This window comes from Enterobacter cloacae complex sp. ECL411 (genome assembly GCF_021869665.1).
GTDB lineage: Bacteria > Pseudomonadota > Gammaproteobacteria > Enterobacterales > Enterobacteriaceae > Enterobacter > Enterobacter intestinihominis.
Genome location: NZ_CP091486.1, coordinates 1552053 through 1667395, shown reverse-complemented (window position 1 = coordinate 1667395; position 115343 = coordinate 1552053). Strand labels below are relative to the sequence as shown.

General features: G+C 55.2%; 100 protein-coding genes, 2 tRNA genes and 1 riboswitch (2 of these 103 cut by a window edge). Of the genes, 45 read left to right on the top strand and 57 right to left on the bottom strand.

Features of this window, described 5'->3' with window-relative positions:
• The 3 genes in view from efeB to efeU are tightly spaced (at most 41 nt apart) and all read right to left on the bottom strand, a layout consistent with a single transcriptional unit that may run on beyond the window.
• Nucleotides 1-581, bottom strand: the beginning of a protein-coding gene (gene efeB, locus L3069_RS07850) for an iron uptake transporter deferrochelatase/peroxidase subunit (RefSeq protein WP_038415811.1). Its footprint begins 703 nt before the window's first position; the window shows 581 of its 1284 coding nt (coding positions 1-581); it begins with the start codon at nt 579-581; its stop codon lies off the left edge, out of view.
• 3 nt (nt 582-584) lie between these two features.
• Nucleotides 585-1712 carry an iron uptake system protein EfeO gene (gene efeO / locus L3069_RS07845; protein ID WP_038415810.1) on the bottom strand — a complete coding sequence of 376 codons (1128 nt, stop codon included), beginning with the start codon at nt 1710-1712 and terminating at the stop codon, nt 585-587.
• Between the two features lie 41 nt (nt 1713-1753).
• Nucleotides 1754-2587 carry an iron uptake transporter permease EfeU gene (gene efeU / locus L3069_RS07840; RefSeq protein WP_038415809.1) on the bottom strand — a complete coding sequence of 278 codons (834 nt, stop codon included), beginning with the start codon at nt 2585-2587 and terminating at the stop codon, nt 1754-1756.
• Between the two features lie 251 nt (nt 2588-2838).
• Here efeU and L3069_RS07835 point away from each other — a divergent pair, with 251 nt between their 5' ends.
• The gene (locus tag L3069_RS07835) at nt 2839-4023 is read left to right on the top strand and encodes a NupC/NupG family nucleoside CNT transporter (protein WP_038415808.1); all 1185 of its coding nucleotides are present in this window, start codon (nt 2839-2841) and stop codon (nt 4021-4023) included.
• 82 nt (nt 4024-4105) lie between these two features.
• On the opposite strand, the gene L3069_RS07830 is transcribed toward L3069_RS07835, so the two are convergent.
• Nucleotides 4106-4525 carry a DUF3574 domain-containing protein gene (locus tag L3069_RS07830; protein WP_100167846.1) on the bottom strand — a complete coding sequence of 140 codons (420 nt, stop codon included), beginning with the start codon at nt 4523-4525 and terminating at the stop codon, nt 4106-4108.
• A 72-nt stretch (nt 4526-4597) separates the two neighbouring features.
• Nucleotides 4598-6106, bottom strand: a complete 1509-nt coding sequence (gene putP, locus L3069_RS07825) for a sodium/proline symporter PutP (RefSeq protein ID WP_022647686.1) — start codon at nt 6104-6106, stop codon at nt 4598-4600.
• Nucleotides 6107-6528: 422 nt separating this feature from the next.
• Here putP and putA point away from each other — a divergent pair, with 422 nt between their 5' ends.
• Complete coding sequence (putA, locus tag L3069_RS07820; RefSeq protein ID WP_038415807.1) at nt 6529-10491, top strand: trifunctional transcriptional regulator/proline dehydrogenase/L-glutamate gamma-semialdehyde dehydrogenase; 3963 nt, start codon at nt 6529-6531, stop codon at nt 10489-10491.
• Nucleotides 10492-10592: 101 nt separating this feature from the next.
• Complete coding sequence (locus tag L3069_RS07815; RefSeq protein ID WP_038415806.1) at nt 10593-10985, top strand: lysozyme inhibitor LprI family protein; 393 nt, start codon at nt 10593-10595, stop codon at nt 10983-10985.
• A 490-nt stretch (nt 10986-11475) separates the two neighbouring features.
• Here L3069_RS07815 and rutR read toward each other — a convergent pair whose 3' ends face one another.
• A complete protein-coding gene (rutR, locus tag L3069_RS07810) occupies nt 11476-12114 on the bottom strand; it encodes an HTH-type transcriptional regulator RutR (protein WP_038415805.1) in 639 nt (212 codons plus the stop codon).
• Between the two features lie 245 nt (nt 12115-12359).
• On the opposite strand from rutR, the gene rutA reads away from it, so the two are divergent.
• From rutA to rutG, 7 genes are read left to right on the top strand one after another with little or no spacing between them, the layout of a single operon-like run.
• Nucleotides 12360-13451, top strand: coding sequence for a pyrimidine utilization protein A (gene rutA / locus L3069_RS07805; protein ID WP_023305836.1), 1092 nt, complete (start codon nt 12360-12362; stop codon nt 13449-13451).
• Complete coding sequence (rutB, locus tag L3069_RS07800; protein WP_038415803.1) at nt 13451-14140, top strand: pyrimidine utilization protein B; 690 nt, start codon at nt 13451-13453, stop codon at nt 14138-14140. Before rutA ends, rutB begins: the two co-directional genes overlap by 1 nt.
• Nucleotides 14141-14151: 11 nt before the next feature.
• On the top strand, nt 14152-14538 hold the full coding sequence (gene rutC, locus L3069_RS07795) for a pyrimidine utilization protein C (RefSeq protein ID WP_015570870.1): 387 nt from the start codon (nt 14152-14154) through the stop codon (nt 14536-14538).
• Nucleotides 14539-14545: 7 nt separating this feature from the next.
• Nucleotides 14546-15346, top strand: a complete 801-nt coding sequence (gene rutD, locus L3069_RS07790) for a pyrimidine utilization protein D (RefSeq protein WP_038415802.1) — start codon at nt 14546-14548, stop codon at nt 15344-15346.
• 9 nt (nt 15347-15355) lie between these two features.
• The gene (locus tag L3069_RS07785) at nt 15356-15946 is read left to right on the top strand and encodes a malonic semialdehyde reductase (protein ID WP_038415801.1); all 591 of its coding nucleotides are present in this window, start codon (nt 15356-15358) and stop codon (nt 15944-15946) included.
• Nucleotides 15947-15955: 9 nt separating this feature from the next.
• Nucleotides 15956-16450, top strand: a complete 495-nt coding sequence (rutF, locus tag L3069_RS07780; RefSeq protein WP_038415800.1) for an NADH-dependent FMN reductase RutF — start codon at nt 15956-15958, stop codon at nt 16448-16450.
• A gap of 21 nt (nt 16451-16471) precedes the next feature.
• Entirely contained in the window at nt 16472-17788 is a 1317-nt protein-coding gene (gene rutG, locus L3069_RS07775) for a pyrimidine utilization transport protein G (RefSeq protein ID WP_038415799.1), read from the top strand.
• 101 nt (nt 17789-17889) lie between these two features.
• Here the strand turns inward: rutG and L3069_RS07770 are convergent, their stop codons facing one another.
• Nucleotides 17890-18810, bottom strand: coding sequence for a DMT family transporter (locus L3069_RS07770; RefSeq protein ID WP_038415798.1), 921 nt, complete (start codon nt 18808-18810; stop codon nt 17890-17892).
• Nucleotides 18811-18926: 116 nt separating this feature from the next.
• A complete protein-coding gene (locus tag L3069_RS07765; protein ID WP_001273664.1) occupies nt 18927-19097 on the bottom strand; it encodes a general stress protein in 171 nt (56 codons plus the stop codon).
• Between the two features lie 391 nt (nt 19098-19488).
• Here L3069_RS07765 and wrbA point away from each other — a divergent pair, with 391 nt between their 5' ends.
• Nucleotides 19489-20085 carry an NAD(P)H:quinone oxidoreductase gene (wrbA, locus tag L3069_RS07760; protein WP_022647675.1) on the top strand — a complete coding sequence of 199 codons (597 nt, stop codon included), beginning with the start codon at nt 19489-19491 and terminating at the stop codon, nt 20083-20085.
• A gap of 18 nt (nt 20086-20103) precedes the next feature.
• The gene (locus L3069_RS07755) at nt 20104-20331 is read left to right on the top strand and encodes a YccJ family protein (protein ID WP_022647674.1); all 228 of its coding nucleotides are present in this window, start codon (nt 20104-20106) and stop codon (nt 20329-20331) included.
• 32 nt (nt 20332-20363) lie between these two features.
• Here the strand turns inward: L3069_RS07755 and agp are convergent, their stop codons facing one another.
• The gene (gene agp / locus L3069_RS07750) at nt 20364-21605 is read right to left on the bottom strand and encodes a bifunctional glucose-1-phosphatase/inositol phosphatase (protein ID WP_038415797.1); all 1242 of its coding nucleotides are present in this window, start codon (nt 21603-21605) and stop codon (nt 20364-20366) included.
• 105 nt (nt 21606-21710) lie between these two features.
• A complete protein-coding gene (locus tag L3069_RS07745; protein WP_023299758.1) occupies nt 21711-22211 on the bottom strand; it encodes a DedA family protein in 501 nt (166 codons plus the stop codon).
• Nucleotides 22212-22369: 158 nt separating this feature from the next.
• A riboswitch (M-box (ykoK) riboswitch) is annotated at nt 22370-22539 on the top strand.
• A 60-nt stretch (nt 22540-22599) separates the two neighbouring features.
• Here L3069_RS07745 and L3069_RS07740 point away from each other — a divergent pair.
• Nucleotides 22600-23601 carry a magnesium transporter gene (locus tag L3069_RS07740; RefSeq protein ID WP_038415796.1) on the top strand — a complete coding sequence of 334 codons (1002 nt, stop codon included), beginning with the start codon at nt 22600-22602 and terminating at the stop codon, nt 23599-23601.
• Nucleotides 23602-23643: 42 nt separating this feature from the next.
• Here L3069_RS07740 and L3069_RS07735 read toward each other — a convergent pair.
• A tRNA-Ser gene (locus L3069_RS07735) sits at nt 23644-23731 on the bottom strand.
• Nucleotides 23732-24008: 277 nt separating this feature from the next.
• Here L3069_RS07735 and L3069_RS07730 point away from each other — a divergent pair.
• Nucleotides 24009-24860, top strand: coding sequence for a hypothetical protein (locus L3069_RS07730; RefSeq protein WP_051979819.1), 852 nt, complete (start codon nt 24009-24011; stop codon nt 24858-24860).
• A 17-nt stretch (nt 24861-24877) separates the two neighbouring features.
• Nucleotides 24878-25405: a helix-turn-helix transcriptional regulator gene (locus L3069_RS07725; RefSeq protein ID WP_023305829.1), complete on the top strand. Its 528-nt coding sequence runs from the start codon at nt 24878-24880 to the stop codon at nt 25403-25405.
• Between the two features lie 31 nt (nt 25406-25436).
• Here the strand turns inward: L3069_RS07725 and L3069_RS07720 are convergent, their stop codons facing one another.
• Nucleotides 25437-27050, bottom strand: a complete 1614-nt coding sequence (locus tag L3069_RS07720) for a mechanosensitive ion channel family protein (RefSeq protein ID WP_038415795.1) — start codon at nt 27048-27050, stop codon at nt 25437-25439.
• A gap of 173 nt (nt 27051-27223) precedes the next feature.
• Here L3069_RS07720 and L3069_RS07715 point away from each other — a divergent pair, with 173 nt between their 5' ends.
• Genes L3069_RS07715 through L3069_RS07705 form a run of 3 tightly spaced genes read left to right on the top strand, consistent with a single transcriptional unit; the run spans nt 27224 to nt 30092 of the window.
• On the top strand, nt 27224-28231 hold the full coding sequence (locus tag L3069_RS07715) for an ABC transporter substrate-binding protein (protein WP_038415794.1): 1008 nt from the start codon (nt 27224-27226) through the stop codon (nt 28229-28231).
• The gene (locus tag L3069_RS07710) at nt 28228-29259 is read left to right on the top strand and encodes an iron ABC transporter permease (protein ID WP_038415793.1); all 1032 of its coding nucleotides are present in this window, start codon (nt 28228-28230) and stop codon (nt 29257-29259) included. Before L3069_RS07715 ends, L3069_RS07710 begins: the two co-directional genes overlap by 4 nt.
• Entirely contained in the window at nt 29256-30092 is an 837-nt protein-coding gene (locus L3069_RS07705) for an ABC transporter ATP-binding protein (protein WP_227022515.1), read from the top strand. The genes L3069_RS07710 and L3069_RS07705 overlap by 4 nt, the downstream gene beginning before the upstream one ends.
• Here L3069_RS07705 and L3069_RS07700 read toward each other — a convergent pair.
• Nucleotides 30079-30166 (bottom strand) — tRNA-Ser (locus L3069_RS07700). The genes L3069_RS07705 and L3069_RS07700 overlap by 14 nt on opposite strands.
• A 144-nt stretch (nt 30167-30310) precedes the next feature.
• Nucleotides 30311-31939 carry an ABC transporter substrate-binding protein gene (locus L3069_RS07695; protein WP_038415792.1) on the bottom strand — a complete coding sequence of 543 codons (1629 nt, stop codon included), beginning with the start codon at nt 31937-31939 and terminating at the stop codon, nt 30311-30313.
• 270 nt (nt 31940-32209) lie between these two features.
• On the opposite strand from L3069_RS07695, the gene yccA reads away from it, so the two are divergent.
• Complete coding sequence (gene yccA, locus L3069_RS07690) at nt 32210-32869, top strand: FtsH protease modulator YccA (protein WP_003858127.1); 660 nt, start codon at nt 32210-32212, stop codon at nt 32867-32869.
• Nucleotides 32870-32957: 88 nt separating this feature from the next.
• Nucleotides 32958-33287, top strand: coding sequence for a sulfurtransferase TusE (tusE, locus tag L3069_RS07685; RefSeq protein WP_003858129.1), 330 nt, complete (start codon nt 32958-32960; stop codon nt 33285-33287).
• Here the strand turns inward: tusE and yccX are convergent.
• The gene (gene yccX / locus L3069_RS07680; RefSeq protein WP_003858131.1) at nt 33284-33565 is read right to left on the bottom strand and encodes an acylphosphatase; all 282 of its coding nucleotides are present in this window, start codon (nt 33563-33565) and stop codon (nt 33284-33286) included. The genes tusE and yccX overlap by 4 nt on opposite strands.
• A gap of 93 nt (nt 33566-33658) precedes the next feature.
• Between yccX and rlmI the strand changes: the two genes are divergently transcribed.
• Together rlmI and hspQ are read left to right on the top strand one after the other, a co-directional pair.
• Nucleotides 33659-34849, top strand: coding sequence for a 23S rRNA (cytosine(1962)-C(5))-methyltransferase RlmI (rlmI, locus tag L3069_RS07675; RefSeq protein ID WP_023299749.1), 1191 nt, complete (start codon nt 33659-33661; stop codon nt 34847-34849).
• Nucleotides 34850-34909: 60 nt separating this feature from the next.
• Nucleotides 34910-35227 carry a heat shock protein HspQ gene (hspQ, locus tag L3069_RS07670; RefSeq protein ID WP_003858136.1) on the top strand — a complete coding sequence of 106 codons (318 nt, stop codon included), beginning with the start codon at nt 34910-34912 and terminating at the stop codon, nt 35225-35227.
• 32 nt (nt 35228-35259) lie between these two features.
• Here hspQ and L3069_RS07665 read toward each other — a convergent pair whose 3' ends face one another.
• Nucleotides 35260-35673, bottom strand: coding sequence for a CoA-binding protein (locus L3069_RS07665; protein ID WP_006809337.1), 414 nt, complete (start codon nt 35671-35673; stop codon nt 35260-35262).
• A 171-nt stretch (nt 35674-35844) separates the two neighbouring features.
• Between L3069_RS07665 and L3069_RS07660 the strand changes: the two genes are divergently transcribed.
• Nucleotides 35845-36507 carry a DUF2057 family protein gene (locus L3069_RS07660; RefSeq protein ID WP_126509623.1) on the top strand — a complete coding sequence of 221 codons (663 nt, stop codon included), beginning with the start codon at nt 35845-35847 and terminating at the stop codon, nt 36505-36507.
• A gap of 80 nt (nt 36508-36587) precedes the next feature.
• Entirely contained in the window at nt 36588-37046 is a 459-nt protein-coding gene (gene mgsA, locus L3069_RS07655; protein ID WP_003858146.1) for a methylglyoxal synthase, read from the top strand.
• 53 nt (nt 37047-37099) lie between these two features.
• On the opposite strand, the gene helD is transcribed toward mgsA, so the two are convergent.
• Nucleotides 37100-39154, bottom strand: a complete 2055-nt coding sequence (helD, locus tag L3069_RS07650; RefSeq protein ID WP_038415790.1) for a DNA helicase IV — start codon at nt 39152-39154, stop codon at nt 37100-37102.
• A 122-nt stretch (nt 39155-39276) separates the two neighbouring features.
• Here helD and L3069_RS07645 point away from each other — a divergent pair, with 122 nt between their 5' ends.
• The gene (locus L3069_RS07645; RefSeq protein ID WP_023299745.1) at nt 39277-39723 is read left to right on the top strand and encodes a YccF domain-containing protein; all 447 of its coding nucleotides are present in this window, start codon (nt 39277-39279) and stop codon (nt 39721-39723) included.
• 18 nt (nt 39724-39741) lie between these two features.
• Complete coding sequence (yccS, locus tag L3069_RS07640) at nt 39742-41904, top strand: YccS family putative transporter (protein ID WP_022647659.1); 2163 nt, start codon at nt 39742-39744, stop codon at nt 41902-41904.
• On the opposite strand, the gene L3069_RS07635 is transcribed toward yccS, so the two are convergent.
• The gene (locus L3069_RS07635) at nt 41861-42487 is read right to left on the bottom strand and encodes a TfoX/Sxy family DNA transformation protein (protein WP_023299743.1); all 627 of its coding nucleotides are present in this window, start codon (nt 42485-42487) and stop codon (nt 41861-41863) included. The genes yccS and L3069_RS07635 overlap by 44 nt on opposite strands.
• A gap of 217 nt (nt 42488-42704) precedes the next feature.
• On the opposite strand from L3069_RS07635, the gene sulA reads away from it, so the two are divergent.
• On the top strand, nt 42705-43214 hold the full coding sequence (gene sulA, locus L3069_RS07630) for an SOS-induced cell division inhibitor SulA (protein WP_032610196.1): 510 nt from the start codon (nt 42705-42707) through the stop codon (nt 43212-43214).
• A 356-nt stretch (nt 43215-43570) separates the two neighbouring features.
• Complete coding sequence (gene ompA / locus L3069_RS07625; RefSeq protein ID WP_017694761.1) at nt 43571-44623, top strand: porin OmpA; 1053 nt, start codon at nt 43571-43573, stop codon at nt 44621-44623.
• A 65-nt stretch (nt 44624-44688) separates the two neighbouring features.
• Here the strand turns inward: ompA and matP are convergent, their stop codons facing one another.
• A complete protein-coding gene (gene matP / locus L3069_RS07620; RefSeq protein ID WP_006809347.1) occupies nt 44689-45141 on the bottom strand; it encodes a macrodomain Ter protein MatP in 453 nt (150 codons plus the stop codon).
• Between the two features lie 186 nt (nt 45142-45327).
• Here matP and L3069_RS07615 point away from each other — a divergent pair, with 186 nt between their 5' ends.
• Nucleotides 45328-47088, top strand: a complete 1761-nt coding sequence (locus L3069_RS07615; protein ID WP_023305819.1) for a Lon protease family protein — start codon at nt 45328-45330, stop codon at nt 47086-47088.
• Nucleotides 47089-47156: 68 nt separating this feature from the next.
• On the top strand, nt 47157-47675 hold the full coding sequence (gene fabA / locus L3069_RS07610) for a bifunctional 3-hydroxydecanoyl-ACP dehydratase/trans-2-decenoyl-ACP isomerase (RefSeq protein WP_000227926.1): 519 nt from the start codon (nt 47157-47159) through the stop codon (nt 47673-47675).
• A gap of 71 nt (nt 47676-47746) precedes the next feature.
• Here fabA and rmf read toward each other — a convergent pair whose 3' ends face one another.
• The 6 genes from rmf to rlmKL all read right to left on the bottom strand — a co-directional run bounded on the left by rmf (nt 47747) and on the right by rlmKL (nt 55672).
• Entirely contained in the window at nt 47747-47914 is a 168-nt protein-coding gene (gene rmf, locus L3069_RS07605; RefSeq protein WP_003858162.1) for a ribosome modulation factor, read from the bottom strand.
• Between the two features lie 254 nt (nt 47915-48168).
• On the bottom strand, nt 48169-48735 hold the full coding sequence (pqiC, locus tag L3069_RS07600; RefSeq protein ID WP_022647654.1) for a membrane integrity-associated transporter subunit PqiC: 567 nt from the start codon (nt 48733-48735) through the stop codon (nt 48169-48171).
• Nucleotides 48732-50372 carry an intermembrane transport protein PqiB gene (gene pqiB, locus L3069_RS07595; protein WP_022647653.1) on the bottom strand — a complete coding sequence of 547 codons (1641 nt, stop codon included), beginning with the start codon at nt 50370-50372 and terminating at the stop codon, nt 48732-48734. The genes pqiC and pqiB overlap by 4 nt, the downstream gene beginning before the upstream one ends.
• Nucleotides 50373-50376: 4 nt before the next feature.
• Nucleotides 50377-51630 carry a membrane integrity-associated transporter subunit PqiA gene (gene pqiA, locus L3069_RS07590; RefSeq protein WP_022647652.1) on the bottom strand — a complete coding sequence of 418 codons (1254 nt, stop codon included), beginning with the start codon at nt 51628-51630 and terminating at the stop codon, nt 50377-50379.
• Between the two features lie 13 nt (nt 51631-51643).
• Nucleotides 51644-53551: an ABC transporter ATP-binding protein gene (locus tag L3069_RS07585; protein WP_038415789.1), complete on the bottom strand. Its 1908-nt coding sequence runs from the start codon at nt 53549-53551 to the stop codon at nt 51644-51646.
• 12 nt (nt 53552-53563) lie between these two features.
• Nucleotides 53564-55672: a bifunctional 23S rRNA (guanine(2069)-N(7))-methyltransferase RlmK/23S rRNA (guanine(2445)-N(2))-methyltransferase RlmL gene (gene rlmKL / locus L3069_RS07580; protein ID WP_032671569.1), complete on the bottom strand. Its 2109-nt coding sequence runs from the start codon at nt 55670-55672 to the stop codon at nt 53564-53566.
• A 98-nt stretch (nt 55673-55770) separates the two neighbouring features.
• On the opposite strand from rlmKL, the gene L3069_RS07575 reads away from it, so the two are divergent.
• On the top strand, nt 55771-56880 hold the full coding sequence (locus L3069_RS07575) for a YcbX family protein (RefSeq protein ID WP_236901909.1): 1110 nt from the start codon (nt 55771-55773) through the stop codon (nt 56878-56880).
• Here L3069_RS07575 and zapC read toward each other — a convergent pair.
• Nucleotides 56877-57419 (bottom strand): cell division protein ZapC, encoded by a 543-nt coding sequence (zapC, locus tag L3069_RS07570; protein ID WP_023299740.1) that lies wholly within the window; start codon nt 57417-57419, stop codon nt 56877-56879. The genes L3069_RS07575 and zapC overlap by 4 nt on opposite strands.
• A gap of 166 nt (nt 57420-57585) precedes the next feature.
• Entirely contained in the window at nt 57586-58596 is a 1011-nt protein-coding gene (pyrD, locus tag L3069_RS07565) for a quinone-dependent dihydroorotate dehydrogenase (RefSeq protein ID WP_015570907.1), read from the bottom strand.
• Nucleotides 58597-58845: 249 nt separating this feature from the next.
• On the opposite strand from pyrD, the gene ssuE reads away from it, so the two are divergent.
• The 5 genes from ssuE to ssuB are packed head-to-tail and all read left to right on the top strand — an operon-like array spanning nt 58846 to nt 63086.
• Nucleotides 58846-59421, top strand: coding sequence for an NADPH-dependent FMN reductase (gene ssuE, locus L3069_RS07560; protein WP_022647647.1), 576 nt, complete (start codon nt 58846-58848; stop codon nt 59419-59421).
• Nucleotides 59414-60376 carry a sulfonate ABC transporter substrate-binding protein gene (locus tag L3069_RS07555; protein WP_022647646.1) on the top strand — a complete coding sequence of 321 codons (963 nt, stop codon included), beginning with the start codon at nt 59414-59416 and terminating at the stop codon, nt 60374-60376. Before ssuE ends, L3069_RS07555 begins: the two co-directional genes overlap by 8 nt.
• Nucleotides 60373-61518 (top strand): FMNH2-dependent alkanesulfonate monooxygenase, encoded by a 1146-nt coding sequence (gene ssuD, locus L3069_RS07550; RefSeq protein WP_038415787.1) that lies wholly within the window; start codon nt 60373-60375, stop codon nt 61516-61518. The genes L3069_RS07555 and ssuD overlap by 4 nt, the downstream gene beginning before the upstream one ends.
• A gap of 9 nt (nt 61519-61527) precedes the next feature.
• Nucleotides 61528-62319, top strand: a complete 792-nt coding sequence (gene ssuC, locus L3069_RS07545; protein WP_023299738.1) for an aliphatic sulfonate ABC transporter permease SsuC — start codon at nt 61528-61530, stop codon at nt 62317-62319.
• Nucleotides 62316-63086: an aliphatic sulfonates ABC transporter ATP-binding protein gene (gene ssuB / locus L3069_RS07540; RefSeq protein ID WP_022647644.1), complete on the top strand. Its 771-nt coding sequence runs from the start codon at nt 62316-62318 to the stop codon at nt 63084-63086. Before ssuC ends, ssuB begins: the two co-directional genes overlap by 4 nt.
• 89 nt (nt 63087-63175) lie before the next feature.
• Here ssuB and pepN read toward each other — a convergent pair whose 3' ends face one another.
• Nucleotides 63176-65788 (bottom strand): aminopeptidase N, encoded by a 2613-nt coding sequence (pepN, locus tag L3069_RS07535; protein WP_038415786.1) that lies wholly within the window; start codon nt 65786-65788, stop codon nt 63176-63178.
• A 253-nt stretch (nt 65789-66041) separates the two neighbouring features.
• On the opposite strand from pepN, the gene pncB reads away from it, so the two are divergent.
• From pncB to L3069_RS07515, 4 genes are all read left to right on the top strand, one after another.
• Nucleotides 66042-67244, top strand: coding sequence for a nicotinate phosphoribosyltransferase (pncB, locus tag L3069_RS07530; protein ID WP_023299736.1), 1203 nt, complete (start codon nt 66042-66044; stop codon nt 67242-67244).
• A gap of 168 nt (nt 67245-67412) precedes the next feature.
• Nucleotides 67413-68813 carry an asparagine--tRNA ligase gene (gene asnS, locus L3069_RS07525; protein ID WP_038415785.1) on the top strand — a complete coding sequence of 467 codons (1401 nt, stop codon included), beginning with the start codon at nt 67413-67415 and terminating at the stop codon, nt 68811-68813.
• A 606-nt stretch (nt 68814-69419) separates the two neighbouring features.
• Nucleotides 69420-70478: a porin OmpF gene (gene ompF / locus L3069_RS07520; RefSeq protein WP_038415784.1), complete on the top strand. Its 1059-nt coding sequence runs from the start codon at nt 69420-69422 to the stop codon at nt 70476-70478.
• Between the two features lie 184 nt (nt 70479-70662).
• Nucleotides 70663-71853: an amino acid aminotransferase gene (locus L3069_RS07515; protein WP_038415783.1), complete on the top strand. Its 1191-nt coding sequence runs from the start codon at nt 70663-70665 to the stop codon at nt 71851-71853.
• Between the two features lie 52 nt (nt 71854-71905).
• On the opposite strand, the gene L3069_RS07510 is transcribed toward L3069_RS07515, so the two are convergent.
• The 7 genes from L3069_RS07510 to cmoM all read right to left on the bottom strand — a co-directional run bounded on the left by L3069_RS07510 (nt 71906) and on the right by cmoM (nt 82542).
• Nucleotides 71906-72553, bottom strand: a complete 648-nt coding sequence (locus L3069_RS07510) for an MBL fold metallo-hydrolase (RefSeq protein WP_022647638.1) — start codon at nt 72551-72553, stop codon at nt 71906-71908.
• Between the two features lie 20 nt (nt 72554-72573).
• A complete protein-coding gene (locus tag L3069_RS07505) occupies nt 72574-73125 on the bottom strand; it encodes a YcbK family protein (protein ID WP_003858202.1) in 552 nt (183 codons plus the stop codon).
• A gap of 175 nt (nt 73126-73300) precedes the next feature.
• The gene (ldtD, locus tag L3069_RS07500) at nt 73301-75124 is read right to left on the bottom strand and encodes a L,D-transpeptidase (protein ID WP_038415782.1); all 1824 of its coding nucleotides are present in this window, start codon (nt 75122-75124) and stop codon (nt 73301-73303) included.
• A 179-nt stretch (nt 75125-75303) separates the two neighbouring features.
• Complete coding sequence (gene mukB / locus L3069_RS07495; RefSeq protein WP_023299731.1) at nt 75304-79752, bottom strand: chromosome partition protein MukB; 4449 nt, start codon at nt 79750-79752, stop codon at nt 75304-75306.
• Entirely contained in the window at nt 79752-80456 is a 705-nt protein-coding gene (gene mukE, locus L3069_RS07490; RefSeq protein ID WP_038415781.1) for a chromosome partition protein MukE, read from the bottom strand. The genes mukB and mukE overlap by 1 nt, the downstream gene beginning before the upstream one ends.
• Nucleotides 80437-81759 (bottom strand): chromosome partition protein MukF, encoded by a 1323-nt coding sequence (gene mukF, locus L3069_RS07485; protein ID WP_022647635.1) that lies wholly within the window; start codon nt 81757-81759, stop codon nt 80437-80439. The genes mukE and mukF overlap by 20 nt, the downstream gene beginning before the upstream one ends.
• Before the next feature lie 3 nt (nt 81760-81762).
• Complete coding sequence (gene cmoM / locus L3069_RS07480; RefSeq protein ID WP_006809373.1) at nt 81763-82542, bottom strand: tRNA uridine 5-oxyacetic acid(34) methyltransferase CmoM; 780 nt, start codon at nt 82540-82542, stop codon at nt 81763-81765.
• Between the two features lie 120 nt (nt 82543-82662).
• On the opposite strand from cmoM, the gene elyC reads away from it, so the two are divergent.
• The gene (elyC, locus tag L3069_RS07475) at nt 82663-83442 is read left to right on the top strand and encodes an envelope biogenesis factor ElyC (RefSeq protein WP_022647634.1); all 780 of its coding nucleotides are present in this window, start codon (nt 82663-82665) and stop codon (nt 83440-83442) included.
• Here the strand turns inward: elyC and L3069_RS07470 are convergent.
• The 13 genes from L3069_RS07470 to L3069_RS07410 all read right to left on the bottom strand — a co-directional run bounded on the left by L3069_RS07470 (nt 83419) and on the right by L3069_RS07410 (nt 98329).
• Nucleotides 83419-84312 carry a YcbJ family phosphotransferase gene (locus tag L3069_RS07470; protein WP_003858216.1) on the bottom strand — a complete coding sequence of 298 codons (894 nt, stop codon included), beginning with the start codon at nt 84310-84312 and terminating at the stop codon, nt 83419-83421. The genes elyC and L3069_RS07470 overlap by 24 nt on opposite strands.
• Nucleotides 84313-84442: 130 nt before the next feature.
• A complete protein-coding gene (kdsB, locus tag L3069_RS07465) occupies nt 84443-85189 on the bottom strand; it encodes a 3-deoxy-manno-octulosonate cytidylyltransferase (protein ID WP_023299728.1) in 747 nt (248 codons plus the stop codon).
• Nucleotides 85186-85368, bottom strand: coding sequence for a protein YcaR (ycaR, locus tag L3069_RS07460; RefSeq protein ID WP_003858220.1), 183 nt, complete (start codon nt 85366-85368; stop codon nt 85186-85188). The genes kdsB and ycaR overlap by 4 nt, the downstream gene beginning before the upstream one ends.
• 45 nt (nt 85369-85413) lie before the next feature.
• Nucleotides 85414-86643: a winged helix-turn-helix domain-containing protein gene (locus L3069_RS07455; RefSeq protein WP_038415780.1), complete on the bottom strand. Its 1230-nt coding sequence runs from the start codon at nt 86641-86643 to the stop codon at nt 85414-85416.
• Between the two features lie 43 nt (nt 86644-86686).
• Nucleotides 86687-87664, bottom strand: a complete 978-nt coding sequence (gene lpxK, locus L3069_RS07450) for a tetraacyldisaccharide 4'-kinase (protein ID WP_038415779.1) — start codon at nt 87662-87664, stop codon at nt 86687-86689.
• Nucleotides 87661-89409 carry a lipid A ABC transporter ATP-binding protein/permease MsbA gene (gene msbA / locus L3069_RS07445; protein ID WP_038415778.1) on the bottom strand — a complete coding sequence of 583 codons (1749 nt, stop codon included), beginning with the start codon at nt 89407-89409 and terminating at the stop codon, nt 87661-87663. The genes lpxK and msbA overlap by 4 nt, the downstream gene beginning before the upstream one ends.
• 36 nt (nt 89410-89445) lie before the next feature.
• Nucleotides 89446-91710: a ComEC family protein gene (locus L3069_RS07440; RefSeq protein WP_063135895.1), complete on the bottom strand. Its 2265-nt coding sequence runs from the start codon at nt 91708-91710 to the stop codon at nt 89446-89448.
• 211 nt (nt 91711-91921) lie between these two features.
• On the bottom strand, nt 91922-92209 hold the full coding sequence (gene ihfB, locus L3069_RS07435; RefSeq protein WP_003858233.1) for an integration host factor subunit beta: 288 nt from the start codon (nt 92207-92209) through the stop codon (nt 91922-91924).
• Nucleotides 92210-92379: 170 nt separating this feature from the next.
• Nucleotides 92380-94053, bottom strand: coding sequence for a 30S ribosomal protein S1 (rpsA, locus tag L3069_RS07430; protein ID WP_003858235.1), 1674 nt, complete (start codon nt 94051-94053; stop codon nt 92380-92382).
• Nucleotides 94054-94164: 111 nt separating this feature from the next.
• Nucleotides 94165-94848: a (d)CMP kinase gene (cmk, locus tag L3069_RS07425; protein WP_015570968.1), complete on the bottom strand. Its 684-nt coding sequence runs from the start codon at nt 94846-94848 to the stop codon at nt 94165-94167.
• A gap of 185 nt (nt 94849-95033) precedes the next feature.
• On the bottom strand, nt 95034-96317 hold the full coding sequence (gene aroA, locus L3069_RS07420; RefSeq protein ID WP_038415776.1) for a 3-phosphoshikimate 1-carboxyvinyltransferase: 1284 nt from the start codon (nt 96315-96317) through the stop codon (nt 95034-95036).
• 68 nt (nt 96318-96385) lie between these two features.
• Complete coding sequence (gene serC / locus L3069_RS07415; RefSeq protein ID WP_022647627.1) at nt 96386-97474, bottom strand: 3-phosphoserine/phosphohydroxythreonine transaminase; 1089 nt, start codon at nt 97472-97474, stop codon at nt 96386-96388.
• Nucleotides 97475-97636: 162 nt separating this feature from the next.
• Nucleotides 97637-98329: a DUF421 domain-containing protein gene (locus L3069_RS07410; RefSeq protein WP_023299721.1), complete on the bottom strand. Its 693-nt coding sequence runs from the start codon at nt 98327-98329 to the stop codon at nt 97637-97639.
• Between the two features lie 127 nt (nt 98330-98456).
• Between L3069_RS07410 and ycaO the strand changes: the two genes are divergently transcribed.
• The 4 genes from ycaO (at nt 98457) to pflA (ending at nt 104758) form a co-directional block, all read left to right on the top strand.
• Entirely contained in the window at nt 98457-100217 is a 1761-nt protein-coding gene (gene ycaO / locus L3069_RS07405; RefSeq protein WP_063135896.1) for a 30S ribosomal protein S12 methylthiotransferase accessory factor YcaO, read from the top strand.
• Between the two features lie 405 nt (nt 100218-100622).
• Entirely contained in the window at nt 100623-101480 is an 858-nt protein-coding gene (gene focA, locus L3069_RS07400; RefSeq protein WP_017384832.1) for a formate transporter FocA, read from the top strand.
• A gap of 51 nt (nt 101481-101531) precedes the next feature.
• The gene (gene pflB / locus L3069_RS07395) at nt 101532-103814 is read left to right on the top strand and encodes a formate C-acetyltransferase (protein WP_022647624.1); all 2283 of its coding nucleotides are present in this window, start codon (nt 101532-101534) and stop codon (nt 103812-103814) included.
• 203 nt (nt 103815-104017) lie between these two features.
• The gene (pflA, locus tag L3069_RS07390; protein WP_003858250.1) at nt 104018-104758 is read left to right on the top strand and encodes a pyruvate formate lyase 1-activating protein; all 741 of its coding nucleotides are present in this window, start codon (nt 104018-104020) and stop codon (nt 104756-104758) included.
• A 36-nt stretch (nt 104759-104794) separates the two neighbouring features.
• Here pflA and L3069_RS07385 read toward each other — a convergent pair whose 3' ends face one another.
• From L3069_RS07385 to L3069_RS07345, 9 genes are all read right to left on the bottom strand, one after another.
• Nucleotides 104795-105316, bottom strand: a complete 522-nt coding sequence (locus L3069_RS07385; protein WP_022647623.1) for an anti-virulence regulator CigR family protein — start codon at nt 105314-105316, stop codon at nt 104795-104797.
• A 123-nt stretch (nt 105317-105439) separates the two neighbouring features.
• On the bottom strand, nt 105440-106588 hold the full coding sequence (locus L3069_RS07380; protein ID WP_023299720.1) for an MFS transporter: 1149 nt from the start codon (nt 106586-106588) through the stop codon (nt 105440-105442).
• 274 nt (nt 106589-106862) lie between these two features.
• Nucleotides 106863-107726 (bottom strand): dimethyl sulfoxide reductase anchor subunit family protein, encoded by an 864-nt coding sequence (locus L3069_RS07375; protein WP_023299719.1) that lies wholly within the window; start codon nt 107724-107726, stop codon nt 106863-106865.
• A 1-nt stretch (nt 107727) separates the two neighbouring features.
• Nucleotides 107728-108345, bottom strand: a complete 618-nt coding sequence (locus L3069_RS07370; RefSeq protein ID WP_017384545.1) for a DMSO/selenate family reductase complex B subunit — start codon at nt 108343-108345, stop codon at nt 107728-107730.
• A 10-nt stretch (nt 108346-108355) separates the two neighbouring features.
• Nucleotides 108356-110800, bottom strand: a complete 2445-nt coding sequence (gene dmsA / locus L3069_RS07365; protein ID WP_038415775.1) for a dimethylsulfoxide reductase subunit A — start codon at nt 110798-110800, stop codon at nt 108356-108358.
• Between the two features lie 211 nt (nt 110801-111011).
• Nucleotides 111012-112304, bottom strand: a complete 1293-nt coding sequence (gene serS, locus L3069_RS07360) for a serine--tRNA ligase (protein WP_003858266.1) — start codon at nt 112302-112304, stop codon at nt 111012-111014.
• A 92-nt stretch (nt 112305-112396) separates the two neighbouring features.
• On the bottom strand, nt 112397-113740 hold the full coding sequence (rarA, locus tag L3069_RS07355; RefSeq protein WP_022647619.1) for a replication-associated recombination protein RarA: 1344 nt from the start codon (nt 113738-113740) through the stop codon (nt 112397-112399).
• 9 nt (nt 113741-113749) lie between these two features.
• On the bottom strand, nt 113750-114364 hold the full coding sequence (lolA, locus tag L3069_RS07350; protein ID WP_038415773.1) for an outer membrane lipoprotein chaperone LolA: 615 nt from the start codon (nt 114362-114364) through the stop codon (nt 113750-113752).
• Between the two features lie 127 nt (nt 114365-114491).
• A protein-coding gene (locus tag L3069_RS07345; RefSeq protein ID WP_236901908.1) for a DNA translocase FtsK 4TM domain-containing protein crosses the window boundary here: on the bottom strand, nt 114492-115343 show its 3' portion. It continues 2814 nt past the right edge of the window; only the last 852 of its 3666 coding nucleotides appear in the window; its start codon lies off the right edge, out of view; the stop codon is at nt 114492-114494.

Genomic DNA, 115343 nt, shown 5'->3' with positions numbered 1-115343 from the left:
ATCACCGTATCCTGGGTATTGGCGCAGATCTGCAACAGCAGATCGCCGTGGCACAACGCCGCGTCGAGAGAGTCATTCGGGAATCGCGTCATTTTTTGCAGCGCTTTCGGCTTCTGCTTCGCCAGACCGTAGCGATCATCAAACAGCGATTCCCCCACCGACACGGTGATGGTCAGATTATCGGGAGCGATAAACGCCCCGAGGATCCCGGAATCCATCGGCGGCAGGCGCGGATTCGGTGTTTCCGGTGCCGGACCGCCCGCCGTAAGGAAGGCAATGCGCGTGGTCAACAGCCTGAACAGACGCTCAAGGTCAGCCTTATCACTCGCCAGCGAATCGAAAGCCACCAGCATCATCGAGGCCTGCTGCGGCGTCAGGATTCCTGCCTGGTGCTCACCATAAAACGGCTGCGTTTCCATACGCGCATCCGGGGAGAGCGTGCCGGGGGCACTTTGCGGTTTTGCCGCATGCGCCACCGGACAGCCGCCCGCCAGGGCAAACGCGCCGCCCAGCGCCCCTACCCCTTTTAACAACCGACGTCGGGAAGGTTCCGCCACGTCGTACTCATCATGCTTGTTCATCGCTTAGTCCAGACCCAGAACGCCACGCAGCAGGGAGAGATCTTCCGCCAGCGTCGTAATCGGGCCTTTCAGCGCGTTACGGTCAGCATCGGTCAGCTTGTCGTAGGTTTCGAACCCGTCTTTGGTACGGTATTTCGCCAGGATGGCGTTAACTTTCTTAAAGTTGGCATCCACTTTCGCCAGCAGTTCGCCGTTCTCTTTTTGCAGCTGGGGCCGCAGCAGATCGACAATTTTCTGTGCGCCGTCGACGTTTGCCTGGAAGTCCCACAGGTCGGTGTGGCTGTAGCGATCTTCTTCACCGCTGATTTTGCTCGCGGCCACTTCTTCAATCAGACCCGCAGCACCACCCACCACTTTCGACGGCGGGAAGGCCAGCTCGCTGATGCGTTTTTGCAGCTCCAGCACGTCGCTGTTGAGCTGATCGGCGTATTTCTCCATCCCTTTGGTGGAGCTATCGCCAAACAGGGCTTTTTCCAGGCGGTGGAAGCCGGTGAATTTCGGATCGGCGGCCTTCTGCTCGTAGTCATCTTCGCGGGCGTCAATGCTGCCATCGAGGTCAGAGAACAGCTCGGCAATCGGCTCGATGCGCTCGTAGTGCTGACGTGTAGGCGCATACAGGGATTTCGCTTTTTCGATATCGCCCGCTTTCACCGCGTCGGTAAAGGCTTTGGTGCCTGCCACCAGGTCAGCCGTCTCTTTGGTGACGTAGGCTTTATAGGCGGTAATGGCGTCGCCGAGGCTCAGCAGCGCGGTGCCTTTGGCCGCGTCCGCCGTCGCTGCGCCTTTGACGATCAGCTTACCTTTCGGGTTAGTCAGCAGGCCGCAGGTCATGTCATATTCCCCCGGCTGAAGATTAGCGGTCATTTTCTGGCTGAAGCCAGGCGCGATATTTTCACGCTCTTCTACCACCATCACGCCTTTCAGGATCTCCCACTCCAGCGCCTTCTGGCTGTGGTTCTGAATAATAAACTGGGTTTTACCGCTGTTAACCGTGATGGTCATCGGCTCGCACTGTTTATCGTTGACGGTGACTTTTACCTGCGGAATATCTGCTGCCTGAGCGGCGAAGGCAGACGCGAACAGCGCTGCCACACCAACCTGTAACGCGCTACGACGGAATTGAATAGCCATGTCTCTTCCCTTTAAAGTATGTTGTAACTAAACAAAGCGCTTCACGGCGCAGTACGCGACGGCTGAGCGCTGGGGCGCGATGGCATGAAGAACAGCACCAGGGCCGGAATAAGATAGATAAAGTACATCGCCACCTCGCTGACGCTCGGCGTTTCCTGATAGCCGAAGATACCTTCAAGGAGCGTGCCGGTCAGTGAGTGGGTGGAGAGAACGTTACTAAGATCAAACGCCACGTCCTGGAAGTGGTTCCACAGGCCCGCTTCATGGAAGGCGCGGATCGCCCCTGCCGCCAGCCCCGCGGCCACCAGCAAAATAAACAGGCTGGTCCACTTGAAGAACGCGCCCAGGTTAAGACGAATTCCGCCCCAGTAGAGCAGGAAGCCAAGCACAACCGCCGTGGCCAGCCCAAGCATCGCGCCCAGCGGCGGCCAGATGCCCACGTCCTGCTGAAAAGCCGCGAGCAGGAAGAACACTGACTCCAGGCCTTCACGCGCCACGGCGAAAAAAACCATCATGATCAGCGCCCAGCCGTGGTGGTTGCCTTTTTGCAGGGCGTTATCCACCGCCTGCTCCAGCTGTACCTTCACGTTACGGGAGACCTTGCGCATCCAGAACACCATCCAGGTGAGGATCACCACCGCTATTACGGCAACAATGCCTTCAAAAAGCTCTTGCTCTTTCTGAGGAAATTCACCGGTGGTTTCGTTGATAAGAATACCCAGCCCCAGGCAGAGCGCCGCGGCCAGGAAGACGCCAACCCACATCACGCCGATCCAGCGTCCACGCTGGGTGCGCTTCAGATAACTGGCGATAAGGCTAACAATCAGGGCCGCTTCAAGGCCTTCACGTAACATAATGAGAAAAGGAACAAACATGCAGACACCTTAAATGTTTATCGCGGTCAACTGATGCAAAGAAAGGTAAATTCTTGTGATAGTGATTATCATTACGGCTACAAGAAAAACAAGCGAAATATGTGGAGTTTTGATGACCAGATGTAAACGCATTGCGGAATAATAATTGCCTGAGTAACCGTTGCGTTTATAAGGTATAACGAAAATGCCCATTTACGGTTAACCGGGGCTGTGGCTAAATGTCCGCCTCGAAAACCAACTGAAAATAAACCATGTTTAAAATTGTCCATTTCCTGCTGGCGCTGGTGATTATTCTTGCGCTTGCCTGGCTGGTGAGTTTCGACCGCCGAAAAATTCGCATTCGTTTCGTTTTACAGCTGATCGTGATTGAAATCGCGCTGGCATTCTTTTTTCTGCATGCAGAAAGCGGCCTGTTCATTATTAAACATGTCTCCGGTTTCTTTGAGTCACTGCTTAAATTCGCTGCCGAAGGGACGAATTTTGTCTTTGGCGGGATGGGTGAAAAAGGGCTGGCGTTCATTTTCCTTGGCGTGCTCTGCCCCATTATTTTTATCTCGGCGCTGATTGGTATTCTGCAGCACTGGCGTATTCTGCCGATCTTTATTCGGGTTATCGGGACGCTGCTGTCAAAACTGAACGGCATGGGCAAGCTGGAATCCTTTAACGCGGTGAGCTCACTGATACTCGGTCAGTCTGAAAACTTCATTGCCTACAAGGGCGTGTTGGGCGATCTCTCCTCACGCCGCCTGTTTACGATGGCTGCAACGGCGATGTCGACGGTTTCGCTGTCGATTGTCGGTGCCTATATGACCATGCTCGACGCCAGATTTGTCGTCGCGGCACTGATCCTGAACATGTTCAGCACCTTTATTATCCTTTCGGTCATTAACCCGGCCCGCCCGGAAGCCGAATCCGATATCAAACTGGAAAAGCTGCATGAATCCCAGAGCTTCTTTGAAATGCTGGGCGAATATATTCTGGCCGGTTTTAAGGTGGCGATGATTATTCTGGCGATGCTGATTGGCTTTATCGCCCTTATTAGCGCCGTTAATGCCCTCTTCGCCAGCGTATTTGGCCTGAGCTTCCAGCAGATTCTGGGTTACGTGTTTTATCCGCTGGCGTGGCTTATTGGTATTCCGCTGAGCGATGCCTTAAGCGCGGGCAGTATTATGGCAACCAAACTGGTGGCGAATGAATTTGTGGCGATGATCGAGCTGCAAAAAATAGCCCACCAAATGTCACCGCGCGGGCTGGGCATTTTATCCGTATTTCTGGTGTCGTTCGCTAACTTTGCCTCCATTGGTATTGTGGCGGGGGCAATAAAAGGTCTGAACGAGCAACAGGGTAATGTGGTGTCGCGGTTTGGTTTACGCCTGGTATACGGGGCAACGCTGGTGAGTTTGCTGTCGGCGAGCTTTGCGGGGTTGGTGTTGTAAGTTTTGTGCGGTTAATGCCCGGCGGCGCTTCGCTTACACGGGCCTACGATACAACAACGGCGGGATTTCCCGCCGTTTTTTATTAAAACTGTACGCACACCGGCTGGTCGACCCGCATCACCGACTCCTGTGCGAAGCGGGATTTATAAATACCGCGTAAAGCCTCAATGTTTTTCTCGCTCTGTGCGTCTTTGCCGTGGATCAGCATCAGCGCCTTGCTCGGCTCGCGCGCCACCTTGCCGTCGTTGCCCAGCCACTGACCGCGGGCATCAAACACCGTTAAGCCATCGCGAAAGCGCGGCGTCACGTCCTGGTCGACAAACTGCTGCCATTCGTTGCCTATAATTTGCGCCCCGGCAGGACGGTTTAAGCCGAAATAGAGCGTGGTTTGCTGCATCTGATTTTCTGCTTTGCAGGTTTCCACCGCCGCATGCTGCGCGGGTGCGTTACAGCCCGCCAGCATCACGAATGCTGCCACCATTAGCCCTGTTTTAATTCTCATTGATGAAGACTCACATAGGTGAAAGGACTATCCCCTCTCCCCACCGGGGAGAGGGTTAGGGTGAGAGGGAAATTACTCAGCCTGGAGCTTAGACGGCGGCGCTGAGTGGTAATGCGCATCCGCTTCCGCAAAGCGCTTCTGCATAGATGCAGACGGCGCTTTACCCAGCAGGCTAAACACCACAATACCGAGGCTGCCGAAGATGAAGCCCGGGATAATTTCGTACAGGCCCAGCCACGCGAACTGTTTCCAGACGATAACGGTAACCGCACCGATGATCATCCCCGCCAGCGCGCCGTTGCGGGTCATGCGTGACCACAGAACGGAGAATAGCACCACCGGACCAAATGCGGCGCCAAAGCCCGCCCACGCGTAGCTCACCAGCCCCAGCACGCGGTTTTCCGGGTTAGCCGCCAGCGCAATCGCCACCAGCGCCACCAGCAGCACCATAAAACGCCCTACCCACACTAACTCTTTCTGGCTCGCGCCCTTACGCAGGAACGCTTTGTAGAGGTCTTCGGTGATGGCACTGGAGCACACCAGCAGCTGACAGCTCAGGGTGGACATGACTGCCGCCAGGATCGCGGAGAGCAGGATACCGGCAATCCACGGGTTGAACAGGATCTGCGCCAGCTCGATGAACACGCGCTCGGCGTTCTGGTTCACCGCGCCCGCCTGCGCCGGGTTGTTGTTGAAGTAGGCGATACCGAAGAAACCGACCGCGCACGCCCCCGCCAGACACAGGATCATCCACGTCATGCTGATGCGACGCGCGTGAACGATGGTGTGGTGAGAATCCGCCGCCATAAAGCGCGCCAGAATGTGCGGCTGACCGAAGTAGCCCAGGCCCCATCCCATCAGGGAGACGATGGCCACGAAGTTCAGCCCTTTCAGCATATCGACGTTTTCGATGCTCTTCTGCTTGATCACTTCCAGCGATTCGCCAAAGCCGCCGACGGTAAAAATCACAATTATCGGGGTAAGGATCAGGGCGAAAATCATCAGACTCGCCTGCACGGTATCGGTCCAGCTTACCGCCAGGAATCCGCCCACGAAGGTATAGAGGATGGTCGCGGCCGCACCGGCCCACAGCGCCGTTTCATAGCTCATGCCGAAGGTGCTTTCGAACAGACGCGCGCCCGCCACAATGCCGGAGGCACAGTAGATGGTGAAGAACAGCAGGATCACCACCGCAGAGATAATACGCAATATGCGGCTGTTATCTTCAAAGCGTCCCGTGAAGTAATCCGGCAGCGTCAGGGCGTTGTTGTTGGCTTCGGTATGCACACGCAGACGGCCTGCTACCAGCTTCCAGTTGATCCATGCGCCAACGGTCAGGCCGATGGCGATCCAGCTTTCGGAGATACCGGAGATGAAAATCGCGCCCGGCAGCCCCATCAGCAGCCAGCCGCTCATGTCGGATGCGCCCGCTGAGAGTGCGGTGACCATCGGGCCCAAGCTGCGCCCGCCGAGGATGTAGTCGTCAAAGTTTTTAGTGGAACGCCATGCCAAAAACCCTATCAGGATCATGCCAAAAATATAAACGAGAAATGTCACCAGCATCGGTGTGCTAATAGCCATTCAAATTCTCCAAAATGTCGAGCGACAGCCGTCCGGGCTGCCTTGTTATGTCATCACCGGAACGTAGTGATGTGTGTATGTGTTTCCGTTGGGCGCGCTATCCTGCCGTATACGCATCCCACTGACAAACGATTTAACACTGCATTTACATGAATTTCATCCCTGGTTTTATACGTCTTTCCTATAGGTTGCACTCGCTCACGCTTTTACGGGTTGCACCTTTAAAAAGTGTTAAGCACCGCATAAAAACTGGGCTCAGAAACCGCCGCGCGTTCTTTTTCACAGCTAACTAATCGTTAACAATCCATTCATTTTCCAGCTTGCAGACCAGGTCACATTTAACACGGTTGCACAAAGTTGCAACATGGTGGATATTTCACGCTATCAACAGAACGCTATTACAGAACAACAGGAGTTTTGGCATGGGGATGACCACCATGGGGGTTAAGCTGGATGACGCTACCCGCGAACGGATTAAAACCGCTGCGACCCGTATCGACCGCACGCCGCACTGGTTAATCAAGCAGGCGATTTTTAACTATCTGGAAAGACTGGAGAGTGAAGAAGGTCTGCCGGAGCTGCCTGCCCTGCTGGCGGGCGCTGCGAACGAAGGCGAAGAGGCCGCGACGGCCGCTGATGAGAACCACCAGCCGTTCCTGGAATTTGCCGAGCAGATCCTGCCGCAGTCCGTCAGCCGCGCCGCCATTACCGGCGCCTATCGCCGTGCCGAAACCGACGCCGTGCCGATGCTGCTGGAGCAGGCGCGCCTGCCGGAAGCCGTTGCCGCTCAGGCGCACAGCCTGGCGTATCAGCTCGCCGACAAGCTGCGTAATCAGAAAACCGCCAGCGGACGCGCCGGTATGGTGCAGGGTCTGTTGCAGGAGTTCTCCCTCTCCTCGCAGGAAGGCGTGGCGCTGATGTGTCTGGCGGAAGCGCTGCTGCGTATTCCGGATAAAGCCACCCGCGATGCCCTTATCCGCGACAAAATCAGCAACGGCAACTGGCACTCCCACATTGGCCGCAGCCCGTCCCTGTTTGTGAACGCCGCCACCTGGGGCCTGCTGTTTACCGGCAAGCTGGTCTCCACCCATAACGAAGCCAACCTGTCGCGCTCCCTGAACCGTATTATCGGCAAGAGCGGCGAGCCGCTGATCCGCAAGGGCGTGGACATGGCGATGCGCCTGATGGGCGAGCAGTTCGTCACCGGGGAAACCATTGCCGAAGCGCTGGCGAACGCCCGCAAGCTGGAAGACAAAGGCTTCCGCTACTCCTACGACATGCTGGGCGAAGCGGCGCTGACCGCCGCCGACGCGCAGGCCTACATGGTCTCTTACCAGCAGGCGATCCACGCCATCGGTAAAGCGTCCAACGGTCGCGGTATTTATGAAGGGCCAGGCATTTCTATCAAGCTTTCCGCCCTGCACCCGCGCTACAGCCGCGCGCAGTACGACCGGGTGATGGAAGAACTCTACCCGCGCCTGAAGTCCCTGACCCTGCTGGCGCGCCAGTATGACATCGGCATCAACATCGACGCCGAAGAGGCGGATCGTCTGGAGATCTCCCTCGATCTGCTGGAAAAACTGTGCTTCGAGCCGGAGCTGGCGGGCTGGAACGGGATTGGTTTCGTTATCCAGGCCTACCAGAAACGCTGCCCGTTCGTCATTGACTACCTGATTGACCTGGCCAGCCGCAGCCGTCGCCGCCTGATGATCCGTCTGGTGAAGGGCGCCTACTGGGACAGCGAAATCAAACGCGCCCAGATGGAAGGACTGGAAGGCTATCCGGTCTATACCCGCAAGGTCTACACCGACGTCTCTTACCTCGCCTGCGCGAAAAAACTGCTCGGCGTGCCGAACCTGATTTATCCGCAGTTCGCCACCCACAACGCCCACACCCTGGCGGCGATCTACAGCCTGGCGGGTCAGAACTACTATCCGGGCCAGTACGAGTTCCAGTGTCTGCATGGCATGGGTGAACCGCTGTACGAGCAGGTGACCGGTAAAGTGGCCGACGGCAAGCTGAACCGTCCGTGCCGTATTTATGCCCCGGTAGGTACCCACGAAACCCTGCTGGCCTACCTGGTGCGTCGTCTGCTGGAGAACGGGGCGAACACCTCCTTCGTTAACCGCATCGCCGATACCACCCTGCCGCTGGACGAACTGGTGGCCGATCCGGTACAGGCCGTAGAGAAGATGGCGGCGCAGGAAGGCCAGATTGGTCTGCCGCATCCGAAGATTGCCCTGCCGCGCGAGCTGTATGGTGCAGGTCGCGTCAACTCGGCGGGTCTGGATCTCGCCAACGAACACCGTCTGGCGTCGCTCTCTTCTGCCCTGCTTAACAGCGCATTGCAGAAGTGGCAGGCCAAACCGATCCTTGAGCAGTCCGTTGAAGACGGTGAAATGCAGCCGGTGATCAACCCGGCAGAGCCGAAGGATATCGTCGGCTACGTGCGCGAAGCCACAGAAGCGGAAGTGGATCAAGCTTTGGAGAGCGCGGTGAACAACGCGCCAATCTGGTTTGCCACCCCGCCGCAGGAGCGTGCCGCCATTCTGGAACGCGCGGCGGTGCTGATGGAAGATCAGATGCAGCAGCTTATCGGCATTCTGGTGCGTGAAGCGGGTAAAACCTTCAGCAACGCCATCGCCGAAGTGCGTGAGGCGGTCGACTTCCTGCACTACTACGCCGGTCAGGTGCGTGATGATTTCGACAACGAAACGCACCGTCCGCTCGGCCCGGTGGTCTGTATCAGCCCGTGGAACTTCCCGCTGGCAATCTTCACCGGCCAGATTGCCGCGGCCCTTGCCGCAGGCAACAGCGTGCTGGCAAAACCGGCAGAGCAGACTCCGCTGATTGCCGCTCAGGGCATCAACATTCTGCTGGAAGCGGGCGTACCGGCGGGCGTGGTGCAGCTGTTGCCGGGGCGCGGTGAAACGGTGGGTGCCAAACTGACCTCCGATAACCGCGTGCGCGGCGTGATGTTTACCGGTTCGACCGAAGTAGCCTCCCTGCTGCAACGCAACATCGCCACCCGTCTGGATGCGCAGGGCCGTCCAACGCCGCTGATCGCTGAAACCGGCGGCATGAACGCCATGATCGTGGACTCCTCCGCGCTCACTGAGCAGGTCGTCGTTGACGTGCTGGCCTCTGCCTTCGACAGCGCGGGTCAACGCTGTTCCGCCCTGCGCGTGCTGTGCTTACAGGATGACGTGGCTGACCACACGCTGAAGATGCTGCGCGGTGCGATGGCGGAATGCCGCATGGGCAACCCGGGCCGTCTCACCACCGATATCGGGCCGGTGATCGACGCGGAAGCCAAAGCCAACATCGAAAACCACATTCAGACCATGCGTGCCAAAGGCCGTCCGGTGTTCCAGGCGGTGCGTGAGAACAGTGAAGATGCCCGCGAGTGGCAGACCGGCACCTTCGTGCCGCCAACGCTGATTGAGCTGGCAAGCTTCGACGAGCTGAAAAAAGAGGTCTTCGGCCCGGTACTGCACGTTGTGCGCTACAACCGTAACAACCTCAACGAGCTGATCGATCAGATCAACGCCTCGGGTTACGGCCTGACGCTCGGCGTGCATACCCGTATCGACGAAACCATTGCCCAGGTGACCGGCAATGCTAAAGTCGGCAACCTGTACGTCAACCGTAATATGGTCGGCGCAGTCGTGGGCGTGCAGCCGTTCGGCGGCGAAGGCCTCTCCGGCACGGGCCCGAAAGCGGGCGGTCCGCTCTATCTGTACCGTCTGCTGGCAAACCGTCCGGAAAATGCGCTGGGCGTGACGCTGGCGCGTCAGGACGCGGACTATCCGGTGGATGCGCAGGTGAAAGCCGTGCTGACCCAGCCTCTGGACGCGCTGATTAAGTGGGCAGAAAACCGCCCTGAACTGCGTGCAATTGCGCAGCAGTACGGCGAGCTGGCGCAGGCCGGTACCCAGCGCCTGCTGCCGGGTCCAACCGGTGAGCGCAACACCTGGACGCTGATGCCGCGCGAGCGTGTGCTGTGCGTGGCGGATAACGAGGAGGATGCGCTGGTGCAGCTGGCAGCCGCAACGGCAACGGGCTGTGAGGTGCTGTGGCCGGAAGATGCCCTGCATCGCGACCTCGCCAAACAGTTGCCAAAAGCGGTCTCGGCTCGCATTCGCTTTGCGAAGGCCGATGCCCTGCTGACCCAGCCGTTTGACGCGGTGATCTACCACGGTGATTCCGACCAGCTGCGCGAACTGTGTGAGCAGGTTGCGGCCCGCAGCGGTGCCATCGTTTCCGTGCAGGGCTTTGCGCGCGGGGAAACCAACCTGCTGCTGGAGCGTCTGTACGTGGAGCGCTCGCTCAGCGTCAACACCGCGGCGGCAGGCGGTAACGCCAGCCTGATGACAATCGGTTAATCGTGTAAACTTTCCCCGGTGACGCTACGCTTACCGGGGCTACAAAATCACCGTAGGCCGGATAAGCGCAGCGCATCCGGCTTTTTTACACGGAGGGAATGATGAAAAGAGTATTTCTCGCAGGCGCAGCCCTGCTCATGAGCGCCAGCGCGCTTGCCGACGAGTGCAACAACGCGACCACCCAGCTTGAACTGAACACCTGTAGCGCGCAGCAGTACCAGGCCGCCGATAAAAAGCTCAACGAGACCTATCAGGCCGCCATCAAACGTGCGGCTGCACCTCAGCGCGATCTGCTGAAAAAGGCGCAGCAGGCGTGGATCAGCCTGCGCGACGCGGACTGTGCGTTTATCGGTTCGGGTACGGAAGGCGGGAGCGTTCAGCCAATGATTGTGAACCAGTGTCTGGCGGAAAAAACCGTGGAGCGCGAAGCGTTTCTGGCCACGCTGATGCAGTGTGAAGAGGGCGACTTAAGCTGTCCCCTCCCGCCGGGCTGACGCGGCACTGAACTATTCCCTCTCCCACAGGGCTGAGGGTTCCCCACAAATTAATGCGAGCACTGAGCAATCCCCTCGCCCCTCCGGGGAGAGGGTTAGGGTGAGGGGAACATACGGCGGTGGTGGTCATTCCGTTCACTTTATGTTCCTTGCTACTCTGTAACGACATGACCGGTGAACGTGCCAGGGTGGCTCAGTCGCCACCACCCTGGCGACCCGGGCTCCCGGCGGTAAATCGCCGCTTCGCGGTGCCCTCGGCTTATTCCTTCCGGCTTATCGGGTACGAGCGGAGGCAACGTCCCTGTAAAGCCGCCCTCTCGGCGCATCCCTGCGCCTCGCCCCGGCCTGCAGGAAACGCCTCAGCGATTTACAGCCGGACCAGGGCATCGCTGACAGCCCTCAGTCATTTAGAAAGCAACTTTATTGCTTCTGCATAAAAAAATTACTGGGGATCCCTCAGCCCCGCGGGAGAGGGTTGGGGTGAGGGAAATTAGCGCACACGGATCCCTTCGATAATCATCCGCTGCACGTTTTCCAGGGTGCTCTGGAAAAACGCCTCGTCCTGGAGCGTTTTACCGGTTACCGCCTCGACCTGGGCCGCGAAGTCAGCGTAGTGCTGGGTTGAGGCCCAAATTATGAAAATCAGATGCTGCGGATCGACGGGCGCCAGTTTTCCGCTGGCGACCCATCCGGCAATAATGGCCGATTTTTCGTCCACCAGCTGCTTTAGATCTCCCGTCAGCTCCGCCTGCAACAGCGGCGCGCCCTGCAGCATCTCCAGACAAAACAGCCTCGATGCCTGGGGATAATCACGCGATACCTCCAGCTTCAGGCGTATGTACTCCTCTATCGCCACCAGCGGGGCCAGCTCTTCGCGAAATGCTTTAAGCGGTGCGAGCCAGATATCCAGGATCTGCTGCATCACCGCCACATATAGCGCCTCTTTCGACGGGTAGTAGTAGAGCAGATTGGTCTTGGACACCCCGGCCTGCTCCGCCACCTGCTCAAGGCGCGTACCGTGAATACCAAACTGCGAAAATGTCTCCAGCGCGGCGCTGAGGATCGCCTGTTTCTTGGCGCTCACCGCCTGCGAACGTTTACCGGGTGTTTTCACTGCGCCTTGTGTCATTTTCGCTCTCCATTTTCTGTCCTGCGCTCAGCATAGCAAAACCCCCGTCTCGCCACGACCTTCTGCACCCTCAGCGCGCATGAGTGCCTGTTTTCTGTGCAATGATTTTGACCACTTAGTCCACATTTTCGCTGTTAAATTTAACAACCACCAGTTAACACCCTAATAACAAAGTATTTTTCAAAACTGGCACTCCCTTTGCAAAAACGTCGTGACACCTGCGACGTAATGAAGAGAGGTTCGTGATGAAAATTGGCGTATTTGTACCGATCGGCAACAACGGCTGGCTTATCTCGACCACGGCCCCGCAATACATGCCGACCTTTGAGCTGAATAAAGCCATCGTGCAGAAAGCGGAGCATTACCACTTCGACTTTGCGCTCTCGATGATCAAGCTGCGCGGTTTCGGCGGTAAGACCGAATTCTGGGACCACAACCTGGAGTCCTTTACCCTGATGGCGGGCCTGGCTGCGGTAACCTCGCGCATCCAGATTTACGCCACCGCCGCCACCCTTACCCTTCCCCCGGCAATCGTGGCGCGGATGGCCTCCACCATCGACTCCATCTCCGGCGGGCGCTTTGGCGTTAACCTGGTCACCGGCTGGCAAAAGCCGGAGTACGAGCAGATGGGGATCTGGCCGGGTGACGATTACTTCTCCCGTCGCTACGACTACCTGACTGAATACGTGCAGGTGCTGCGCGATCTGTGGGGCACCGGCAAAAGCGATTTCAAAGGCGACTTCTTCACCATGAACGACTGCCGTGTCAGCCCCCAGCCGTCGGTGCCGATGAAGGTGATTTGCGCCGGGCAGAGCGACGCGGGGATGGAATTCTCCGCCAAATACGCCGACTTCAACTTCTGCTTCGGCAAAGGCGTTAACACCCCTGCCGCCTTCGCGCCCACCGCGGCACGCATGAAAGCGGCCGCCGACAAAATCGGGCGCGACGTGGGCTCCTACGTGCTGTTTATGGTGATTGCCGACGAAACCGACGACGCCGCGCGCGCCAAATGGGAACGATACAAGGACGGCGCCGACGAGGAAGCCCTGAGCTGGCTGACCGAGCAGAGCCAGAAGGATACCCGCTCCGGCGCGGACACCAACGTTCGCCAGATGGCCGACCCGACGTCTGCCGTCAATATCAACATGGGCACCCTGGTTGGCTCGTATGCCAGCGTCGCCAGAATGCTCGACGAAGTGGCTGCCGTGCCCGGCGCCGAAGGCGTGCTGCTGACCTTCGATGATTTTCTCACCGGCGTGGAAACCTTCGGCGAGCGTATTCAGCCGCTGATGCAGTGCCGCGCCCACATCCCTGCCGTGACGAAGGAGGTGGCGTAATGACGACCCTCAACACTCGCCCGGAGGCCATCACCTTTGACGCGCAGCAGAGCGCGCTGATCGTGGTGGATATGCAAAACGCTTATGCCAGTAAAGGCGGGTATCTGGATCTGGCCGGGTTCGACGTCTCGGCCACGCAGCCGGTGATTGAGAATATCAAAACCGCCGTGAGCGCCGCGCGTGCTGCGGGCATGCTGATCGTCTGGTTCCAGAATGGCTGGGACGACCAGTACGTCGAAGCTGGCGGTCCCGGCTCCCCCAACTTTCACAAATCCAACGCCCTGAAAACCATGCGACAACGGCCTGAACTCCAGGGCACGCTGCTGGCGAAAGGCGGCTGGGATTATCAGCTGGTGGATGAGCTGGTACCGGAAGCTGGCGATATCGTACTGCCGAAACCGCGCTACAGCGGCTTTTTCAATACCCCGCTCGACAGCCTGCTGCGCAGCCGGGGCATTCGTCATCTGGTCTTTACGGGCATTGCCACCAACGTCTGCGTGGAGTCCACCCTGCGCGACGGCTTCTTCCTCGAGTATTTTGGCGTGGTGCTGGAAGACGCTACCCATCAGGCCGGGCCGGATTTTGCCCAGAAAGCCGCCCTGTTCAATATCGAAACCTTTTTTGGCTGGGTCAGTAACGTCGCCGATTTCTGCGACGCGCTGGATCCCCCGCTCGCCCGCATCGCCTGAGGAGAACCGCTATGCCGAAATCCGTGATTATTCCGCCGGGCACCAGCACCCCGATAGCCCCGTTTGTCCCCGGAACCCTCGCCGACGGCGTGGTGTATGTCTCAGGCACGCTGCCGTTTGATAAAGACAACAACGTGGTGTTTATCGATGACCCAAAGGCGCAAACCCGCCACGTGCTGGAGACGATCAAAACCGTGATCGAAACGGCGGGTGGCACGATGGAGGACGTGACCTTCAACAGCATCTTTATCACCGACTGGAAAAACTACGCCGCGATTAACGAGATCTACGCGGAGTTTTTCCCCGGCGATAAACCGGCGCGATTTTGCATCCAGTGCGGGCTGGTAAAGCCTGAAGCGCTGGTTGAAATTGCCACCGTTGCGCACATCGCGAAGTGAGGCCGCCATGAAACTGTCCATTTCCCCGCCCCCCTTTGCGGGCGCGCCCGTGGTGGTGCTGATTGCCGGGCTCGGCGGCAGCGGCAGCTACTGGCTGCCTCAGCTCGCCGTGCTGGGGCAGGAGTATCAGGTGGTGTGCTACGACCAGCGGGGCACGGGGAATAACCCGGATACCCTGCCGGAAGACTACACCCTCGCACACATGGCCGACGAGCTCGCGCTGGCGTTAGCCGGGGCCGGGATCGCCCGTTACTGCGTGGTCGGCCACGCGCTGGGGGCGCTGGTCGGCCTGCGGCTGGCTATCGATAAGCCTGACGCCCTCACCGCGCTGGTTTGTGTCAACGGCTGGCTGACCCTCAATGCCCATACCCGACGCTGTTTTGACGTTCGCGAACGTCTGCTGCATGCGGGCGGGGCTCAGGCGTGGGTAGAGGCACAGCCGCTGTTTCTTTACCCGGCAGACTGGATGGCTGCCCGCGCTCCGCGGCTGGAGGCCGAGGAAGCGCTGGCGCTGGCCCATTTCCAGGGCAAAGCCAATCTGCTACGCAGGCTGCATGCGCTGAAACAGGCCGATTTCAGCCGCCACGCTGCACGCGTTCGCTGCCCCGTGCAGATTATCTGTTCCACCGACGATCTGCTGGTGCCGTCCGTCTGCTCCGCGGATCTGCACGCCGCCCTCCCGCACGCCCGCAAAACGGACATGCGCCAGGGCGGGCATGCCTGCAACGTGACCGCGCCGGACATCTTTAACACTCTACTGCTGAACGGGCTTGCCAGCCTGCTGCACAGCCCTGAACCCGCTTTGTAAGGAGCCTGAATGAGCGAAGCCATCACGCCCGCCGCGCTGGAAACGCTGTTTACCGGCGCACGTACCCATAACGGCTGGCTGGATATACCGGTCAGTGACGAGACGCTGCGCGAGATTTATGACCTGATGAAATGGGGGCCGACGTCCGCCAACTGCTCCCCGGCGCGCATTGTCTTTGTGCGAAGCCCGGAAGGAAAAGAGAAGCTGCGCCCGGCGCTCTCCAGCGGCAACCTTGAGAAAACGCTCACCGCTCCGGTCACGGCAATTGTCGCCTGGGACAGCGAGTTTTATGAGCACCTGCCTGTACTGTTCCCGCACGGCGATGCCAGAAGCTGGTTTACCTCCAGCCCCGCACTGGCGGAAGAGACCGCCTTTCGCAACAGTTCGATGCAGGCCGCGTACCTGATCTTCGCCTGCCGCGCGCTCGGGCTCGACACCGGGCCGATGTCCGGCTTTGACCGGGAAAAAGTGGACGCGGCCTTTTTCACGGGCACGCTGCTTAAAAGCAATCTGCTGATTAACATCGGTTATGGCGATATGAGCAAAGTCTATGGGCGCTTACCGCGTCTGACCTTCGAAGACGCCTGCGGGCTGGCGTAAGGAGCCATCATGACGACACCCGATCAACAAACCTTCCGTGATGCCATGGCCTGCGTCGGTGCGGCGGTCAATATCATCACCACCGACGGCACTGCGGGAATGGCGGGCTTTACCGCCAGCGCGGTATGCAGCGTGACCGATTCCCCGCCCACTCTGCTGGTTTGCCTCAACCGTGGCGCGTCCGTCTGGCCGATTTTCAACGAGAACCGCACCCTGTGCGTTAACACGCTGAGTGCCGGACAGGAGCCATTATCCAACCTGTTTGGCGGTAAAACGCCGATGGCGGAACGCTTTGCCGCTGCCCGCTGGCAGACAGGCGACACGGGCTGTCCACGTCTGGAAAATGCCCTGGCCTCGTTCGACTGCCGCATCAGCCAGGTGGTTAGCGTCGGCACCCACGACATTCTGTTTTGCGACATCGTATCCATCGTTCGCCACCCGGCACCGCAAGGGCTGGTGTGGTTCGACCGCGGCTATCACGCACTTATGCGACCCGCCTGTTAATCCTCATTCAGGAGACAGAACATGTTCGGACTTCCCCACTGGCAGTTGAAATCGACCTCCACAGAAGCAGGCGTGGTCGCGCCGGATGAAAGGCTCCCGCTCGGGCAGACAATGGTGATGGGCGTGCAGCATGCGGTCGCGATGTTTGGTGCGACGGTGCTAATGCCCATGCTGATGGGGCTGGATCCTAACCTCGCCATTTTGATGTCGGGTATGGGTACCCTGCTGTTCTTTTTTGTCACCGGCGGGCGCGTGCCCAGCTATCTGGGCTCCAGCGCCGCCTTTGTGGGAGTCGTTATTGCAGCGACCGGGTTTAACGGTCAGGGCATTAACCCCAACCTGAGCGTGGCCCTCGGCGGCATTATCGCCTGTGGGCTGGTCTACACCCTTACCGGTCTGGTGGTGATGAAAGTCGGCACGCGCTGGATCGAACGCATGATGCCCCCCGTCGTCACCGGGGCGGTGGTGATGGCGATAGGCCTGAACCTCGCGCCGATTGCGGTGAAGAGCGTATCCGGCTCGCCGTTTGAAAGCTGGATGGCGGTGATTACGGTGCTGTGCATCGGCGTGGTGGCGGTCTTTACGCGCGGGATGATCCAGCGGCTGCTGATCCTGGTCGGGCTGATTGCGGCCTGTCTGATCTACGCGCTGCTGGCGAACGTGTTTGGTCTCGGCAAGCCGGTTGATTTCACACTGATTCACCAGGCCGCCTGGTTCGGGATGCCGCACATGACCTCGCCCACCTTTAACGCTCAGGCGATGATGCTCATCGCGCCTGTCGCGGTGATCCTGGTGGCTGAAAACCTGGGCCACCTGAAAGCCGTAGCGGGAATGACCGGGCGCAATATGGATCCGTATATGGGGCGGGCGTTTGTGGGAGACGGTCTGGCGACCATGCTCTCCGGCTCGGTCGGCGGCAGCGGCGTGACGACCTACGCGGAAAACATCGGCGTGATGGCAGTGACCAAAGTCTACTCGACGCTGGTCTTCGTGGCGGCGGCGGTGATGGCGATACTGCTCGGCTTTTCCCCAAAATTCGGCGCATTGATCCACACCATCCCGGCACCCGTGATTGGCGGCGCCTCGATTGTTGTATTTGGTCTGATTGCCGTCGCGGGGGCACGCATCTGGGTGCAGAATCATGTTGATCTGAGCCAGAACGGTAACCTGATCATGGTGGCGGTCACGCTGGTGCTGGGCGCAGGCGACTTCGCCCTGACGCTGGGCGGGTTTACGATTGGCGGGATTGGCACGGCGACCTTCGGCGCGATCCTGCTCAACGCCCTGCTTAGCCGCCGCAAAGGGGATGAAGCGCAAGCGGAAGCCATCACCCCATGAACCTGAAATAGCCGGGTGACGCTACGCTTACCCGGCCTACATGCCAATTGTAGGCCCGTGCAAGCGAAGCGCCGCCGGGCAAACGGGCAGCGTGCGCGTTGTTAGCTATCTGCCCCTTGTTCAGTGCTCAACCCGGCAATCGACTTACGTCGTTTTTTTAACTTTAACTCGCTCACCAGCACCCCGGCGACAATAAACGCCGCGCCCACCAGCGCCAGCAGCGGCAGACGCTCCCCGGCGAGTCGCCCGAAAATACCCGCCCACACCGGTTCACCGGTATAGATGACCGTCGCCCGTGTCGGAGATACGCTGCGCTGCGCCCAGTTCATGGTGACCTGAATAATAGCGCTAAAAATGCCCAGCCCCAGCGCCACGACGATAAGCCCGGTAGACATCGGCGGGACGGACTCCCCTGCCGGCACCATCGTCGCGAACGCCACCAGCGACGCGGTGGCAAGCTGCACGACCGTCACCCGCTTGACGTCCACTTTTCCTGCCCAGGCGCTAATCAGAATAATTTCAGCCGCAATGGCAACGGCCCCTACCAGCGTGATGATCTCTCCCGGCCCCAGCGCCAGCAGATTATTTTCCGGCCCGGCTAATAAAATGAGGCCGATGAACGCCAGCACGATACCAATGCACGACATCAGGCCCGGTATTCTGCCCAGGCACAGCCACTGCAACAGCGGCACCAGCGGTACGTACATGGCGGTGATGAAGGCGGATTTACTGCTGGAGATAGACTGGAGCCCCCACGTTTGCAGGCTATAGCCCATGGCAATCGCCACGCCAATAGCGACACCCGCTTTAAGCTCTCTCAGGGTCAACCCGCGCAGGGTTTTCAGCGAAATAAGCGCCACGGCAACCGCCGCGGTTGCAAAACGCAGCCCTACAAAGAAAAACGGATCGCTCATCGTGACCGCGTACTGAACGGCAAGAAAGGTTCCGCCCCAGAACATGGTGATCAAAATCAGGATGGCTTCCTGAGGCTTAATGGAGAAAGTAAAACGGGAAACGGACATGGGACACCAGCACGAAGAATCAATCCTGTAGTGTGCGATGCCTTTGATTACAGTTCAATGTAGCAGACATAAAAAAACCGCCGGGAAACCCGGCGGCAGAGAGTTAACCCGGCGTACTACTTGTTGCTGCCGTGGCTATTTTTACCCCCTTTTTTGCCAGCCTCTGATGCGCGCTGAGGGTCGTTTTTAAAATTGCCCCCGCTAGACTGGCCACCTTTACGACCTGCTTCTGATGCTCTTTCACGGTCTTCAGCGAAATTACCTGAACCACCACGATGGTTTGCCATCTCTAACCTCCAGAGTGTGAAACATTAGACATCATATTGCATTCAGTAAAAGAGGATTCTTTCACCTCGCGGCTCAAGGACAGTGCCTTTATCTGTGCCGCGTGAAACTAAGCTTAGTGTAATGCGGCTATCCGGCAAGCGAGAGGTAATATTCTGCAACATGATCTCAGCCTTTCGTATGAAATATTGAGGAGGTCATCCATAAGCCATTCTTATATTTTGAAAAATCAGCGCCGCTAAAGTTGTTTCATTTTGCTACAAAGCACGTAACGAAAAGATATTGTTATATATCAAATAAATGCCGTTCATTTTTGCAGTCTGGCCGTGATGTCATATCTTTAAAGTAACGCAGCGATCCGCTGTAAGAAAAACCAACGAGGAGTGATGCAAAATGGCAAAAGTTCTGGTGCTCTATTATTCCATGTATGGACACATTGAAACCATGGCTCACGCAGTTGCAGAAGGCGCAAACAGAGTAGACGGCGTTGAGGTTGTGGTTAAACGCGTACCGGAAACCATGCAGGCGGAAGCCTTCGCCAAAGCCGGGGGAAAAACACAAAACGCCCAGGTCGCCACCCCGCAGGAGCTCGCGGACTATGATGCCATTATCTTCGGCACCCCGACCCGCTTCGGCAATATGTCCGGCCAGATGCGCACCTTCCTCGACCAGACGGGCGGGCTCTGGGCCTCCGGCGCGTTATACGGCAAGCTGGCCAGCGTGTTCAGCTCTACCGGAACAGGCGGCGGCCAGGAGCAGACGATCACCTCAACCTGGACTACCCTTGCACATCATGGGATGGTGATTGTGCCGATTGGCTACGGCGCGCAGGAACTGTTCGATGTTTCCCAGGTTCGTGGCGGGACACCGTATGGCGCGACAACCATTGCCGGTGGGGATGGTTCGCGTCAGCCAAGCAATGAAGAACTTTCGATCGCCCGCTATCAGGGTGAATACGTCGCGGGTCTTGCCAAAAAACTGAACGGCTAACCCAACAGGAGGACAAGTATGCCAACTCAAGAATCCAAAGCTCACCACGTGGGCGAATGGGCAAGTTTACGCAATACCTCTCCGGAGATTGCAGAAGCCATCTTTGAAGTCGCCAGGTATGACGAAAAGCTGGCTGAGCAGATTTGGGAAGAAGGCAACGATGAAGTGCTGGTTCGCGCTTTCGAAAAAACCGACAAAGACTCGCTGTTCTGGGGCGAGCAAACCATCGAACGTAAAAACGTCTGAATGTTCCCCCCGCCCGCGCGGGGGGTTTTCTTCTATTTCGCCGCGTTGTTCATCACCGCATTGAATCTATCGATCGGACAGAAGCCGTTGCCATCTACCGGACAGCCCTTCAGCTCCAGCGTCACGCGCTGCGCAGGAGATTGCAGCGACAGCACGCTGGCATTACGCAACTGCTCTGAACTCTGGTAGACATACTCAATTTTCATCAGCTCCTGATTTGTATTTTTGTCATGCCAGCGCTGGAAGACAATTTTACCGCCAATCGGGGTTCGTTCCTGCTGGTCGTGCAGCTGATACGGCCTGAAATCCAGCGCGGTCAGCAGCGAGGCAATGTTGGAGTCGTGCCCCACCAGCAGGGTAATTTTTGGCGCTTTGGCCTGTTCGGTCACCAGCGCTTTATCAATGTACTTCACCAACGGTTTAGCCACGTTCTGCGCCACGTCCGTCGAGGTAAACAGCGAGTCCTGGTAGCCGTTTTTCAGCTTCGACAGCACGCGCCACTGCTGATCGGTTTTGATTTCCCCCCATGCCACCTGGTCTGCCGGGAATCCTTCGTAATACTGTAAGGTGAACGCATCCACCAGCGAGTTACCCACTTTCAGCGGCCCGGAGACGCCCGGCTCTTTTTCATAATCGGCGCTGAACGTATCTTTCGCCTCCGTCAGGGAACAGACTTTTTTCTCCTTGCAGGACGGCGAGTCGCTATAGTTTGTCAGCTGCTCCAGCAGTTTGTAGCTTTCATCCAGCTGCATTTTCTGCCGTTCTGTCTCCATCGCTTTCAGCGCTTTCTCACGAAACTCAGGGGAATTATCGGTAATGACCGGATTGAAGGTGGGGTCCATGGTGCCCATTTTTTCCTGATGATGCACAGGCACATCGCACCCCGGGAACGCGCCGGTGATAAAGAACTGCGCGGTCGCCACGGTGCGCTGGAGGCTGTTGGCGTAGGCATAGACGGTATCTGCTGGCGGGCATTCACCCGTCTTCACCATCCCCTGCTCTGCCAGCCACTCGCGTATATAGTGACCCATATACACTTCCAGTACGCCCCCTTTGGTGGTGAGCTGTCCACCCGGGACGTCCCACTCCGGCCACTGCTTCGGCGTGGACTGCTCCAGCACGCTGCCGTTATTGGCGAGCGGCGCACGCAGGTTGTGGCGGCTCATGATGAGTACCTTTTCCAGCTGATAGCCGTCCGGTGTGTCCTGCGCCTGTGCGCCAAAGGTCACGGCAAGGGTACCTGCCACGGCAACTGCAAGTAGTGCTTTTCTCATCCCTAATTCCTCACACGTTTTTTTAATGTCGCATTGAGTGTGACAGATTCGTGACAGGTTTTTCGGGAAGCATTTCTCAAACTGATGAATACGTGACTCGCTGATTCAGAGGCTGATGCTGGTGACGATGCCGACATACAGCGCCGCCCATGCGCAGGCTGAAAGCAGGCTGATGGCGTAAACCTTTATCGCGCTCAGCCTGAGCATGCCCGCCGCCAGCGGCACGATATAGCGCAGTACCGCCAGGAAACGCGAGGTGAACAACACCAGCAGGCCATTTTTATGCAGCTGGTGCTGTACCCGCAAAAACTTCCCGGCATGTTTTGCCGTGAAGCGTGACACTCGCCGGGTATGCCCCATCAGCTGGCCGATATGGTAATTCAGCACCGATCCTGCCGTAGCGCCCATCACCACCGCCAGCCACGTCAGCGCCGGATGCATACTCGACTGGCTGACGGCAATCCCCGCCAGCAGCATGACCGATGCGGGCGGGAGCACGGAAGAGATCAGTACCGTTGATTTACTCAGTGCCATAACAACGAGCAACGCGAAGAGATGCGTTGGATAATGCGCAAAATGATCCAGCAGCGTGTCCAGCCATGCCATTTTACTCTCCCCGGTAACATCAGAATTCCCCATTAGAAGTGAAAATAGTTAAATAAAACGTCAACATTCATTCAATAATATTCATTTAAACCATACTTAAACATTATTAAAATTCCTCAGCAGCCATTTTAAATAAGCGTATTATCCCTCACGCTTTACAACGATCTCGTTATGGCGAGGCTCCTGTACAAATACACGTTATCGCTCTGGTGGGTTCGAGAGAACCGGCACAGGGTAAAACAGGCACTGTCGAATCAAGGCTTTGCCAGTATAACTTCCCTTACGGGATACGGTGTACAGTGCTGAACCCAGGACGTGGGGATCTCCTTTCCGACATGCCCTGTCTTGCTCGCCCCTGAGAGATTTTATTATTCAAAGGGAAGTTACAATGTCTTACGCTATTCACAACCAAAATCTGGCTTTTAACGACAGCGCCATCGCGCAATATATGAATACCGATTTTATCGTTATTGATATTTCATTATGCGTGGCTCTGGCACGCGAGCAGTTCTTTGAAAAATTAAAAGATGATGATATTCCGTCACATATTTTTATCGAAGACACCGGTCGCCTCGCGGGTTTGATTGCCGTACGTAAATTATTGCAGGCCACGGATACCGTACAGCCCGTTAAGGGGCTGATGATATCGGATTTTATCCAGCTTAAACCGGAAGATGAGCGGGCGGATGTCGCCGGGTTGCTGGCGCACGCAGGTGCGGATGTCGTACCGGTGGTGACCCACGGCAAGCTGGTGGGCTGCCTTACCGAGCGTGAAATCGCCCATCTGCTGGAAGATGACGTTACTGAAGATGCCCAGCTTCAGGGGGCAACGCTGCCGCTGGAGAAGCCCTATCTGGAAACCAGCGCCTTTAGCCTGTGGAAGAAACGCTCCGTCTGGCTGCTGCTGCTGTTTGTCGCGGAAGCGTATACCAGCTCGGTGATCCAGCATTTTGAAGAGGCGCTGGAATCCGCCATTGCGCTGGCGTTCTTTATTCCGCTGCTGATTGGCACCGGCGGAAACAGCGGGACGCAGATTACCTCGACGCTGGTGCGCGCCATGGCGCTGGGTGAAGTCCACCTTCGCGACGTGGGTCGCGTGCTGCGCAAAGAGATGAGCACCTCGTTAATGATTGCCGCCACGCTGGGCCTGGCGGGCTGCGTTCGTGCCTGGATGATGGGCATTGGGATGGAAATCACGCTTATCGTCAGCCTGACGCTGGTCTGCATTACGCTGTGGAGCGCCATTGTCTCATCGGTGATCCCGATGGTATTGAAACGCTGCAAAATCGACCCGGCGGTCGTTTCCGCGCCGTTTATCGCCACGCTGATCGACGGTACCGGGCTCATTATCTACTTCAAAATCGCACAGTATACGCTGGGGCTGGAATAACGAAAAAACCCTGCGATATTGCTATCGCAGGGTTTTCGAATTTGGCGGAAGCGTAGAGATTCGAACTCTAGAACCCTTTCGGGTCGCCGGTTTTCAAGACCGGTGCCTTCAACCGCTCGGCCACGCTTCCAAAGTGAGGCGCACTATAAACATCTCTGAGCATGATGTAAAGCAGGAAATTGCATTACGTTGAGCTTCTTGCGTCATTCCCTTCCGCTCCGATCACTTCTTCGTCATCGGCTGGCTAAAATGTAAACATTTATTTTTACATCACATAAACTTATTAGAATGAAAGTTTGTGATCTAGACTCTTTTTCATACACCGCAGCTTATCCGTGCAACATTGCCACCTCAATATGCCCTTGTAAGACCCTATTCACGCAGGTCACTGCGATAAGAGATTTTCCATGAAATTATTCGATACCGATAACTACAGACTTATTCTCTGGCGTAAATTTCTGCCGTGGCTGATCCAGAACGGTGCGCAAAAAAACAACCCGCATGACTATTTTCTGGTTTACTTAAAAGATGTCGACAATACGCGTTATATTCTGAAGAAGCACGAAAGCAGCAACGTTGTGCTCTGCCCGATGCATAAAAGCGAAGATGTCAGTATGAGCGTGGAAGATATCAGCGAAATGCAGGCTGAAATGATTCACTATAAGCGCAATGGGTTTCAGGCTTACAAAGGCATTATCCCGTTTGCCTTTGACCATTATACGAAAATCATCACCTTAAAAACGGCCCTTGCTCGTCTGAAAGGGCGCTGTATTTCTGGCCTGAAATCTGATTCAGAAACCATCAGCCGGGACCGTTACAACTTGCTCAGGCTGCTGGTGACCGACTACGTCAACCAGCGCCCTTCGCGCGTTTCGTCTGGTTTCACCCAGCGGGAAGTGATCGCCATGCTTTACGGCACACTTTGGTATAAACATATCAAAAATGAGTCGTTTAGCAGAAAAATCGCGCTCTTACTTGAGTCGCTCGTGATCACGGGCGATCTCAGCGAAGAGGGTAAGGTGTACTACGTGCAGGGCCAGGCTATTACCACCATGGTCGAGTATGAAAAAGAGGACCAGCGGGTAACGCATCAGCAAAAAATGCAGAAAAAAATTACGCGTTTTATGTTTGCGATAACGCTATCTACGCTGCTGATTATTCTGGTTCTGCTGTCGATGGCCGGGGTCGTCGACCTCGCCGCTGTCTGGCAGAAAATACTACAGATTAAGCCTCTTAGATTTTTAATGAATTTTATCTAAAACCCTGCCTATTAATTATGAATTTTATTTTTATCAGCGATAACTATTACCTTTGCCACGGTGTCTCAAGCTCACTGACATCTACCCATTTGATTCGCGATGAGGAGGATATTCACCATCTTTATGAGGTCGATCCCGAGCTGGATTTTATCATTGCGATTGAACAGGATAAGTTACGCAATAAAACCATTCAGCAGGTCAAAAAAGTCAAGCGTGATTACATTGTCCTGATGCATGAGATAGAAGCCAACAGCGCGGTGAGAATTGATAATATTATCTATTCGTCGATGCATTTTACTGCTCACCCTTTTCAGCAGCTGATGCGTTTTTATCGGGCGCTCAGGACACACTCCTTTACCCGACGCGAATATGACGTGCTAAAGCTTTTCCATATGGAAAATCATGAAATCGCGAAAAAGCTGCAACTGTCACAAAAAACGACCAGCACCTACCGCGTGAGGATCCTCGAGAAATTGAATATGCGTTCAAAAAACATTCTGGCGATGACCCGTATAAAATCGGCGATTGTCGATCAGAAACTGTGATCTTTTGGCTTACCTTGGGAAAACCGGGGCCTCAGGTTTCGCCCTGAGGGGGTTTGGCGGGCGCGGTATACCAGTTCTCTTTGGCAACCATTACGCTGCCCTCTGGCTGCATAACAAAATTCGGAGACATGATCTGCACGTTAAATTCGTTAAATACATCCTGTATCTGGCTATGCAGCTCATTGCGGGCAACCGCGAGGGACTGGTCGGGCAGCAGACGAACCTGCAACTCGTAGGCGATATACCAGTCCATCAACCCTAACTGGCGCACCAGCGGCGGCTCGGAAAGATCAATCCCTTTTGCCCGTTTCGCGGCCAGCTCCAGCATGGCATGCACCTGACGCCATGGGGTGTCATAACCGATAGTGACGCTGACCGTCAGATTGAGGCTGCCATCAGGCTGTAGCGCGCTAAGGTTGGTGATCTTACCGCTCACCACCACCGCATTGGGCACGGTAACGACATAATTTTCCCGGGTAATAATTTTGGTCGCCAGCATGCCTATTTCACTGACCTTACCTTCGTTATCCGCCACCCGAATGACATCGCCTTTACGCAGTGCGCGGGAGTAAATCAGGACCAGACCGCTCATGGCATGGTTCATCACCCCTGCCGAACCCAGCGTTAACATCAGGCCGAAGAAGACGCTAATACCTTTAAACGCCAGTGAGTTTGCGCCGGGGAGAAACGGCCAGGCAGCGGAGAGAGCAAATAGCCAGACGGCGACGGAAATGAGCTTACGGGTTGCCCCCACGGTTTCCGGATGTACGCCGGGAAGTTGCAGACGACCAGCCTCCACCTGATTCAGCACCATCCTCAGCAGCTTCAGAATAAAAGCGGTAATGAGGAAAATGATCAGAACAATCGTCAGCCCCGGCAAAGCCGAGACAATCGCCAGGGCAATTTGCTGCACCACGCGAATCGACCAGTCTCCCAGCGACGTGCCCCACACCCGCGTCCACGGAAACAGACTGAATGCCCAGCTCAGCCAGACGTAAAATCCAATCAAACCCAGCAGGAACATCAGCAAGGCGTAAAGCCGAATCTCAATGGCGCCAATGTACCGCCGCCAGCTTTGCGGCACCCGGCTGCGATTCTCCACAATACGCAGACGGTAGACGCGTCGAAACCAGCGCCAGGATCGCCAGGCGCCATAGCAGAGCAGCAAAAGCGCCAGCAGGCCAGCGGCAGCTTTTACCGTCGACAGCGCCAGCCAGCCGGTATCGTATTGATCGCGCAGCGCCATTCTCTGCGCTTCCATGCGCGCCAGCACGCGCTGCGCGGCCTGATCGAGGGTGAGATCGTCCCCTTCGTCCAAATCCCCTTCCGTCAGCAGCATCACGGGCTTACCGTTCATCACGATCAGCCGCCCCTGCTGGTTATAGCGGGTCACGGGGACGATAGTGAGCGGCTCACGCACGTCCGCCTCGGTAAAATTGCGCAGGGTGTTGCGGATGCGTAAAACGCGCTCCTCCGGCGTGGTCAGGCCAAATTTCGCCTGAAGCATGACGATCGGCTGATGAAAAATATAGACCGTCCGGGCGCGCTCCTGCTCAGAAGGCGCCTGGCGGGGCTCAGCGGCATACGATGAGAAGGCGCTCAGGGAGGCAAAACAGAACGCACACGCGAGCAGGATCTTTTTCATCCTCACTACCCCAAATCAGAAATCTTGTTGTTTTTCAGGCAACCCGCGAATGCCAGGTGGGTATGTTGAGAATAGTCCAGCCTTTCGTTTCTGCAACAAGCGACGGTGAGCGTGTTGCTCTCAATCACAATATATGTATTATGTTATAACATAACAATTTGGGATTGTGTTCTATGTTACTTAAAAAAGGGTTATTTCTGGCTTTATTGCTCTCTACGGCGCCTGCCGCTTTCTCAGCAACCTCCTGGCCCCTCACGATTGAAAATTGCGGCGTAAAGCAGACCTTTGCGCAGGCTCCTCAGCGCGTCGTGACCGTGGGACAGCATGAAACAGAATTACTGCTCGCACTCGGGCTGGAGAAAAAGATCGCCGCAACGTCGGTCTGGTTCGGCAAGCTCCCGGATCCGCTGGCAGATGCCGGGAAAAATATCCCTCGGCTTGCAGATAATTCCCCCTCCTTTGAAGCCGTGGTGGGACAGAAACCTGAGCTCGTTCTCGCGCAGTATCACTGGCACATTGGTCCGCAGGGAGAAGTGGGCACCCGTGAGCAGTTTGCCTCGCTGGGGATTAATACGTGGATCTCTCCTGCCGACTGCACGGATAAAGCGGTGACGGAAAAGTCAAACGCAGACGGAGCACGCAGCGCGCCGTTTTCGCTGGCCGAAATCACACGGGAAGTGACAGATCTGGCGACGATATTTGATGTTTCCGCGCGAGGTGAGCAGCTTAATCATACGCTGACGGAACGTATCAAAAAGGCCCAGGCGCGCGTCTCAGCGAAACCGCTTCGCGTCGTATTCTGGTTCTCAAGTAGCCGTCTGAATGGCGATCCCTGGGTGGCGGGGAATTACGGCGCGCCTGGCTGGATCAGCCGCACGCTGGGGTTGAAGAACATTATTGACTCTCATGACGAATGGCCGGCTGTAACCTGGGAACATATTGCCCAGTCGCAGCCGGACGTGATTGTTATCGCCGGGATGTCCCGCAGGCTCTACCCTGCCGATGACGTTGAGGTAAAAAAAGCATTCTTGCGTAATGACCCGGTGACGAAGAACATGCCTGCGGTCAGGAACAACCACATTATTGTGGTGCCGGCGATGTCGTTAAACCCTTCATTACGTAACGTCGATGCGGTTGAGCTTATCAGCGAGCGGCTGGCTTCTTTCCGGGATGAACAATGAGTCATTTCGCTTTTGACCGCCGCCAGCAAGGTTTACTGGCAGCAGGCGTCATGGCGCTGCCGCTAATGCTGGTTTTTGCCGCCAGTATCGGTGATATGCCGGTGTCGTATGCCAGTACCGGGAAAGCGATCCTCAACGGACTGGGTTTGACCTCTTATGCGTTGCCACAAACGGAGGAGGGTATCGTCTGGCAATATCGCATGAGCCGGGCAGTGATGGCCGCGTGCAGCGGCGGTGGCCTGGCGCTGTGCGGGCTGGTGTTACAGTCGATCCTGCGTAACCCTCTGGCTGAGCCTTATCTGCTGGGGATTTCCGCGGGCGCCTCGCTGGGGGCCGTCTGCGTGATGCTTCTCGGCATGGGGGGAAGCGTGATTGGCGTGAGCAGCGGTGCGTTTGTCGGCTCCTGCGCCGCCTTTGCGCTCATCATGGTGATTACAAACGGCATGAGTGAAAGCCCGTCGCGCATTTTGCTGGCCGGTATTGCGGGCACCCAGCTCTTCAACGCCATGACCGCGTACGTCGTCAGCACGTCCGCCAATGCCGAGCAGTCCCGTAGCGTCATGTTCTGGCTGATGGGGAGTCTGAGCGGCGTGCGCTGGCCTGACGCGCTGCTGGCGCTGGCCGTTACGCTTGCGGGTTTACTGGTGGTATTGCTCTTTTCCCGGGCGCTGGACACCTTCACCTTCGGGGATGAGGTCTCCACCACGCTGGGGATCCCGGTTACCGCCGTGCGTATTGTCTTATTGCTGACCTGTGCCGTTGTCACCGCCACGTTGGTGAGCGCCACAGGCGCAGTGGGGTTTGTCGGGCTGGTCATTCCCCATGTGACGCGCATGCTATGCGGGCCGGGCCATCGCCGCTCGATCCCGCTGACGTTTCTCATCGGCGCCCACTTTATGATCCTTGCCGATATCGTCTCACGCACGCTGATCGTGCACCAGGTTCTGCCCATCGGGGTGGTGACTGCGCTGGTGGGCGCCCCCGTCTTTGTGGCGTTGCTTTATCAAAACCGAAAGGAGCATCCATGAATATAACAGTGGCCGGGTTAACCGTAACCCGACAGGCGCAGACGGTGCTTAAGGATATCGATCTCGACCTGCCATCCGGGCAGATTGTCGGCCTGTTAGGGCCAAACGGCTCAGGCAAGTCGACGCTGCTGCGCTGCCTCGCCGGGCTGTTTCCACGACACAGTGAACGTGTTGCGCTTAATGGCACAACGCTTGGCTTGATGCCGCTGAAAATACGGGCGCAGCACATGGCGTTTGTCCCGCAACATGCTGAGGTCGACGGGGAACTGACCGTTGAGGATATTGTCAGGCTGGGGCGTACGCCCTACCGGAAAACATTCCAGAGAACCACGCGCGACGATGAGGCTGCGGTTGAACAGGCGATTGGCCTGATGCAGTTATGCAGCTTACGCCAGCGGCGATGGCACTCTTTGTCAGGCGGAGAACGACAGCGAAGTCAGATAGCCCGCGCGCTGGCCCAGCAGCCGCAGGTGCTGTTGCTCGATGAACCGACAAACCACCTGGACATTCAGCACCAGCTGGAGCTGATGCGGCTCGTTTCACAGCTGCCGCTTACGGTGGTGGTTGCACTGCACGATCTCAATCTTGCGGCCAATTATTGCCAGCGTCTGATCCTCCTGAAGGCCGGGCAGATCGCAGCCACGGGTGCGCCCGAAGCGGTGCTGACGCCCTCGAACATCGCGGATACCTGGTGCGTAAAAGCTCAGGTCTGTAAGGCCGACGCCGGGATCACGATAAGCTATAACATGGGTAACATGGCGGAGAGCCAGAACAAAAGCAAAAACCCCTGCGATATTGCTATCGCAGGGGTTTTGAATTTGGCGGAAGCGTAGAGATTCGAACTCTAGAACCCTTTCGGGTCGCCGGTTTTCAAGACCGGTGCCTTCAACCGCTCGGCCACGCTTCCTAAGTGAGGCGAACTATAAACACCTCACCGTGCGCTGTAAAGGGTGCGCGCATTCGTTCGCTTTAAAAATAGCCAAAATGCGTTTAATCGGTTGAATAGCCAACAGATTGACCGTTTTACCAGCATAATATCCACCGCGGATCGTTAGTGCTTTTTGATGTACATATCTTTGGTGTAGTAGTAGCCAAGCTTATCCGGCGTGAAGCCCCCTACCCACGGTTTCACCAGGTGCGTGCGCACGTAGTGATAGACAGGGATCGCCGGCACATCGCGCCCCAGCAGATCTTCTGCCTGCTGGTAGAACTTACCGCGCTCCTCCGCCGTTTTCGCCTTCGCCGCATTCACCAGAGCCAGATCGTATTCCGGATTGCTGTACTGAGTGGTGTTTTGGCTGTCACCGGTACGGAAGTTATTCAGGAAGGTTGCGGCGTCATCGTAATCAGCAATCCAGGCGTAGCGCACCGCGTCAAAGTTATGGGTGTGCATGGTATCAAGCATGGTTTTCCACTCCTGGTTTTGCAGCTTCGCCTCTACGCCGAGGTTCTTCTTCCACATCGAGCTGGCGGCAATCGCAATACGCTGGTGCGATTCCGAGGTGTTATAGAGGAGATTAAAGCTGAGCGGATGGCTGTCGTTAAATCCGGCTTCGGCCAGCAGTTTTTTCGCCTCGGCAATGCGTTTATCCATCGGCCAGCTGGCGTAATCAGGGTTCTGTAACTTGACGCCGCCAATATCCGGCTGGCTGATGAGCCATGCCGGGCGTTGCCCCTGCCCTAAAACTTTCCCGGCGATAATATCTTTATCCAGCGCCAGATTCAGCGCCTTACGCACGCGGGCGTCGCTGAACGGCGGCCGGGTGGTGTTGAATTCGTAATAATAGGTGGCAAGCTGCGGCGATACGTCCAGCTCGTTCCCCAGCGTTTTCTTCAGCTGAGCAAACTGGTTGATCGGCACCGTGTAGGCGATGTCGATTTCGCCCGCTTTGTAGCGGTTGACGTCAGCGGCTTCGGAGGAAATGGGCAGATAGGTCACCTTGTTGATGACGGTATGTTCGTTATCCCAGTATTTCGGGTTTCGCACCGCCACAATGCGTTCGTTCACCACCCACTGTGACAGTTTATAGGCCCCGCTGCTGACGAAGTGCTCCGGTTTGGTCCACTTATCACCGAAACGACCTACCAGGACTTTATCTATCGGCACCAGAGACGGGTGAGCCAGCATCGCCAGGAAAGCAGCATTTGGCTGGGTGAGCGTCACTTCCAGCGTGGTGTCATTGATGGCTTTCACGCCCAGCGACTCGGGTGCTTTTTTGCCTTCTGCGATATCAGTGCCGTTGACGATACGCATACTGCCGGGATAGCTGGCATACGGAGAGACGGTTTTCGGGTCGACCAGTCGCTGCCAGCTCCAGACAATATCTTCCGCGGTGATGGGGGTGCCATCGCTCCAGGTTATGCCCGGGCGCAGATGGAAAGTCCAGACGGTGTTATCTTTATTTTCCCATTTCTCCGCCAGGCGCGGCTGGATTTCACCTGCCGGAGAGACGCTGACCAGCCCGTCGAATAAATCGCTGATAATATTGAATTCGACATCGCTTTCGACTTTATGCGGGTCGAGCGAGGCGGGTTCACTGCCGTTGTTCCTTACCAGTTCCTGCTTATCTGCCAGCTGGGTTCCTGCCGGCACGTTAGCCGCCCAGGTTGCCGTGCTGGCGCACAGGACCCCTGCGGTTAACAAAGAGAGCGTAAAGTGCATGCGTGTTTGTGGTTTCATTTCCTTCGCCTTATTGTCTGTTTTTATGACGATCCGGAAATAACTCTTAGCGGCCTTAGGGAAATAACGCAATATTTTTCAGTGACCTATAAGAGGTTGATCTGAATACGCCTTGCATACCGCACTTCATTCTGAGTACAAAGGCTTTACCAGAATAAAAAACCAGCATAATCCCTAAGGGGCTGAGTAAAGATGGGTAAAACCACTTTGCGTCTGCCGCGCCGTTTCATATTCTTTGCGCTAATTACATCTGTCATAAGAGAGTGACTCATGGATCGTATAATTACTTCTTCACGCGACCGCACATCGCTACTCAGCACCCATAAGGTGCTTCGCAATACCTATTTCATGCTCAGCCTGACGCTGGCGTTTTCGGCGATCACCGCGACGGCCAGCACCGTACTGATGCTGCCTTCTCCGGGCCTGATCCTGACGCTGGTGGGTATGTATGGTCTGATGTTCCTGACCTATAAAACCGCGGATAAACCGGTGGGTATTCTCTCCGCTTTCGCCTTCACCGGCTTCCTGGGCTACATCCTGGGGCCAATCCTGAACGCCTATCTGTCTGCCGGAATGGGCGACGTGATTGGTATGGCGCTGGGCGGTACCGCGCTGGTGTTCTTCTGCTGCTCGGCCTACGTGCTGACCACCCGTAAGGACATGTCCTTCCTCGGCGGTATGCTGATGGCGGGTATCGTGATTGTGCTGGTCGGTATGCTGGCGAACATCTTCCTGCAATTGCCTGCTCTGCATCTGGCAATCAGCGCGGTGTTTATCCTGATTTCATCCGGCGCAATCCTGTATGAAACCAGCAACATCATTCACGGCGGTGAGACGAACTATATCCGCGCCACCGTGAGCCTGTATGTGTCGCTGTACAATATTTTTGTCAGCCTGCTGAGTATCCTGGGCTTCGCCAGCCGCGATTAACTCACCGTGCTGTGAACAAAGCCCCGCTTATGCGGGGCTTTGTTTTTTTGGTAGACTGAGGCGGTTTTTGACAAACGCGTGAATGAATATGTTGAGTTTTGAAGGCAAAGAGATCGAAACCGATAACGACGGTTATCTGAAAGAGAGCAGCCAGTGGAGCGAAGCGCTGGCGGAGAAAATTGCGGAAAACGAAGGAATTACCCTCTCCCCGGAACACTGGGAAGTGGTGCGCTTTGTGCGCGAATTCTACCTCGAATTCAACACCTCTCCGGCTATCCGCATGCTGGTCAAAGCCATGGCGAATAAATTTGGCGAAGAGAAAGGCAACAGCCGTTATCTGTATCGCCTGTTTCCGAAAGGCCCGGCTAAACAGGCGACAAAAATTGCCGGCCTGCCAAAGCCGGTAAAATGCATTTAATAGCGAATACTGAAGTCAGCGTATTCCCGGCCGGGTTGATGCGGTTCCGTTAGCACCTTATCAACCCGCGCGCTGCGCGGTCCGCCCGCTTTCAGCCACGCCACCAGCTTCTCTACCCGATCCGCCTCACCGCAGGCCACAACCTCCACGCTGCCATCATCCATGTTACGCGCATACCCCGTCAGTCCGAGCTGAAGGGCTTCGCGCTGGGTGCTGTAGCGGAATCCGACGCCCTGTACAAGGCCATGGACCCAGGCAATGGTGCATACATTTGACATCATCCTTCTCCTTATCCGACTGGCGCGTTGCATTTCCTCGCTGAAGTCGGGAAAATGGCGGCCATTTCATTGGAATCGACAGAATAGCAAATTATGAGTGTACGTTTAGTGTTAGCCAAAGGGCGCGAGAAGTCATTACTGCGCCGCCATCCCTGGGTCTTTTCCGGCGCGGTTGCCCGCATGGAAGGTAAAGCCAGCCTCGGTGAAACCATCGATATTGTTGACCATCAGGGGAAATGGTTAGCACGCGGCGCATACTCGCCTGCATCTCAGATCCGCGCGCGCGTCTGGACGTTCGATAAAGAAGAAGCCATCGATATCGACTTCTTTGTCCGTCGTCTGCAACAGGCGCAGCAGTGGCGCGAGTGGCTGGCAAAGCGTGACGGGCTGGACAGCTATCGTCTGATTGCCGGTGAATCCGACGGGCTGCCGGGCGTGACCATTGACCGCTTCGGCAATTTCCTGGTGTTGCAGCTGCTGAGCGCCGGGGCGGAATACCAGCGTGCCGCGCTAATTAGCGCCCTGCAAACCCTGTTCCCGGAATGTGCCATTTACGACCGCAGCGACGTGGCGGTACGTAAAAAAGAGGGCATGGAGCTGACGCAGGGCCCGGTCACCGGCGAACTGCCGCCTGCCCTGCTGCCTATCGAGGAGCACGGCATGAAGCTGCTGGTGGACATCCAGGGCGGCCATAAGACCGGTTATTATCTCGACCAGCGTGACAGCCGTCTGGCAACGCGCCAGTACGTTGCCGATAAGCGCGTGCTGAACTGCTTCTCCTATACCGGCGGCTTTGCGGTCTCTGCCCTGATGGGCGGCTGTGCCCAGGTTGTGAGCGTCGACACCTCACAGGAAGCGCTGGATGTGGCGAAACAGAACGTTGAGCTGAACAAGCTGGATCTGAGCAAAGCGGAGTTTGTGCGCGACGACGTGTTCAAACTGCTGCGTAAATACCGCGACCAGGGCGAGAAATTTGACGTTATCGTGATGGACCCGCCGAAGTTTGTAGAAAATAAAAGCCAGCTGATGGGCGCCTGCCGTGGCTATAAAGACATCAACATGCTGGCGATCCAGCTGCTGAACCCGGGTGGCGTTCTGCTGACGTTCTCCTGCTCTGGCCTGATGACGACAGATTTATTCCAAAAAATCATCGCCGATGCCGCAATAGATGCGGGTCGTGATGTACAATTTATAGAGCAGTTCCGTCAGGCCGCCGATCACCCGGTGATCGCTACCTACCCGGAAGGGCTGTATCTGAAAGGGTTTGCCTGTCGCGTCATGTAACTTGAAAAGAGAAATATTGCCCGCACATAGTGTGTATGTAATGTTTCCCGGGAGGTGACTATGATTGCCAGCAAATTCGGTATCGGCCAGCAGGTCCGCCACACCTTGCTTGGATATTTGGGTGTGGTCGTGGATATCGACCCGGAGTATTCCCTTGATGAACCGTCAGCAGACGATCTGGCCGTTGACGCAGAGCTTCGCGCCGCGCCCTGGTATCATGTGGTTATGGAGGGCGACGATGGTCAGCCTGTCCATACCTATCTTGCCGAAGCGCAGCTGAGTGGTGAACTACAGGATGAGCATCCGGAACAACCCACTATGGACGAGCTTGCTCAGACCATCCGCAAACAGTTACAGGCGCCAAGACTGCGTAACTAAAGGTGTAAAAAAGCCCGTCAAGCGGGCTTTTTTTATTTTGCCAGCCCCAGACGGGGGATGTCGATTGCCGGACAGCGATCCATCACCACCTTCAGCCCGGCATCGCGTGCCAGCACGGCCGCCTGCTCATTAATCACGCCCAGCTGCATCCACAGCGTTTTCGCGCCGATGGCAATCGCCTCCTGCGCCACGCCCCAGGCCGCCTCTGAATTACGGAAAACGTCCACCATATCCACCTTTTCCGGCACGTCCGCGAGCGTCGCATAGCCCTGCTGACCCAGCAGCGTTTTCCCCGCCACCTTAGGCGAGACCGGGATCACGTGATATCCCTGGTCCAGAAGGTATTTCATGACCCGATAGCTTGGGCGATCCGGTTTATCGCTCGCGCCGACCAGCGCGATAGTGCGCGTGGACGTCAGAATCTCGACAATGTCGTTCTCTTTCATGCTGTTCCTCCTGGTTTTTTTCAAAGTGTACGTCAAAGCAGACATCTCAACCACGCATCCCATACAGAAGTATGAGGGCAAAACGGCAAAATATGTCTATATGTTAGTAAACGTGTTTATCGAAAAATTTTGATACATTCTTACCGGGTAGTTTGTCTACAGGAGTCTGCTATGAAAACCGGCATTGTCTGGGCTGTGGTTGCGTTAATCATGCCGGTTTGTGTTTTCGCAACCCCCCTCAGACTCTCAACCGACATTGACCTGCTGGTGCTGGACGGGAAAAAAGTCTCCAGCTCCCTGCTGCGGGGCGCAGACAGCATCGAGCTGGATAATGGCCCGCATCAGGTGGTTTTTCGGGTTGAAAAGACGATTCGCCTCGCCGACAACGAACAGCAGGTGTACATTTCGCCTCCGCTGGTGGTCAGCTTTAATACCCAACGCATCAGCCAGGTCAATTTTCGTCTCCCGCACCTTGAGACAGAAAAAGAGTCACTGGCATTTGATGCCTCACCGCGCATTGAGCTGGTGGACGGGGATTCTATGCCCATCCCGGTAAAGCTGGATATCCTGGCGCTGACAAAAAGGCCAAAAGGAACAGATTACGAAGCGGACACGGAGATCTATAACAGAGCCAGCAGGCGCGCCTCCCTGCCCCAGTTCGCCACCATGATGGCGGATGACAGTACCCTGCTTTCGGGCGTATCGGAGCTGGATGTACTCCCTCCTCAGTCGCAGACCCTTACTGAGCAACGCCTCAAATTCTGGTTCCAGAATGCCGATCCGGACACGCGCGCCCGTTTTCTGCAATGGGCGAAACGACAACCTTCGTCGTAAGCCACATTTTTTCGTCCTTTCTCTTGCAGCATCAGTCAGTTCCCGTCATCGTGTAGCGAGGTAACCTCACGGATAAGATTATGGAACTGACAACACGCACACTTCCGGCGCGCAAGCACATAGCTCTGGTTGCGCACGATCACTGTAAACAAATGCTGCTTAACTGGGTTCGTCGCCATCAGCCTCTTTTACAGCATCATGCCCTTTCTGCCACGGGAACAACCGGCAACCTGATCCACCGCGAAACCGGTCTGGAAGTGAATGCCATGCTGAGCGGCCCGATGGGGGGTGACCAGCAGGTCGGCGCTCAGATTTCGGAAGGTAAAATTGACGTTCTGATATTCTTCTGGGATCCGCTGAACGCGGTTCCGCATGATCCGGACGTTAAAGCGCTGCTGCGTCTGGCGACGGTATGGAACATTCCGGTAGCCACCAATCTTTCAACGGCAGATTTCATCATTGAATCGCCGCAGTTTAACGATCCGGTGGAGATTTTGATCCCGGATTATCAGCGTTATCTTGCGGAGAGACTGAAGTAGTTTTTTGCCCGGTGGCGCAGCGCTTACCGGGCCTACAGAATTTGCCCGGCGCGTTACGGCTTTCTCGCCACCGGCACGTCAATACTTTTCAAAATATCGACAAACACCGACGGCTCCTCTTTGTTGAACAAGAGCCACACGCGATGGCGCGCGCGGGTTATCGCCACGTACAGTAAGCGCCGCTCCTCTGCATCCGGGAAATCTTCCGGAACAGGCAATAACGCCTCTTCCATCACGGATTCCCGCGCCGGTGCCGGGAAACCGTCGCTCCCCTCTTTCAGCCCCACCACAATTACGTAGTCGGCCTGCTGCCCTTTACTGGCGTGAATGGTCATAAAATCGAGCTGTAGTTTTGGCCAGCGCGTTGCCGCTTTTTCCAGCGCCGTCGGCTTGAGGTGGTGATAACGCGCCAGGACCAGAATCCGTTCATCCGGTTTCGCATAGCCGCTCAGTTTATCCAGCAGCGGTTCCAGCTGATCGTCCGCCAGCAGCGTGACGGCCTTTTTATCCCCCGACGTCAGGCTGTTAAGCGGCTTCGACAGCTGATGCGGGTTCTGCTGAATAAAACGGTTGGCAATTTCACCAATCCGCGAGTTGAAGCGGTAGGTGGTGTCCAGATCGCTGCGATCGCCTTCCCCAAAATAGTGATGGAAGGCCGTCGTGAGGGAAAGTTGCGCCCCGCTGAAGCGGTAGATAGCCTGCCAGTCATCGCCCACGGCAAACAGCGACGTATGTTTATTCTGCGCCCGCAGCACCGAAAGCAGCGCAGCGCGCTGCGGCGAAATATCCTGAAACTCATCCACCAGAATGTGTTTCCACGGACTGACGAAGCGCCCTTTCTCCAGAATGATAATGGCCTGATGGATTAGCCCGGAAAAATCGACCGCGTTTTCGTCTTTCAGCGCGGTTTTCCACGCTTTCAGCATCGGCGCCATTAGCTTTACCCGCTTAGAAAACACGGCGCGGATCGCTTCCGGTGCGCTTTCTATCATCTCCGCCTGAGAGCCGCCGTGCATGCGCATCAGGCTTACCCACCGGTCGAGACGAGAGCCCAGCCGGCGCGCCAGCTTTTCATCCTGCCAGAAGCTGCCCTCCGGCACCTCCCAGTTGAGTTCCTCTTCAAGCCACTGACGCCAACCTTTCGCCTGCGCCTTTTTTTCACTGCACTGCTGACGCCATGCCTTGATAAACAGCGCCTGGCGAGCCTGAGCATCATTCTCCAGCTTGCTGACAACAGGGACTTTTTTGCTGCCCTGTTGAATAATGTGTAAAGCGAGGGAGTGGAACGTGCGCGCCGAGATATCCTGGGTATGCAAACGCGCCTGAATGCGCTCATCCATCTCCTGCGCCGCCTTGCGACCAAAAGCCAGCAGCAAAATCTGGTCGGCAACTGCCTCGCCCGTTGTCAGAAGCCAGCCCGCGCGCGCCACCAGCACCGACGTTTTGCCGCTCCCTGCGCCTGCCAGCACCAGTAAAGAGTGCTCGCCATTCACCACTGCGCGCGCCTGGGCAGGATTGAGAGGCGATGATTCCACCGTACTGAAGAAATCGGCATATTGCGTAAGCATCGCCTCAGTCCAGGCCTGGTTATGCGCCAGACGGCTTTTCTCGATATCGCTAAGCCAGGCCTGACACTTCCGCCACGCATCGCGACAGTTATCAAATTCCTCAAGCCGCGCCACCGGTAAAGGCAATGCCGTCAGCGCCTGGGTGATTTTTTGCTGAAGCCCGGCGGTTTGCTGGCGCGTCAGCCACTTCTGCTGCGTATTGCTTAGCGCGATATCGTCCAGCACCTGATGCAGCACCTGTGCGGCAATCACGCTCATCTCCTGGCTCCACTGGTGCCAGCGCATGTTCAGATGATGGTGGAAGCGTTGGGTTTCCGCCCACTCGGTCCCGTGGAGTCGCACCACTTTCTCTGCCGGCAGAACGAACTCCAGCTCCCCCCATACCAGCCCTCGTTTACAGTGAATGGCCAGTAGCTGATTAAACGGAATAAGGTATTCGTGGCGTTCACCGGAGACTTTCACTCCCGCATTAAGAAGCACAACCTTGTCGTAAGGGTGCTGCGCCAGGCGTTTGCCCATTGAAGTTGCTTTCAGTTCCATATCCTGCCGGATCCACGAGGTCATAATTTGTCAGACAGTTTAACTGCCAGTTTTAAGGTGCTCCAGCCCAAAAAAACGTTACAATCACCGGGCGTTAATCATATCGAAGGAAATGAGGGTTTATGCGTACCGTTCTGAATGTGTTGAATTTTGTCCTTGGCGGTTTTGCCACCACCCTTTCCTGGCTTTTTGCCACCCTGGTGAGCATCGTGCTTATCTTCACCCTTCCGCTGACGCGCTCCTGCTGGGAAATCACCAAACTGTCCCTCGTTCCTTATGGAAATGAAGCGATACACGTGGATGAACTGGAGCCGGAAAGAAAAAATGCCCTGATGAATACCGGCGGCACGCTGCTGAATATTTTATGGCTAATCTTCTTTGGCTGGTGGCTGTGTCTGATGCATATCTTCGCCGGTATCGCCCAGTGCATTACGATTATTGGCATTCCGGTTGGCCTCGCTAATTTCAAAATTGCCACCATCGCCCTGTGGCCGGTAGGACGCCGAGTGGTTCCGGTCGAAGTGGCGCAAGCCGCGCGTGAAGCCAATGCCCGTCGTCGTTTTCAGTAATAAGGACTGGCCGCTCTCATGCTAAGCCCCCTGCTTCGTCGCTATACATGGAACAGTAACTGGCTGTATAACGTCAGGATATTTATCGCCCTCTGCGGCACCGTCGCTCTGCCGTGGTGGCTGAATGATGTGAAACTCACCATCCCCCTCACGCTTGGGGTGGTGGCCGGCGCGCTGGCGGATCTCGACGACCGCCTGGCCGGTCGTTTGCGTAATCTGGTCATCACGCTGGTCTGCTTCTTTATTGCTTCCGCCTCCGTTGAGCTGCTTTTCCCGTGGCCCTGGCTGTTTGCCTTAGGGCTGACGGTGTCCACCAGCGGCTTCATTTTGCTCGGCGGCCTCGGGCAACGCTACGCCACTATCGCGTTTGGCGCCCTGCTGATTGCCATTTACACCATGCTGGGCGTCTCTCTTTACGATCAGTGGTATCAGCAACCGGTCCTGCTGCTATTGGGCGCTATCTGGTATAACCTGCTGACCTTAACCGGGCATCTTATTTTTCCGGTTCGTGCCTTACAGGACAACATTGCCCGCAGTTACGAACAGCTGGCCCACTATCTGGAGCTGAAATCCCGGCTGTTTGATCCGGATATCGAAGAGGACAGCCAGGCGCCCTTGTACGATCTGGCGCTGGCAAATGGCCAACTGGTCGCCACGCTGAATCAGACCAAAGCGTCTCTGCTCACCCGTCTGCGCGGCGATCGCGGTCAGCGCGGTACCCGGCGCACCCTGCACTACTACTTTGTTGCCCAGGATATTCACGAGCGCGCCAGCTCCTCGCATGTGCAATACGCTGACCTGCGCGAGAAATTTCGCTACAGCGACGTGATGTTCCGTTTCCAGCGTCTGCTGTCGATGCAGTCTCAGGCCTGCCAGCAACTTGCGCGCTCAATACTGCTGCGCACGCCCTATCAGCACGATCCTCGCTTTGAACGCGCATTCAGCCACCTGGATGCGGCGCTCGATCGCGTTCAGGCCAGTGGAACTTCGCCGGAACAGTTCAAAGCCCTGGGATTCCTGCTCAACAACCTGAGAGCCATCGATGCTCAACTCGCCACCATTGAGTCTGAACAGGCGATGGCGATGCCGGGCAATGACGCTGACAACCAGCTTGCCGACGACAGTCTCAACGGTTTCAGCGATATATGGCTGCGCCTGAGCCGGCATTTTACGCCGGAATCCGCCCTCTTTCGCCATGCGGTAAGGATGTCGTTGGTACTGTGCGTCGGCTACGCGTTTATCCAGATAACAGGATTGCACCACGGCTACTGGATCCTGCTGACCAGCCTGTTTGTCTGCCAGCCGAACTATAACGCTACCCGCCATCGGCTCGCGCTGCGTATTGTCGGGACATTAGTCGGGGTCGCCATCGGACTGCCGGTGCTCTATTTTGTGCCTTCAGTAGAAGGGCAACTGATCCTGATTGTGATTACCGGGGTACTGTTCTTCGCCTTCCGCAATGTGCAGTATGCCCACGCCACGATGTTCATCACGCTGCTGGTTCTGCTCTGCTTCAATCTGCTGGGTGAAGGCTTTGAAGTGGCCCTCCCCCGTGTGATCGACACGCTTATCGGCTGCGCCATCGCCTGGGCGGCGGTGAGCTTTATCTGGCCGGACTGGCGTTTCCGAAATTTACCGCGCGTGTCCGACAGAGCAATGAACGCCAACTGCCGCTATCTGGACGCCATACTTGAGCAATACCATCAGGGTCGCGATAACCGTCTGGCCTATCGGATTGCCCGTCGCGATGCGCATAACACTGACGCAGAGCTGGCTTCCGTTGTCTCGAATATGTCAACTGAGCCGCGCGCCACGGCAGAAATCCGGGAGATAGCCTTCCGCCTGCTGTGTCTGAACCACACGTTCACCAGCTATATCTCTACCCTTGGCGCCCACCGAGAGAAACTGACGAATCCGGGCATCCTGGCACTGCTGGACGATGCCGTTTGCTACGTTGATGATGCGCTTCATCATCAACCTGCGGACGAGCCACGGGTTCACCAGGCACTGGATGAACTGGTGCAACGTATCGCACACCTTGATCCAGGCACCGACAACAAAGCTCCGCTGGTCCTTCAGCAAATTGGCCTGCTTATCGCTTTGCTGCCGGAAATTTGTCGGCTGCGACAGCAGATCGCTACCTGGCGGAATGATGGCCCTGCGACTCAGGCAGCGCATTAAACCACTCCGTAAGCTCCCGGCGAATATCCGCCGGGAGTGCCGCTTCATGTAACCCTTCAATCGCGCCTTCAAGCGCGAACAATACCCGGATACTCAGCGCTTTATTCTTAGAGCGCATTTTCAGCCAGCTCGTCTTCGCCCCCAACTGTCGTAGCGTCTCTTCATTGGTAATGCCCGCCTCCATAAGCAGGACCTCAATCTGAAAGGTCAGGTTCGGCAGATCTTTAAGCCGGTTACGCTGATGGCGCTGGTAGCGCTCTTTCCTGGCGGCATCGAGCGCAAACGAGGAGAGCTGAAGCAGTTTTTCCCTGTTTTGCCACAGACCTTCATCCACACGGTAGTAATTAAGCAGCACAGGACGTCCTCGTTTCATCAGGGTCAGAAAAGAGGACGCGTTTTTTACACAGTATTTTGCACTTTGCTCACAGGCGCGAAGGTAAAGCTCACCGTCAGACACCATCGCGAACACCGCTTCATCCACGGCCAGGGTATAACCGCCAAACAGGGCGCGATGATGAATTTCGCCCAGCGGAGAGAGGTATTCTTGAGATTGATAAATCCGATCATAAGATATCTTTTTCATGATAATTCCATTAAAAATCATACAGTAACCACGATATTTCTTACTAACGGATCCGTTAGCAGGAAAATAGGCAACTTATTGCCGTTGGGCAAGATGATTTTTTCAGGTTCACCAGGAATGGATGAAATTTGCGAGTCGCTTTCCGAAAATGAGGTTGATCTTTATGCATACAGGGGTTACTGTATATCTATACAGTAACTACAGGGCTGGAATGAATATGTACACTTCAGGCTATGCAAATCACTTAACACCTTCTACTTCTGCCGCAGGCAATGCTGCGCAGAATTCTATCGGGCGTGAATCGACAGGGCTTATCAGTGAAGTGGTTTACCGTGAAGACCAGCCGCTGTTGACACAACTCTTACTCCTGCCGCTTTTGCAGCAGCTCGGGCAACAGTCTCGCTGGCAGCTCTGGCTGACGCCACAGCAAAAATTAAGTCGCGAATGGGTTCAGTCGGCTGGCCTGCCGTTAGCGAAGGTGATGCAGATTAATCAACTCTCCCCTTGCGATACGGTCGAGTCGATGGTCCGGGCATTACGTACCGGGAACTATAGCGTCGTGATTGGGTGGTTGCCTGAGGATCTGTCGCAAGAGGAACATTTGCGTCTGACTGAAGCGGCTGAAGAAGGTAACGCGATGGGTTTCATCATGCGGCCAGTTCGTGGAGATTCCTATCGCAGAGGACAACATCCCGGGCTAAAAATTCACTCAAATGTGTACCATTGAGTCATTTTAAGAGTTTTCCTGGAATTTTTTTCGACCGCAGTATGCAAAAAAAGTTCAACGCGCCAAAACTGCGGCAAGGCTTGTCTGACGCGGTTCTCGTTAATTTTACTGCACAAAATTCGTTCAAAAATTGTTAAATATTAGGTATACGGAACTTTTTTTTTCATATGCCTGACGGACTTCACACTTGTAAGTTTTCAGCTACGTTGTAGACTTTACATCGCCAGGGGTGCTCGGCCTAAGCCGAAGATATCGGTAGGTTTATATTTGACCACGCCCCCCGGTGAAGGATTTAACCGTGATTCCTCCGATGGAGATATTCATGGCAAATTTTGGATGATAACGAGGCGCAAAAAATGAAAAAGACAGCTATCGCGATTGCAGTGGCACTGGCTGGCTTCGCTACCGTAGCGCAGGCCGCTCCGAAAGATAATACCTGGTATGCAGGTGGTAAACTGGGCTGGTCTCAGTTCCATGACACCGGTTGGTACAACAGCAGCCTGAACAACGATGGCCCTACTCACGAGAGCCAGCTGGGTGCAGGTGCGTTCGGTGGCTATCAGGTTAACCCGTATGTTGGCTTTGAAATGGGTTACGACTGGTTAGGTCGTATGCCTTACAAAGGCGACAACGTAAATGGCGCTTTCAAAGCTCAAGGCGTACAGCTGACCGCTAAACTGGGTTACCCAGTAACTGACGATCTGGACGTGTACACCCGTCTGGGCGGCATGGTATGGCGTGCAGACTCCAGCAACAGCATCGCTGGTGACGACCACGACACTGGTGTTTCCCCAGTATTCGCTGGTGGCGTTGAGTGGGCAATGACCCGTGACATCGCTACCCGTCTGGAATACCAGTGGGTTAACAACATCGGTGACGGTGCTACCGTTGGTGTTCGTCCAGACAACGGCATGCTGAGCGTTGGTGTTTCTTACCGTTTCGGTCAGCAGGAAGATGCGCCAGTCGTAGCTCCAGCTCCGGCTCCAGCGCCAGAAGTACAGACCAAGCACTTCACTCTGAAGTCTGACGTTCTGTTCAACTTCAACAAAGCTACCCTGAAACCAGAAGGTCAGCAGGCACTGGATCAGCTGTACACCCAGCTGAGCAACCTGGATCCTAAAGACGGTTCTGTAGTGGTTCTGGGCTTCACCGACCGTATCGGTTCTGACGCTTACAACCAGGGTCTGTCTGAGAAACGTGCTCAGTCTGTAGTTGATTACCTGGTATCTAAAGGTATCCCAGCTAACAAGATCTCCCCACGTGGTATGGGCGAATCTAACCCAGTTACCGGTTCTACCTGTGACAACGTGAAACCACGCGCTGCACTGATCGACTGCCTGGCACCAGATCGTCGCGTAGAGATCGAAGTTAAAGGTATCAAAGACGTTGTAACTCAGCCTGCGGCATAAGTTATCGTCTTATAAAAAAACCCCGCCATGCGGGGTTTTTTATTATCTGAAGAAAAGTAAAAAGCTTATTTTTTACCTAACAGTGCCTGTAGATCGTTTTTCAACGTCGACATCTGGCTGGCATACTTCTCTTTGTGCTCGGCATCTTCAATCAGCTGCACCACCGTTTCCGACAGGGTTTTCCCGCGCCGTTGCGCAAGCCCAGCCAGACGCTGCCAGACCATGAATTCCAGGTCGATGGATTTCTTACGGGTGTGCTGATGCTCGGCATTGAAATGCCGTTTACGACGAGCACGGATAGTTTGCTTCATCCGGTTTAACAAGGCCGGATTAATGTGTTTCTCAATCCAGCCGTTGACCTGTACCGGTTCGTTTTCGAGGGTCAGCAACATATCCACAGCTTCTTGTGCCGCGCTGGCTTCGATGTAGCAGGTGATCAGCTCCCCTTCACGGTGCTTTTTGACCAGGTACTTCCATTTCCAGCCGCTTTCGAGGTTTTCCAGTTGTTGATATTTCATTGCGATCTCAGTGTTACCGTGTAACTCTGTTCAGAATATCAGTTTTTTGGCAATCTGCTGAAAAGAAATCATATCCTGTGAAACGTCGCAGGCGATCCGCATGACGAAAACCCGAATCCTGATTGGGCAGAGTGCGCCGCTTACGGTATACTCCACGGTTTTACTTCTGACTAAAAAACATCAACTTTGACCATTACGAAACTTGCATGGCGTGACCTGGTTCCGGATACCGAGAGCTATCAGGAGCTGTTTGCACAGCCAGACCTCACAAAAGAACACAAATTCATACTTAGCGAGACACAACCGCGTTTGCATTACGCGCTGGAGCAGATGTCATCCCCATGGGCTACATCTCCTTTCATGCTGCTCAAAGCCCCGGAAGAAGCCGAGTATCTGACGCTTCTCGGTGATGCCATGCGCCAGTTGCAGCCAAAAACGAATGCCGTTTTTGGTGGTCAGTATCATATTGCCGGTCGCGACGTGACATTCGAACCTGCCACGCAGGCAGATGGATTGTTCGCTGCAAAAGGCGAGGTGATCACCGCCAACTGGGTGGAAGCAGAACAGTTGTTCGGCTGCCTTCGTCAGTTCAATGGCGATGTTTCACTGCAACCCGGGCTGGTACACCGCGCGAATGGCGGCGTATTGCTCATCTCCCTTCGCACACTGCTTGCGCAGCCGCTGCTGTGGATGCGCCTGAAAACGGTGGTGACGCAGCAACGTTTTGACTGGGTAGGCTTCGACGAGTCACGTCCTCTGCCTGTTTCCATTCCGTCTATGCCGCTGTCGCTGACCGTCGTGCTGACGGGTGACCGTGAATCCCTGGCTGACTTCCAGGAAATGGAGCCAGAACTCGCGGAGCAGGCGGTTTACAGCGAATTTGAAGACAATATTCAGATTGCAGATGCCGATGACATGGCGCAGTGGTGTCAGTGGGTTATGGCCGTGGCGGAACGTTTCGCGCTGCCCTCACCTGCCGAGGATGCGTGGCCGGGCTTAATCCGAGAGGCCGTACGCTACACCGGCGATCAGGAAACCCTGCCGCTCTGTCCGCTCTGGATCGGCAAACAGCTGCGTGAAGTGGGCGTTATCAGCGGCAACGGTACGTTCAACGGTGAGCAACTGAGCCAGATGCTGGCCCAGCGTGAATGGCGCGAAGGCTATCTTGCTGACCGTATGCAGGATGAAATTCTGCTTGAACAGATTCTGGTGGAGACCGAAGGCGAACGTATCGGGCAAATCAATGCCTTGTCCGTCATCGAGTTCCCCGGGCACCCACGCGCCTTTGGTGAGCCTTCCCGTATCAGCTGTGTCGTACACATTGGTGACGGCGAATTTACCGATATCGAACGCAAGGCCGAACTGGGCGGAAACATTCATGCCAAAGGCATGATGATCATGCAGGCATTCCTGATGTCTGAACTTCAGCTCGAGCAGCAGATCCCCTTCTCTGCCTCGTTGACCTTTGAGCAGTCCTACAGTGAAGTCGACGGCGACAGCGCCTCAATGGCAGAGCTGTGCGCCGTGATCAGCGCGCTTGCAGACGTGCCGATTAACCAGAATATTGCGATTACCGGGTCCGTGGATCAGTTTGGCCGTGCCCAACCGGTGGGCGGACTGAATGAGAAAATCGAAGGCTTCTTCGCAATCTGCCAGCAGCGCGGTTTAAACGGCAAACAGGGCGTGATTATTCCGGCACCTAACGCTCGCCATTTGAGCCTGAGCCAGGCGATTCTGGATGCGGTAGAGCAGGAACAATTCACTGTCTGGGCCATCGAAGGGGTTGAGGATGCACTACCCTTACTGACAAACCTGGTCTGGGACGGCGAAGGCCAGACAACCCTGATGCAGACCATTCAGGAACGTATAGCTCAGGCGACACAGCAGGATGCTCGTCATCGTTATCCGTGGCCGTTACGCTGGTTAAGTTGGTTTAGTGCGAACTGATCGGACTTGTTCAGCGTACACGTGTTAGCTATCCTGCGTCCTTCACTAAAATAAGGCTTACTGAGAACATGGTAGATAAACGCGAATCCTATACTAAAGAAGACCTTCTTGCCTCTGGTCGCGGTGAACTGTTTGGCGCGAAAGGCCCGCAGTTACCAGCCCCAAATATGCTGATGATGGACCGTGTCGTGAAAATGACCGAAACCGGCGGCAACTTTGATAAGGGTTACGTAGAAGCAGAACTCGATATCAACCCGGACCTGTGGTTCTTCGGTTGCCACTTTATTGGCGATCCGGTAATGCCTGGCTGCCTGGGCCTCGATGCTATGTGGCAGCTGGTTGGCTTCTATCTGGGCTGGCTTGGCGGTGAAGGCAAAGGCCGTGCGCTGGGCGTAGGCGAAGTGAAATTCACCGGTCAGGTTCTGCCTACCGCGAAGAAAGTCACCTACCGTATCCATTTCAAACGCATCGTTAACCGCCGTCTGATTATGGGCCTGGCGGACGGTGAAGTGCTGGTTGATGGTCGTCTGATCTATACCGCGAACGACCTGAAAGTGGGTCTGTTCCAGGATACCTCCGCTTTCTGATAACGGCTTTTAGCCCCTTCCAGAAAGGCGAAACCTCCGCATTGCGGAGGTTTCTTTTTAAAGAGACGGTATCAAGCAAGTACTGCCCTGTCTCCGATGGCTTCTCGCCAGCCCCCTAGCCATTGGGACCTTTGATTCAGGGCCTGATAGGGACACATTTCTTTAGAACGTCCGGCGATGCCAGCCTGATAACCACGTTGATGAGCCCTTTCCAGGCGATCTCGTTTCTGTCTCTTCATGCCTCGTTTCCCTCATTCTTTTGTCTGGTGGAAAGAAAACAGTGGTTGCAATATGTGCAAGCACAGTTAACGAATACCCCGAATCTGCGTCAGCGTCAACGTTCAAAATTCATACGGGTGTCATATTTGTGAGCTACATGGAAGATCGTTTGTACAAAAAGTGTGATGCGGGACAAGTAACAACCTGAACGTAAAACGAAAAAAAAGCCGCAATCAGCAAGAAGCTGAGTGCGGCTTTCGTCGATGAATTTTACTTATGGCAGGCGGGAAATCTCTCTTGCTATAGTAGCCGACTCCTGTGCCCATCCCTGCGCAAGTACTTTCACCATTTCGTCATAGCCATCTTTCTGCTGCTTGAGTTCCAGATGGAAAGGACGCTTAATCAGCTGACCCTGGTGATTCAGCAGCCACTCCCCGCTGATAACAACGGCACCATCATAGCGGCCATGGAATCCCGTCACGTTAACATTCAGAGTGTCCTGATCGCTTCCCAGAGGCTGCGAGGCAACGACCCAACCGGGGAGCTGGCTGCTCAGATTCGCCACCAGCGTATTGCGTAGCTGCTGATCCAGCGGGCTGGCCCACAGGTTATTGTTGGCGATTACATACTGCACATCGCTGGTCTGGTAGACCACCCCGTTGCCCGCCAGGTAATCTGGCACGGCAACCTGCTCAACCCACAGCAGACGGCTGCCCTGCGAGGCGCTGCTCTGCGCCCCCGACTGCGCGCTTAACGGCAGCTGGTAGTAGCTTTTGTTATCGCTTCCAGAGCTACAGGCCGTTAATACCAGTGCGCCTGCGATGATTAGCCATTTTTTCATTGTTTCGCCCTCTTAGGCTCAGGATCCTTTTTATCTTTCGCTTCAAACACCAGCGCGTTGCTCTTTTCATTGAGCGTTTTCAGAACGGGCTGTAGCTCGCGTAAAACCTGATCAAGACGTTGCATATCCGCCACCATCTTGTTGTAGGCCGCTGAGCCCGGCTGGAAGCCCTGCATACTGCGATTCAGTTCACGCAACGTTTTCTGCATATCCTGCGGCAGCTGCTGCATGGACTGGTTGGCCGTGATCTTGTTGATATTATCCAGGGTGGTTTGCAGACGTTGCATCGTCGCCTGGCTCTGATGCAGTGATCCCGTCGCAGCCTCAAGCATTGGATTCAGCGGCAGATTGTTGATCTTATCCAGCGTTTCCATCAGACGCTGTTGGATCTGCGCCAGGCCACTGCTGACCGTAGGAATGATTTTGTAGCCGCCAAATTCACGGACTCCCGTCATAGGTGGCGCTTTTGGATAGAAGTCCATATCGACATACAACGCCCCTGTCACCAGGTTGCCGGTTTTCAGCGAGCCACGCAGACCGCGATTCATCAGGTCGCTGATATGCTCCCCAATATCCTGATCCTCACCAATCTGGTTAATTAAACGCTCAGGCTCAATGCGTATCAGCACCGGAATACGATAATCATCATCAAGCATTTGCTTGAGTCCCGGAACAAAGTAAGGCACTTGCCCCACTGTACCCAGTCGGATACCGCGGAACTCAACTGGCGCTCCTGGCTGCAAGCCGCGTACAGAGTCCTTAAAGAACATCAGATAATCGATGTGATCGGTATAGAGCGCATCCTGAATGCTTTTTTGATCGTCAAACAATCTGAAGGCGGTTTTTTCCGCCACCGGTTGTCCCAGATCTATACCTTCCGGCACGTCAAAACTGACGCCCCCACCAAACAGCGTGGTGAGTGAACCCATCTCAACGCGCATCCCCGCAGAGGTGAGATCCACAGCGATCCCACTGTCTTTCCAGAAACGAACGTTACTGGTCACCAGTCGGTCATTAGGCGCATTGATAAATAGCTGATAGCTGATGGTCCGTTTTTGCGGATCGAAGGTGCTCGTTTCAACCGAACCGACACGATACCCACGGAACAGCACCGGATCGCCCGGCGAGAGCTGGCCCGCTTTTTTGCTGTCCAGAATGACGCGGATCCCTTTTGCATCCGGTGGCGCAAGCGGCGGTGAATCCAGCAACTGATAGTTTGCTGGCTGGGCGCCTTTATTGCCGGGCTGGAGTTCAATGTAAGCCCCTGACAATAGCGTCCCTAAGCCGCTGATCCCTTCTCTTCCGACCTGCGGTTTCACCACCCAAAAAACGGAATCTTCATGGAGCAGTTTTTCCATGCCAGCATTCAGGCGGGCCTTAATTTCAACATGGGTTAAATCATCCGTCAGGGTCGCGCTTTCCACGACACCCACATCCACGCTGCGGCTCTTGATGGTGGTTTTTCCGCCCTCAATTCCCTCTGCATTGGTGGTAATTAGCGTGACTTCCGGTCCCTGATGGCTGTAATGATAAAACAGGATCCATGCACCGATCAGCGCGGTCACGATGGGGAAAATCCACACCGGCGACCAGTTTCTGACCTTCTGCACTTTAGCCTCTCCACTCTTATTTTCCATGCTCTTACTCTTCCTCATGGCTTGAATCGGGCTCACGATCCCACGATAAACGAGGGTCGAAGGTCATGGCCGCAAACATGGTCATAATGACGACCAAAGCAAACATCAGCGCTCCCATAGCGGGATAAATACTCATCAGCCCACCCATACGCACCAGCGCTGAGAGAACCGCAATCACGAACACGTCAATCATCGACCAGCGGCCAACAAATTCCACGACCTCATAAATCAGATGCATGCGCTCACTGTCACGCTTACCGTGCCCTTTTGCATCCCAGCAAAGCCAGGCAATGGCAATCATCTTTAAGGTCGGAACCATAATGCTGGCGAGAAATATGACGCCTGCAACAGGGTATGATCCTTCGCTCCACAGCAAAATCACCCCGGCAAGGATGGTCGAGGGCATTCTGTCGCCGAGCAGATCGGTGATCATGATCGGCAAAATATTGGCGGGCAGATAAAGCATGACAGAGGTCACCAGCAGCGCCATGGTCCATTGCAGGCTATTTTTGCGTCGGACGTGACCTTTTGTTTCACAGCGGGGACACACCTCGACATCCGCGGGCAGCACGGCGGTGCAGCAGGAGCAGGAGCGAAGCCCCTGACGGATACCCGGTACGCCCACCTTTACTGTCTGCGAGAGCGTCGGTGCCGGGGCAATATCGTCCCAGGTCCAGCGTCGGTCCACGCACTGGAAAGCGCGCAGTTGCAGCACGCAATACAGACACCACGGAATAAAGCTGCTGCCAATCCCCACATCGCCGTAGGCCATCAGCTTCACGAAGCTGACCAGGATACCCGCCAGAAAAATTTCCGCCATCCCCCAGCTTTTCAGCTGGAACAGGATCCGCGCGAGTTTGATTTTAAGGGCGGTGGGCATCCTGACGCGATTGACCAATAGCAGAATGACGACCAGGCAAAAAGCCGGGACTATCTGCACGAACAGAAGAAAGAAGGTGCCAAGGCTGGCGTAATCTTCCGAGAACATCACGCCTGGAATTTCCAGTAACTCCACCTGGCTTACCATCCCACCCACTTTCATAGAGATGAAAGGGAAGAGATTGGAGAGCAGTAACATGAACAGGGCTGCCAGTGCGTAAGCCGTAGGACGCTGCCTTGGCGCGTCCCACTCGGTCGTCAGCGTAGCTCCGCAGCGCGGGCAGGCAGCCTTATGTCCGTGACCAAGCTCTGGCAACGCCACGAGCATATCGCATTGCGAGCATAAAATATGCCGATCGGCATGGTGCTGGTCACACATAGATTATCCCTGTTTATGCGCCGTTTTTCAGAGACTCAAGGTACTCCCAGCGCTCAAATGCCTCTTCCAGCGCCTGCTCGGCCTGGGAGAGTTCAGCCAATACTTTCTGAGTATAGTCGTGAGGCTGCGTAAAGAATGACGCATCAGCGACCTGAATTTGCAGTGCTTCCAGTGCCGCTTCCAGCTCTTCCAGACGCTGCGGCAGTCCTTCCAGCTCGCGCTGCAAGTTATAGCTCATTTTAGCAGGAGACTTTTTGACAGTTTCTGCTTTCACAACAACAGGTTCAGCGACATTTTTGGTCTTCGCCTGTTTTTGCGCCAGCGACTGCGATTGCTGTCCACGCGCGTCATGATAGCCGCCCACATATTGACCGATGCGTCCTTCGCCTTCGAAGATCCAGCACTCGGTCACGGTGTTATCGACAAATTGACGATCGTGGCTGACCAGCATCACGGTTCCCTGATAGCCATCAATCAACTCTTCCAGCAGTTCCAGCGTTTCGACATCCAGATCGTTCGTCGGTTCATCGAGAATCAGTAAGTTACTGGGTTTCAGGAACAGGCGCGCCAGTAAAAGACGGTTACGCTCACCGCCGGACAGCGCGCGCACAGGCGTCAGGGCGCGTTTCGGGTGGAACAGGAAGTCCTGAAGGTAGCCCAGCACGTGACGCGGCTTGCCGTTAACCATCACCTCCTGTTTACCCTCTGCGAGGTTGTCCATCACCGTACGGTCCGGATCCAGCTCTGCGCGATGCTGGTCAAAGTACGCTACTTCCAGCTTGGTACCACAGTGAATACGACCGCTGTCTGCCTGCAACTGGCCCAGCATCAGTTTCAACAGCGTGGTTTTGCCGCAGCCGTTTGGACCAATAAGCGCAATTTTGTCGCCACGCTGAACCTGTGCGGAGAAATCGTTCACCAGCACTTTGCCGTCAACCGAATAATTCACGTTCTCCATTTCGAAGACAATCTTGCCCGAGCGGGACGCCTCTTCCACCTGCATTTTGGCGCTACCCATGACTTCACGGCGTTCGCTACGTTCGCGGCGCATCGCCTTCAGGGCGCGAACGCGGCCTTCATTACGGGTACGACGCGCCTTGATGCCCTGACGGATCCATACCTCTTCCTGCGCCAGCTTGCGGTCGAACTCGGCATTTTGCAGCTCTTCCACGCGCAGGTTCTCTTCTTTCTCCAGCAGATAGGTATCGTAATCGCCCGGATAGGTCACCAGCTTGCCGCGGTCGAGGTCGACTATGCGCGTGGCCATGTTGCGGATGAACGAACGGTCGTGGGAGATGAAGATAATGGTGCCGTTAAAGATTTTCAGGAACCCTTCCAGCCAGTCAATCGCTTCGATATCCAGGTGGTTCGTTGGTTCGTCCAGCAGCAGTACCCTGGGCCCGCTCACCAGGGCACGGCCCAGCGCGGCTTTACGCAGCCAGCCGCCGGAGAGCGCCGACAGCTCCATATCCGCTTCCAGGCCAAGCTGAGCCAGCACTTCGTTAATGCGGTTTTCCAGCTGCCACAGGCCGTGGTGATCGAGCATCTCCTGCACTTTTGCCAGCTCGTTGAGATTTTTGTCGCTCGGGTCGGTCATGACCAGATGCGAAATCTCGTGGTAGCGCTTGAGGTATTCCGCCTGCTCTGAAATTCCTTCGGCCACAAAATCGTACACGCTGCCGGTAACGTTACGCGGCGGATCCTGTTGCAGACGAGAGACGACCAGATCCTGCTCGTAAACAATACGGCCGTCGTCCAGCCCCTGCTCACGGTTGAGGATTTTCATCAGCGTCGATTTACCTGCGCCGTTACGGCCGACCAGACAGACGCGCTCGTTATCTTCGATATGCAGCTCTGCATTATCGAGAAGCGGTGAGTCGCTGAAAGAGAGCCACGCGCCGTGCATACTAATTAAAGACATTTATTTTTCCTTTCAGACCGCGGAGATCAGCCAGCAGTTGTGGATTTGACGGTTACGGGCAAAGTCCTGAGACAGCGTTTTTTGGCTGATTTCTTGTGCTTTCAGTCCCAGTTCGGCCAGGCCGTCGTGATCCATGCGGAATCCGCGCTTGTTATTCGAGAACATAATGGTGCCGCCTTTACGCAGCAGACGCTTCAGGTCGGTCATCAGGCGCAGGTGATCGCGTTGAACGTCAAAGCTATCCTCCATACGCTTGGAGTTAGAGAAGGTCGGCGGATCGATAAAGATCAGATCAAACTGCTCGTCGGTATCGCGCAGCCAGCCCAGCACGTCGGCCTGTAACAGGCGATGCTGACGACCGGTTAAGCCGTTAAGACGCAGGTTGCGCTCTGCCCACTCCAGATAAGTACGGGACATATCGACCGTGGTGGTACTACGCGCCCCACCAAGCCCTGCATGAACGCTGGCGCTGCCGGTATAGGAGAACAGGTTCAGGAAGTCTTTGCCCTTGCTCATCTGTCCCAGCATGCGGCGGGCGATGCGGTGATCGAGGAACAGACCGGTATCAAGGTAATCGGTCAGGTTAACCCACAGGCGCGCATTATATTCGCCCACTTCGATGAAGTCGCCCTTCTCGCCCATCTTCTGATACTGGTTTTTGCCTTTCTGACGCTCACGGGTTTTCAGCACCAGCTTGTTTGGCGAAATGCCGAGTACGGCGATGGTGGCCGCAATCACATCCAGCATACGCTGACGCGCTTTTTGCGCATCAATGGTTTTCGGCGGGGCGTATTCCTGAACCACCACCCAGTCTGCATAGCGGTCAACCGCCACGTTGTATTCCGGCAGGTCAGCGTCGTAAAGGCGATAACATTCGATGCCTTCCTGCTTCGCCCACTTCTCAAATTTCTTCAGGTTTTTGCGCAGGCGGTTGGCATAATCTTCCGCCACGCCAGACGGTTTGCTGTCCGCTGCTATCTCTGCCAGATGGTAGTTTTTCTGCACGCAGTCCAGCGGGCCGTTTTTCGCCTTGAACTGGCGATCGGCACGTAATTGCAGGCAGCTCAGCAGCTCCGGCGAGGCGCTAAACAGGGAGAGGTTCCAGCCGCCGAAATGCGCTTTCATGTTGCGGCCCAGCAGGCTGTGTAGCGCAATCAGCGCTGGCTCGCTGCCAAGACGCTCACCATACGGCGGGTTGCTGATCACCGTACCGTACGGGCCTTTTGGCAGCGGATTGGTCAGGTTCGCCACATCTTTGACGTCGAAGGTCACCAGCTCACCGATACCGGCACGACGGGCGTTGCTGCGCGCGCGTTCAATCACCCGTGGGTCGTTGTCCGAACCGTAAAAGTGAGAGGTGTACTCCGCCAGCCCTTTACGGGCACGGGTCTGCGCGTCGTCTTTGACCTCTTTCCAGAGGGCTTCATCGTGCTGCGCCCAGCCTTTGAAGCCCCACTGTCCACGATGCAGCCCTGGCGCGCGGTCGGTGGCCAGCATCGCGGCTTCAATCAGCAGCGTACCGGAACCGCACATTGGATCGAGCAGCGGCGTACCCGGCTGCCAGCCGGAGCGCATCACGATAGCGGCGGCCAGTGTCTCTTTGATTGGGGCCATGCCGGTGCGATCGCGATAGCCGCGCAGATGCAGGCCTGCGCCGCTCAGATCCAGGGAAATACTGGCAGTATCGCCGTTCAGCCAGACGTTGATACGCAGATCCGGGTTTTCACGATCAACGTTCGGACGTTCTTTATTACGACGCGTGAAGCAGTCCACAATGGCGTCTTTGACGCGCAGGGCACCGTACTGGCTGTTGCGGATCTCATCGTTTACGCCGTTGAAATGCACCGCAAAGGTAGCGTCCGGGGTGAAGATCTCTGTCCAGTCGATCATCTGTACACCGGTGTAGAGATCAAGATCGCTGTAGACCTTGCACTCTTTCATCGGCAGCATGATGCGCGACGCCAGACGGCTCCACATCAGGCTCTGGTAAATAAGCCGCGTGTCGCCCTCAAAATGGACACCACCCTGAACCACCTGGCACTCTTTCGCGCCCAGGGTTTCCAGTTCAGTTTTTAACAGCTCTTCCAGCCCACGGGCCGTACTGGCAAACAGAGAATTCATATCGTCACTTTTACTCATAGAAAATTGTCGCGCATTATAGCTAATATGGCGTGTATGTCATAAAGTTGAAGGCTTATTTTATTTAGCGGGAGTGTGCAGTGGCGACGTTATCCAGGCTTTTTATTCATCCGGTGAAATCCATGCGTGGTATCGGCGTGACGCACGCGCTGGCCGATATGAGCGGATTCGCCTTCGATCGTATTTTTATGATCACCGAGCCTGACGGTACGTTCATCACCGCACGTCAGTTCCCGCAGATGGTTCGCTTTACGCCTTCCCCGCTTCATGACGGATTGCATTTGACCGCGCCAGACGGTTCAAGCGTCTTGATCCGCTTTGCTGATTTTGCGCCGGTTGAAGCGCCAACGGAAGTGTGGGGCAATCATTTTACCGCGCGTATCGCGCCGGATAACATTAACCAGTGGCTGAGCGGCTTTTTCTCACGTGACGTTCAGCTGCGCTGGGTTGGGCCTGCGCTGACTCGTCGCGTGAAACGCCACGACGCGGTTCCCCTCTCCTTTGCGGATGGTTTTCCCTTCCTGCAGACCAGCGAGGCCTCGCTGCGTGATTTACAAACCCGTTGCAAAGCCAGCGTGCAGATGGAGCAGTTTCGCCCGAATCTGGTGGTGACCGGAGCGGATGCCTGGGATGAAGATACCTGGAAAGTGATCCGCATCGGCAGCGTTATCTTTGATGTCGTGAAGCCGTGCAGCCGCTGTATTTTTACCACCGTCAGCCTGGAGAAAGGCCAGAAACACCCTTCCGGCGAACCTCTGAAAACCTTGCAATCATTTCGTACCGCGCAGGATAACGGTGATGTCGACTTCGGCCAGAACCTGATCCCCCGCTCCAGCGGCGTAATCCGCGTGGGCGATGAGGTCGAAATTCTTACCCGCGGGCCTGCAAGAGTGTACGGCGCAGGCCAGGAAGAAGAAATGGTTGACGTTGTCACCAACGTCGCTTCCGCGGTGGATATTCACTGGGAAGGCAAAGTTATTCGTGGTAACAATCAGCAGGTGCTACTGGAACAGCTGGAGCAGGCGGGTATCCGCGTACCTTATTCCTGTCGCGCGGGGATTTGCGGATGCTGTCGCATTAAACTGGTCGATGGTGAAGTGAGTGCCCTGAAGAAATCTGCGATTGGCAGTGACGGCACGATCCTGTGCTGTAGCTGTGTACCGAAAACATCCGTACAGCTGGAAGCTTAAACCGCCTGTTCGAGGCTGAAGGAATCGACGCGCAGCTGAGGCTTCAGCCTGTCATTCATCACTTTGATGGCATCACCTAACTGCATGACTCGCCCGGCAATGGTCACGCCGGGTTGGGCCAGCAAACAGAGCGCAGCGTTTTCACCGGGTTCAACCACCAGCAAATTCACCTCTTCTTCGGTATCGCTCAGATTGACGCTGGCCGCATCGCCGATAGCCGGGGTCCAGCTCATACCGTGCGCGAGGAAATGCCAGCTTTTCGGCATTTGTGGTTTCAGGAAACGGATCGCCACCAGCGCATTTAGTACCAGTTCAGCGCGCTGTTCTTTGGAGAGATTGAAGTCGCGGCATTTTTCTTCAAAAGAGAAATAGAGTGCAGCGTCGTCAACGCAAAAGCCTGAGGGAGCAAACGCGTCTGGCGTTAACATTCGGCGCGCAAAACGAGAGCGAAACAACATGCCATTGGCTAAGTCGAGCATCATACGGTCATGCTCGTCACAAAAATACCAGCGCCAGTTATCGTCAGGTTTAATTCGCATGTTTCTCTCCCGTCCCCAAAACGTCCTGTACTAAAAATGTCCTGTTTGCCGCTTCGCTTATAACACTAGTAATAAAAGACTATAATGTCTAAATAAGCAACAATGACGGAATATAAAACAACCAGGGCTGGAAATAAAGCCCTGGTTGTCTGATTAAGAGAAAAGATTAGATATGCGTGACAATTTCTTTAATCAATGGCGGCCCTTTAAAAATAAAGCCGGAATAAATTTGCACCAGTGAAGCCCCTGCCGCCATCTTCTCACGTGCAGCGATGACGGAGTCAATGCCACCCACGCCAATAATCGGCAGCTGGCCTTTTAATTCCGCGGAGAGTGCGCGAATAATTTCGGTGCTTTTTAATTGTACCGGACGGCCACTTAATCCACCCGCTTCGTCACAGTTTTTCATTCCCTGGACGAGGGAGCGATCGAGCGTTGTATTGGTCGCAATCACACCATCAATATTATGGCGAACTAAACTGTCGGCAACCTGGATCAATTCCTCTGCCGAAAGATCCGGGGCGATCTTAACCGCGACCGGAACATATTTATGGTGGATCGCCTGTAGTGCCGTTTGTTTATTTTTAATGGCGCTAAGAAGATCGTCAAGCGCTTCGCCATATTGTAATGAACGCAGCCCTGGGGTGTTAGGCGAGGATATATTCACCGCGATATAACCGGCATAGGCATAGACTTTTTCCATACAAATCAGATAGTCATCTTTACCCTGCTCGACTGGCGTGTCTTTATTTTTGCCAATATTAATACCCAGCACACCATCAAAATGGGCTTTCTTAACGTTCTCAACCAGATGATCGACGCCAAGGTTATTAAAGCCCATGCGGTTGATCAGCCCCTCGGCTTCAACCAGGCGGAACAGACGTGGCTTGTCATTTCCCGGCTGCGGACGCGGCGTCACTGTCCCGATTTCGATCGAGCCAAAACCCATCGCGCCGAGTGCATCAATGCATTCGCCATTTTTGTCCAGACCGGCCGCAAGGCCCAGTGGATTTTTGAACGTCAGGCCCATGCATTGGACAGGTTTTTCCGGCACGTTTTGACGCACCAGCGCGGCCAGAGGCGTTCCTGTAATACGACGTAACTGCTGAAATGTAAATTCATGAGCGCGCTCAGGATCGAGCTGGAAAAGGGCTTTACGAACGAAGGGGTAGTACATGAACTCTCCTGGATTCCCGGTGTGCAAACCGGGAGGGGATTATGTGCGATCCCGCCCGGAAAGGGAATTGACCTGTGGCAAAAAAAGCCATGTAAAACGCAATCGTTTACTTATCGGTTCGCTTCTTATGCTTTTTTCTGCATTCATCCTGAGGATAAATCATTTAGTGGAATAACCACGCAATGTCACACTCCTGAAAATTGTTATGAATGTTAGATAAAAGCAAACAATTAGTTATAAGGAGCAACCATGCGCGTCATTACCCTGGCCGGAAGCCCCCGCTTCCCCTCTCGATCCAGCGCACTGCTGGAATACGCTCGCGAAAAGCTTAATGCTCTGGATGTCGAAGTGTGTCACTGGAATTTGCACAATTTCGCGCCTGAAGATCTGCTCTACGCCCGTTTCGACAGCCCGGCGCTGAAAACCCTGATCGAACAACTTAAGCGTGCTGACGGGCTGGTCGTCGCGACACCAATTTATAAAGCCTCTTTTTCCGGTGCACTGAAAACGCTGCTCGATCTGCTGCCCGAACGCGCGCTGGACGGTAAGGTCGTCCTGCCGCTGGCCACAGGCGGTACGGTAGCCCATTTACTGGCGGTGGATTATGCCCTCAAGCCAGTTCTGAACGCGCTGAAAGCGCAGGAGATCCTGCATGGCGTCTTCGCTGACGACTCACAGGTAATCGACTACCAGCATAAACCGCATTTCACGCCGAATCTGCAAACCCGCCTCGACAGCGCGCTTGAAACCTTCTGGCACGCCCTTAATCGTCGGGATCGCCACGCGGCGGCATTTCATCAATCACAAGGAGTGGCGCATGTTTAAAACAGTTACCCGTATCGGGCTGGCAGGTCTGCTGGCAGTGGCATCGCTGGCTCAGGCGGCGGAGAAAACGCCGGAGAGCCTGCGTATCGGTTATCAGAAAGGCAGCGTCAGCATGGTGCTGGCGAAAAGCCATGCGTTGCTGGAGAAACGTTTCCCGCAGACCAAATTCTCATGGGTCGAGTTCCCTGCCGGACCGCAGATGCTGGAGGCGCTGAACGTCGGGAGTATTGATTTAGGCAGCACCGGCGATATCCCGCCGATCTTTGCCCAGGCGGCCGGGGCGGATCTGGTTTACGTTGGCGTTGAACCCGCCAAGCCGAAGGCAGAGGTTATTTTGGTGCCGGAAAACAGCGAGATCAAAAGCGTCGCCGATCTCAAAGGTCATAAGGTTGCTTTCCAGAAAGGTTCCAGCTCGCACAACCTGCTGCTGCGCGCGTTGCAGGAGGCCGGCCTTAAATTCACCGATATCCAGCCCGTTTACCTGACGCCTGCCGATGCGCGCGCGGCGTTTCAGCAAAAAAATGTTGATGCCTGGGCTATCTGGGATCCGTACTACTCCGCCGCACTGTTGCAGGGCGGTGTGCGGGTGCTGAAAGACGGTACCACCCTGAAACAAACCGGTTCGTTCTACCTGGCGGCACGTCCTTACGCTGAAAAAAATGGCGCATTTATTCAGCAGGTGCTGGATACCTTCTCTCAGGCCGATGCGCTGACCCAAAGCCAGCGTCAGCAGAGCATCACGCTGCTGGCAAAAACCATGGGCCTGCCTGAACCGGTGATCGCCACCTATCTTGACCACCGTCCTCCCACCACCATAGCGCCGGTTGACGCCCACGTTGCCGCCCTCCAGCAGCAAACGGCAGACCTCTTTTATCAAAACCGCCTGGTTCCAAAGCAGGTGAATATTCGCGAACGCATCTGGCAACCCGCTGGCATTGAAGGAAAAAAATCATGAGTCTGAATCTTTTCTGGTTTTTACCCACCCACGGTGATGGACACTATCTTGGCACAGAAGAAGGCGCCCGCCCGGTCGATCACGGCTATCTACAGCAGATCGCCCAGGCGGCAGACCGCATCGGTTTTACCGGGGTGCTGATCCCGACGGGCCGTTCATGTGAGGACGCGTGGCTGGTTGCCGCATCGATGATCCCCGTCACCCAGCGCCTGAAATTCCTGGTAGCCTTGCGCCCAAGCGTGGTGTCGCCCACCGTCGCGGCACGCCAGGCGGCAACGCTGGACAGGCTCTCCAACGGCCGCGCGCTGTTCAATCTGGTGACGGGCAGCGATCCGCAGGAGCTGGCGGGCGATGGCGTTTTTCTCGATCATACCGAGCGCTATGAAGCCTCCGCAGAGTTCACCCGCGTCTGGCGACGTCTGCTGGAAGGGGAAACCGTCACCTTCGAAGGAAAACATATCCACGTTCGCGATGCGCAACTCTACTTCCCGCCGGTACAGCAGCCGCGCCCTCCCCTTTATTTCGGCGGATCGTCGGACGTGGCGCAGGAGCTGGCGGCTGAGCAGGTCGATCTCTATCTGACCTGGGGCGAGCCACCGGAGCTGGTTAAAGAGAAAGTTGCTCAGGTACGCGCCAAAGCCGCAGAACATGGCCGTACGGTGCGCTTCGGCATTCGCCTGCACGTGATCGTACGCGAAACCAACGACGAGGCCTGGCAAGCCGCCGACCGTCTGATCGCTCATCTGGACGACGACACTATCGCCAAAGCACAGGCGGCGTTTGCCAAAACCGACTCAGTGGGCCAACACCGAATGGCCTCCCTGCACAACGGCAAGCGTGAAAATCTTGAGATCAGCCCGAACCTGTGGGCCGGGGTGGGTCTGGTGCGTGGCGGCGCCGGTACGGCGCTGGTCGGCGACGGTCCAACCGTAGCGGCACGCATTAATGAATACGCGGCGCTGGGGATCGACAGCTTTATCCTGTCTGGCTACCCGCATCTGGAGGAGGCCTACAAGGTGGGTGAACTGCTCTTCCCGCACCTGGATGTCGCTATCCCGGAGATTCCGCAGCCACGTCAGCTTCAGTTGCAGGGCGAAGCCGTGGCGAATGCGTTTATCCCGAGAAAAGTCGCGCAAAGTTAAGGAGCCACCATGTCTTCAACCGCACAAAAATGGCTGCTGCGCGCCGCACCGTGGTTTCTGCCCGTCGGCATTGTCCTCGTCTGGCAACTGGCGTCTTCAACTGGCTGGCTGTCGAGCCGTATTTTGCCCTCTCCGGAGGGCGTTGTGGAAGCGTTCTGGTCGCTAAGCGCCAGCGGTGAGCTGTGGCAACATCTTGCCATCAGCTCCTGGCGCGCGGTAATCGGCTTTTCGATTGGCGGGAGCATCGGCCTGACGCTGGGGCTGATCAGCGGCCTGTCCCGCTGGGGTGAGCGGCTGCTGGATACCTCCGTTCAAATGCTGCGTAACGTGCCGCATCTGGCGCTTATTCCGCTGGTTATCCTGTGGTTTGGCATTGATGAGAGCGCCAAAATTTTCCTCGTGGCGCTGGGAACATTATTCCCGATTTATATCAATACCTGGCATGGGATCCGCAATATCGATCGCGGTCTGGTTGAGATGGCCCGCAGCTATGGCCTGTCAGGTTTTGCCCTGTTTACCCATGTGATCCTGCCGGGCGCCCTGCCCTCCATTATGGTTGGGGTGCGTTTTGCGCTCGGCCTGATGTGGCTAACCCTGATTGTGGCGGAAACCATTTCGGCCAACTCCGGCATTGGTTATCTGGCGATGAACGCCCGCGAGTTCCTGCAAACGGACGTGGTGGTGGTTGCCATTATCCTTTATGCCCTGCTTGGCAAACTTGCGGACGTCAGCGCCCAGTGGCTGGAACGTAGCTGGCTGCGCTGGAACCCGGCCTACACCGCTCAGGAGGCGAAAGCATGAATACTGCACGACTGAACCAGGGAACACCGTTACTGCTGAACGGCGTGACCAAACGCTACGGTGATAACACCATTCTGAATGCACTGGATCTGCATATTCCTGCCGGACAGTTTGTGGCCGTTGTTGGCCGCAGCGGTGGCGGCAAGAGTACCCTGCTGCGTCTTTTAGCCGGGCTGGAGGCGCCAAACAGCGGTGACATTCTGGCAGGCACCACGCCGCTGTCCACGATTCAGGATGATACGCGCATGATGTTTCAGGACGCGCGTCTGCTGCCGTGGAAAACGGTGATGGATAACGTCGGGCTGGGCCTGAAGGGTAGCTGGCGGGAGGATGCCCGGCAGGCACTCGCCGCCGTCGGGCTGGAGAATCGCGCGGGAGAGTGGCCTGCGGCCCTGTCGGGTGGACAAAAGCAGCGCGTGGCCCTGGCACGCGCGCTGATTCATCGTCCCGGTCTGCTGCTGCTTGATGAACCGCTCGGCGCGCTTGATGCCCTGACGCGGATCGAGATGCAGGATCTGATTGAAACCCTCTGGCAGACGCACGGCTTTACGGTGCTGCTGGTGACGCATGACGTAAGCGAAGCTGTGGCAATGGCAGACAGGGTGCTGTTAATAGAAGAGGGTAAAATTGGTCTGGATCTGACGGTGGATATTCCACGTCCTCGCCGGGTGGGATCGGCCAGACTGGCGGAGCTGGAGGCGGAAGTGCTGGATAGAGTGATGAAACGTGGAGAAGCGGAGATTCAGCGGATAAAGGCTAATGCCTGATGCCCTCACCCCGGCCCTCTTCAACAGGGAGCACGGCGCAAGGGCAAATCGTAGGCCCGGTAAGCGAAGCGCCACCGGGCTTTTTTACATCAGGCCAGCGCCTTTGTAATCTTCTCGTACAGATCGCCAGACAAATTTTCCAGCCCTTTCAGCTGCTCAAGTGCGGCACGCATTTTCGCCTGACGCTGCGCATCGTAGCGTTTCAGGCGGATCAGCGGCTCAATCAGACGAGACGCCACCTGCGGGTTACGGCTGTTCAGCTCGGTCAGCATTTCAACCATGAACTGATATCCGCTGCCGTCTTCAGCATGGAACGCGGCCGGGTTGCTGCTGGCAAACGCGCCAATCAGGGAGCGGACGCGGTTCGGGTTGCTCATGGTGAACGAACGGTGCTTCAGCAGGCTACGTACGTTGCTGAGCGCGTCGGCTGCCGGGCTAGTGGCCTGAAGGATGAACCACTTGTCCATTACCAGACCATCCTGATGCCACTTGTCGTCGTACTCCTGCATCAGCGCATCGCGGCACGGCAGCTCGGCGGCAACGCTTGCGGCCAGCGCAGCCAGCGCATCCGTCATGTTATCGGCTTCGTGGTACTGCTTGCTGACCAGCGTGTTCGCCAGCTCTGCCTCACCAAACGCCAGATAGCGCAGGCAGGTATTGCGCAGGGAACGTTTACCGATATCCGCATGTTCCACCCGATACGCGTCCAGCTTGTTGGCGTTGTAAATTGCGAGGAATTCATCTGCCAGTTCGGTCGCCAGCGTGCGGGTCAGCGCTTCACGCACGGCGACGATCGCAATGGGGTCAATGATGTCAAATAGCTCGGCGATTTCAGTCGCAGACGGCAGCGTTAAAATTTCAGCCGCCAGCGCCGGGTCAATATTCTCATCCAGCAGGATGGCACGGAACGCGTCTGCCACATGAACCGGCAGCGTCAGCGGCTGGCCCTGCTGGTAACGGTTGACGTTCAGCTTGATGTAGGTCGCCAGCAGGCTTTGTGCCGCATCCCAGCGCGAGAAATCGTTGCGCGCGTGACGCATCAGGAACGTCAGCTGCTGATCGCTCCACTTGTATTCGAGTTTCACCGGCGCGGAGAACTCGCACAGCAGGGCAGGAACAGGCTGGAAATAGACGTTATCGAAGATAAAGGTCTGCTCTGCCTGGGTCACATTCAGCACGTTATGCACCGGGTGACCGCCCTTCTGTAGCGGGATCACGTTGCCTTCGTTGTCGTACAGCTCAACGCTGAACGGAATGTGCAGCGGATGTTTCTCTTCCTGCTCCGCCGTTGGCGGTGTGCGCTGGCTGATGGTCAGCGTGTACTGCTCGGTTTCCGGGTTGTAGTCGTCTTTGACCGTCACAATCGGCGTACCGGCCTGGCTGTACCAGCGGCGGAAATGAGACAGATCGACGTTAGAGGCGTCTTCCATCGCCTGGACGAAATCGTCGCAGGTGGCCGCACTGCCGTCATGACGCTCGAAGTAAAGCTGCATCCCTTTCTGGAAATTCGCTTCGCCCAGCAGGGTGTGGATCATGCGGATAATTTCAGCGCCTTTTTCGTACACCGTCAGGGTGTAGAAGTTATTCATCTCAATGACTTTATCCGGGCGGATCGGATGGGCCATTGGGCTGGCATCTTCTGCAAATTGCAGACCACGCATGGTGCGCACGTTGTTGATGCGGTTTACCGCCCGCGATCCCAGATCGGAGCTGAACTCCTGATCGCGGAAGACGGTTAAGCCCTCTTTCAGGCTCAGCTGGAACCAGTCGCGGCAGGTGACGCGGTTCCCGGTCCAGTTATGGAAATATTCGTGGCCGATAACGCGTTCGATATCGAGGTAATCTTTATCCGTTGCGGTATCGGTACGCGCCAGCACGTATTTGGAGTTGAAGATGTTAAGACCTTTATTCTCCATCGCGCCCATATTGAAGAAATCGACAGCAACGATCATATAGATGTCGAGGTCATATTCGAGGCCAAAGCGCGTTTCATCCCACTTCATGGAGTTGATGAGGGAGGTCATTGCCCACGGGGCGCGGTCAAGGTTGCCACGGTCCACGAACAGCTCCAGCGCGACTTCACGGCCAGAGCGCGTTTTAAAGGTGTCGCGCAGAACATCGAAATCGCCCGCCACCAGCGCAAACAGGTAGCAGGGTTTAGGGAACGGATCCTGCCACTGTACCCAGTGACGGCCATTCTCCAGTTCCCCTTCACCAATCCGGTTGCCGTTGGAAAGCAGGTACGGGTACAGCGTTTTGTCGGCAATAATTTTGGTGGTAAAGCGCGCCAGGACGTCCGGGCGATCCAGATACCAGGTAATGTGGCGGAACCCTTCGGCTTCACATTGGGTGCACAGGGCTACGCCTGACTGGTAAAGCCCTTCCAGCGCGGTATTGGCGGCAGGGCTGATTTCATTCACGATGCGCAGGGTAAAGCGTTCCGGCAGGTTGTCGATGACCAGCTGGTTGCCTTCTTCTTTATAGTCTGACCAGGCTTCATCATTAATATGCAGGGAAACCAGCGTCAGGTCTTCACCATCCAGACGCAGCGGCACGGCTGTCGCGCTCTGGCGCGTCACCTGGCTTACCGCCGTCACGACGGTTTTTGTGGCATCCAGGTCGAAGGTCAGATCGATATCGCTTATCAGGTAATCCGGCGCACGGTAGTCGTGGCGGTATTTAGCTTGTGGCTGTTGTGTCATAGAAAACCTTATGCATCGTTTGTCGAGTAACGATTCAATATATTCCGGTTGTGTAAAACGCGCTATGCAGAATGTTCATCTTTTCAGGCACAACGCCGTTTTTGCTACATTTTTATAACACGGGGCACGAAATGCGCTCGACCATAAAGTGTGCTTATGTTGTGATCGGGGTTCAATAAATCACTAAACAGGGTATACTCCGGAGTTGTTTATTGTACTAAACGCTCCCGTGAGAGGATGCTACAGCGCACCTATGACTCAATTCGCTTCTCCGGTTCTGCATACGTTGCTGGATACCGACGCGTACAAGCTGCATATGCAGCAAGCCGTGTTTCACCACTATCATGATGTTCATGTTGCGGCGGAATTTCGCTGCCGGGGTGACGACTTGCTGGGTATCTACGCAGATTCCATTCGTGAACAGGTCGATGCCATGCAGCATCTGGCGCTCACCGATGACGAATATCAGTGGCTTTCAGGCCTGCCTTTCTTTAAAGCGGACTATCTGAACTGGCTGCGTGAGTTCCGCTATAAGCCGGAACAGGTCACCGTCACCAATGATAACGGCAAGCTGGACATTCGTCTGACCGGCCCGTGGCGCGAAGTGATCATGTGGGAAGTGCCGCTTCTGGCCGTGATCAGCGAGCTGGCCCACCGTTATCGCTCCCCTGAAACCGGTGTAACGCAGGCGGTTGCCGCTCTGGAGAATAAACTCGTTGAGTTTTCCAGACTGACAGAAGGGCTGGATATGTCCCGCTTCCGTCTGATGGACTTTGGCACGCGCCGCCGCTTCTCTCGCGAGGTTCAGGAAGCCATTGTCAGACGTCTGCAACAGGAGCCGTGGTTCGTTGGCACCAGTAACTACGATCTGGCGCGTCGCCTTGATTTAACGCCGATGGGTACCCAGGCGCACGAATGGTTCCAGGCGCACCAGCAGATCAGCCCTGACCTTGCCAACAGCCAGCGCGCCGCCCTCGCCGCGTGGCTTGAGGAGTACCCGGATCGGCTGGGTATTGCCCTTACCGACTGCATTACCATGGACGCGTTCCTGCGCGACTTTGGCCCTGAGTTTGCCGAACGCTACCAGGGTTTGCGCCATGATTCCGGGGACCCGGTTGAATGGGGTGAGAAAGCCATCGCCCATTACGAAAAACTGGGTATCGATCCCATGAGTAAGGTGCTGGTCTTCTCCGATAACCTTGACCTGGCGAAAGCCGTCGACCTTTATCGCCACTTCTCATCGCGGGTGAACCTGAGTTTCGGGATTGGTACGCGCTTAACCTGTGATATCCCCCAGGTGAAACCGCTGAACATCGTCATAAAGCTAGTGGAATGTAACGGTAAGCCGGTCGCGAAGCTCTCCGACAGCCCTGGCAAAACCATCTGCCATGACAAAGCGTTTGTCCGCGCATTACGTAAAGCCTTCGATCTGCCTCAGGTTAAAAAAGCCAGTTAACGGCTTCGGGGGAGCCTTCATGGCTCCCCTTCTCTTATTAATTTCTTATTTCTTCTCTTAAGACGGTGAAATTTACTTGTCTGATAGCGGATGGCAGGTAACATAGATATCCCCCCTATAAGGGCGGACAAGTGTTTATTTTTTCCGACTATTAACAGAGAGAATATTATGAGCGTTGTGCCTGTAGCCGACGTACTCCAGGGCCGTGTCGCCGTTGACCAGGAGGTCACCGTGCGCGGATGGGTGCGTACTCGCCGAGATTCTAAAGCTGGCATCTCCTTCCTCGCCGTCTATGACGGTTCCTGCTTTGATCCTGTACAGGCCGTCATTAATAATTCTCTGCCCAATTACAATGATGACGTTCTGCACCTGACAACCGGCTGTTCCGTGATCGTCACCGGTGTTGTGGTGGCCTCTCCGGGCCAGGGTCAGAGCTACGAAATTCAGGCGACCTCGGTGGAAGTGACCGGCTGGGTTGAAGATCCGGACACCTATCCGATGGCTGCAAAGCGTCACAGCATCGAATATCTGCGTGAAGTTGCGCACCTGCGTCCGCGCACCAACCTGATTGGTGCAGTGGCGCGCGTGCGTCATACGCTGGCGCAGGCGCTGCATCGCTTCTTTGACGAGCAGGGTTACTTCTGGGTGTCTACTCCGCTGATCACGGCATCCGATACCGAAGGCGCAGGTGAAATGTTCCGCGTTTCAACGCTGGATATGGAAAACCTGCCGCGTACGCCGGAAGGTAAAGTCGATTACGACAAAGACTTCTTTGGTAAAGAAGCCTTCCTGACGGTTTCCGGCCAGCTCAACGGCGAAACCTATGCCTGTGCGCTGTCTAAGATCTACACCTTCGGCCCAACCTTCCGTGCGGAAAACTCTAACACCAGCCGTCACCTGGCGGAATTCTGGATGCTGGAGCCGGAAGTCGCCTTTGCCGATCTGAATGACGTGGCTGGCCTGGCAGAAGCGATGCTGAAATACGTGTTCAAAGCCGTTCTCGAAGAACGCGCAGACGACATGAAATTCTTCGCTGAGCGTGTCGATAAGGACGCCATCGCCCGTCTTGAGCGCTTCGTCTCCGCAGACTTCGCGCAGGTGGATTACACCGACGCGGTCGCTATCCTGGAAAAATGCGGCGAGAAATTCGAAAACCCGGTTTACTGGGGCGTGGATCTCTCCTCCGAGCATGAACGTTATCTGGCAGAGAAGCACTTCAAAGCACCGGTTGTGGTGAAAAACTATCCGAAAGACATTAAGGCGTTCTATATGCGCCTTAACGAAGATGGTAAAACCGTTGCCGCGATGGATGTTCTGGCGCCGGGCATCGGTGAGATCATCGGTGGCTCCCAGCGTGAAGAGCGCCTGGATGTACTGGATGCGCGTATGCAGGAGATGGGCCTGAACCCGGCGGACTACAGCTGGTATCGCGATCTCCGTCGCTACGGCACCGTTCCGCACTCTGGCTTTGGCCTGGGCTTCGAACGTCTGATTGCTTACGTAACAGGTGTTCAGAACGTACGTGATGTGATTCCGTTCCCACGCACACCGCGTAACGCAAGTTTCTAACCGACCAAATCATTAATGGCCAGCAAATGCTGGCCATTATTTTATCCTGCAATGTCAGTTTTCGTCAGTCAAAAGTAAGCATCTATAAACCACAACCCCGCAATTCCCTCTACCTGTTACGTTTTGTTTCCACGAAATATCCTTAGACAAAAAAATAACCCTATTCTTATTGCGATTAATACAATCCTTACGCAATAGCACAAAAAACAACCACTTTCACAGCCATCTGGATGGCTTTTGTCGATTATAAGAAAAAATGAGCCGTTTAACTTCTGTTTATACGAAAGACCTTTAGCTAAATTAAACATAAGGAAATCATATATATAAGAATAAAGCGGAGGTTTAATTCACCAGAACGCGCTGAAGTTTGAGGTGCTTCACAAAGTTCCCAAAAATACATATTTAGTTACACATATTTTCTTTTGGTAACTGAATCTTGAAGATTGTAGCACTTTCAGTGTAGCGAAACGGTTCTATGAATGGAAAGATGCCTGTCAGACACATAAAGACACCTAACTCTCATCAATAGTTCCGGAAATATTTATTGACAGAATTTATTGACGGCAGTGGCGAGTGTCATAAAAAAACCAATGAGGGTAATAAATAATGATGAAGCGCAATATCCTGGCAGTGGTAGTCCCTGCCCTGCTGGTAGCCGGTGCAGCAAACGCTGCTGAAATCTATAACAAAGACGGCAACAAATTAGATCTTTACGGGAAAGCAGTTGGCCTGCATTACTTCTCTGATTACGCGGGCAACGATGGCGACAACACTTACGCGCGTCTGGGCTTCAAAGGTGAAACTCAGATCAACGATCAGCTGACTGGCTACGGTCAGTGGGAATACAACTTCCAGGGTAACAACTCTGAAGGCGGCGATGCGCAGAACGGCAACAAAACCCGTCTGGCATTCGCAGGTCTGAAATTTGGTGACGCAGGCTCCTTCGACTACGGTCGTAACTACGGTCTGGTCTATGACGCAATCGGCATCACCGATATGCTGCCTGAGTTTGGCGGCGACACCGGCGCGAGCGATAACTTCTTCGCAGGCCGTACGGGTGGTCTGGCGACTTACCGTAACAGCAACTTCTTCGGCCTGGTTGACGGTCTGAACTTTGGTGTTCAGTACCTGGGCAAAAATGAACGTGATGACGCGGTACGTTCCAACGGCGACGGCTGGGCGACCTCTCTGAGCTATGACTACGAAGGCTTCGGCATTGTCGGTGCTTATGGCGCCGCTGACCGTACCAACAATCAGCAGACTCTGGAATGGGGTGAAGGCGACAAAGCTGAACAGTGGGCAACCGGCCTGAAATACGACGCGAACAACATCTACCTGGCAGCCATTTATGGCGAAATGCGTAACGCAGCGCGCCTGGGCAGCCGTGGTTTCGCTAACAAGTCTCAGGACTTCTCTGTTGTCGCTCAGTACCAGTTCGATTTCGGCCTGCGTCCATCCATCGCTTACTACAAATCTAAAGCGAAAGACGTAGAAGGTATCGGTGACGAAGACTACATCAACTACGTTGATATCGGTGCGACCTACTACTTCAACAAAAACATGTCTACCTATGTTGACTATCAGATCAACCAGCTGAAAGACGACAACAAGCTGAACATCAACAACGACGACATCGTGGCTCTGGGTCTGGTTTACCAGTTCTAATCAGCACACCTCGTTGCTATATGCTTAATGAACAGGGCTTCGGCCCTGTTTTTTTATTGCCGAGAGAAAATAATAGCGACTTTTGAAAAGCCGCACGCTTTTCGTCGCAAACGGTTGGCATTTTGTAAATCTACCGTTAACCTGATAGCGGATTTCACTTCTGTAATCACAATGGAACTTCGTCATGTTTGAGAACATTACTGCCGCTCCTGCCGACCCAATTCTGGGCCTGGCCGATCTGTTTCGTGCCGACGACCGCCCTGGCAAAATCAACCTGGGTATTGGTGTATATAAAGATGAAACCGGCAAAACTCCGGTACTGACCAGCGTCAAAAAAGCTGAGCAGTATCTGCTGGAAAACGAAACCACCAAAAACTACCTCGGTATTGATGGTATCCCTGAATTTGGTCGCTGCACCCAGGAGCTGCTGTTCGGCAAAGGCAGCACCATTGTGAGCGAAAAACGCGCCCGCACGGCGCAGACCCCAGGCGGTACCGGCGCACTGCGCGTGGCGGCAGATTTCCTGGCGAAAAACACCTCTGTGAAGCGTGTCTGGGTAAGCAATCCAAGCTGGCCGAACCACAAGAGCGTGTTTAATTCTGCGGGTCTGGAAGTCCGTGAATACGCCTACTATGACGCGGCCAACCATGCGCTGGACTTCAATGGTTTGCTGGCCAGCCTGAGCGAAGCCCAGGCGGGCGATGTGGTGCTGTTCCATGGCTGCTGCCATAACCCAACTGGTATCGATCCTACGCTTGAACAGTGGGAACAGCTGGCTAAGCTGTCCGTTGAAAAAGGCTGGCTGCCGCTGTTCGACTTCGCTTACCAGGGCTTTGCCCGTGGTCTGGAAGAAGATGCTGAAGGTCTGCGCGCATTCGCCGCCGTCCATCAGGAGCTGATTGTCGCAAGCTCCTATTCCAAGAACTTTGGTCTGTATAACGAGCGTGTCGGCGCCTGTACGCTGGTGGCCGCTGACGATCAAACTGTCGATCGCGCATTCAGCCAGATGAAGTCCGTGATCCGCGCTAACTACTCCAACCCACCGGCACACGGTGCGTCTGTAGTTGCGACGATCCTGAGCAACGATGCGCTGCGCGCAATCTGGGAACAAGAGCTGAACGATATGCGTCAGCGCATTCAACGCATGCGTCTGCTGTTTGTGAACACGCTGGCTGAGAAAGGCGCCGACCGTGACTTCAGCTTCATCATCAAGCAGAACGGCATGTTCTCCTTCAGCGGTCTGACCAAAGAGCAGGTGCTGCGCCTGCGTGAAGAGTTTGGCGTCTATGCCGTTGCCTCTGGCCGCGTGAACGTTGCAGGTATGACGCCTGACAACATGGCGCCACTGTGCGAAGCCATTGTCGCGGTGCTGTAACCTGCACCCATAAAAAAAGCCTGCATCGCGCAGGCTTTTTTATTGAAAGGGTTTACCAGACAGGCATTTCATCCTGAAGGAACGGGTTATGCAACCGCTCATCGCCCAGCGTTGACATTGGTCCGTGTCCAGGGATAAACGTCACATCATCACCTAACGGTAATAACTTCTGCTTAATCGACTGAATCAGCTGACCGTGATCGCCGCGTGGGAAATCGCTGCGTCCTACGCCCCCTTTGAAAATCACGTCACCGGAAATCAGCAGACGCGACGCGTCATCAAAGAAGACAATATGGCCAGGCGTATGCCCGGGGCAATGCAACACCTGTAAAGTTACATTCCCTACGTTAACGCGATCGCCTTCGTTCAGCCAGCGGTCCGGTGTCAGTGGCTGACAGTCATCCAGACCAAACATGCGGCTTTGGGCAGGCAGCCCCTGAAGCCAGAACTCATCTTCTTTTTCCGGGCCGATAATCGGCACACCGTAGTGTTCAGCCAGTTCAGCCGCTGCACCCACATGGTCAAGATGGCCATGGGTCAGTAAAATCTGCATCAGCGTTACACCGCTGGCAGCGACTTCCTGCTTGATTGTCTCTGCGTCGCCACCGGGATCAACAAGCGCGGCCAGTTTAGTTTGTTCACACCAGATCAATGAACAGTTCTGTGAGAACGCGGTAACCGGAATAATACGATAGTTCATACTGCTCCTGTGTTTCGTTATTACCAGTGCCGAACCGGCCCGGTATCAATATGCACAAAGTTGCTACGTGGGTAGTATCCTACACCACCTGCGCGCATAGATAACGCCGCTTTGCGAATATTGGCTAACGAAACGCCTTCAATATGGAAATCCATCGCCTGCCCTTTGGTGTGATAGCTTTTTTTCGCTACCCCACGGCTGTGGGCGCGCAGTTCATTGTTGGTATCCAGAGAGCGATAGCCAGAAATGAGTTGCACCGGCCTTTTGGTCCCCAGCAGTCCCTGCAAGCGGTAAAGCTGATCGAATAATCCAGGGTCGATGGCTTTGATTTTGTTCGCGCGGAAATCACGGAAAAAATGGTTGAGTCGTGCTAATTCATCCTGAATATAGCCTCTGCCATCGAAAAATTCCGCTTTAAGCGTCTCACCAGTATGCAGATTGTTGAGCGTTAAAATACGCGGACGAGGTGTCGAGAGGGTGGCAAATGCTGGCGTCGGAAGGATGGCTGCTGCGCCCAGCGCAACGCCACCTAACGCCAGCAATTTGCGGCGATTAGCGTCAAATTTGTCCATGATAATCAGGTCTACAGGTAAAAGAAATTGTCAATATGCTTAGCGCACGAAGGGCACCATAACTGGCAAAGCCTGCTACGTCAAGGCGCCCAATCCCAGTGAATACGCGGCTTGCAGCCAGATCGCCTCATATTCACCATAACTTACGACAATCATTTTTACCGAACTACTTCATTTATCTGATTAATTGTTCCGCTTTTGGCAAGATTTGTGCGCCGGATCGCGCTGTCAGATCATAATTGTAAATATCTGTACGATACTGGGTACGTCCGTCCGCGCCCACAAACGCCGTCAGATAGTAAAGATTGACCGGAATATTGTGGCGGATATTGACGTAACGCGTATCCCCCTGCTTCAGGGCATCTGATATCCGCGTATCGTTCCAGCCTGCATCCTGCAACAGCATATTCGCCAGTTCGGAGGCCTTATTCACGCGAACGCAGCCAGAACTGAGCGCGCGTGCGTCTTTCTGAAACAGATTATGGTTCGGGGTATCATGCAGATAGATTGCGTCCGAACTTGGCATATTGAATTTGTAACGTCCGAGCGAGTTATGCGCACCCGGTGCCTGCTGGAAACGGAACGGCAGGTTCGAAGGCGTAATCGTTGACCAGTCGACCATCCAGGGGTCAATCGCTTCTTTGCTGTTCCAGCCACGCATCACCGTATAGTTATGTCGCTCCAGATAGCCCGGGTCATTCCAGACCTTAGGCAGGATATCTTTGCGCGCCAGCGTCGGCGGCACGTTCCACGGCGGGTTAACCACCACGTTATTCAGCGCGCTGCTCATCATCGGCGTTTTGCGGTCAGGTCGACCCACAATCACGCGGGACGCCAGCACTTCGCTACCGTCCTGATAGTAGACCAGAGAGTACGCCGGAATGTTGACCATAATGCCGGTGGATAACGTGCCCGGCAGCAAGCGCAAGCGCTGGATATTCAACGCCAGCACCCCTGCCCGCTGGGCCGGAGAGACGTTCAGCCAGTCGCGAGTCGATGGACCAATCACGCCGTCGGCGCCCAGCCCCTGCGCGGCCTGGAACTGCTTCACTGCCGCGACCAGCTCGCGATCGTAAGCGGCGGACTTATTGCTCAGCGCAACGGCGGTTTTCTCTTTTACCGGCGCCGACGGGCTGACGACTGCGTTTTGCGTATCGTCGCCGGGCAGCGCAATTTTAGGGCCGCTGTCAAGCATGCCAGACCGTTTCATAATTTCGCGAATCGCAGGCACATCGCTGCTCCATTGTCCCGGACGCAGCGTTGCTGTTCCACGCAACTGAGGCCACGGGCGGGAATCCGCGACCAGCTCAAGAAGCGACTGATGCATCGTGGCATACTGCGGGTGGGCGGGCGCAAGGCTTGCGATAAAGCGCGGCAGTTCACCGTTGTCCAGCGACAGTTGCCACTGATTAATGACGGACAGCGCGGGCGTCGCCAGCTTGTACGGTTTACTGCTGTATAACCAGCGGTTGCCGTTCACCGAAATCCCCGCCACAAACTGCAAGTAGCCCATCATGGCATCAGACAGCACCACGTCACGCGCCTGTCCGGTAACGGCAGGGTCGGTCAGGAGTTCAACCCAGGTCGTGAACTGTGGCTGAAAACCTGCAATCGCCACTTCAGCCAGCTGCTGCTGGAAGGCACGTACCGCCTCGCGATTTTCCCACATCGGTTTCATATCGCGCGCAGCGTAAAGCAGCGTGAGCTGGTTAATATAAGCGGGAGTATAGCCCGAGGGCAGCCCGGTCATAAGCTGCTGGCGTAATGATTCAGTATCGATGCCTTCCGGCAGCGGTTTAATGCCGGCCATGATGGCCGTCGCCGGAGACTGATCCAGCGGTTGTGACAGCGACGTCGGCTGCGCGCCCATCGTCGCGGAGCTGTCAGTCGGTACAATTTCAGGCTCATCGGCCTGAGCGGTAAACAGTGGAGCAAACATCACTGTCAGGCACAAACTCAGCGCAGACAGCTGACGACCACGATCTTTCTTAAGCAACATCCCTTGCCCCCTGTTTTTCACGACATGCCCAGTATTATGGAGCTTTCCTTCAGTATAGAAAGGCATACACGCTGCTGCCTTACCTTATGTAAAGAAGTTTAAAGATAACGCAGCCCTGAACACAAGTTAAGTGAATAAAAAAAGCGACGCCTGAGCGCCGCCTTTTATCATACCCCGGGTTAAGAGGCGTCAGCCGTGCCCGGTAATGACTCCGGTGGCTGCGGGGCGAAGCCACGCAAACCTACGACGTGTACATGTTCACTGTTCTGGAACACTTTACGCACCAGCTTATAGGTTGTCCCTTTTTCCGGACTGATGTTTTCCGGCGCCGCGATGATGAGCTGCATATCGAGTCGCTCGCAAAGCTCAAACAGCGTGGCGATGGAGCGGGCGTCGAGACGCGCGGCTTCATCGAGGAACAGCAGACGGCATGGAGAGATGTCCTTGCCGCGCAGACGACGCGCTTCATCTTCCCAGCTCTGCACCACCATCACCAGAATCGACATACCAGTACCGATGGCTTCACCGGTAGAGAGCGCACCGGATTCCGCGCGCAGCCAGCCGTCTGAGCCACGGTTAACCTCAACTTCCATTTCCAGATAGTTGCGGTAGTCCAGCAACTCCTCGCCGATGGTTTGCGGCGTACGCTGGCCCATGTCAATCTGCGGATTCAGACGCTGATACAGCTTCGCCAGCGCTTCGGAGAAGGTCAGGCGGTTACTGTTGAACAGATCCTGATGCTGCTCATGCTGTTCAGACAACACGTCAAGCAGCGTGGAGTGCGCCTCACGCACGTTCACGTTCAGCCGCACGCTGTTGACCTGGCCAAACGACACGCTTTGCAGGCCCTGGTTCAGCTGACGGATACGGTTCTGCTCGCGCTGAATGGTTTTACGAATAATATTCGCCACGCTGCGGGAGCTGATTGCCAGCTTCTGCTCGCGGGAAGTCAGCTCCTCCGTCAGACGGCCCAGCTCGATCTCCATCTGTTCGATCGCTTCAACCGGATCGTCGGTACGGATGATGTCCTGACGAATACGTTCGCGTAAGTGCTGATAAACCGCCACGAAGAACTGAATTTTGCGCTCAGGACGCTTCGGATCTTCGGACATGCGCAGCACGTCGCGCAGGTGTTCATTGTCCGCCACGGCCAGACGCAGCGCACCCAGCGCCTTATCCGACATAGAGCGCAGTTCATCGGCTGACAGGTACGCCAGCTCGCGACGGTGCAGACGACGCTCCACGTTGTTGTCCTTCACCATGCGCATAACCGCGCACCAGCCCGCCTTCGCGGTCACAACCTGTTCACGCATCTCAAAATAGTCGCGCTCCAGCTTGCGCAGACGACGCGTCAGGTTGTCCATCTCCGCTTCACAGAAGGTCAGCGCTTTTTCGAGCTGATTACGACGCGCACGGTTGTTGCTGAGCTGAGCATGCAGCTCATCGCGGCGAATACGCGCCCGCTCTTCTGCTCCGCTGTCGGCGCGCACGCCAATGTCCTGCAACTCTTTATGCAGGTCATTTAACAGCTCTTTCTTGGTGTCGAAGGAGCTTTTCAGCGATGCCATGACCTGGCTGTACTGGCTCAGCTGTGCAGCGTGAGTACGCATCGCTTCACGGGCGCGCGTTCGTTCCGCTTCGGCCTGCTCAAGACGCTGGCGCAGCTTTTCATTCAGATCGCTGTTCCCGCTCAGCATTTCTGCTGAATCGGAGTAGCCGAAGTGTGCGCGACGTTGCACCACTTCCGTGAGGGCAAACGCCTGCTGACGCGCTTCGCGCTGCACCTGCTGTGACCAGGCGTAATCTTCTTTTAACTGCTCAAACTGTTCCGGGTCGCTCTGGAGAACGGAAACCATCGGCTCCAGTTTTGCCAGCTGATTGCCGTGTTGCTGCACAAAGCGCGCCGCTTCCTGCGCTTCGTCCAGACGTTCCTGAATCTCATCCACGCGGTCGGCGAGCGTATCGTCCGCCAGCAGGTTCAGGCGCGGCAGGATGCGGTTAAGGGCCGCAACGCCCTCTTTCGCCTGCTCAAACTGCACCCGGCTTTGCTGGTTGTCATTTTCATGGCTGGCAAGCGCACGCTCCAGCTCACCGCGGCGGGTGTTGAGCTTACGAATTTCGGCTTCCGGATCGGGCTGGAAGGCAACGCCCAGATGGCTGCCGATAAAGCGGCTGAACGCCTGATGCAGACGCTGGGTTTTCTGCACGTCAAACGACAGGGTCGCAAAACGCTCTGAAAGCGTTTCACGCTCGGCGTGCAGGCTTTCAATACGGTTTTCACGCGCGGCGCGGCCAAACAGCGGCAGTTCCGGGAAGCGCGAATAGCGCCACTGGCGATCGGCGATTTTCACCACCACCGCTTTTTCCAGCTCGTCGACGCTGAATACGCTGTCATCAAACGACTGCGGATCCCCTTCGATGAGGTAGAGATCTTCCGGGCAGTCTTCCAGCCCTGCAAGCTGGTCAGAAATCAGCGACAGATCCGGCACTACAATCGCGTTACGGGACGGACCGTACAGCGCGGAGAAGTACGGCGCATCGTCCAGGCCGACGTCGTCGTAAATTTCAGACAGCAGCACGCCGCCGAAACGCTCGGCTAACGCATTCAGGCGCGGATCTTCTGAGCCGCCAGGCTGGCTTAAACGCTCGATTTCTTCATCGACGTCACGCTTGCGCGCGCCCACTTCGTCACGCTCAACAATCGCTTCGCGTTCGCGCTCCAGCAGCTGTTGCATGTATTCGGTGACGTCCTGGCTGGAGGCAAACTCCTGACCACACTGCTCGCTGAGCTGGTTCAGGCTGCTTTGTGCGGCCAGCCAGATCGGCGCACGCTGTAAGAGCGTCTTCGAACGGGACTGAAGCTGTTCCAGCTCCTGACGCAGCGTCATGCGCTGTTCGCTGGCGTTCGATACGGTATCGGACAGGGCCGCAATACGCGCTTCCAGCTCCTGATGCAGAGCCTCAAGCTCGTCGAAATCGTAATTTTTACCCTGACGTTTGCAGAATTCCGCCAGCAGACGCTCAGCTTCCTGCTGTTCACGCAGACGCTGTTCCAGCTCGTTCAGGCGCATGCGCAGCGGCTGCACCTGCTCGGCCAGATGGCGCTGATTGACGCCGTCGCGCAGTAGCTCACGGGCAACGTCCCATGCTTCGTTACGCGCCAGCGGACCGTTGATCGCCACCACCAGCTGGTACGCCTGCTCAAACTGGCTGTGTGCCGTTTGCGCCACGCTCATTTTCTGATCGAGAGAAAGCAGTTTCTCAGTGGCTTCCTGCTCTTTGGCCTGGAAGGTATCCAGCCATTCGTCAGCGCTTTCAGGGGTCAGGTCCGGCAGGTGGCACAGCTCTTTGGCACGCTGCAACGCCTGCAGCGCCTGGTTGTATTGGATCGCGCGGGTCTGCTGCACGTCCAGCGCCTGCTGGTAGTCTGCGAGCTGGCTTTTCAGCTCATCCACTTCCAGCTCGGCGGCTTCCGCGCGGGCTTCGTTCTCTTCCTGCAAATCGGCGGCTTCTGCCACCACTTCATTTTGCTCTTCAAGACGAATTTGCAGCTCATCGAGATCGGCTTCATAGCGCTCGATTTTTTCCTGCTGACGCAGCGCGGTTTGCACCAGGTTCAGATGATCGCTGGCTGCCTGGTAATCGGCTTCCAGATCCCCTTCGGCACCGTTGTGCTCGCCCAGTTCGCGCGCCATTTCGACATGCTTATACTGCTCGGCCACCAGCTGTTTGCGGGAGGTAAACAGCTCGCGGCGGTATTCCAGCGCCTGATCGAGATGAATACGGCGCTCGTTGGCGTGACGCATATAGTCTGCCGCCACGTAGTTGGTGGCTTCGCTGATCAGGTGCTTAAACAGATCGCGGTCAGATTGCGTAACACGAATCGCTTCCAGCGTCATGCGGTTTTCACGCAGCGCGGCTTCCATATCCTGGAAGGCCTTACGCACGCCGCTGTTTTCCGGCAGCAGGTAGTCGCGCAGGGAGCGGGTAATGGCGCTTGAGATACCGCCGTACAGGGAGGCTTCAATCAGACGGTAGTATTTACTACGATCTGACGCGCTGCGCAGACGACGGGCCACCACGCCGAGATCGAACATCAGAGAGTGGTAGTCGGTAATGGAGTTAAACTGCTTAAACTGCACGCCTTCGATGGCTTCCAGCTTGTCTTTCAGCTCCTGGAGCGTCAGAACGCGCGCCTGACGTTCATTCAGGGTTTCCGTCAGCAGCGCGGTCGGCTGCACGGAGGTTGGCAGCCCCTGGATCGCAAACGGTTTGATATCTACTTTACGGTCGCGGCCGGCAACCTGCTGCAGGCGCACGCCTACAACCACGCGCTGATGACGGGAGTTGATCACGTCCAGCACCGAATAACAGACGCCCGCTTTCAGCTTACCGTGCAGCCCTTTATCTCGGGAGCCGCTCGTTGCACCCGCTTCAGTGGTGTTACGGAAGTGCAGCAGGGTCAGGTCAGGGATCAGCGCCGTCACGAAGGCCGCCATGGTGGTGGATTTACCTGCCCCGTTACCGCCGGAGAGCGTTGTCACCAGCTCATCCAGATCGAAGGTTCGGGCAAAGAAGCCGTTCCAGTTAATCAGCGTTAGTGAGCGAAATTTACCGCGTTCAATCATTACTCTTCCTCCCCGCTATCCGGCTGATTCTCTTCGTGCTCGTCATTGAGCTGCAAATGGTTTTCCACCGGCATCGCTTCACCGTCACGGATCATGCGCAGCTGTGCTTCACGCGCATCGTCACCCGCACGCACGTCGGCACCAAAGCGGAAGACCGATTCGGTAATGCGGAACTTGCTGCTGTCGTGACCCATGAACCAGACCATTCCCAGACGGCGCAGACGGTTCAGGGAAGAGCGAACTTTTTCCTGTAATTTCTGACGGTCCAGATCGGACCCCGTCGAGCGGTTATTTACCAGCTTGAGCAGCTTGGTTTCATCCGCCAGCGACAGCAGCTCATCGTAAAGCTCCTGCTGGGTGAAGATCCCTTCATTCGCCAGACGTTCCGGGCTGAGGTAGAGGTAGCAGAGAATTTTGCCGACCATCATATCCAGTTCGGAAAGCACCGAGCGCGGAATAAGCGTAGTAGAGCGCGGACGCAGGTAGAAAAACCCTTCCGGCGCGCGGATCAGCTCAACGTTATAGCGAGCGTAAAACTCTTCCAGATACTCCTGAAAGTCCATCAAAAAGGCGTGATTATCCAGCTCGTCAAGGCCAATGTGACGACCGGCACGCAGCTGGCTGTCCAGCGCCGGAAACAACGGATTCGCCAGCGCCTGTGCCAGCTTAACTGGCATCACTTGTTCAATATTTGTCAATGACATGCGCCTGTACCTTGGCTCCGTAATCGTTAATCGGCTGCCACTTCGGCGGCAGTCCGGTGAAATCGGCTTGTGCGATGCCCAGGCGCACCGCCTGGTCTACAACAATGCGGGCAACATCGAAGTGGCGCGCGCGCGGATACTGCGCCAGATAGTCGCGTACCACGAGGCCAAGATCCAGCGGTGCTTGTCTGGCTTTATAGACAGCGAGCTGTTCTTCGATCATCGCCGCAAGCTGCTCGCGAATTTCGTTAAATTCTTCGTATTCCAGATCCGGCGGCAGTTCACCGGTGACCTCTTCATCACGCAGCGCCATCTCTTCGTCGCGCATATCCAGAAGACGATCGGCGTTGGCGTAGGTCAGCGCCCACGGCGCATCAAAGTAGGTCTGTACCGACTGGCGCAGACGCTGAGCAAAGACGCGGTTCTTATCCATATCGATGGCGGTACGGATAAATTTATGCACGTGGCGGTCGTAACCGATCCACAGGTCGATCGACTGCTGGCCCCAGCTGATAATGCGGTCAAGCTTACTCTGCAAATCAAACACCAGACGGTCGATAAAATGCAGATCGTCGTGCGCCATCGTCGCGTCCTGGATGCGCAGCAGGTTGGCCTGTAGCTTATCCCCAGCCGCCTCCAGCGTATCCTGCAACTCACGTAGCGTACCGGACGTTTCTGACAGCAAAAGTTCACAGCTGGAGATGGCCGCACGCCAGTCTTTATTCAGCAGTTGAGCGATATCGTCTTTGACCTGCTGCTGCTGTTCGTCCATCAGACGTTGAGTCAGATCGATACTGTCGAAAATCTCGGCGACCGAGTATTTTAGCGGCGCGTAAACGTTGCGATGCCAGTGGAACTCGTCACCGTTTTCATCAGCCGCGTCGGCGGCACGCTTCAGCTCGCCTGCAACAATGGAGAGCTGCATGGAGAGACGCAGCGTGGAAAATTCGCGCTGGCGGATGTAATAGTCGGTAATGCCAATGCCCAGTGGCGTAAGACGATAGATGGCGTTTCCTTCCGCCTGCTCGCTGGTAAAGCGGTTCAGCAGACGTTGACGCACCATATCATTGATTGCGTTGTTGGCACGCACGCTAATGGTTTCGCTGGTTTGCTCAAACGCATCACTGACGTGGCGGAACGCATCCACCAGTTCGCCTTCACTCATTTCGCCATCCAGGCGTTCGCCGTTTAGCGTCGCAACCGCCAGCAGGAATGAGAGTCTGTCTACCGGCAGCGAGATGGAGAAATCGTTTTTCCTGGCCCAGGCAACCAGTTCGGGGACTGTCTGGGAAAATTCACTCATAGATTATCCTTGCATCTGCGGCTTGCGCGCGGTGACGTGGATATAGCGGCCAAGGCTCAGATAAGGCTCCTGGCGGCAGTACCGCGTCTCTATTTCTGTTAAGGCGTCTAAACAGTCATCCTGTTTTTGTTTATCACGCAGATAATCATGAAACACCCTCACGCCGGTTTTGCCGGTAATTTCCCAACCGATCTCCTCCAGCCAGCCATAGACCTGCTGCGGTTCACGGGGGAAATCCGGTGAAAGCGTGCGTCGTTTCTTTTTATACATGCCCTGCTGTACATAGCCAAAATTGCCGACCAGCACGTTTCGCATCAGCAGGCCGTTGGCATTGTAAAACATCAGCGATAACGCACCGCCCGGGCGCAACATCGACCACAGCGTTTTTAACATCGCTTGTGGTTCGGCGACCCATTCGAGCACAGCATGAAACAATATCAGATCAACCTGCGTTTCCAAATGCTGCGGAATGTCCTGAGCGGCGCAATGTATAAAATGCATGTTGTCGCTCACACCTTTCTCTTCTGCCGCTCGCCCGGCGCGCGCAACCATCTCGGCAGAAAGATCGCAAAGCGTGACGTGATGTCCCCGCTGCGCCATCAGAATTGCAGTCTGCCCTTCCCCACCGCCGGCATCCAGTACGCGCAACGGTCGGTCACCAAATTCAGCCAGCAGCTTATCCAGATCCTGCCAGAGGATCGTCTGACGAAGCTGACCTTTGGTGGTGCCATAAATGTTGCGCGAAAACTTTTCCGCGATGTCATCAAAATTGCGATCCCGCATTGGGAGGGTTCCACTCACTGCAAAACCGCTATTTTGTCACACCCGCGCGGAGAATGAACCACTCTGGTGTAATATCACGGGCAATCGCCTGCTGTATGGTTAAAAAAGGAACCAAAAAGGATGCTTTTTACCCTAAAAAAATATATCGGAGGCATGATGCTTCCCCTTCCCCTGCTGTTGCTTCTCATCGCGCTGGGGCTGGCATTGATATGGTTTAGCCGCTTTCAGAAAAGCGGTAAATCCCTCGTCACCGTGGGCTGGCTGGCGCTGCTATTACTCAGCCTGCAACCGGTCGCTGACGGTTTGTTACGCCCGATTGAAAACACCTACCCTACATGGCAGGGAAAACAGAAGGTGGGCTATATCGTGGTGCTGGGCGGCGGGTATACCTGGGATCCGAACTGGGCGCCCAGCTCGAACCTGATCAACAACAGTCTGCCGCGTCTGAACGAGGGGATCCGCCTGTGGCTGGCCAATCCGGGATCGAAGATGATCTTCACGGGCGCTGCGGCAAAAACCAACCCGGTAAGTACCGCTGAAGCAGGGGCAAGAGTGGCTGAATCGCTTGGCGTACCACGTTCCGCCATCATCACGCTGGATAGCCCAAAAGATACCGAAGAAGAAGCTGCTGCGGTGAAACAAGCCATCGGTGATGTGCCGTTCCTGCTGGTGACCTCTGCTTCTCACCTGCCGCGCGCAATGATTTTCTTTGAGAATCAGGGCCTGCATCCGCTTCCTGCTCCGGCAAACCAGCTGGCCATTGACGCCCCGCTCAACCCGTGGGAACGGATAATCCCGTCCCCGGTATGGCTGATGCACAGCGACCGCGTCGGTTACGAGACGCTTGGCCGCCTGTGGCAGTGGCTTAAGGGTTCGTCAGGCAAGCCAGGGCAGGAGTGATTTTGCGGCCAGATCGAAACTGGCCCGATTAAAGCGCCCGGTGTTGACCAGTTGCGCCACCTCATCCCAGAGAAGATAGAGCCAGCGTCGCCAGAGAAAGGCCTCCGCAACGGGGGCGCGCTGAAGATAGTGCCAGAGCAAATCTTCCGCCGCCCCGCCCTCGCTCAGCCTGAACAGTTCGTACTCGCGCGGCGCCCAGAGCATGATCCCCGGCCCGACCATTGCCAGAAGCTGATCGCTGCGCGAGTCTTTAAGCATACTGCGCAGCGTGAAGTTGCCGTGAACCAGCACGCAGTTGTCGTTAAAACCCTCAAACAGCGTCGGAAGACATTCCCGGGTGCGGAACAGAATACGTTTGTCCTGCATCGTTAAACCGGTGTTGTTGAACTGGTTCAGCGTGCCCCAGAGCACTTCGACACGCTGGCGATACCATAGCGGCCACAGGTTTTCCTGGGTGCTGTCTACCGCGCCAACAAGACCCCGGCTGTCCTGCCGATGCCAGGCAAGCAGAGCCTCGACAATCTGATCTTTCAGCTGTTCCCAGCGCTCCGGTGTACGCGTCGGAGCTTCAACAGAAACCCCGCGTAAACGTTCAATAAGCAGAACATCCGGGCCGGGATGCTCCTCATGGGTCATCACGCCGTAGACCGTCGGCATACGGACAGTCCCTTCCCGCGCCAGCATCGACATTTTCCAGGCCAGCTGTCTGGCGACGCCCGGCGAGGTAAAACTTCTGGCCATCAGCGGCATGGGGTTTCCCTGACTGTCGTACAACGACCAGAGTGCGGTATCGGCCTTTTCATTCACGCATTCCACCCGGCTTAGCTTTTCGCCAAGGAGATGGCTGAGTTCAGCACGCAGCTGTTCCATATGAGATTACCCCCATTAAGACTACTGCTTTTATAATGAGCGCGCGAACCCCGGATGTCACCCGGTCGAGATCAATAATGAAAAAGAAAAGGTAGAGAACATCCCCCCAGAACGAGGGGATGGCAGCGAATTAACGCAATTCGACGCGTACGCGATCGAGATCTTCAGGCGTATCCACGCCGGTACCAGGGACTTCCTGGGCAACCGCAACGTGAATTTTCTCGCCGTACCACAGCACGCGAAGCTGTTCGAGCATTTCGATATGCTCAAGCGGGCTTGGTGCCCAGGCGACATAGCGACGAATAAAGCCGGCGCGGTAGCCGTAAATACCGATGTGGCGCAGGAAGGTTTCGCCGATCGTCTCTTTCGATTGCGCGAAACGATCGCGATCCCACGGAATGGTGGCGCGGGAGAAATAGAGCGCGTAGCCCTCTGCGTCCATGACCACTTTCACCGCATTCGGATTGAACGCCTCTTCAGCGTGGTGAATCGGCACCGCGAGGGTCGCCATGCCAACCTTACGCTGGGCCAGGTTGTCGGCCACCTGACGGATAATAGCCGCCGGGATCATCGGCTCATCGCCCTGCACGTTCACAATCACCGTCTCGTCACTGAAACCGCATTTTTCGACGACTTCCGCCAGGCGCTCGGTGCCAGACTGGTGGTCGGCACGGGTCATGCACACTTCCCCACCCGCGGCCTCAACCGCTCGCGCGACATCCGGGTGATCGGTGGCGACGATGACGCGTCCGGCGCCCGATTCGCGTGCCCGTTCAAGGACATGCACAATCATCGGTTTACCGTTGATATCCACCAGCGGTTTACCTGGCAGGCGCGTTGAAGCATAACGCGCAGGGATAATGACAACAAAACTCATGGTTTGATCTCTTCTGCCACCAGGGAACGGGCTTCATTTTCCAGCAGGACCGGAATACCGTCACGCAGCGGGAACGCCAGGCTGTCCAGCTTGCAAATCAGCTCTTGTTTATCCTGGCTGTAATACAGTTTGCCGTTGCACACCGGGCAGGCAATAATTTCAAGTAAACGGTGATCCATAGTTCCTCCGTATGGGTAATTGCTAAAGCTTACCACATTCTTTTTTCAGGGAGTGCCTGTTTCCCAGCCACCTCGACAGGTCGTAAACAGCCCCGCAGGCACGCGACCGAGTACAATTTCATACGCCCCCTGCCAGCGCGCAAATTCACTGAGCGCAGACGTTAGCCCTTTTTCCAGGCCAGCCGTGACTTTTATGCCCTCTTCCAGCCAGAGCGCGATAATTTCAAGCGTGCCGGTTTTACGGTGCATTTTAGCGTCCATGCGCCCGACAAGCTGCCCTTTATGAAGCAACGGCAAAACAAAATAACCGTACTGACGCTTTTGCGCCGGGGTGTAGCATTCCAGACGGTAGCTGAAATCAAACAGCTGTTCGGCCCGCTTTCTGTCCCAGACTACGGGGTCGAATGGCGAGAGCACGGCACTGTGGGTCGCCTGGAGTTTGCCCTCTTGCGCCTGCGCCAGCAGAGGGAACAAATCCGCATGCAGCCACATTTCACCTAACGACTCAACCGAGACCTGCATCACGCGCTGTTCACGCTGCCACGTTTCCAGCAGCGGTTTTAGCTGCGGCTGACGCAGGCGATAATAATCCGCCAGCCACTGTGGGCGGAATATGCCCAGGCTGCGGGCGCTGTTCCCGAGCATGATGGCTTCGGCTGCGTCCTGAGACAGCAGGTCACGCGTATCGTCCCAGTGAGGCATAACGCGGTGCGTGAGGTCATAGACGCGCTGAAAGTTGCGGCGCTCGACCACCATCACTTTGCCCGACGTAAACAGCCCTTCAAGATGGCGTTTGTGCGGTTTCCACTCCCACCATCCGCTTGCGCCTTTTCGCGGGTGTTCAAAATCCGCAGAGCGTACCGGACCGTTTTCCTGAATATGGGCAATCAGTTGTTCTATTTCATCCGCGTGTTCCGCCATCCACTCCTGGCGGTATTTCCAGCCCATTTTGTCCGGGGCGAGCATTCGGTGACGCACCAGTGCAAAATCGCTGCGCGGGAGAAAACAGGCTTCATGCGCCCAGTATTCCATCAGTTCGCCCTGACTTAGCGCATTATCCAGCCACTGCGGAGGATAGTTTCCCAGGCGGCTAAACAGGACCAGATACGGGCTACGCGCCACGATGTTAATGGTGTCGATTTGCAGCAACGACATGCGTTGCACGGTAGAGAGGATATCAGCTGGCTGCGCGCGGCGGCGGGACTTCTTCAGAAGCCCCTGGGCGGCAAGATGCAGGTTGCGTGCGGCTGCAAGTGAGAGTTGCGGTAGAGACATGCGTTTTCCTGTCAGTCAAAGCGCTACCGGAACCACGTAGAAGTTACTGCACTAACGCGAGCAGTTCCTTGAGCAAATGTTCCGGCTGTTCGCCGCTGAGTTCAGCATCAACCGGCAGATACCACCAGTTTTCTTTCGCAAAGGCCCGGCATTTTACCGCGTCTTTTTCCGTCATGATCAGCGTCTGGCCCGGTGCGGCCAGCCTCTCAACCTCTTCGGCAACCAGCGCCTGGTGATCGGCCAGCGGTACCCGTTTCTCCAGCCGCGCGCCGCACTGCTCCAGCGTCGCGAAGAAACGCGGCGGATGACCAATCCCGGCCATCGCAATCAGATGATCCAGTAACGCGACGTCTTTACGCTCGCCGGTCAGCATATTCACTGCCTTTCCGGGACGAAGATGCATCGGGATCTCACTCGCTCTGGCTTCACCACCGTTCACAATCACGGCATCGACGCTCTTCAGGCGCGACGCACGCTCACGCATTGGACCGGCTGGAAGCCACCAGCCGTTGCCAAAACGCCGCACGCCGTCAATAACCACGATCTCTTTGTCACGCGCCAGCGCGTAATGCTGCAAACCATCATCGGTAATTATGATTTGTACGTCATGCTCTGCAAGCAGTGCCTTTACGGCATCACTGCGCACCGGCGATACCGCAACCGGCGCGCCAGTACGTTGGTAAATCAGTACCGGCTCATCACCGGCTTCAGCGGTTGTCGTAGCTGGGCTCAGCACCAGTGGATACTGCGCCGCTTTACCACCGTAACCGCGTGAGACAACTCCCGGGCGGATACCGCGCTTCTGAAGCTGTTCTACCAGCCAGATCACCACCGGCGTTTTGCCGTTTCCACCCGCCGTCAGGTTGCCGACCACCACTACCGGTACCGGTGCGCGCCAGGCGCGCTTGATCCCGAGGCGATAAAGCAGACGAATAGCACCGCTCACCAGGCCATACAGCCAGGAGAGCGGGAGAAGCAGCACCCACAGAGGGGATTCACCCGACCAGATACGTGCAATCATTGACCGAACTGCATTTTATGAAGCTGCGCGTATACACCACGTTGTTCCAGCAGGTTCGCATGGCTGCCGCGTTCAACGATAACGCCGTCTTCCACCACCACGATTTCGTCAGCCTGTTCGATGGTCGACAGACGGTGCGCGATAACCAGCGAGGTACGGTTTTTCTGTAATTCATCCAGAGCCGACTGGATAGCGCGTTCAGATTCCGTATCCAGTGCGGACGTTGCTTCATCGAGGATCAGAATCGGGCTGTTGCGCAGCAGCGCTCGGGCAATCGCGATACGTTGACGCTGACCACCGGAGAGCAGCACCCCGTTTTCGCCAATGATCGTATCCAGACCGTTATCCATTTTGTTAATGAAGTCCATCGCATAGGCCATACGCGCCGCATTCTCGATCTCTTCACGGCTGTACTCTTCGGTACGGGCATACGCAATGTTGTTCGCCACCGTATCGTTGAACAGATGCACGTTCTGCGAAACCAGCGCGACCTGGTTACGCAACGACTGTAGGGTATATTCCCGCAGGTCGTGACCATCAAGCAGGATTTCGCCCTGGTCGATATCGTAGAAACGGGTAATCAGGCTGGCAATAGTCGACTTGCCCGAACCGGAACGACCGACCAGTGCAACGGTCTTACCCGCCGGGATGGACAGGCTGATATCACGCAGCGCCGGCACTTCACGGCCTGGATAGGTAAAGGTCACGTTGCGGAATTCCAGGTCACCTTTAGCGCGCTCTATCACGCGTGTACCTTCATCTTTTTCTTGTTCGGAATCGAGGATGCTGAACAGCGTCTGACAGGCTGCCATCCCGCGCTGGAACTGGGCGTTGACGTTAGTCAGCGATTTCAGCGGACGCATCAGCGCAATCATGGATGAGAACACCACGGTAATGGTACCCGCAGTCAGGGTTTCCATGACGCTCGGGAAGCTTGCTGCATACAGGACGAAGGCCAGGGCCAAAGAGGCAATCAGCTGAATGATCGGATCGGAAATCGACGAGGCCGATACCATTTTCATCCCTTGCAGGCGCATTCTGTTGCTGACCTTGTCAAAGCGTTTGGTTTCGACTTCCTGACCGCCGAAGATCAACACTTCCTTGTGGCCTTTCAGCATCTGCTCGGCGCTGGTAGTCACCTGCCCCATCGTATTCTGCATATTTTTACTGATGTTGCGAAAACGCTTTGATACCACGCGGATCGCGATGGAGACAATCGGCGCCAGCACAATAAGGATCAGCGACAGTTGCCAGCTGTAATAGAACATCATCGCAAAAAGACCGATGATGGATGCGCCTTCACGCACAACGGTAATCAGTGCGCTGGAAGAGGACGACGCCACCTGCTCTGAATCGTAGGTAATACGCGACAGCAGGGTACCGGTTGACTGTTTGTCAAAGAATGAGACTGGCATCCCCATCATATGGCTGAATAACCGACGGCGCATGGTCATCACCACTTTACCGGATACCCAGGAGATGCAGTAGCTGGATACATAGCTGGAGATTCCGCGTAAGATCATCAGCCCAATAACCACCAGCGGCATCCATAGCAGCACTGAACGATCCGTTTTACCAAAACCGTCATCCAGTAACGGTTTGAGAAGCGATAACATAAACGTATCGCTGGCTGCGTTGAGGATTAACGCTACGCCCGCCACGATCAAGCCTGCTTTGAAAGGTGCAATCATCGGCCAGAGCCGGCGGAACGTTTGCCACGTGGAGAGATCTTTGTCGTTATGCATTCAAAAAACCAGCATTTGTTGAAATAGCCGCATATTCTACCCGTTATCTACGGGCGCGCCAAACCACTGATGATACCAACGCGGTAAATAGTGTTCACGTAAGCGGCGAATTTGCCGACTTTGGTGCGAAAACGTCACAGTTATCTGTCCGGACTGCGGGGTATCAAGCCAGAGATATCCCTCAGTTCGATAGCGCCTGACTACTTTGATGGAAGGGAAACGCCACGCGTTATAGCGGGCCATCGAGGCCAGCGAAACCTGCCCCTCCACGCGCTGTAGCAGCGGTGTTGAAGATGACGTGTTACTCCCATGATTCGGCACCTGAATCAGTGTAGCCGCAAGTTGACGCCAGCGGTGGCTCAACATTGCCAGTTCTGCCTGCGCTTCAATATCTCCGGTCAGTAAAACGCTCTGTTCGCCGTCATCGATTTTTACCACGCAGGAGCGGTTGTTACCTTTCTCCGGGGTGTTTTCGGGTGGCCAGTGCACGGAGAACGTTAACCCATGCCACTGCCATCGCTGTCCACGAAAGCACGGAAGATGTCCGGTCCAGGCTAAGGGGCTTCTGATCCACATTGCAGGCCAGGCAGCTTTTAGCGATGTCAGTCCCCCCGCGTGGTCGAGATGTTCATGGCTCAGGATCACCCCTTCCGGCCTCAGATGATGCCAGCGTAGCCAGGGAATAATCAGCTGCTGCGCGCTGTCCCCACCGGGCCATGCCAGCCCGGTGTCATACAGAATGGCCTTCCCGTGACGCTCAATGACCATCGCCAGCCCTTGCCCTACATCCAGCATATGCAGCGACCAGCTGTCAGTTTTAATCCTGTGCCAGAGGGGAAATGCCATCACCACGCTGCCTGCCAGACAGACTGCGGGTACTGCGCTGAAGGCCCTGAATCGCCAGCCAATGATCAGCAGCCACGGCAGTAACGTCAGGCATTGCCAGCGTTCATCCACGTCCTGCCAGCCATTCGGTAAACGCATCAATAGCCAGAAAAGTCCTGCCAGAGATTTATCGGCTGCCAGCCAGACGATACTTTCCAGCGTCGCCACCGGAAACAGATGCAGAAACATGCCGAGCAGGATCAGTGGAACTGAGATAAACGTTACCAGAGGAACAGCAAACAGATTCGCCACCAGCGAGGAGAGACTGAAACCATGGAAAATCAGTACCTGAAGCGGCAACAGAAGCAGCAGCATTCCAACCTGCAAATACAACAGCGTAACCAGCGGCCGCAGGCACCGGCCACGTTGCCAGTGCGGGAGAGGCAACCACTGATACCAAAAAATAAGCGCGGCGACCGCAAACGCTGACAACGCCAGGCTTTGTGACAGTACCGCCAGCGGATCGAAAAACAGGATCGCCGCCACGCAGGTAAGCCATACCTGCCAGGGCGACCACTGGCGACCACTCATTTTTAATGCAGCCAGTACCACAAGCGCCATAACCGTACGCAGCGCGGGCGGCTGCAATCCCGTTAGCCATGCGTAAAACGCGGCAAAAAGCAGACCTGCCAGCAAGGGGATTTGCCAGATAATCCAGCGGCCCGGCAGGAAGAACTGGATCCCCCGCGCCAGAAACCAGATGACAGAAGCGGCCAGCGCAATATGCAATCCCGAGATTGCCATCAGATGCATCGTTCCGGTCTCACGCATCAGGTTTTTTATCTCCCGCGAGACCGATAGCCGCTCCCCCATCCCCAGCCCCAGGATCACGGGCCCCCACTGATATGCTGAAAGCGTATTCTGTAGTGATGTCAGGTATTGCGAACGCAGGCTACAGCGTGCGTCGATAATCTCCGCATGGGTAAACCGTCCGCTCAGCGTCTGGTGTCGGGCAAAGGCGTTTTTCTGCGAATCATAGCCGCCATCGTTGAGTTCTCCGTGTACCGCCCTGAGCCGCAGGGTCATCGCCCAGCGTTGACCCACGCAGACATTTTGAGGCAGGTAGTTGCCGTAGAGTGACACGCCCATGGCAGCCCACACGCGTTCTCCATTGAGGCTGATAATCCTTCCCTGATGCATCGTTGCGCCGTCCGTTGCGGTAATAACCACCTCGGCCTGCTGCGGTGCTTTCGTTAAATGGTTCATCGGCCACACGCTTTCCTGAGCGGCCAGGATCCCCCAGCACATAAAAAGCAATGCGAGGCCTGAAAACCTGAGCCATTTTCTCTTCTGTACGGATAACGCAACTCCTGCGGCAATCAGCAACCAGACAATATGCAAATCTGGCAAAACGGGTAACCAATAGAGCGGGATTATGGCCAGAATGGCGCACATACTGATAACGTGGATCCCCATCTTCACCTCCATGTTTCAGGCGATTATGCGGCGGGACTGATGCGTCGTCAGACAGAAAAGGCGTGATTTACAGCGGGCGCTGCAACGTTTTTAAGCGTTTACAGCAAAGAGAAAATTTAAATGCGGCGCGTATTCAGAAATGCAGGGCGGGATACAAAAAAAGCACCCTAAGGTGCTTTCTTTAAACTCAGTTTAACCCTGATGATTAAACTCAGTTACCGTAAATATTGGCGCGATCGCGCAGTTCTTTACCCGGCTTAAAGTGCGGAACATACTTTCCTTCCAGCTCCACTTTATCGCCAGTCTTCGGGTTACGCCCGGTACGTGGTGCACGATAGTGCAGGGAAAAACTACCGAAACCGCGGATTTCAATGCGCTCGCCCTGGGCAAGAGTGGTAGCCATATGCTCCAGCATCTCTTTAACGGCATCTTCCACAGCCTTGGCAGGGATATGCGGTTGCTGACTGGCAAGTCTTTCAATCAATTCTGACTTGGTCATGATTCCTCCGGTTCCTTTCAAACCCATTAGCTGAACAGCTTATTAAACAAGGGCGGCCGTAGCCGCCCTTTGTTATTGATTACAGGACGAATCCTGCAATCTGTCAAGTCTGCTCTCCATCCTTCGCGCTGTAAATGCGTTACAGCTCAAATGATGGTGCGAACCTGAACTTACTCGCCTTTAGCTGCTTTGAAAGCTTCAGCCATTGCGTTGTTAGAGAAGTTTGCATCTTCCTGTTTGTTCACAGTTGCGATTGCATCTTTCTCATCAGCTTCGTCTTTAGCACGAACAGACAGGCTGATTGCACGGTTCTTACGGTCAACACCGGTGAACTTAGCTTCAACGTCGTCACCAACGCTCAGAACCAGAGTTGCATCTTCAACGCGGTCACGTGAAGCTTCGGAAGCGCGCAGGTAACCTTCAACGCCGTCAGCCAGTTCTACGGTTGCGCCTTTAGCGTCAACAGCAGTCACTTTACCGTTTACGATTGCGCCTTTCTTGTTCAGTGCAACCCAGTTGTTGAACGGATCTTCTGCGAGCTGTTTAACGCCCAGGGAGATACGTTCACGCTCTGCGTCAACCTGCAGAACAACTGCTGCGATTTCGTCGCCTTTTTTGTATTCACGAACTGCTTCTTCGCCTGCAACGTTCCAGGAGATGTCAGACAGGTGAACCAGGCCATCGATGCCGCCGTCCAGGCCGATGAAGATACCGAAGTCAGTGATAGACTTGATTTTACCTTCAACACGGTCGCCCTTGTTGTGGGTTTCCGCGAACTGCTGCCATGGGTTGTTTTTGCACTGCTTCAGGCCCAGGGAGATACGACGACGTTCTTCGTCGATATCCAGAACCATCACTTCCACTACATCACCAACGTTAACAACTTTGGATGGGTGGATGTTTTTGTTGGTCCAGTCCATTTCGGAAACGTGCACCAGGCCTTCAACGCCTTCTTCGATTTCAACGAAGCAGCCGTAGTCGGTCAGGTTGGTAACGCGACCAGTCAGTTTAGTACCTTCTGGGTAACGCTTAGCGATAGCTACCCATGGATCTTCGCCCAGCTGTTTCAGGCCGAGGGATACACGAGTACGCTCGCGGTCGAACTTCAGCACTTTAACAGTGATTTCGTCGCCCACGTTCACGATTTCGCTTGGGTGCTTAACGCGTTTCCACGCCATGTCGGTGATGTGCAGCAGGCCATCAACGCCGCCCAGGTCAACGAATGCGCCGTAGTCAGTGAGGTTCTTAACGATACCTTTGACTTCCATGCCTTCCTGCAGGTTTTCCAGCAGCTGATCGCGTTCTGCGCTGTTTTCGGATTCGATAACGGCACGACGGGAAACAACAACGTTGTTACGCTTCTGGTCCAGCTTGATTACTTTGAACTCAAGCTCTTTGCCTTCGAGGTGCAGGGTGTCACGGACTGGACGAACGTCTACCAGAGAACCTGGCAGGAACGCACGAATACCATTCAGCTCAACAGTGAAGCCACCTTTAACTTTGCCGTTGATAACACCGACCACAGTTTCAGCTTCTTCGTAAGCTTTTTCCAGCGTGATCCATGCTTCGTGACGTTTAGCTTTCTCACGAGACAGCAGGGTTTCGCCGAAGCCGTCTTCTACTGCGTCCAGAGCAACGTCAACTTCGTCACCTACCTGGATTTCCAGCTCGCCCTGGGCGTTTTTGAACTGCTCAGCCGGGATGGCGGACTCAGATTTCAGACCGGCGTCAACCAGTACTACGTCTTTGTCGATAGCAACAACAACACCGCGAACGATGGAACCCGGACGGGTTTCGATTTCTTTTAAGGATTCTTCAAACAGTTGAGCAAAAGATTCAGTCATGTTTAATCTTCAGGTTAATATTAACGTCCACCTGGCTCCGTGCCGGATGGGGTTGTTTCACATACCCGCCGTCAATCCATTGCAGCGGGGGTACTGCTAAATCGGTCGCGATTACGCGAGTGCCAGTTTTTGGCGCGCATATTGTAGCGCTTTTTCAATCACTTGCTCAATAGTTAAACTGGTTGAATCCAGCACTAATGCGTCTTGCGCGGGAACAAGTGGTGCGACGGCGCGGTTACGATCGCGGTCATCGCGCTCTTTTATCTCGGATAAAAGGCGATCAAAGTTAACACTAAACCCCTTTTCCTGCAACTGAAGCATGCGGCGTTGAGCACGTTCTTCCGAAGAGGCGTCAAGGAAAATTTTCACTGGCGCATCAGGGAATACCACGGTTCCCATGTCGCGGCCGTCGGCGATCAGCCCCGGCGCTTCGCGGAAACCGCGCTGGCGACGTAACAGCGCTTCACGAACGCGTGGGAAAGCCGCCACCTGAGAGGCCGCATTGGCCACTTCCTGCGTACGGATTTCACCGCTGACATCTTCCCCTTCCAGGATCACTTCAAGGTTGCCATCAGTAGAGACAAAGCGCACATCCAGATGTGCAGCCAGCGGTACCAGCGCTTCTTCAGACGCAACATCTACATGATGATGCAGCGCAGCCAGCGCCAGCACGCGATAGATTGCTCCCGAATCTAAAAGATGCCATTGCAATGCTTCCGCCATCGCTTTGCACAGAGTACCTTTCCCTGCGCCACTTGGCCCATCAATGGTGATTACCGGGGCAATTGCCGTCATCTTTTTCTCCTTAATTAAGGCATACCGTTTACATGAACGCCGCGCATTATACGCGCCAACGTGCGCAACTGTTACCTTTGCGTGCAAATTACGGAATGATTGAAGCAGAGTGTAGAAGAAATGAAAGAGGATGACTGTCAGAAAGCGTAAGGAAATGCCGCATCAGGAGATGCGGCATACGATCGTCAGGCCAGGGTGCTAATGCGCGCCAGCTGTTCGAAGTAGTCCGGGAAGGTTTTCGCCGTGCACTTCGGGTCAAGGATGGTGACTGGCGTATCTGACAGCGCCACCAGCGAGAAACACATCGCCATGCGGTGATCGTTGTAGGTGCCAATTTCTGCAAATTGCAGTTTTGCCGGCGGCGTGACGCGAATGTAGTCTTCGCCCTCTTCTACCACCGCCCCCACTTTACGCAGCTCGGTTGCCATTGCGAACAGGCGGTCAGTCTCTTTTACGCGCCAGTTATAGATGTTACGCAGCGTGGTGGTGCCTTTCGCAAACAGCGCAGCGGTGGCGATGGTCATTGCCGCGTCAGGAATATGGTTCATGTCCATGTCGATGGCGTTCAGCTCACCGTGCGTACAGGAGATGAAGTCATCGCCCCAGGTCACAACCGCGCCCATTTTTTCCAGCACGTCGGCAAAACGAATGTCGCCCTGCACGCTGTTGCGACCAATACCCGTCACTTTTACCGTACCGCCTTTAATCGCACCTGCGGCAAGGAAATAGGAGGCGGATGAAGCATCGCCTTCAACCAGGTAGTTGCCCGGAGACTGGTACTGTTGGCCACCGCGAACCACGAAGCGTTGGTATGACTGGTTTTCCACCTCAACGCCGAAGGTTTTCATCAGGTGCAGCGTGATATCAATGTACGGTTTAGAAACCAGATCGCCTTTAATGCTAATCACGGTATCATTTGGAGCCAGCGGTGCGGTCATCAGCAGCGCGGTCAGGAACTGACTGGAGACGCTACCGTCCACCTCAACGTTACCCCCGGTAAATCCACCGCGCAGACGCAGTGGCGGGTAATTTTCTTGCTCAAGATAATCAATCTGCGCGCCGCCCTGACGCAGGGCATCGACCAGGTGGCCGATCGGACGCTCTTTCATGCGCGGCTCGCCGGTCAGCACAATATCGTTGCTCCCAAGACACAGCGCAGCGGCCAGAGGACGCATCGCCGTACCGGCGTTACCCAGGAAAAGCTCCAGCGCTTCAGCGGAATGTAATGCGCCGCCGTTACCGGTGACTTCACAACGGGTACGATCGTCTGACAGCGCGTACTGAACGCCCAACGCTTTCAGTGCATTGAGCATATGGCGCACGTCATCGCTGTCCAGCAGGTTGGAAAGGACGGTGGTGCCGTTTGCCAGAGCTGCCAGCAGCAGAGCGCGGTTCGAGACACTTTTTGAACCAGGCAGATTAATGGTGCCATCTACCCGCGCGATAGGTTGTAACGTCAGGGATTCCATGAAACTTAACTCTCAACTCAACATAATAAAAACCCCGCAGGAACGCTGCGGGGGTGAAAAACAGCCAATTAACCGTGACGACGTTCGAAGTCGATCATGAAATCAGTCAGGGCTTTAACGCCTTCCAGCGGCATCGCGTTATAGATAGAGGCACGCATACCGCCTACCACACGGTGACCTTTCAGCGCATGCAGACCCGCCGCGAAGGACTCTTCCAGGAACACGTTATCCAGGTTGTTGTCCGCCAGCTGGAACGGCACGTTCATGCGCGAACGGTTAGTTTTGGCGACATCGTTACGGTAGAAATCGCTCTTGTCGATCACGCCGTACAGCAGTTCAGCTTTTTGCTGATTGATCTTGTCCATCTGCGCCACGCCGCCTTTTTGCTTCAGCCATTTGAAGACCAGGCCGGAGAGATACCAGGCGAACGTTGGTGGAGTGTTGAACATGGAATCGTTGTCGTTCAGGACGGTGTAATCCAGAATTGACGGGCAAGACTTATGGGCTTTCCCCAGCAGGTCTTCACGCACGATAACGATAGTCAGACCCGCAGGACCGATGTTTTTCTGGGCACCCGCGTAGATGACGCCGTAGCGGCTGACGTCCAGCGGCGTGGACAGAATGGTGGAGGAGAAGTCCGCCGTCACAATGACATTTTCGCCAAAGTCTGGCTCTTCGTGAATAGCGATACCGTCGATGGTTTCGTTCGGGCAGTAATGAAGATACGCGGCGTTGTCAGAAAGCTGCCACTCACTCATCGGCTTCACGGCGCGCATACCGTCAACGGTCACTTTGGCATCGATAACGTTCGGCGTGCAATATTTGTGCGCTTCTTTTACCGCACTGGCCGCCCAGTAGCCGGCATCAACGTAATCAGCGGTGGATTTGTCGCCCAGCAGATTGAGCGGAATACCCGCAAACTGACCGCGTCCACCGCCGTGACAGAACAATACTTTGTAGTTCGAGGGAATGTTCAGCAGATCGCGAAAATCCTTTTCTGCCTCTTCCGCCACCTGAATAAACGCTTTACCCCGGTGGCTAACTTCCATCACCGACGTACCCAGACCGTTCCAGTCACACAGCTCCTGTTGAGCCTGTTTGAGCACGTCTGCCGGTAACATTGCCGGACCTGAACTGAAATTAAAGACTTGAGCCATTTCCCCTCACCACGCTAAAAGCCATAAGTTATAACTGTGGATATCGGTTTTATCATTCAGTGACACGCGCCGCAATGTCTAAAACTTATGGCCGAAGAAATGTGCCCCTCGTCACACAAAACAATCTGCCGTACCGTTGTCGCAAAACCGACAATATCGCTGTCAGGTAATGCGTTTAGCCCGGCTAACCTTCGTCCATTCTGGATTTGTACAGCGAGGGCATAATTGATGATCGCCCGCCTGCATGACCACCACATGGCTGCATTTTATGCAGGCATACTGGCCCGCATCAGGGACGGTTTTGTATCGCTCGATAAGCATATCCGGCAGTATGCACAGGCCGGGCTTGACCTCATCGTCAGGATAGTAATAAACGCTGATTTGACCGTTCGTTTCCATAATCGCCAGACGCACCTGCCCCAGCTGTTCAACGCTGCTTATACGTAGCTCCATAAAGAACTCAAACTCCGTCATATTGGCGCTTTGCACATTCTCCCAGGCCAGTTGACCATCTTCGACAATCACCACCGGTTTTCCTTCGAACAGATCTTCCAGTTTTTCACTTTTCGACATCAGCCACATGACCAGCCGGTACAGCAGCGCAAGCGTCACGAAGACGATAAAAACCGGCACCATCGGCACATCGTCATAAAAGGCAACGTCCCCTGCCGCCGAACCCAGCGTCAGGATAATCAGCACTTCAAACAGTGACATCTGCCGCACGCCGCGACGTCCGGTGATTTTCAGGAACAGGAAGACGAGTACAAAGGTGTACAGGCTACGCAACGCCACTTCGCCTAAAAACTCAGGTGGGACTTTATCAAACGCCATCCGCTGGAGATCAAATGCTTTCATTTTTTTATGCCTTAACAGTAGGTTACTGCTTATAAGCATAGCCCAGCCATTTATTTTCGCCGGAGATAGCACCCGTCACGCAAAACCCGTATCATTGCGCGCTTTACGTACGATAAAAGTGAACGCCATGACTCAAACGTTTATCCCCGGCAAAGACGCCGCTCTGGAAGATTCCATCGCTCGCTTCCAGCAGAAACTGACCGACCTGGGCTTTAATATCGAAGAAGCCTCCTGGCTGAATCCGGTGCCTCACGTCTGGTCCGTGCATATTCGCGACAAAGACTGTGCGCTGTGCTTCACCAACGGCAAAGGCGCGACCAAAAAAGCGGCACTGGCCTCTGCGCTGGGTGAGTATTTTGAGCGTCTGTCCACCAACTATTTCTTCGCCGACTTCTGGCTGGGTGAAACGATTGCCAACGGCCCGTTCGTTCACTACCCGAACGAAAAATGGTTCCCGCTACCCGAAGACGACGAACTGCCGGAAGGCATTCTCGATGCCCGCCTGCGCGCGTTCTACGATCCGGAAAACGAACTGACCGCCAGCATGCTGATCGACCTGCAATCCGGCAATGAGGATCGTGGTATCTGCGCCCTGCCGTTCACCCGTCAGTCTGACGAGCAGACCGTTTACATTCCAATGAACATCGTTGGCAATCTGTATGTGTCTAACGGTATGTCTGCCGGTAACACCCGTAACGAAGCGCGTGTACAGGGGTTGTCTGAAGTTTTCGAGCGTCACATCAAAAACCGTATTATTGCTGAATCCATCAGCCTGCCGGAGATCCCGGCTGACGTGCTGGCGCGCTACCCGGGCGTGGTGGAATCCATCGCCAAACTGGAAGCGGAAGGTTTCCCAATCTTTGCTTATGACGGCTCTCTGGGCGGCAAATATCCGGTTATCTGCGTGGTACTGTTTAACCCGGCAAATGGCACCTGCTTCGCCTCTTTCGGCGCGCACCCGGACTTCGGCGTGGCGCTGGAGCGTACCGTGACCGAACTGCTGCAAGGTCGTAGCCTGAAAGATCTCGACGTATTCACCCCGCCAACCTTTGATGACGAAGAAGTCGCCGAGCACACCAACCTCGAAACGCACTTCATCGACTCCAGCGGTTTGATCTCCTGGGATATGTTCAAACAGGACGCAGACTATCCGTTCGTGGACTGGAGCTTTGCCGGTACGACGGAAGAAGAGTTCGTCACCCTGATGGCGATCTTCAACGCGGAAGATCAGGAAGTCTATATTGCCGACTATGAACACCTCGGCGTTTATGCGTGCCGTATTATTGTGCCGGGTATGTCGGACATCTATCCGGCAGAAGATCTGTGGCTGGCGAACAACAGCATGGGTGCGCATCTGCGTGAAACCCTGCTGGCCCTGCCGGGCAGCGAGTGGGATAAAGAAGATTATCTGAACCTGATCGCCCAACTGGACGAAGAAGGACACGATGATTTCACCCGCGTACGCGAACTGCTGGGTCTGGCAACCGGAAAAGATAACGGCTGGTACACGCTGCGCATCGGCGAGCTAAAAGCGATGCTGGCGCTGGCGGGCGGCGATCTGGATCAGGCTTTGGCCTGGACCGAGTGGACGATGGAGTTTAACCAGTCCGTCTTCTCCGCCGAGCGCACTAACTATTACCGTTGCCTGCAAACGCTGCTCTTGCTTTCTCAGGAAGACGACCGCGAGCCATTGCAGTATCTGAACGCCTTCGTCCGCATGTACGGTGCAGATGCCGTTGAGGCTGCCAGCGCGGCGCTGAGCGGTGAAGAACCGTTCTATGGCCTGCAAGCGGTTGACAGCGATCTGAAAGCCTTCCCGGCGCATCAGTCACTGCTGAATGCGTATGAAAAATTGCAGAAGGCTAAAGCCGCTTACTGGTCAAAATAAGCGCATATAACATTAATGGCTGTAGGCGTATTCAATCGCCTGAGCTATATTACGGGGCAATTTCATTGCCCCTTTTTTTTATTTTTCCGCAATGACGTTTAATTGTAATAATTAAGTTAATCACGGGTAAATATAAAAACGCTTACCTGGGCTTTACTGTTACTAATTCTAATAAATACTCCATTTTAATTAACTGTTCCACGGGAGGCTGAAGGAAAAAATTCAACTCTTTTCATAACTTTTAAAATTTATTTTTATACGGATAATCAAATACTTACTCCGCTTTTGCTGTAAAACCATACACACTGCGGGCCTATAAGCCAGGCGAGATATGATCTATATCAAGTTCTCTTCTATAATGCTTTGTTAGTATCTCGTCGCCGACTTAATAAAGAGAGAGTTAGTGTGAAAGCTGACAACCCTTTTGATCTATTACTCCCCGCTGCGATGGCGAAAGTTGCCGAAGAAGCGGGTGTCTACAAAGCAACGAAACATCCGATGACGACGTTCTTTCTGGCCATTACGGCTGGGGTGTTCATCTCCATCGCTTTCGTCTTCTATATTACAGCCACCACCGGCACTGCCGGGATGCCTTTCGGCATAGCGAAACTGATTGGTGGTATTTGCTTCTCACTGGGCCTGATCCTCTGCGTCATCTGCGGCGCCGACCTCTTCACCTCAACGGTGCTGATTGTTGTGGCAAAAGCCAGCGGAAGAATTACCTGGGGTCAACTGGGGCGCAACTGGCTCAACGTCTACGTTGGCAACCTGATTGGCTGTCTGCTCTTTGTTCTGTTGATGTGGCTTTCTGGCGAGTACATGACCGCCAACGGCGGCTGGGGGCTTAACGTCCTGCAAACCGCCGACCACAAAATGCACCATACATTTATCGAAGCCGTTGCTCTCGGCATCCTTGCAAACCTGATGGTCTGCCTGGCGGTCTGGATGAGCTACTCTGGTCGTAGCCTGATGGATAAAGCCATGATTATGGTTCTGCCGGTTGCGATGTTTGTTGCCAGCGGCTTTGAGCACAGTATTGCGAATATGTTCATGATCCCGATGGGGATTGTTATCCGCAACTTTGCAAGCCCGGAGTTCTGGACTGCTGTTGGTTCAACCCCGGAAAGTTTTTCACACCTGACTATTATGAATTTCATTACTGATAACCTGATCCCCGTCACTATCGGGAACATTATCGGTGGGGGTCTGTTAGTTGGGTTGACATACTGGGTCATTTACCTGCGTGGCGGCGATCATCATTAATGGTTGTCTCAGGCAGTAAATAAAAAATCCACTTAAGAAGGTAGGTGTTACATGTCCGAGCTTAATGAAAAGTTAGCCACAGCCTGGGAAGGTTTTACGAAAGGTGACTGGCAGAATGAAGTCAACGTCCGTGACTTCATTCAGAAAAACTATACCCCGTATGAAGGTGACGAATCCTTCCTGGCTGGTGCGACTGATGCAACCACCAAGCTGTGGGACAGCGTAATGGAAGGCGTTAAACTGGAAAACCGCACTCACGCGCCAGTTGATTTTGACACCTCCGTTGCTTCTACCATCACTTCTCACGATGCTGGCTACATCAACAAAGCCCTTGAGAAAATCGTTGGTCTCCAGACTGAAGCACCACTGAAACGCGCAATCATCCCGTTCGGTGGCATTAAAATGGTTGAAGGTTCCTGCAAAGCGTATAACCGCGAGCTGGACCCAATGCTGAAAAAAATCTTCACCGAATACCGTAAAACCCATAACCAGGGTGTATTCGATGTTTACACCAAAGACATTCTGAACTGCCGTAAATCTGGCGTTCTGACCGGTCTGCCAGATGCCTATGGCCGTGGCCGTATCATCGGTGACTACCGTCGCGTTGCGCTGTACGGTATCGACTTCCTGATGAAAGACAAATACGCGCAGTTCGTCTCTCTCCAGTCTGACCTGGAAAACGGCGTAAACCTGGAAGCGACTATCCGTCTGCGTGAAGAGATTGCTGAACAGCACCGTGCGCTGGGTCAGATCAAAGAGATGGCGGCTAAATACGGCTGTGATATCTCTGGTCCTGCAACCAACGCTCAGGAAGCTATCCAGTGGACCTACTTCGGCTACCTGGCCGCGGTTAAGTCTCAGAACGGTGCAGCAATGTCCTTCGGCCGCGTATCCACCTTCCTGGATGCGTATATCGAACGCGATATCAAAGCAGGCAAAATCACCGAACAAGACGCTCAGGAAATGATTGACCACCTGGTCATGAAACTGCGTATGGTTCGCTTCCTGCGTACTCCAGAATATGATGAGCTGTTCTCTGGTGACCCAATCTGGGCAACCGAATCTATCGGCGGTATGGGCGTAGATGGCCGTACTCTGGTAACCAAAAACAGCTTCCGCTTCCTGAACACCCTGTACACCATGGGTCCTTCTCCGGAGCCGAACATCACCGTTCTGTGGTCTGAAAAACTGCCACTGAACTTCAAGAAATTCGCCGCTAAAGTGTCCATCGACACCTCTTCTCTGCAATACGAGAACGATGACCTGATGCGTCCGGACTTCAACAACGACGACTACGCTATCGCGTGCTGCGTAAGCCCAATGGTTGTTGGTAAGCAAATGCAGTTCTTCGGTGCGCGTGCAAACCTGGCGAAAACCATGCTGTACGCAATCAACGGCGGCGTTGACGAAAAACTGAAAATGCAGGTTGGTCCTAAGTCTGAACCGATCAAAGGCGACCTTCTGAACTTCGACGAAGTGATGGAGCGCATGGATCACTTCATGGACTGGCTGGCTAAGCAGTATGTCACTGCGCTGAACGTCATCCACTACATGCACGACAAGTACAGCTACGAAGCCTCTCTGATGGCGCTGCACGACCGTGACGTCGTTCGCACCATGGCGTGTGGTATCGCAGGTCTGTCCGTTGCGGCTGACTCCCTGTCTGCAATCAAATATGCGAAAGTTAAACCAATTCGTGACGAAGATGGTCTGGCTATCGACTTCGAAATCGAAGGCGAATACCCGCAGTTTGGTAACAACGACGCTCGCGTTGATGACATGGCGGTTGACCTGGTAGAACGTTTCATGAAGAAAATTCAGAAACTCACTACCTACCGTAACGCTATCCCGACTCAGTCTGTTCTGACCATCACCTCTAACGTTGTGTATGGTAAGAAAACCGGTAACACCCCAGACGGTCGTCGTGCTGGCGCGCCATTCGGCCCAGGTGCTAACCCAATGCACGGTCGTGACCAGAAAGGTGCGGTTGCCTCTCTGACCTCCGTTGCTAAACTGCCGTTTGCATACGCGAAAGATGGTATCTCTTACACCTTCTCTATCGTGCCAAACGCGCTGGGTAAAGACGACGAAGTGCGTAAAACTAACCTCGCGGGTCTGATGGATGGTTACTTCCACCACGAAGCGTCCATTGAAGGTGGTCAGCACCTGAACGTGAACGTGATGAACCGTGAAATGCTGCTCGACGCGATGGAACATCCTGAGAAATATCCTCAGCTGACCATCCGCGTATCTGGCTACGCAGTACGTTTTAACTCCCTGACGAAAGAACAGCAGCAGGACGTTATCACCCGTACTTTCACTCAGTCCATGTAAGTGGAATTGACTGAAATCACGCGTTAAAAAGCGTACAATAAAGGCTCCACGCAAGTGGGGCCTTTTTAACACCCTCGCTTCATCAGTCTCTTTTGTCCGCTATCTATACTTAATGGATAACAGCCAAAACAGACTCGACATAGCCTTTGAGCTGTGCATCTACATAGGCCCCCGGATGGGCCAAATTCGGAGATATCACCGCAATGTCAATTATTGGTCGCATTCACTCCTTTGAATCCTGTGGCACCGTCGATGGCCCGGGGATCCGCTTTATCACTTTCTTCCAGGGCTGCCTGATGCGCTGCCTGTACTGCCATAACCGTGACACCTGGGACACCCATGGCGGTAAAGAAGTCACCGTTGAGGATCTGATGAAAGAGGTGGTGACCTATCGCCACTTCATGAACGCGTCCGGTGGTGGCGTGACGGCATCCGGCGGTGAAGCTATTCTTCAGGCTGAATTTGTGCGCGACTGGTTCCGCGCCTGCCATAAAGAAGGTATTCATACCTGCCTCGACACCAACGGCTTTGTGCGCCGTTACGATCCGGTTATTGATGAACTGCTTGAAGTGACCGATCTGGTGATGCTCGATCTCAAGCAGATGAACGATGAGATCCACCAGAATCTGGTTGGCGTCTCAAACCACCGTACGCTGGAATTTGCCAAATACATTGCCAACAAAGGCGTCAAGACCTGGATCCGCTACGTGGTGGTACCGGGCTGGTCAGATGATGATGATTCTGCACATCGTCTGGGCGAATTTACCCGGGATATGGGTAACGTGGAGAAAATTGAACTCCTGCCCTATCACGAGCTGGGTAAACACAAATGGGTGGCAATGGGTGAAGAGTACAAGCTCGATGGCGTGAAGCCGCCGAAAAAAGAGACGATGGAGCGCGTCAAAGGTATTCTTGAGCAGTATGGCCACAAGGTCATGTATTAACGAAAAGGCCCGGTGAAAACCGGGCCTTTTTATATTCTATTTAAAGACGCCGTTAATCACCGAAGTCACAATCGCGGTACTCAGCGCAATTAAGACCAGGTCGTCACCCACCACGCGCCATTCATAGCCCGGATAAGAAGGAAGCTGACCCAGCATATCGGCTGGCACGGTTTTCTTCGCAATGCCCGGAGGCAGTGGCTTACCGCGCGCCAGGTTTTTCGCAATACCCGGAGGCAGAGAGTCGTAGCCCGTTAAGCCGTAATTCAGTGCCAGATGGCGGGCATGATCGAAGCTCACGCGGACGTCAACATCATGACCAACATCGTTGCTGTTTTTAAAGCTCTTATCCGATTTTCCTGGATTATCCTGGCCGGTATTGTGCTTATTACCATGGTTACCAGCGTTCCCGTTACCATGATTGCCGCTATTACCTTGTCCGCCACCGTTTCCGTGACCACCGCCATTCCCGTTTCCTGGATTAGCCATGGCCGGAGCCGTTGCAAACGTTAAAGCCAACACTACGGCAAGTGCGGTAGTGGAAAAACGACGAGTAGACATGATTGCTGCCTTTTAGTGGTAGAACTCATTTGAATTATCGCCAGGCAGTAAAAACTCACAATAAGTAAAAGTCTTATATGTGACAGGGACAAAAAAGCCTGTCATCGACAGGCTTTTATTTAATCAGGCATGTGCCACTGGCGTTGGGTGCTCGCCCGCTTTGCGCAGCAACATTAACAGATAAATAAACGATACGCTGGCGATCATGATAAACAGCAGATTATCAGAGTAATTTTGCATGAGCATAGCGGTAAAAGTCGGCCCCAGTAAACTGCCGATGGTGTAACTCAGCAACAATGCCTGGTTCATCGCCACCAGCTGGTGATGCTCAACTTTCTCACAGGCCCAGGCCATCGCGACCGGATAGAGCGTAAAACCCGCAGCCCCCAGAATGAACAGCGCAGGCGCCATCGCGGCGTTGCTGAGCATGGCGAGACAGCCCATGATGACCACGAAAACCTGGACGCGCAGCACCAGCAGACGACCAAAGCGGTCCGCCAGGCGGCCAATCGGCCACTGGCCGACAATCCCTGCGCTGACCATCACCGCCATCCAGAAACCGATCCCGGAATCACTGACACCCTGATGGTTAAGATAGAGCGGCATCAGGCCATAGAGCGAGCCCAGCACAATCCCGGAAATAATACAGCCGTTAATCCCCAGGCGCGCATGGCGCAGTCTCAGCATCGGCCAGACGTGGGTGGCCTCCTGATGCTCACTGCTCTGGTTCACGATACGGGTAAAGAGCAGCGGCAGAATTGCGGCCAGCACCATCCCTGTTACCCATGGCAGAACGCTCATCAGGTCGGTTGGGAATTTGCTGACCATCAGTTGTCCCAGAACGGTACCGACGTAGTAAACCATCATATAAGCCGCCAGCAGACGCCCGCGATTACGGGACGTGCCGCTGCACATCAGCGCACTTTCAACCACCACCCAGATCATGGCGCAGCCAACGCCCGCAATAAAGCGCCAGACCATCCAGCTCCAGAAGCCGACCATCAGTCCTAAACCGGCGCATCCGACGGCAAAGATCAGTGACGCCAGATAATAGCTGCGGTTAAAACCAAAGCGCTTAATAAGGCTGCCCGTTAATAAGGTGCCCAGCAGATTGCCCGTAAAAAAGGACGAGCTAACCATACCCACCTGCCAGGTTGGTAAGTTTTCATGGGCGAGCCATAGCGGGACGAGTGTGTTCAACACCGCGATCGCCAGGGTCAGCAAAAGCAGGCCACAGAGCAACAAAAGCACCGGGCGGGTATAGGTGGTCATGGATTAAAAACCGTGAGGAAGTTCAGATTTCGTGCGCATCATGCCACTGGCAAAAACAAAGTCAATCCACCGATTCAGGCGTCACGCACGATATGCGCCTTGTCGATTTAAAAAACTCATCCTGCTAATGCAAAGCCTGCTACCAATATTAATTATCTATTTGTTTTTATTTATTTCCGGGAATTTTTACAACGAAACATCAGTCGAAAAATTTCATGAATGAAAAAAGAAAAGCCGGGCACTATGTCCCGGCTTTTTATAACAAAATCTAAAATTAGCTGGCGACAGCCATACCGACCGTCATATGCAGACCGTAAAATACGCCGCGACCAATTAACTCCCCTGCCAGCACCAGCACAAAGGCCAGTGACAGCAACGGTAGCGCAGGCGCGTAACCTTTAAGCTGAGGGGCAATCCAGCACACCAGCGCCGCCGTCAGCAGCACCACACGCCAGGCCATCAGAGAACCGTAATCCGGTACCAGCGCCGAAGCCTGTTGGATAGAGCTGTGAATCGTCGCCAGCTCCGCTCCCTGCATAAGCGCTACAACGGTACTGATGACCAGTGCCAGCAGCGAGACCGCGGGCAGCAGGCGCATCGCCCAACCATTAATGCCAGCTACACGCAGAAGCAGATAACCCAGCAGCGGCCCGCCAATAAACATGGTCAGGAAGAAGCTCATCGGCGTCCAGACGCTGTACCAGGTCGGAACGGTATCGATGGTGTTGTACACCCGGACCATCATCCAGACGAAGACAACGCCCAGTACCATGGTGACGATGAGCCACAACGCACGTAACCCTGACGGCAGCTTTTTCAGCGCTGCCAGTAACCACCCCAGCCCGCCAACTGCAAAAAAGATTGCGCCGCTGGCAATCTCGTTACTCAGCGAAGAGGCACCTACGCGGTTCAGGGAGTTAAACGCGCGCATCGGTGAGCCCAGGTGCAGCGTAGAGGCGATAAACCCAATCCCCATCAACACCCACAGGCCAAACATGCTCAACACTAAACGCTGCTGCTGTTCAGCATTGAGGTTCCCTTTTAACAGCGCCAGCGCAAGGACGATAAACCCGCCTGCCACACACTGCCCAAAGACCGTGAAGATCATAAGCGGCCATTCATGCCATCCACTTCCCATCTCACACCTCCTTCGGGTTTGCCAGGTAGCCGGTGGTGTCACCCGTCGGACGGCTGTTGGCGTTAGGTTTAATCACAATACTCGGCTTCGTGAAGTGCGCAGACGGCAGCGGCGCGACCGCAGCAAGCTGACCGTGTTTTTTACGCAGCTCTTCAATCGGGCCAAAGTCCAGCGCGCGCAGCGGGCAGGACTCGACGCAGATGGGCTTTTTGCCGTCCGCCACGCGGCTGTGGCAGCCGTCGCACTTGGTCATGTGGCCTTTAGCCGCGTTATACTGCGGCGCACCGTACGGGCAGGCCATGTGGCAGTAGCGACAGCCAATGCAGACATCCTCGTCCACCACCACAAAACCGTCGTCGCGCTTGTGCATTGCCCCGCTCGGGCAGACCTTGGTGCAGGCCGGATCTTCGCAGTGGTTGCAGGCAATCGACAGGTAATAGGCGAAGACGTTCTGATGCCAGACGCCGTTATCCTCCTGCCAGTCGCCGCCCGCGTATTCATAAATACGACGGAAGCTGACGTCCGGGGTCAGGTCTTTATAATCCTTGCAGGCCAGCTCGCAGGTTTTGCACCCGGTGCAGCGGCTGGAATCAATAAAAAATCCATACTGGGTTGTCATCGGTTACTCCTTACGCCTTTTCAACCTGAACGAGGTTTGTGTGGGATGGGTTGCCCTTCGCCAGAGGCGATGGACGCTGCGTAGTGAGAACGTTGATGCAGCCCGCCTGATCGATACGGTTCGCATCCGGGTTATACCAGGCCCCTTCCCCCAGCGCGACAACGCCAGGCATCATGCGCGGAGTCACTTTAGCTTCGATATGCACTTCGCCACGTCCGTTGAAGATACGTACGCGATCGCCATTACTGATGCCGCGCGCTTTCGCATCCATCGGGTTGATCCACATCTCCTGTCGGCAGGCCGCTTTCAGAACGTCAACGTTGCCGTAGGTGGAGTGAACACGCGCTTTGTAGTGGAAACCGGTTAACTGAAGTGGGAATTTCTCCGTCAGCGGATCGTTGTAGTTTTCGAAGCCAGGCGTATAGATCGGCAGCGGATCGATAACGTCCCCTTCCGGCAATTCCCACGTTGCGGCAATTTTTGCCAGCTCTTCGGAGTAGATCTCGATTTTGCCCGACGGCGTGGTCAGCGGATTGGCCTGCGGATCGTCGCGGAAGGCTTTATACGCCACGTGATGCCCTTCCGGATCGCGCTGCTTGTACATGCCCTGCTTGCGGAAGGTATCGAAGTCCGGCAGGTCTGGAATGGCTTTGCGTGAGAGCTCGTGCAGATGGCGCATCCACCCTTCCTGAGTACGCCCCTCTGTGAACTGCTGCTCAACGCCAAGACGTTTCGCCAGCTCGGACGTCATCTCATAGATGGTTTTGCACTCGAAGCGCGGTTTGATGGCCTGGTCTGTGAAGATCACATAGGACATGTTGCCGCAGGAGGCGTCCAGCGCGAAATCCATCTGCTCAGAGGCGGTGCAGTCTGGGAGCAGAATATCGGCATACTTCGCCGATGAGGTCATGTGGCAGTCGATCACCACAATCATTTCGCACTTCTTGTCGTCCTGCAAAATTTCGTGGGTGCGGTTGATCTCTGAGTGCTGGTTGATCAGGCAGTTACCGGCATAGTTCCAGATCATTTTGATCGGCACATCCAGCTTATCTTTGCCCCGAACACCGTCGCGTAGCGCGGTCATTTCCGGGCCGCGCTCGATCGCGTCCGTCCACATAAACATGGAGATGCTGGTCTGAACCGGGTTATCCAGCGTTGGCATACGTTCAAACGGTACTTCATACGAGCCTTCACGCGCCCCGCTATTACCGCCGTGAATGCCGACGTTGCCAGTCAGAATCGAGAGCATAGAAATAGCGCGGGTGGCAATTTCGCCGTTCGCGTGACGCTGCGGTCCCCAGCCCTGGCTGATATAAGCCGGTTTTGCTGAACCAATTTCACGGGCCAGCTGAACAATACGTTCGACTGGAATGCCGGTGATAGTGGATGCCCACTCAGGGGTTTTCGCTACCCCGTCGCTGCCCTGACCAAGAATATACGCTTTGTAATGCCCGTTAGCCGGTGCGCTGGCTGGCAGCGTCTTCTCGTCATAGCCGACGCAGTATTTATCAAGGAACGGCTGATCGACGAGGTTTTCAGTGATCATCACATACGCCAGCGCATTGACCAGCGCCGCATCGGTACCAGGGCGGATAGGGATCCACTCGTCTTCTCGCCCCGCGCCGGTATCGGTGTAGCGCGGATCGACGATGATCATACGTGCGTTGGATTTGGCGCGCGCCTGCTCAAGATAATAGGTTACCCCACCGCCGCTCATACGCGTTTCGCCCGGGTTGTTGCCGAACAATACCACCAGCTTGCTGTTTTCTATATCCGACGGGCTGTTACCGTCTGCCCAGCCGCCATAGGTGTAATTCAGGCCCGCGGCAATCTGTGCGGAAGAGTAGTCGCCATAATGGTTGAGATAGCCGCCGCAGCAGTTCATCAGGCGCGCTACCAGCGTTTTACCCGGCGGCCAGGAGCGGGTCATGGTGCCGCCCAGCGTCCCGGTGCCATAGTTCAGGTAGATGGATTCGTTGCCGTATTCTTTGATCAGGCGCTGCATGTTGGTCGCGATAATATCGTAGGCTTCGTCCCAGCTAATGCGCTCGAACTTCCCTTCCCCACGCTTACCGACACGCTTCATCGGATATTTCAGACGATCCGGGTTATAAACGCGACGGCGCATTGAGCGGCCACGCAGACAGGCACGAACCTGGTGTAACCCTTCGTAGTTATCATCGCCGGTATTGTCGGTTTCAACGTATTTGATTTCACCGTCCACAACATGCATACGCAGGGGACAACGGCTACCACAGTTAACGGTACAGGCACTCCACACCACTTTTTCCGGGGCTGAAGCGGGAGACAGAGCCTCCGCCGCCGACGCCAGACGGGTAAAAGGAAGCGTAAAGGCGCTGCTGGCAACCGCCAGACCACCTATTGCCGTGGTTTTCATCAACCCACGGCGAGTGACCTCGGCAGCCATTAACGCTTCAGGCGCTTTGATTTTCATAAAGACTCACTTTGGTTGCTCACAAAGAAAAGAGAGGCGGCGCATACCGCTATGTAGTTTTATATATAACGAATTCCTTCGTTACAGGTGTTTTATGCTAACTTTCGTTCGGAGGAGTATTACTACTTTAGAGGGAGGGAATATTGCGTCGTATCAAATCAAAGATATAAAAAAAGCGCCCTGAGGCGCTTTTTTGTTTTGCAGCAAAATATTAGCCGATGAACTGCTGGCCTTTCATGTAAGGACGCAGCACCTCAGGGATCTCAATACGACCATCTGCCTGCTGGTAGTTCTCCAGCACGGCAACCAGCGTACGGCCAACCGCCAGACCAGAACCGTTCAGGGTATGAACCAGACGGGTCTTCTTGTCGGACTTGCTGCGGCAACGCGCCTGCATACGACGCGCCTGGAAATCCCAGACGTTAGAGCAAGAGGAGATTTCACGGTAGGTGTTTTGCGCAGGCACCCAGACTTCGAGGTCGAAGGTTTTGCAGGCGCCGAAGCCCATGTCACCGGTGCACAGCGCCATACGGCGGTATGGCAGCCCCAGCAGCTCCAGCACTTTCTCTGCGTGACCTGTCATCTCTTCCAGCGCGTCCATAGACTCTTCCGGACGAACGATCTGCACCATCTCAACTTTATCGAACTGGTGCATACGGATCAGACCGCGCGTATCACGACCGTAAGAACCGGCTTCAGAACGGAAACATGGAGAGTGCGCAGTCAGTTTGATTGGCAGATCGTCTTCGTCGATGATCTCATCACGCACGAGGTTGGTCAGCGGCACTTCCGCGGTTGGGATCAGCGCGTAGTTGCTGCTGTCAGCTTCTTCGTCCAGCGGACGGGTATGGAACAGATCGCCGGCAAATTTCGGCAGCTGGCCTGTACCGTACAGCGTATCGTGGTTAACCAGATACGGAACGTAGGTTTCGCTGTAGCCATGCTGCTCGGTGTGCAGATCCAGCATAAATTGCGCCAGCGCTCGGTGCAGGTGAGCAATCTGACCTTTCATTACCACGAAGCGAGAACCGGTCAGCTTAACCGCAGCCGCAAAGTCCAGGCCCGCGTGCATTTCGCCCAGCGTCACGTGATCGCGCACCTCGAAGTCAAACTCGCGAGGCGTACCCCAGCGTTTCACTTCAACGTTGTCGTTTTCGTCTTTGCCGACAGGGACGCTGTCGTCAGGAATGTTCGGGATCGCCAGAGCGATATCACGAATTTCAGCCTGAAGAACGTCCAGTTCAGCTTTCGCCTGATCCAGCTCTTCACCCAGTTTGTTCACTTCCAGGCGTAATGGCTCAATATCTTCCCCGCGCGCTTTCGCCTGGCCAATGGATTTCGATCGAGAATTACGCTCTGCCTGCAGATTTTCTGTTTGTACCTGCAAAACTTTACGACGCTCTTCAAGAGCGCGCAGCTTATCTACATCCAGCTTAAAGCCCCGGCGTGCCAGTTTTTCAGCGACTGCGTCTGGCTCATTACGCAGCAGATTGGGATCGAGCATGCTTATCCTGTGCTTATCGAATTAAAAGAGGAAAAAGTGACCACAGCCTGCGGCCACAGAGATATATTGCCAACATTACCGCAACGATTGAACTAACGGTAGCGTTTTATAGGGCTATTTTGATCCTGTCCGGCAAGCCAGGCGAGCTTTTCGCCAATCTTACCCTCAAGACCTCTGTTTGTGGGGTGATAATAGCGGGTTTGTGCCATCTCCTGCGGGAAATACTCCTCGCCGGCGGCGTAGGCGTTGGGTTCGTCATGGGCGTAGCGATACTCCTGCCCGTAACCCATCTCTTTCATCAATTTGGTAGGCGCATTGCGCAGATGAACCGGCACATCGTAGTCCGGACGTTCACGTGCATCCGACATCGCCGCTTTGAAGGCGGTATACACCGCGTTACTTTTCGGTGCGCAAGCCAGATACACAATCGCCTGCGCAATGGCACGCTCGCCCTCCGCAGGCCCGACGCGGGTAAAGCAGTCCCAGGCGGAAATAGCGACCTGCATGGCGCGTGGATCGGCATTACCGACATCTTCTGACGCAATCGCCAGGCAGCGACGCGCGACATATAACGGATCGCCACCGGCGGTGATGATACGCGCATACCAGTAGAGCGCCGCATCCGGAGCGCTGCCGCGCACGGACTTGTGTAATGCAGAGATGAGGTCGTAAAAACGATCGCCTTTATTATCGAAGCGCGCGCTGCGCTCACCGGCAATTTCGGTGAGCAGTTCAGGCTTTAATACGCGCTTGCCCGCATCGTCCACTTCGGCCATATCGGCCATCATTTCGAGCGTGTTCAACGCACGACGGGCATCACCGTTAACCAGTTCGGCGATAGCAAGACGCGTCTCGTCCGGCAGAACGATATCCTGTCCGCCGTAACCACGCGCGTTGTCCTCCATCGCCTGCGTCAGAACTTTTTCGATATCTTCCGTGGTAAGCGATTTAAGCAGATACACGCGCGCCCGGGAGAGCAGAGCAGAATTCAGTTCAAACGACGGGTTTTCCGTGGTGGCGCCGATAAAGAAAATCGTACCGTCTTCAATATGCGGCAGAAAGGCGTCCTGCTGGCTCTTGTTGAAGCGGTGAACTTCGTCGACAAACAGAATGGTGCGACGTCCGGCATTGCGGTTTTGTCGCGCCCGCTCGATCGCCTCGCGGATCTCTTTCACCCCCGACGTGACCGCCGAGATGCGCTCAACGTCCGCGTTGGCATAGCGGGCGATCACTTCAGCGAGCGTGGTTTTTCCGGTGCCGGGTGGCCCCCAGAGGATCATGGAGTGCAGATGCCCCGCCTCAATAGCGCGCGGCAAGGGTTTCCCCGCAGCCAGCAGATGTTGCTGACCGATGTACTGCGCTAAATTTTCTGGCCGCATACGGGCGGCCAGAGGTTGAAACGCATTATCTGAAAAATCGAGCGACAGGTTGCTCACTCATGCCTCTTACTTATTGCGTTGGTCGTCCACCGTTACGCCCTGCGGCGGGGTAAAGGTGAATTTCGATGCATCAATGGCGCCGTTTTGCTGAGACTTCAACTGATAGCTGCTGCGCTGATCGTCCTGCTCAACCGCGCCGAACTGATTGATGGTACCGTTGCTGCTCACGTTAATGGTGAACTGCTTCAGATTACCGTTGCTGCCTTTTGGCGTAAGGACGAACTCATCACCGTTTTGTTTGATGTTGTACTGCTGCCAGTCGCTGGACTGGTTACGGGCAATGAGCATAAACGGCGTATTGCTGGTCGCGTCTTTTAGCCAGGTGGCGGTCGCCTGCTCAACAAACGGATTGTAGAACCACAGGGTTTTACCGTCAGACACCAGAACGCTTTCATCCGGCTGGGTCATGTGCCAGTTGAACAGATTTGGGCGTTTCACCCACAAATCTCCCTGGCCTTCCTGCACCGCGTTGCCGCTGCCGTCAGTCACTTTTTGCGTGAAGCTGGCGTGGAAACTGCTCACTTTATCCAGTCGGCTTTTAAGGTCGCTGGCTGCATCAGCCCAGACGTTGCTGGCAACAAAACTGGAGAGTAATGCACAGGCGATGGCGATTTTTTTCATTGTTATTCCTTAAAATACGTCTTCCCGATATGGGGGTTCCGTTTCTATTCTGTACCTGCCCGAAGGCAGGCGACAGAAGAATATGCTTAATTTTTGCTGATTTACCCTTCTTTGCAATCGCTGAAGATTACTCAAAAGGCGGTGGCGCCAGCACCTCACGGTTACCGTTGTGCCCCTGTTCGCTCACGATGCCCTGGGCTTCCATCTGCTCAATGATACGCGCCGCGCGGTTGTAACCGATACGGAACTGGCGCTGCACGCCGGAGATGGACGCTTTGCGTTTTTCGGTGACGAAATTAACCGCCTGGTCGAATAACGGATCCAGCTCTTCGCCGCCGTCAAAACCACCGCCGCCACCTTCGTTTTCGCTGTCAGAGGTGATGCCGTCAACATATTGCGGTCGCCCGCGCGCTTTCCAGTCTTGCACAACCGCGTGCACTTCCTGGTCGCGAACAAACGCACCGTGAACACGCACCGGCGAGGTGGAGTTCGGCCCGGAATAGAGCATATCACCCATCCCCAGCAGCGACTCTGCTCCGCCCTGGTCAAGGATAGTACGGGAGTCAATTTTACTCGACACGGTAAACGCGATACGGGTCGGGATGTTTGCCTTAATAAGACCGGTGATTACATCCACGGACGGACGCTGCGTTGCCAGTACCAGGTGGATGCCCGCCGCACGCGCTTTCTGTGCCAGACGCGCAATCAGCTCTTCCACTTTCTTGCCAACGGTCATCATCAGGTCGGCAAATTCATCCACCAGCACCACGATGTAAGGCAGTTTTTCCAGCACCGGATGCTGGGCATCCATGCTGTCACCCGGCTTCCAGTATGGGTCCGGAATCGGACGGCCCATACGCGCCGCTTCGGCGATTTTCTCGTTATAACCGGCCAGGTTACGCACGCCCAGCGCCGACATCAGCTTGTAGCGACGCTCCATTTCATTGACGCTCCAGCGTAATGCGTTGGCGGCGTCCTT

Coding starts and splice junctions, on each gene's coding strand:
- efeO (WP_038415810.1), bottom strand. CDS start 1,712: ATGGCTATTCAATTCCGTCGTAGCGCGTTACAGGTTGGTGTGGCAGCG.
- efeU (WP_038415809.1), bottom strand. CDS start 2,587: ATGTTTGTTCCTTTTCTCATTATGTTACGTGAAGGCCTTGAAGCGGCC.
- L3069_RS07835 (WP_038415808.1), top strand. CDS start 2,839: ATGTTTAAAATTGTCCATTTCCTGCTGGCGCTGGTGATTATTCTTGCG.
- L3069_RS07830 (WP_100167846.1), bottom strand. CDS start 4,525: ATGAGAATTAAAACAGGGCTAATGGTGGCAGCATTCGTGATGCTGGCG.
- putP (WP_022647686.1), bottom strand. CDS start 6,106: ATGGCTATTAGCACACCGATGCTGGTGACATTTCTCGTTTATATTTTT.
- putA (WP_038415807.1), top strand. CDS start 6,529: ATGGGGATGACCACCATGGGGGTTAAGCTGGATGACGCTACCCGCGAA.
- L3069_RS07815 (WP_038415806.1), top strand. CDS start 10,593: ATGAAAAGAGTATTTCTCGCAGGCGCAGCCCTGCTCATGAGCGCCAGC.
- rutR (WP_038415805.1), bottom strand. CDS start 12,114: ATGACACAAGGCGCAGTGAAAACACCCGGTAAACGTTCGCAGGCGGTG.
- rutA (WP_023305836.1), top strand. CDS start 12,360: ATGAAAATTGGCGTATTTGTACCGATCGGCAACAACGGCTGGCTTATC.
- rutB (WP_038415803.1), top strand. CDS start 13,451: ATGACGACCCTCAACACTCGCCCGGAGGCCATCACCTTTGACGCGCAG.
- rutC (WP_015570870.1), top strand. CDS start 14,152: ATGCCGAAATCCGTGATTATTCCGCCGGGCACCAGCACCCCGATAGCC.
- rutD (WP_038415802.1), top strand. CDS start 14,546: ATGAAACTGTCCATTTCCCCGCCCCCCTTTGCGGGCGCGCCCGTGGTG.
- L3069_RS07785 (WP_038415801.1), top strand. CDS start 15,356: ATGAGCGAAGCCATCACGCCCGCCGCGCTGGAAACGCTGTTTACCGGC.
- rutF (WP_038415800.1), top strand. CDS start 15,956: ATGACGACACCCGATCAACAAACCTTCCGTGATGCCATGGCCTGCGTC.
- rutG (WP_038415799.1), top strand. CDS start 16,472: ATGTTCGGACTTCCCCACTGGCAGTTGAAATCGACCTCCACAGAAGCA.
- L3069_RS07770 (WP_038415798.1), bottom strand. CDS start 18,810: ATGTCCGTTTCCCGTTTTACTTTCTCCATTAAGCCTCAGGAAGCCATC.
- L3069_RS07765 (WP_001273664.1), bottom strand. CDS start 19,097: ATGGCAAACCATCGTGGTGGTTCAGGTAATTTCGCTGAAGACCGTGAA.
- wrbA (WP_022647675.1), top strand. CDS start 19,489: ATGGCAAAAGTTCTGGTGCTCTATTATTCCATGTATGGACACATTGAA.
- L3069_RS07755 (WP_022647674.1), top strand. CDS start 20,104: ATGCCAACTCAAGAATCCAAAGCTCACCACGTGGGCGAATGGGCAAGT.
- agp (WP_038415797.1), bottom strand. CDS start 21,605: ATGAGAAAAGCACTACTTGCAGTTGCCGTGGCAGGTACCCTTGCCGTG.
- L3069_RS07745 (WP_023299758.1), bottom strand. CDS start 22,211: ATGGCATGGCTGGACACGCTGCTGGATCATTTTGCGCATTATCCAACG.
- L3069_RS07740 (WP_038415796.1), top strand. CDS start 22,600: ATGTCTTACGCTATTCACAACCAAAATCTGGCTTTTAACGACAGCGCC.
- L3069_RS07730 (WP_051979819.1), top strand. CDS start 24,009: ATGAAATTATTCGATACCGATAACTACAGACTTATTCTCTGGCGTAAA.
- L3069_RS07725 (WP_023305829.1), top strand. CDS start 24,878: ATGAATTTTATTTTTATCAGCGATAACTATTACCTTTGCCACGGTGTC.
- L3069_RS07720 (WP_038415795.1), bottom strand. CDS start 27,050: ATGAAAAAGATCCTGCTCGCGTGTGCGTTCTGTTTTGCCTCCCTGAGC.
- L3069_RS07715 (WP_038415794.1), top strand. CDS start 27,224: ATGTTACTTAAAAAAGGGTTATTTCTGGCTTTATTGCTCTCTACGGCG.
- L3069_RS07710 (WP_038415793.1), top strand. CDS start 28,228: ATGAGTCATTTCGCTTTTGACCGCCGCCAGCAAGGTTTACTGGCAGCA.
- L3069_RS07705 (WP_227022515.1), top strand. CDS start 29,256: ATGAATATAACAGTGGCCGGGTTAACCGTAACCCGACAGGCGCAGACG.
- L3069_RS07695 (WP_038415792.1), bottom strand. CDS start 31,939: ATGAAACCACAAACACGCATGCACTTTACGCTCTCTTTGTTAACCGCA.
- yccA (WP_003858127.1), top strand. CDS start 32,210: ATGGATCGTATAATTACTTCTTCACGCGACCGCACATCGCTACTCAGC.
- tusE (WP_003858129.1), top strand. CDS start 32,958: ATGTTGAGTTTTGAAGGCAAAGAGATCGAAACCGATAACGACGGTTAT.
- yccX (WP_003858131.1), bottom strand. CDS start 33,565: ATGTCAAATGTATGCACCATTGCCTGGGTCCATGGCCTTGTACAGGGC.
- rlmI (WP_023299749.1), top strand. CDS start 33,659: ATGAGTGTACGTTTAGTGTTAGCCAAAGGGCGCGAGAAGTCATTACTG.
- hspQ (WP_003858136.1), top strand. CDS start 34,910: ATGATTGCCAGCAAATTCGGTATCGGCCAGCAGGTCCGCCACACCTTG.
- L3069_RS07665 (WP_006809337.1), bottom strand. CDS start 35,673: ATGAAAGAGAACGACATTGTCGAGATTCTGACGTCCACGCGCACTATC.
- L3069_RS07660 (WP_126509623.1), top strand. CDS start 35,845: ATGAAAACCGGCATTGTCTGGGCTGTGGTTGCGTTAATCATGCCGGTT.
- mgsA (WP_003858146.1), top strand. CDS start 36,588: ATGGAACTGACAACACGCACACTTCCGGCGCGCAAGCACATAGCTCTG.
- helD (WP_038415790.1), bottom strand. CDS start 39,154: ATGGAACTGAAAGCAACTTCAATGGGCAAACGCCTGGCGCAGCACCCT.
- L3069_RS07645 (WP_023299745.1), top strand. CDS start 39,277: ATGCGTACCGTTCTGAATGTGTTGAATTTTGTCCTTGGCGGTTTTGCC.
- yccS (WP_022647659.1), top strand. CDS start 39,742: ATGCTAAGCCCCCTGCTTCGTCGCTATACATGGAACAGTAACTGGCTG.
- L3069_RS07635 (WP_023299743.1), bottom strand. CDS start 42,487: ATGAAAAAGATATCTTATGATCGGATTTATCAATCTCAAGAATACCTC.
- sulA (WP_032610196.1), top strand. CDS start 42,705: ATGTACACTTCAGGCTATGCAAATCACTTAACACCTTCTACTTCTGCC.
- ompA (WP_017694761.1), top strand. CDS start 43,571: ATGAAAAAGACAGCTATCGCGATTGCAGTGGCACTGGCTGGCTTCGCT.
- matP (WP_006809347.1), bottom strand. CDS start 45,141: ATGAAATATCAACAACTGGAAAACCTCGAAAGCGGCTGGAAATGGAAG.
- fabA (WP_000227926.1), top strand. CDS start 47,157: ATGGTAGATAAACGCGAATCCTATACTAAAGAAGACCTTCTTGCCTCT.
- rmf (WP_003858162.1), bottom strand. CDS start 47,914: ATGAAGAGACAGAAACGAGATCGCCTGGAAAGGGCTCATCAACGTGGT.
- pqiC (WP_022647654.1), bottom strand. CDS start 48,735: ATGAAAAAATGGCTAATCATCGCAGGCGCACTGGTATTAACGGCCTGT.
- pqiB (WP_022647653.1), bottom strand. CDS start 50,372: ATGGAAAATAAGAGTGGAGAGGCTAAAGTGCAGAAGGTCAGAAACTGG.
- pqiA (WP_022647652.1), bottom strand. CDS start 51,630: ATGTGTGACCAGCACCATGCCGATCGGCATATTTTATGCTCGCAATGC.
- L3069_RS07585 (WP_038415789.1), bottom strand. CDS start 53,551: ATGTCTTTAATTAGTATGCACGGCGCGTGGCTCTCTTTCAGCGACTCA.
- rlmKL (WP_032671569.1), bottom strand. CDS start 55,672: ATGAATTCTCTGTTTGCCAGTACGGCCCGTGGGCTGGAAGAGCTGTTA.
- zapC (WP_023299740.1), bottom strand. CDS start 57,419: ATGCGAATTAAACCTGACGATAACTGGCGCTGGTATTTTTGTGACGAG.
- pyrD (WP_015570907.1), bottom strand. CDS start 58,596: ATGTACTACCCCTTCGTTCGTAAAGCCCTTTTCCAGCTCGATCCTGAG.
- ssuE (WP_022647647.1), top strand. CDS start 58,846: ATGCGCGTCATTACCCTGGCCGGAAGCCCCCGCTTCCCCTCTCGATCC.
- L3069_RS07555 (WP_022647646.1), top strand. CDS start 59,414: ATGTTTAAAACAGTTACCCGTATCGGGCTGGCAGGTCTGCTGGCAGTG.
- ssuD (WP_038415787.1), top strand. CDS start 60,373: ATGAGTCTGAATCTTTTCTGGTTTTTACCCACCCACGGTGATGGACAC.
- ssuC (WP_023299738.1), top strand. CDS start 61,528: ATGTCTTCAACCGCACAAAAATGGCTGCTGCGCGCCGCACCGTGGTTT.
- ssuB (WP_022647644.1), top strand. CDS start 62,316: ATGAATACTGCACGACTGAACCAGGGAACACCGTTACTGCTGAACGGC.
- pepN (WP_038415786.1), bottom strand. CDS start 65,788: ATGACACAACAGCCACAAGCTAAATACCGCCACGACTACCGTGCGCCG.
- pncB (WP_023299736.1), top strand. CDS start 66,042: ATGACTCAATTCGCTTCTCCGGTTCTGCATACGTTGCTGGATACCGAC.
- asnS (WP_038415785.1), top strand. CDS start 67,413: ATGAGCGTTGTGCCTGTAGCCGACGTACTCCAGGGCCGTGTCGCCGTT.
- ompF (WP_038415784.1), top strand. CDS start 69,420: ATGATGAAGCGCAATATCCTGGCAGTGGTAGTCCCTGCCCTGCTGGTA.
- L3069_RS07515 (WP_038415783.1), top strand. CDS start 70,663: ATGTTTGAGAACATTACTGCCGCTCCTGCCGACCCAATTCTGGGCCTG.
- L3069_RS07510 (WP_022647638.1), bottom strand. CDS start 72,553: ATGAACTATCGTATTATTCCGGTTACCGCGTTCTCACAGAACTGTTCA.
- L3069_RS07505 (WP_003858202.1), bottom strand. CDS start 73,125: ATGGACAAATTTGACGCTAATCGCCGCAAATTGCTGGCGTTAGGTGGC.
- ldtD (WP_038415782.1), bottom strand. CDS start 75,124: ATGTTGCTTAAGAAAGATCGTGGTCGTCAGCTGTCTGCGCTGAGTTTG.
- mukB (WP_023299731.1), bottom strand. CDS start 79,752: ATGATTGAACGCGGTAAATTTCGCTCACTAACGCTGATTAACTGGAAC.
- mukE (WP_038415781.1), bottom strand. CDS start 80,456: ATGTCATTGACAAATATTGAACAAGTGATGCCAGTTAAGCTGGCACAG.
- mukF (WP_022647635.1), bottom strand. CDS start 81,759: ATGAGTGAATTTTCCCAGACAGTCCCCGAACTGGTTGCCTGGGCCAGG.
- cmoM (WP_006809373.1), bottom strand. CDS start 82,542: ATGCGGGATCGCAATTTTGATGACATCGCGGAAAAGTTTTCGCGCAAC.
- elyC (WP_022647634.1), top strand. CDS start 82,663: ATGCTTTTTACCCTAAAAAAATATATCGGAGGCATGATGCTTCCCCTT.
- L3069_RS07470 (WP_003858216.1), bottom strand. CDS start 84,312: ATGGAACAGCTGCGTGCTGAACTCAGCCATCTCCTTGGCGAAAAGCTA.
- kdsB (WP_023299728.1), bottom strand. CDS start 85,189: ATGAGTTTTGTTGTCATTATCCCTGCGCGTTATGCTTCAACGCGCCTG.
- ycaR (WP_003858220.1), bottom strand. CDS start 85,368: ATGGATCACCGTTTACTTGAAATTATTGCCTGCCCGGTGTGCAACGGC.
- L3069_RS07455 (WP_038415780.1), bottom strand. CDS start 86,643: ATGTCTCTACCGCAACTCTCACTTGCAGCCGCACGCAACCTGCATCTT.
- lpxK (WP_038415779.1), bottom strand. CDS start 87,664: ATGATTGCACGTATCTGGTCGGGTGAATCCCCTCTGTGGGTGCTGCTT.
- msbA (WP_038415778.1), bottom strand. CDS start 89,409: ATGCATAACGACAAAGATCTCTCCACGTGGCAAACGTTCCGCCGGCTC.
- L3069_RS07440 (WP_063135895.1), bottom strand. CDS start 91,710: ATGGGGATCCACGTTATCAGTATGTGCGCCATTCTGGCCATAATCCCG.
- ihfB (WP_003858233.1), bottom strand. CDS start 92,209: ATGACCAAGTCAGAATTGATTGAAAGACTTGCCAGTCAGCAACCGCAT.
- rpsA (WP_003858235.1), bottom strand. CDS start 94,053: ATGACTGAATCTTTTGCTCAACTGTTTGAAGAATCCTTAAAAGAAATC.
- cmk (WP_015570968.1), bottom strand. CDS start 94,848: ATGACGGCAATTGCCCCGGTAATCACCATTGATGGGCCAAGTGGCGCA.
- aroA (WP_038415776.1), bottom strand. CDS start 96,317: ATGGAATCCCTGACGTTACAACCTATCGCGCGGGTAGATGGCACCATT.
- serC (WP_022647627.1), bottom strand. CDS start 97,474: ATGGCTCAAGTCTTTAATTTCAGTTCAGGTCCGGCAATGTTACCGGCA.
- L3069_RS07410 (WP_023299721.1), bottom strand. CDS start 98,329: ATGAAAGCATTTGATCTCCAGCGGATGGCGTTTGATAAAGTCCCACCT.
- ycaO (WP_063135896.1), top strand. CDS start 98,457: ATGACTCAAACGTTTATCCCCGGCAAAGACGCCGCTCTGGAAGATTCC.
- pflB (WP_022647624.1), top strand. CDS start 101,532: ATGTCCGAGCTTAATGAAAAGTTAGCCACAGCCTGGGAAGGTTTTACG.
- pflA (WP_003858250.1), top strand. CDS start 104,018: ATGTCAATTATTGGTCGCATTCACTCCTTTGAATCCTGTGGCACCGTC.
- L3069_RS07385 (WP_022647623.1), bottom strand. CDS start 105,316: ATGTCTACTCGTCGTTTTTCCACTACCGCACTTGCCGTAGTGTTGGCT.
- L3069_RS07380 (WP_023299720.1), bottom strand. CDS start 106,588: ATGACCACCTATACCCGCCCGGTGCTTTTGTTGCTCTGTGGCCTGCTT.
- L3069_RS07375 (WP_023299719.1), bottom strand. CDS start 107,726: ATGGGAAGTGGATGGCATGAATGGCCGCTTATGATCTTCACGGTCTTT.
- L3069_RS07370 (WP_017384545.1), bottom strand. CDS start 108,345: ATGACAACCCAGTATGGATTTTTTATTGATTCCAGCCGCTGCACCGGG.
- dmsA (WP_038415775.1), bottom strand. CDS start 110,800: ATGAAAATCAAAGCGCCTGAAGCGTTAATGGCTGCCGAGGTCACTCGC.
- serS (WP_003858266.1), bottom strand. CDS start 112,304: ATGCTCGATCCCAATCTGCTGCGTAATGAGCCAGACGCAGTCGCTGAA.
- lolA (WP_038415773.1), bottom strand. CDS start 114,364: ATGAAAAAAATCGCCATCGCCTGTGCATTACTCTCCAGTTTTGTTGCC.